The following is a 115343-nucleotide window of genomic DNA, read 5'->3' on the forward strand; positions in this document are numbered from 1 at the left end:
GCCAGCCTGTCGCGCGAGAAGCTCGCGCTGTTCCTGAGCGAGCAGCTGGGCGAGCGCCCGTTCCGCGCGGCGCAGCTCTACCGCTGGCTGCATCAGCGCGGCGCCACCTCGTTCGAGGAGATGACGGACCTGTCCAAGGTCCTGCGCGAGAAGCTCAAGGTCAAGGCGGAGATCGTCCCGCTGGTGAAGGACCTGGAGCAGCGCAGCGTCGACGGCACCATCAAGTACCGCTTCAAGACGCGCGACGGGCGCTTCATCGAGTCCGTCTACATGCCGGCGGAGGACCGCAAGACGCTCTGCGTGTCCACGCAGGTGGGCTGCGCCATGGCCTGCACGTTCTGCATGACGGGCACGCTGGGCCTCAAGCGCAACCTTACGGCGGGGGAGATTGTCGCCCAGGTGCACGCGGTGAACCGCGAGGTGCGCCGCAACGAGGGCCTGGAGACGCTCCGTCCGCTCACGAACCTGGTGTTCATGGGCATGGGCGAGCCGCTCCACAACTTCGAGAACCTCAAGACGGCGCTCGCCATCCTCCAGTCGGAGGAGGGGCCCAACTTCAGCCACCGGCACATCACCGTCTCCACCGTGGGCCTGGTGCCCATGATTGAGCGCTTCGGCCAGGAGACGGACGTCAAGCTGGCCATCTCGCTCAACGCCAGCACGGACGAGCAGCGCAGCCAGACGATGCCGGTGAACCGCAAGTGGAACATCCAGGCGCTCCTGGATGCCTGCCGCAAGTTCCCCTTGCGCCAGGGCCGCCGCATCACCTTCGAGTACGTGCTGCTCAAAGGATTCAACGACACCGACGACGACGCGCACCGGCTGAAGGAGCTTCTGCGCGACATCCCGGCGAAGGTGAACCTGATCCCGTACAACGAGAACCCCGGCCTGGGGTTCCAGACGACGGGCGAGCAGCGGGCCGAGGAATTCCGGGCCATCCTTGCCGAGGCTCACGTCGCGGCATACATCCGGAAGAACCGGGGCCGGGACATCGCCGGGGCCTGTGGTCAGCTCGCCAATCGCGACGAGACGGCCGCGGAAGCCCCGACGTGACATAAGCACCCGAGCTTCCTTGACAATCCAGTCAGCAGGGCGCTAAGAGCGCGCCCTCCGCACTGTTACCGTAGAAGTCACACGATTTCGCTGGAGCGTTCCATGGCCGTTGTCCTCCGTCTTGCCCGCGCGGGCGCCAAGAAGATGCCGTACTACCACGTGGTTGCCACCGACTCGCGCAGCCCGCGTGACGGAAAGTTCCTGGAGCAGGTCGGTTCCTACGACCCCAACCACAGCCCCGCGAAGGTGCAGTTCAACGAGGAGCGGCTGAACTACTGGCTGAAGAGCGGCGCGCTGCCCTCCGAGACGGTCGCGGACCTGATCAAGACGGCGAAGAAGCAGGCTCCGGCGACCACCGCCTGAGCACGCCCCCGTCTGGACAAGACGTGGAGCCGCTGCTCACGTATCTGGCGAAGGCCCTGGTTGATCAACCTGACCAGGTCACCTTACGCATCTCCGAGGCGGATGGCGGCCGGCTCTATGAGCTGAAGGTCGCCCCCGAGGACGTCGGCAAGGTCATCGGTCGTGATGGGCGCACCGTGAACGCCCTCCGGACGCTGATCAACGCCGCCGCCCAGAAGCAGGGCCAGAAGGTCCGCCTGGAGATACTCGACGATCGCCGCGCTCCGGGTTCTCCCCCGGCGCCGCCCGCTCCGGACGCCGCGCAGTGAGCGCGCAGGACTGTCTGGAGTTGGGCTACGTGGCCCGTGCGCACGGGCTGCGCGGCGAGGTGGCGGTCAGAAGCTTCGACCCCGCCTCGGAGACGCTCGGCACCGTCGAGCGCGTCTGGTTGCGCCTGCGCTCCGGCGAGGAGCGCGAGTACGCCCTGGAGACCTTCCGTCCCGCCAACAAGGAGGATCTGGTGTTCTTCGAGGGCGTGGCGTCCCGCACGGCCGCCGAGGCATTGGTGGGCGCGAAGGTGTTCGTCTATCGCGAGGACCTGGAGCCGCCCGAGGAGGGCGAGTTCTTCCAGGGCGACCTCGTGGGGTTGAACGCCGTGGACGAGCAGGGCGCCTCCCTGGGCACGGTGGAGGAGGTCTGGGCCACCGGTGAAGTCCCCAACCTGGTGATCCGCGCGAAGGGTCGGCCGGAGCTGGTGGTGCCTTTCGCGGATGAGTTCGTGCCGACGGTGGACGTGCCGGCGGGGCGCATCGTGATCCGGCCTCCGGAGTATCTGGAGGCGGACGAGCCGCCGGAGGAGTCTGGAGACGGCGGGTGAGCTACCGCGTGGAGCTGCTCACGCTGTTCCCCGGGATGGTGTCCGGCTACCTGGGCGCGAGCATCCTCGGGAAGGCCCAGGAGAAGGGGCTGATCTCCGTCACGCTCACCGACGTGCGCGACTACGCCGAGGGCAAGCACCGCGTCACCGACGACGCCCCCTATGGCGGCGGCGCCGGCATGGTGATGAAGCCCGAGCCGCTGGTGGCCGCCATCGAAGCTGCTCGGGCGCGTCATCCCGGGGCGAAGGCGCTCTTGATGAGCCCTCGGGGGCCCACGTTCACGCAGGCCACGGCGCGGGAGCTGGCGCGGCACGAGGCCGGGCTGATCCTCGTCTGCGGCCGCTACGAAGGCGTGGACGAGCGGGTGATGCCCTTCCTGGACGGCGAACTGTCCCTGGGCGACTTCGTGCTCACGGGCGGGGAGGTCGCGGCCATGGCGGTGGTGGACGCGGTGGCGCGGCTGGTGCCGGGCGTCCTGGGCAACGAAGCATCCTCCGTGGCGGAGAGCTTCGAGGAGAACCTCCTGGAGCACCCGCACTACACCCGGCCGCCTGTCTTCCGGGGGGCCGAGGTGCCTGCCGCCCTCCAGTCCGGCGATCACGCACGCATTGCCCGCTGGCGCCGGTGGAAGGCCATCAAGCTCACGCAGGAGCGGCGGCCTGACCTGTTCGCGCGGCTGGTGTTCAGCAAAGCGGATCAGAAACTGCTCGCCAGGGAAGAAGAAGCGTTGTAACCCTCCGTGTTCTCGCGGAACCCTTCGTTGCAGGCTTGTTCGTCCCGGCGGTCTCTGCTAGGACGGCCCGCTCTTTTCCACGCGTCCTACGCGTCAAGTTCCGCTTTCTGGAGTCCGTTATGCGCCGCAGCCTCATCGAGCACGTCGAAAACAAGTTCCTGCGCAAGGACATCACCGCGTTCCGCACGGGTGATTCCGTTCGCGTCCACTGGAAGGTCAAGGAAGGCGAGAAGGAGCGCGTGCAGGCCTTCGAGGGCGTGGTCATCCGCAAGACCAAGGGCACGAACCGCGCGACCTTCACCGTGCGCAAGATGTCCTTCGGCGTCGGCGTGGAGCGCATCTTCCCCATCCACAGCCCGCGCTACGAGAAGATCGAAGTCCTCACCCGCGGCGACGTGAACCGCAAGCGCCTGTTCTACCTCCGCGACCTGAAGGGCAAGGCCTCGCGCGTGGACGTGCTGGTGGACCCGGAGAAGCTCGCCGCCAAGGCTGCCAAGTCCGCCGTCGCTCCGGGCTAGTAGGTCCGCAGAAACCCTCTCGCGGCCTTCGCGGCCGCGTGAGACAAGGAGCGTCCTTCACTGGACGCTCCTTTTTTCGTTCGGGCTAGACTGCGCGCGCCATGCACTTCGTCGAGGTCGCCATCCAGAACGTCCGCGGGTTCTCTCCCGCCGGGCGCTTCCCGCTGAAGAGCGGGTATCTGATCCTCAAGCCGCCCACGGCGGACGTGTTGCCGCTGGCGAACGTGGCGTTGTCGCTGCTGTTCGCGGATGGCCGCGGCGGGGACTCAAGCCTGGTGGGCTCGGCGGGACGCTCCGGCAAGGCCGCGCTGACGTTCGTGGGCCAGGACGGGATGACGTACCGGATATTGCGCGAGCTGGGAGGTTCCGGATCGCTGCACCGGCTCAACCCCGCCACCAGCCAGCCGGAGCTCGTGTCCACGGACGTGTCGGAGATCAACCAGTACCTGCGCGGCCAGGCGGGGCTGCCTCCGCGCACCACCTTCGAGCAGGTGTACTGCCTCCAGCTGGTGATGCTGCCGTCGCGTCGGCCTCGCAAGAGCGTGGCCAAGGCCGCCGCGGCCGCGGGTGCGAAGGCCTCCGGGGCCACGCCGTCGCTGGCGGCCGCCTCCCAGGTGGCGCCGGCGGAGGACGTCCCGGCCGCCGAGGCGAAGGTGAAGGTGCTGCAGAAGGAGCTCGTCACCGCGAAGGAGGTGGATCAGCTCCAGTTCAAGGTGGATGAGCTGGCATCGCTCATCTTCGAGGCGGACTCGAAGCTCAAGGGCGGCGAGGGCCTCAAGGAGGCCATCTCGCGCGCGGACGCCGCCTGGCGCGCGGCGCCTTCGCCGGAGTCGATGGGTCTGCCGCTGGACATCCTCTCGCGCGTGAAGCGCTACCCGAAGGCGGTGGCGCGGCGGGACGAGGCGCTGGCGCGGCTGGAAACGGACCGCGAGCCGGAGCAGGAGGATGTGTCGCTGAAGGTGCCGCCGCTCACCGAGAACCGCTTCTTCTGGGGCGGCCTGGGCGCGGGCGTGCTCTTCATGGGCCTGAGCGTGGGCCTGGGCATCTTCGCGGCGCAGCCCATGTGGCGCTACCTGGCGTTGATCAACATCCCCGCCTTCGGCACGGCCGCGTGGATGGCGCTGCGCTACGTGGACGACCTGCAGCACGCCACGCGCAAGGGCTCCAAGGACAACCGCAAGGACGCACGGCAGAAGAAGATCCTCGACGAGTTCGAGCTCGAGGATGCTCCGGTGCGCATGGCCATCAAGGCCCTGAACCTGGAGTCCCACACGGAGATCCCCGCCACGCTGGAGCAGAAGGATCTGCTCGGCATCCGGCTGGGAGAGCTGCAGACGCAGCTGGAGGAGTACGAGTCCTCCCCCGAGTTTCAGGCCGCCATACGCGACGGACAGGAGCTGCGCGCGCAGCAGGAGACGCTCAACGCGGAGCTGACCGCCAAGGGCACCTACGTGCGCGACCTGCGCGAGGTGGAGCGGGAGCTGTCGCGGCTGAAGGAGTCCATCGCGCTGGCGAAGGCGCCCCCGGTGCAGGTGGCCGCGGCCCCTGGCCAGACGCCGGTGCCGGTGGATCCGCTGGAGGACCCGTCCCCCCTGGTGCTGTCGCAGGCCGCGGACGTGCTCACGACCGACATCCTGTCGGTGCAGGCGCTCCTGAAGGACCGCTGCGTGCAGTACCTCACCGCGCTCACGGACCGGCGCTATCAGGGCGTGGAGTGGGACCGCGAGGGCAACGCCTTCCTGCTCACCCAGAACAGCCGCGTCCCGGTGGGAGAGCTGTCCCCGAAGGACATCGACCTCTACTACCTGGCGCTGCGCCTGACGGTGGTGGAGAAGACGTGCGCCCGGGTGAAGCGCCCCTTCCTCCTGGACGACGTGCTGACGGGCGTGGACGAGGCGAAGCTGCCCCTCGTCGCCCGCATGCTCAAGCACCTGGGCACGCTCACGCAGGTCCTGCACGTCACCGCCCACCCCGGCTTCGGCCAGATGTCGGACGGCACCGTTAACGTCTAGCCGCCGCCGGAAGCACGAGGGGCGGCGGGGGCGGCATGGGGACGCGGCGGGATGTGGGCGACGTGGCGGAGGCGGAGGGCGTGCGCCTGCTGGAGTCGCAGGGCTTCCGGGTGGTGGCGCGCAACTGGACGTGCCGCTACGGCGAGCTGGACATCGTGGCGGAGCAGGGGGAACTCGTGTGCTTCGTGGAGGTGCGCATGCGCTCCTCCGCGGCGTGGGGAGACCCGTCGCACACCGTGTCCTTCGCCAAGCAGCGCCGGGTGGTGAAGGCCGCGTTGCACTACCTCTTCCAGAACGGCATCGACGGGCGCATGGTGCGCTTCGACGTCATCTCCGTCGTGGGCCAGGGCGAGCACGCCCGGGTGGAGCACCTGCCCGCCGCCTTCGACGCTGGCATGTAAAGGAATCCGTCCCTTGGCTGGAACGCTCTACCTCGTGGCCACGCCCATCGGGAACCTGGGGGACGTCACCGCCCGGGCCCTGGAGACGCTGCGCACCGTCGGCCTCCTCGCGTGCGAGGACACCCGGCACTCGCGCATCCTGTTGGACCACTTTGGCATCACCGCGAAGGACCTGGTGAGCCTGCCCGCCTTCGCGGAGGGGCAGCGCGCCGGCCGCATCCTGGACCGCATCGAAGCGGGGGAGGACTGCGCGCTCGTCACCGACGCGGGAAGCCCCGGCATCAGTGACCCGGGCGAGAAGCTGGTGGCGGAGGCACTGGAGCGGGGCCTGAAGGTGGAGCCGGTGCCCGGCCCCACGGCGCTGGTGGCCGCCCTGAGCGCTTCGGGCCTGCCCACCGGGCGCTTCCACTTCCTGGGCTTCCTGCCGCGCAAGGGGCCGGAGCGCCGGGCCATGCTGGACGAGGTGGCCCCCTTGTCCGCCACCTGTGTCCTCTACGAGTCCCCTCGCCGCCTGGCGGAGACGCTGGTGGACCTGCACGAGGCCTGGGGCGACCGGCGCGCGTGCGTGGCGCGCGAGCTGACCAAGCTGCACGAGGAGTTCGTCCGGGGGCCGCTGTCCGAGCTCGTGGCGCGCTACGCGGGCGAGGAGACCCGGGGCGAGGTGGTGGTGCTGGTGGAGGGCCGCACCGGCGAGCAGCGCTGGAGCGAGGACGAGCTGCGCCGGGCGCTGGAGGCGGGACTGGCTCGCGGCGAGAAGCTCAAGCCGCTGAGCACGGAGCTGGCCCGCCGCGCGGGGTGGCCCGGCCAGGAGGTGTACCGGCTGGGCCTGGGGCTGAAGCAGCGGTAGGGGAGGCCCACCGCTGCTCCGGGCGGGACTTCAGAAGCTGAAGGTCGCGCCCAGGTCGAAGCGGAACGTGGTGCTCTGGATGGCCCGGAAGCGGCGGGACACCAGGTCGTAGCGCCAGTCGAACGTGGGGTTCAGCTCCGGCGAGCCCACGGCGGTGTCCACGGTGCCGTCGCCGTTCAGATCCTGGCCAATGGACTCGGTCGTGAGCAGGTGGTCCGTGTTGTAGAGGAAGTTGCCGGAGGCTCGGATGGTGAAGGCCTCCGCTGCACGCGCGGTGACGCCCACCTGACCACCCACCTGGAGGTAGTCGTCGGAGGTGAGCAGCTTGCGCAGTGCGGAGCTCAGCTCGTTGTAGTACCGGCTGCGGCCCACGTAGTTACCCAGCAGCCGCAGGTCCAGGGTGAACTTCTGGGACTTCGCCGCGTTCTCGAACGGCACCAGCTCCATGCCGAAGGTGAGCGCCGTCTGCGAGGGGGCCTTGATGCCCGTCTCCTGGCGGGTCCACGGCTCCTTGTAGCAGTTGTACGGGGCACCCAGGTTACCCGGGGCAGGGGCGCTGGACTGGTCGCAGTTGGAATAGGCGCCGGGGCCGCGCACCGGGATGGTGTGGGACGCCTTGAAGTACGGCTCCGCCACGCCCATCTTCCGCGAGAAGGTCGTGTAGAGCTGGTACTTGTGGACGCGGTCGCCCACGTTGCCGCGATCGCCGTCCGGATCGGTGTTGTCCAGGCTCGGGTCGCGCTGCTTGGCGGTGGGCGCCTCGTAGTCGATGCCGACGATCCACGTGGGCTTGGTGTCGTCCTTCTCCTGGTTGAAGAAGGCGTACGCCAGTCCGAAGTGCACGTTGCCCAGGCCGCCGCGGTAGCTCTCCTGGGGCACCTGGAACAGCCGGCCCACGCAGCCCTCGACCCCGTCCAGATAGAGCGAGCCGTCCGCGTTGAAGCAGCTGTTCGTGATGGTGGAGTTGCCCTGGGTCGTTCCCGAGACGAAGTTCCACGTCTCGTTCTGCTGGAAGACGATGGGCAGCTTGAAGCTGAACTCCAGGTCCTTCCACAGACCGAAGGCGACGGCGAGATTCAGCCGCGCGTCCACGCCCTTGTACCAGAGCTCGTTGACCTCGGGGACGTTGGTGGCGTCGCCGTCGCGAAGCTGCTCGCGGACGATCTTCGCGCGCGTCTGCGTGCGCTCGAAGCCCACGTCGAGGAAGAGGTCGAACGGATCATCATCCTCGAACGAGGAAGCAATCCGAGTGATCTCCGCCGCGCTGGCGGCGAAAGGCACGCCCAGCGTCAGCGCGGCGATGACGGCACCAAACCTGTGCATCCACTACCTCCGACGACCACGGCCCAGGCCTGCCAGCTAGCCGTGCCGTCGGAGGAGTGTCAAGAAATGGGTGGGGCTTTACTTCCCCGCGACCGACGTTCCCAGCAGTCCATCCAGCCGCTGGACCTCGGTGTCGAAGGCGCCCTTCTGTGCGGCCGCCAGGGACGCGCGGAAGGTCTTGTGCTGGTCGAAGGGGTCCAGGACGCGGTTTTCGCCCAGCATGAGCTGGTAGTGCAGGTGGGGGGCGAAGGAGTGGCCCGTGTTGCCGCTCTGGGCCAGGACCTGTCCCGCGTTCACGCGCATCCCGGCCTGGACCGTGCGGGGCAGCTCCGCCAGGTGCAGGAAGAGGGCGCGGCGGCCCTTGCCCCCGGTTTCCACCAGCTCGATGCAGTTGCCGTTGCTGCCGAAGTTCCAGTTCTTGCGCTTGATGACGCCCGCGAAGGGGGCCCGGACCGTCGTGCCCACCGGCGCGCGGAAGTCCACGCCCTTGTGGCCACGGCCGTCCCGCAGGAGCGAGGTGATCTGCTCGTAGCTGTCGATGGGCGACTTCTCCATCCGCAGCTCCAACTCGTCGCCGCCCGGCAGGTAGTAGCGGGAGTTCGGCTCACCCGCAGGCGTGAAGCGGTAGGCGCGGTGCGTCTGGCCCGTCTTGCCGCTCACGAAGCGCACCGCGTACACCAGCGGCTCCTCGTTGGGACGGCGCTGGTAGAGCACGTCCAGCGTGTCCCCCCGGAGGATTTCGCCGGGGACGCGCACCCACCACACCAGCGTGCGGGTCACCACCTGCGCCAGGGCGGGGCCCACGGTGGAGTCGGAGGCCTGGACGAGCGCCGTCTCCAGCGGGCCCTCGATGCGGATGGACACGCGCTCCAGGCCCGCGGCCTTCACGGGGTCGGTGGGCGCGGGCGGGGCCACGGGGGCCTGGGCCACGGTGCCGGCGTCCAGCGCGGACGCGGTCTGCGAGGCGACGTCCATGGGGACATCCGCCATGCGCTGTTTCCACCACCACACGCCACCCGCGGCCGCGCCGAGGATGACGGAGACGGCAACCACCGGTCCGAAGGGATTGCGCTTCGGTGGTCCACCGAGGGTGGGAAGATTCGGCCGCATTCAGGCTCCCTGAGGGTAAGAAGGTACGCGGGGGCCGAAACCGCTGGCGAGAAGGCGATATTTCGGCCCCCCAGGCTACTCGTCCGGGCCGTCGTCCTGGCCGTCCGGGGTGGTGTCGCGCAGGCCGAACTCCTTCATCTTCGTCTGGAGCGACTTGCGGCTGATCTGCAGGAGGCGCGCGGCGCGCGTGACGTTGCCGCCCGTCTCGTCCAGCTTCTTGACGATGAGGTCCCGCTCCAGCTCCGCGGCCTTCATGCGCACGATGTCCTTGAGGCCCACTTCGCCCACAGGGACGTCCAGCGTGCCCAGCGAGGCGGCGACCTGTGCCCCTGACTGCACGCCCGCTCCCCCGCGCACCGGCTCCGGCAGGTCCTTCGCGGTGATGAGGGGACCGTCCGCGAAGAGCAGCACGCGCTCGATGAGGTTCTCCAGCTCGCGGATGTTGCCCGGCCACGCATAGGCCTGGAGCAGCGCAAGCGCGTCGTCGGCGATGCCTTCGATCTTCTTGTGGAGGCGCCGGTTGTACTTGTCCACGAAGTGCGCGGCGAGCATCGGGATGTCGCCGCGGCGCTCGCGCAGCGCGGGCAGGCCGATGGGCACCACGGCCAGCCGGTAATACAGGTCCTTGCGGAAGCGGCCCGCTTCGATCTCCGCCTGGAGGTCGCGGTTGGTGGCGGCCACCAGGCGCACGTTCACGCGCGTCGTCTTGATGCCGCCCACGCGCTCGAACTCGCCCTCCTGGAGCGCGCGCAGCAGCTTCACCTGCATCTCGACGGGGATCTCGCCGATCTCGTCCAGGAAGAGGGTGCCCTCGTCGGCCAGCTCGAAGCGGCCGGGCTTGGACGTGACGGCGCCGGTGAAGGCGCCCTTCTCGTAGCCGAACAGCTCGCTCTCCAGCAGCGTGGCGGGGATGGCTGCGCAGTTGATCTTGATGAACGGCTTGTCGCGGCGGCTGGACGCGCCGTGCAGCGCGGTGGCGATGAGCTCCTTGCCCGTGCCGCTCTCTCCGGTGATCAGCACCGTGGAGGGCGTGTCCGCGACCTTGTCGATGACCTTGTAGACGTCTTGGATCTGCGGCGACTCGCCGATGATGGCGGACCGGGCCTTGTGGTCCGCGCGCACGGAGCGCTTGGCGCTCTCGTTCGTCTTGGCGGCCTTGGCCACGACGGAGGACAGCTCCGCCTGATCAAAGGGCTTGGTGATGTAGTCGAACGCGCCCGCCTTGATGGCCTCCACCGCGGAGTCCACGGTGCCGTGCGCGGTGATGATGATCACCGGCACGTCCGGGTTGGCGGTGCGCACGGCGGCAAGCACTTCCATGCCGCCCAGCTTGGGCATCACCAGGTCGGTGACGACGATGTCCGCGCCGTTCTTGTGGAACTCGGCCAGGCCCTGCTCGCCGTTCTCCGCCACGGTGACGTCGAACCCGTCGCGGCGCAGCAGGGCGGCCAGCACCTTGCGCAGGTTCGTTTCGTCATCGATGACCAGGACCTTGGCCATGAGTCTCCGCGCGGGGACCGCGACTTAACGGCGCGCCGGGGGAGCGGCCGGGATGGCGCCTTCCAGCGTGCAGATGGCGTCCGGGTGCTTGATGCGCAGGAGCAGCGACTCCAGCACGCGGAACGGGTGGTTCATCTTGCTGGCGCCCAGGTAGGCCGCGACCATGTCCATGGCCACCGCCAGGTCCATGTTCTCCCGGCCCGTGGACACCACCACGCCGGACTCACCGCGCAGGCGGTTGGACTGGTAGACGCCGTCGGACGCGAGCTGGCGGATGGTTTCAATCTCCAGCACGCCCGTCTTCTCGTAGATGCGGTGCAGCTGCGAGTACAGGCGCGGCGACAGCACCACGGCGTAGGGCCCGAAGTGGCCGGCCTCGTTGAGCTTGCGCGTGGCCTCCACGATGGTCTGGAACCCGCCGCCCGGCGCCGTCCAGTCCCCCAGCGTGGCGGTGAGGCGGCCGTTGGCCGTCATCAGGCCTTCGTAGCCCAGGCGCTGGTCGCCATAGAAGATGAGCTCGTCTTCCTGCTGCGCGCACAGCGCGGCGGCGCCAGCGGCGGCGGACACGTCCAGCGGCATGTTGTGCGTGCGCGCCGCCTCGATGTCCCGCCAGTGCAGCAGGAAGTCCTTGTAGATGATGGGGATGGTCTTGAACTTGCGGACGTCGGTGAAGACCATCGCGGTCTCCTGCTCCCCGACGATGTCCACCGCGCCCGGGGACACGCCCTGGAACTCGTCGTAGGCCACGGTCTGCACGCCCGCGCCCAGCGGCCCGTAGATGTCCAGGATGCGGCGGCCCACCAGCGAACGGCGAGCCACCTGGATCACCGTCTCGTTGAGGCGCGCCCACTCCTCTTCGCGCAGCGGGTTCTCGGCATGTCCAAGGAAGTCAGGCATCGGTGTCTCCGTCACGAGCGGCGGCAGAGGAGGGGAGAGGAGAAGGCAGGAAACAAAAGGGTTCTAACGACCGCCACCGGAGCCACCGCTTCCACCGCCGCGGCGCAGGCTGCCGATGGTGAGCGGATGGCCGTTGGCCGAAGGCGGCGGCGCGGGGACGCCGTAGATGAGGCGCTGGGGCGGCAGGGACGTCAGGGGCTCGTTCGCCAGGCGGCCCACCGCGGGCGGCGCGCGCGTCACCAGGGGCGCGGGTTCGGCGGCGGGCACGGCGGGCTCCGCGGGGACACCCCCCACGGCGGCCTGGAAGTGGCCGGGGACGAAGGGCTTGGCGAAGTGCGCGTCCTGACCCTTGTCGAGCATGCGGAGCATGTGGGTCGCCTCGGACACGTGCTCCTTCTCCTCCGCCGCCAGATGGAGGAAGAACGCCTTGACCTCCGGGAGGGAGGAGTCCTCGGCGAACGCCTCGTACTCGTTGATGGTCTCGAGTTCGCGTGCCAGGACGGCGCGGATGCGCGCGACGTCGGACCGCTCGGTGTCGGACTTTCCGGCCATTGGGGGCGGACCCTCGCAACCTGTGAGGTGAGCGTCAAGTGAAACAGCGGTCGAAGGGTTTCCTGCTGCATGCCGAAGAACGGCGGACATAGAGTTCGCCTCTTCGTGACCGCCCCCGCACCTGTCCCGCAGTCCCAGACCGGCTCTCCGGCCGCCCCTCTTCCGTCCAGCCCTGAACGCAGCGCGGGAGGCCGGGGCGCGACGCTGGTGGCCATTGGCATCCTGGCGTCGCGGTTGATGGGCCTGGTGCGCGAGCGGGTCTTCGCGCACTACCTGGGCAACGCGGAGGCCGCCGCCGTCTTCAAGGCCGCGCTGCGCATCCCCAACTTCCTCCAGAACCTCTTCGGCGAAGGCGTGCTGTCGGGCTCCTTCATCCCCGTCTACGCCCAGCTGCTGGGCAAGAAGGACGCGGACGAGGCGGACCGGGTCGCGGGCGCGGTGTTCGGCCTGCTGGCCATGGCCACCGCTGTGATGGTGGCGCTGGGCATGCTGGCCACGCCGCTGTTCGTGGACCTCATCGCGCCGGGGTTCGAAGGCGGCGAGCGCGACCTGGCCGTGCGGCTGGTGCGCATCCTCTTCCCGGGCACGGGCTTCCTGGTGCTGAGCGCGTGGTGCCTGGGCATCCTCAACAGCCACCGGCGCTTCCTCCTGTCCTACCTGGCGCCCGTGGTGTGGAACGTCGTCATCATCGCCACACTGCTGGTGGTGGGCAGCCTGCACGGCACGTCCGGGGGGCGCGCCGCGGAAGAGGCCGTGACGGAGTGGCTGGCCTACGGCGTGGTGCTGGGCAGCTTCCTCCAGTTCGCGGTGCAGGTGCCCACGGTGATGCGCCTGCTGGGCCACTTCCGCCCGGTGGTGTCGCTGGCGAGCGCCTCCGTGCGCCAGGTGCTGAAGAACTTCGGCCCGGTGGTGCTGGGGCGCGGCGTGGTGCAGTTCAGCGCGTGGGTGGACACCGCCTTCGCGTCGCTCATCTCCAACCGCGCGCTGTCCTCGCTCCTCTACGCGCAGACCATCTACCTCATCCCGGTGAGTCTCTTCGGCATGGCGGTGTCCGCCGCGGAGCTGCCGGAGATGGCGCGCGCCACGGCGGAAGGGGATGCCCAGGCGCACTCGAAGCTGCGAAGCCGCATCGACGCGGGCTCGCGCCGCATCGCCTTCTGGGTGGTGCCGTCCGCCGTCGCGCTCTTCTTCCTCGGGGACCTGGTGAGCGGTGCGCTCCTCCAGACGGGCCGCTTCGGTGCCTCGGACTCGCGCTACCTCTGGTACCTGCTGATGGGCGCGGCGGTGGGCCTGGTGGCGTCCACCGTGGGCCGGCTCTACGCCTCCGCCTTCTACGCGCTGAAGGACCCCAAGACGCCCCTGCGCTACGCCATCGTGCGCGTGGCCCTGGGGACCGTGAAGGCCTGGTTCCTGGCGCTGTGGCTGCCGGAGCGCCTGGGCCTGCCCCGGGAGCTGGGGGCGGCGTTCCTCACCCTGTCCAGCGGCATCGTCGCCTGGGTGGAGACCACGCTCCTGCGCCGCAAGCTGCGCTCCATCGTAGGGCCCGTGGGCCCGCCTTCGGGCCTGCTGCCCCGGCTGTACGTCGCGGCGGTGGTGGGCGGGCTCGTGGCCCTGGCCGTCAAGCAGGGCCTCACCAGCCTTCTGGGCCCCATGCCCGGGGTGGGGGCGGAGTGGGGCGGGACCCTGCTGGTGCCGCCCCGACTGCACCCAGTGCTGGGCCTGATGGCGACGGCGGTGCCCTTCGGCGTCGTCTACTTCGCGGTGTCCGCCGCGCTGGGCGTCCCAGAGGCGGGCGCCGTCTTCCGCAAGGTGGGTCGGAAGCTCGGCCTCGCCCGGTAGACGCGGCGCGGCGCCCGGCGGGACGGCTGCCCTCCAGGCAGTGTCTGGGGGCTCAAACGGAATGCAGGACAGGCCCCTTTCCGTTGGGATAGGAGGCCGATTGTGAAGGGGATGGCCGCATGCGGCTTCCTCCGGGCATGGCGCACGTGTAGAGTGCGCCGCCTTTTTCCAAAGGCCCCGACTTCAAGGAAGTCCCGGGCTGGAATCGTCAACGGAAGGTCTCGGCAGTGAGCGACGAGAAGAGCGGCGGAAATTCGGGCGGTCCTGGCGGTTTCGGTCCCAAGAAGCCGAAGGCCACGTTTGGCGACGTGATGCTGGGCATCCCTTCGGGGGGCCAGGGCAACGAGCGCGGCGGTGGCCGTGGTGGCCGCGATGAGAAGGGTGGGCCGGGCCGCGGTGATCGCGGTCCTCGCGACGCCCAGTCGCAGCCCCGTCCCCAGGGCGACGCGCCCCGTGGCGGCGGCGAGCGCGGCGGTGGCCGTGGCGGCGAGCGCCGGGGTGGCGGCGGAGGCGGAGGCGGCGAGCGCCGTCCGTCCGGCCCCATGGTGGTCGTGAAGCGGGCCTCGGGCTCCATCGAGACGCGCGCGCTGGAGGGTGAGAAGCCCGCCGAGGCGACCGCGACCGCGGAGCAGACGGGCGCCGACGCGCAGGCCTCCGCGGCCTCGACGCCGGCTCCGGCCCCGCGTCCGGTGACGCCGGCCCCCGCGCCGTCCAGCCCGCTGTACGAAGAGGTCGCTGAGACCGAGTCCTTCGCGGACATGTTCGAGGCGCAGGTCAAGGACGGTGGCGCTCCTGGCCGCCGTGGCGTGCGCATTGGCGAGAAGGTCGGTGGCACCATCTTCCAGCTGGGCGCGGACACCGCGTTCGTGTCGCTGGACGGCTCGGCGAAGTCCGAGGCGATGATCGAGCTGCGCGAGCTCAAGGACGACGAGGGCATCCTGCGCTTCGGCGTGGGTGACCGCCTGGAGGCGCACGTCGTGGAGATGGGTGCCCGGGGCATCCAGCTCAGCCGCGCGCTGGCCAAGGGCAACGCGTCCTTCGCGATGCTCGCGGAGGCCCGCGCCTCCGGCATGCCGGTGGAAGGCTTGGTCCTCAGCGTGAACAAGGGTGGCGTGGAAGTCGCCATCGGTGAGACGCGCGCCTTCTGCCCCATCAGCCAGCTGGACATCCGCTTCGTGGAGAAGCCGGATCAGTTCATCGGCGAGAAGCTCCAGTTCCGCGTGACGGAAGTGCGCGACCGCAACGTCGTGCTGTCGCGCCGTTCGCTGCTGGAGGACGAGCAGCGCCGGCTGGCGACGGAGACGCGCAAGACCCTGGCCGTGGGCAAGACGGTCAAGGGCAAGGTCTCCGGTGTGCGCGACTTCGGCGTGTTCGTGGACCTGGGCGGCGTGGAGGGCATGGTCCCCGTCTCCGAGCTCTCCTACACGCGCGTCGCTCACCCCAGCGACGTGGTGAAGCAGGGCGACGACGTGGAGGTGGAGATCCTCCGCATGGAGGAGGGCCAGCCCAACTCCCCCGACAAGTCCAAGCAGAAGGAGCGCATCACCCTGTCGCTGCGTTCGCGTCAGGAGGATCCGTTCAAGAAGGCGCTGGAGGAGATCAAGGAGGGCGACCGCATGCAGGGCAAGGTCGTCCGGCTCCAGCCCTTCGGCGCGTTCGTGGAGCTGCGCCCGGGCGTGGACGGCCTGGTGCACATCTCCGCGCTGAGCGACCGGCGCATCGCGCACCCGCGCGACGCGGTGAAGGAAGGCGAGGTCATCTGGGTCTCCGTCGAGAAGATCGACCCCAATGACAAGCGCATCGGCCTGCGCCGCATCTCCGAGGAGGAGGCCCAGCGTCCTCCCGAGGAGCGTCCCGCGAAGGAGGCCCAGGCGTCGGCTCCCAAGGAGCCCGCGGCGGCCCGTCCCAAGGTGGGCGCGGTCGTCGTCGGCAAGGTGGATCGGCTGGAGCCGTACGGTGTGTTCCTCGCGTTCCCGGGCGGCAAGGGCCTCATCCCGGCCAGCGAGACCGGCACGGATCGCGGCACGGACATGCGCAAGCACTTCTCCATCGGCCAGGAGCTGAAGGTGGCGATCATCGACATCGACGCCTCCGGGAAGATCCGCCTGTCCATCCCCGGCGCCATCCGCGCGGAGGAGCGCGCCGAGGTGGAGGCCTGGCAGAAGACGCAGCAGCCGCAGGGCGCTGGCAAGAAGGGCTTCGGCACCTTCGCGGATCTGCTCAGCAAGCTGGGCAAGTAGTGACGTCACGCCATCTCGGCGCTCGCGCGAGACAATGCGAGCGGGCGCCGAGATAGGTGTTGACGGTAGCGAGAGGCTTCGGTACTTACCCTCTCGTTCTCGCCGCGGGGTGGAGCAGCCTGGTAGCTCGTCGGGCTCATAACCCGAAGGTCGCAGGTTCAAATCCTGCCCCCGCAACTTGAAAAGCCCGGGGTCGAAATTAAAGTTTCGACCCCGGGTGTTCAAGGTGATAACAGCAGTACCGCGTCACGGTGACGCGGGGTGGAGCAGCCTGGTAGCTCGTCGGGCTCATAACCCGAAGGTCGCAGGTTCAAATCCTGCCCCCGCAACTCTGAGAGGGCCCCGGTGGAAACACCGGGGCCCTTTCGCTTTTCAGCGTCTGCCTTTGCCGCTCGCGGGCCTGGAAGTCCGCCACGCTTCGACGGGCAGGAGCGGGTGCTCCTCGAAGTGGCTGCGCGCCGTGCGGACGAACGCGCCCACGTTCGCGGAGGCGCTGCGGCGGCCGGGGTAGATGACGCTCACCGGGACCGGTGGCGGCGCGAATGCTCCCAGGAGCAGCACCAGTCGCCCTGCGAGCACGGCGTCCGCCACCTGGTACGAGAGCGTGCGCGCGATACCAACCCCTTGCTCCGCCGCCGCGATGAGCGCGTCCGCGCTGTTGAGGATGAGGCGGGGCTGGATGCGCACCGGCTTCTCCTTTTCGCCGAACCGCCACTCGTTCGTCGCGTCGAGGCTCTCGAAGGCGATGAGCTCATGGCGGCTCAGCTCCGCGGGCGAGCGGGGTGTCCCGTGCTGCTTCACGTAGTGGGGGCTGGCCACCAGCACGCGGCGGACGGTGCCGACCTTGAGGGCAATGAGGCTGCTGTCCTTGAGCTCCCCCAGGCGGACGGCCGCGTCGATGCCTTCGTCCACGAGGTGCTGGGTCCTGTCCGACAGGTGCATGCGCACGGACAGGGCCGGATGCGCCGCGAGCAGCTTCTGGACCACCGGTAGGACGTGAAGCCGCCCGAAGACGATGGGAGCGGAGAGGTGGAGCTCGCCTCGCGGCTCGGCGTTCTCACCCCGGACGCGGCGGTCGGCTTCATCCAGGTCTTCCAGCAGCCGCTGGCAGCTCTCCAGATAGATCTGCCCACGTTCGGTGAGGCGCACGGAGCGCGTCGTGCGCGTGAGGAGCGCGAGCCCGAGCCGCTCCTCGAGCTGGGCGACAGCCCGGGTCGCCACCGATGGAGAGATGCGGAGGTGGCGGGATGCGCCCGTGAAGCTTCCCTGCCTGGCGACGGCGACGAACGTCCGGAGCGTGAAGAGCTGGTCCATGATTCTTGCTGAGTTGGCAATGAAGTCTTGCGGGTCCGGCTGATTATTTCACCACGTCCCATGGATATACGTGGTGCATCGAGGGAGAAAAGCCATGGGCCGTTTCGCAAGACTCGCCTTCACGCCCGCGGTGAAGGCGCTGCAGCAGCAGTTCGGGAGCCGTGCGGCCTACGCACGTATCGAGAGGGCAGGGGACGCACCGGACGTGCTCACGCCCGACGAGGCGGAGTTCCTGGCCCAGCGTGACAGCTTCTACATGGCCAGCATGAGCGCGAACGGTTGGCCGTACGTCCAGCACCGGGGCGGTCCGCCGGGCTTTGTCCGGGTGCTGGACCCGCACACGCTGGGCTTCGCGGACTACCGGGGGAACAAGCAGTACATCTCCGCGGGCAACGTCAGCGAGAACGACCGGGTCGCGCTCATCTTCGTGGACTACCCGAACCGTGCGCGCCTGAAGGTCCTGGCGCACGCGTCCGTCATCACCCGCGAAACGGACCCCGCGACGATGGAGCGCCTGGAGGTCCCCGGTCAGAGCGCGAAGGCCGAACGCGGCTTCGTGCTCCGGGTGGAGGGCTTCGACTGGAATTGTCCCCAGCACATCACGCCCCGGTTCACCGAGGCGGAGTTGGACGAAATGCTGCGTCCGGTGTCGACCGAGCTCCAGACGCTCCGCACGGAGAACCGCTCCCTGCGCGAGGAGCTTGCTCGCCTGAAGCGGTCCCCGGTTTGACCCTGGACCTACGGTTGGGTAGGTTACGGTTCGGTAGGTTTGGTCGTGGAGGCGTGAGCCATGAACAGCCAGTCGCCAGCCGTAACGAAGAACGCGGAGGCCCTGCGGGGTGCCAGCCGCCTCGCGGTGCAGGCCACCCGGGGCGTGATGGGGCTCGTCGAGGAGGTGCACTGCACCATCGCCAGCGGGCCGTCCGTCCTGGGCAGGCCGTTGGAGCGTCCGGCGCGGGCCGTGACGGGGTGGATCTACTCGACACTCCAGGAGGCCACGCGGCACGTGGGGGCGGGGCTCGATGCTGTGCTCGCGCGGCTCTCGCCGTGGCTGGGTGACAGTGCTCCGGGGCCTCAGCGGGAAGCAGTGGTCTCCGCGCTGAACGGTGTGCTGGGGGATGCGCTGGAGGCACAGGGCAACCCGCTCGCGATTCCAATGGCGTTCCGGGTCCACGGGCAGCCGTTGTGCCTGGATCCCGAGGCCCTGCGCGCCGCCCTCCCAGAGGCAGGGAGCCGGCTGCTTGTGCTGGTCCATGGCTCGTCGATGAACGACCTTCAGTGGAGCCGCAGGGGGCATGACCATGGCGCGGCACTGGCGCGCGACCTCGGCTACACGCCGGTCTACCTCCACTACAACAGCGGGCTGCACATCTCCCGGAACGGGCGTGCACTCTCCTCGCTGCTGGACCAGCTCGTGGCCTGCTGGCCCGTGCCGCTCGAATCGCTGACGCTCATGGGCCACAGCATGGGGGGGCTGGTGGCGAGGAGCGCGTGCCTCGCGGCGGAGGCCGAGGACCAGGCCTGGCGTCCCTTGTTGCGCGGGCTCGTCTGCCTGGGGTCGCCCCATCACGGCTCACCACTGGAGCGCGGTGGAAGCTGGGTGGACGTGCTGCTGGAGATCAGTTCGTACAGCGCGCCGTTCGCTCGCCTGGGTCGGATCCGCGGTGCCGGAGTCACCGACCTGCGCTTCGGCAATGTGCTCGATGAGCACTGGGAAGGGCGGGAGCGCTTCGGGTGGGGTGGGGATGCCCGTCGCGGCGTCACGCTGCCGGAGGGCGTGGCCTGCTACGCGATCGCTGCGACCACCGCGAAGGCGTTGGCGGAGCGGCTGCCTGGTGACGGGCTGGTCCCGGTGGACAGCGCGCTCGGGCGGCATGCCCTGCCCGAGCTGACGCTGCGATTCCCGGAAGCAAACCAGTGCATCATCCCGGGCGCGAACCACCTGGACCTGCTCGACCACCCGGAGGTCTACGCCACGCTTCGCACGTGGCTCGCATCCTGAGTGGACGCAATGACCGTTTCACTGTCCCGGCTTCGGGACGTGCTGATCAATCAGGATGGTGTTGCCATCGGGGTCGGTGACCATGAGGCTCGCGGGCCCGGTGGAGGACGCGTCGGCGGCGGTCGTGAGGGGCAGACCGCGGGCCTGGAGGGTCCGCTGGATCTCGCGGACGTCATCGAAGTCAGCGAGTGTCTGGGCGTTGCGGTCCCAGCCGGGATTGAACGTCAGGATGTTCTTGTCGAACATGCCCTGGAAGAGGCCGATGGTGCTGGTCTCGTTCTGCAGGATGAGCCAGTTCTGGGCCGCGTTGCCGCCAATGACCTGGAAGCCGAGCTTCTCGTAGAACGCGCGAGAGATGGCGAGGTCCTTGACGGCGAGGCTGACGGAAAAGTTGCCGAGGCGCATGCGGGCGGTGCCTTTGGGTGGGGCAGTGGGCGAGGGACGCGGAGGCGACGCCGCGCAGCCGCCCAGCGTGAGGACAAGCAGCGTGTTGCTGAGGATTCGAAGCATGGGGTCCTTTCAGTGGCCGCGTCGTACCAGACTGGGGCCGCGAGGTTGAGTGGACCAGAGCCGCACTATCCGCCCTCTCCCCGCTGACGTCGGCGGAACTCCTCCACCTTCGCCTTGTTGCCGCAGCCCGACATGGAGCACCAGCGCCGCTGTCCGGAACGCGAGGTGTCCACGAAGAGGAGCGCGCAGCCCTCTCCCGCGCAGTTGCGGATGCGCTCCGCCAGCGGGCCCCCCAGTAGCTCCACACCGTCCCGCGCCACGGCCGCCAACAGTGAGTGCACGCCACCGCGCGTCCACGTCAGTCCCTCGGGGCCCAGCTGCGGCGCTGGAGGAGGCTCCGCCGCCCACCGGTTCACCAGCGCCCTGGCCTTGGAGTCCAGGCCCTCGTTTCGCAAGCGGGCCACCGCCAACTGGTAGAGGGCCTCGCGAAGCTCGCGCGCGTGCCGCAGCTCCTCGTCGGTGGGCTTCGGATCCTTCGTCGCCAGCCCGGCGGCGACCAGCCATCGGCCCAGGTCGTGCGGCGTCTCCAGCAGGTCCTTCGGCTCGGCCTTCAGCCGCGCGGACAACGACGCAGGCAGGTCCAGGCAGAGCCTGCCCGAGCGGAACTTGAAACCGTCCCGCAGCTCGCCGGCTGGTGCCACGGGCTGCTCCGGTGCCTGGGTTTTTCTGGGTGCCATGACATCCCACAGGAAAGCATGAAACCGGATTGACAGGTTACGAAAACTCAAACATACCTCCGTTCGTAACCTGTTCATGGGGTTACGAGATTCCATCCGTCGCGGAGGCACACCCATGCAGCTGGAAGGCAGGAAGGTGATTGTCGTTGGGGCTGGCTCGGGCATCGGCAGGGGCGTGGCCATCGCCGCATCGGAGGCGGGCGCCCATGTGGTGCTGGCGGGCCGCACGCGGGAGGCGCTGGAGGCCACCTCGGAGTTGATGAAGGGCCCCCGCGAGGTGCGCGTCCTGGACGCTTCCGTGGAAGCAGAGGTGGCGGCCTTCTGCGAAGCGGTGGGCCCCTTCGACCACCTGGTGAGCACCGTGAGTCAGGGCGCCGCCGGGCCCCTCACCGGGCTGGGCTCCGCGTCCATCGAGCGGGCCTTCGCCGCCAAGCTCTGGGCGCCCATCTTCCTGGTGAAGCACGCTTCGCCGCGCATCTCCCCGGAGGGCTCCTTCACCTTCTTCTCCGGCTTCCGTGCCTGGAAGCCCGCCGTCGGCACTTCCATCACCAGCCTGGTCAATGGAGGGCTCGAAGCCTTCACCAAGGCCATGGCCGTAGAGCTCGCGCCGGTGCGGCTCAACGCCATCTCTCCAGGCGTGGTGGACTCTGGATCCTTCTGGGACCGGCTCGGCGCCGAGGCCCGCGAGCGGCTCTTCGCGGACTACGCCAACAAGGCCCCTGCCCGCCGCGTCGGGAAGACGGAGGACCTGGCCGCCGCCACTCTCTTCGCCATGACCAACCCCTTCCTCACCGGCACCGTCCTCTCCGTGGATGGCGGTGGGGTGCTGATGTGAGCGAGCACGACGCGATGAAGCGAAACCATTGGCGCGCACTCACTGCCGGGTCCCTGCTGCTCCTGGCGGTCCTCATGTCGCGCGAGGCGGACGCGCGAGAGAAGTCCCTCGCGGATCAGCTCGTGGGGACCTGGACGCTGGTCCTGGTCGACAACGTGCTTCCGGATGGAAAGAGGGTGCAGCTCTACGGTGCGGAGCCCCAGGGCCGCCTCATATTCGATGGCCAGGGGCGCTACTCCCTCCACATCCTGCGCGCGGGGCGGGCCCGGTTCGCGTCCAGCGACAAGAACCAGGGAACGCCGGAGGAGAACCAGTCCACCGTGCGGGGGACCAACTCGCACTTCGGCCGGTACTCGGTGAACGAGAAGGAGCGCACGCTCACCTTCCACATCGACCACGCCTCGTTCCCGAACTGGGAGGGAACGGAGCAGCGGCGCACCTTCACGCTGACGGGCGACGAGCTGAAATACATCGTCCCCGCGCCGACGACCGGTGGGACGGGGACCGTCGGCGAGGTGAAGTGGAGACGCGCGAAGTAACCGCGTGGGCTCGCGGGCTACAGCGGCTGGACGTGATCCGCGATGCGCCCCGATGCCAGTAGCTCACGCAGTTCGCCGGCCATGCGATCGCCTTCGATCAGCACCTGCCTCCACGCGCGGATCCGGTCGTCGGCTTCCATGTCCGTGAAGTCCGAACGGTCCGGGATGCGTCCACCGGGCAGCCGCGCCAGGTGCGCGGGCGACGGCGTGATGATCAACGCGCGGCGGAAGTTGAGCGGACCCGCGCGCCGCCACTTGAGCGACTTGTCGAACCAGCCGGGCACCACGTACGGATAGAAGTGCGGATAGAGCACCAACCCGTCACCCGTGCCGTAGTCGACGTCCAGGTGGTAGTCGACGACGCCGCCGTCCCGGTACGTGCCGGGCGGCGCGCCGGGGATGTCGTGGACGCCCGCGAGCACCATCGGAATGGAGCCCGACGCGATGAGCGCCGGGCGCAGGTTGTCGCGGGTGAGGGGACGATGAACTGACGGCAGGTCCTTGAGTCCAGCGAAGGGGCTGGTGTCCCCTGCGGTGTGGAACACCACGCGCTCCATGTGGAGCCCGAGCGTCCGCCGACTCACCGCGTTCGCCAGCGCGCCCAGCACGAAGCCCGCGAGCTGCACGCTGGACTGCTCCATCGCCAACAGTCCCTTGCACCGGGTCGTCACGACATGCAGCCGCGCCCACGGGTGCGTGAGGATCTCCTCCATGCCGTCTGGCCCCAGGAGGGAATCCAATATCGTCGCGCTCCTCTCGCTGACCAGCGAGGGCGAAGGCTTGGGCGGATAGCGCTGCTCCAGGTACGCGTCCGCGAAGCGCTTCAGCGCGGCCACCGGGTCCTTCTGCGCCAGGCACGCCAGCCGCCAGCTCCCGATGGAACTGCCGATGAGATGCAACGGCCGGGTGCGCGGCTGCTGGAGGAGTTCGCCGAACAGCACGCGGTCGATTCCCTCCAGCCCCAGCCACTTCGGGCCACCGGAAGCGCCTGGCAGGATGTCCACGTCCTCCGCGCGCAGTCCGCGCTCCCGGAGGATGCGCAGGGCGTCGGGGCCCGCAAGCAAGGTCAGACTCTGGCTCATCGCGGGCGCGGACCCTATCAGCCCGACGTGGGCGAGTGCTCAGCCCTCGTCGTCCGGACGCTCTGAATCCAGCGGATGGAGAGTCACCACCTGATGCCCATCCTCCGGCTCGGTGCGTGCCTTCTCCAGTTCCTCTGGCGTCTGGGGCGCCCGTTCAGAGAACTCGTCGTTCTCCAGGTGCCGCTGGCGCCGCTCACTGGTCTCGCCGTAGCCCTCCAGCTTCTTGCCCGCCATGGTCGTCCACTCCCGCGAAAGGTGAACCTCAAGGCTTGGGATGCTGCCCCGTGGGCGCAAGCGGTGGTCTGCCCGTGCGGCTGCATGCTCCAGGAGCGGGGCACCAGCGGGCGCTCACTCCTCCAGCGTTCCCACGGAAGGGGCCGCGCCGTCGCGCTCGCGCTGGGCCTCCAGGTAGGCGGAGAAGCCCGCCTTGGACTGGATGCGGAACACCGGGAGCCGGGGCAGCACGTCGTCCGCGAAGGCATATTGCTCGCAGACGAGGCTCGCGCGCAGGGCGCCTTCCGGACCTCTGGTGAAGGGCTCGACCTCGTGCTGGAGGTTGCCCCGGAAGTGGACCAGCAGACCCGGCCGGGGCCGCACTTCGCCCTGGAGCTGATTGTCTCGCAGCAGCCGCAGCGCGCCTCCCTGCGCGCCTTTCGGAACCCGCAGGTACAGGACGCTCACGTGTTCGGGCGTCGCGTCCGGGACTCCGCTCGGTTCCTGCAACGTCGCGTCGATGTGCCGTCCCACCGGTGTGCCCGCGTCCAGCAGCAGCAGGTTCAGATAGAACGCATTGGGGCGCGGACGTGTGTCGCGGCCTCCGAACCAACGCTGCGTCCACGGCAGCAGCCCGCGCGCGCTGTCGTCGTCGAGGATGCGGCGCAGGTAGACGGACAGGAACGGGAAGCGGGCCTCCAGCGTCGCGCGGCCCTCGCGCGTGAAGATGAACGCGAAGCCGCGGCTCGCGCGGAATGTGCCCATCAACGGACTGCGCGCGACGAAGCGGGAGCCGAGCAGGGCATCCCCCAGGGACTCCAGCTCGGCGCGGGGCAGGGCGTCGCGGTGGGTGACGTACTCGGGCACGGACCGGACGCTAGCGCCTTCCCAATGCGCGCGAGAGGGGAACCGCCACCGCCCGCCTCCTTCCCGGCCGAGCCCTGCGCTACAGGGACGCCTGCTTCGCGCTGAGCTTCGTCTTGCCCAGCATGTGCAACAGCGCCTTCTCCGAGCAGTGCATGCCTTCGCCCGAGTTCGCCGCCAGCTCGTCCACGGACCGGAAGTAGCGGTCAACCACCTGGCCTCGCTCGAACAGGACGAGCACGGACGGGTAGATGTACGACGCCTTCGCCACCGCGGGCGTGTTGCCCAACTGCTCGGAGGCCTCGCGCACCGCGGCCACCATGCTCTTCTTGAGCACGGTCTTCTTCACCGGGCCGCTGTCGCCTTCCTCCTTCACGCGATCGCGAGCCCTCGCCAGCGCGCAGGCGCAGATGAGCGTGCCCGCCCAGGTGCGGAAGTCCTTCGCGCTGTAGCCCGGGCCCATCACCTGCTGGATGTATTCGTTGATGTGCCGGCGCCTCACGTCCAGCACCGCGCCGTCGTCGAGCACGAACTTGAAGACGTCTCGCCCGGGCACCTTCAACAACTGCCGCACGAGCGTCGCCACGCGCCGGTCCTTCAGCTCGCGGTGCTGCCGCACGCCGGACTTGCCCGGGTAGTCGAACACCACCGTGTCGCCATGCACCTTCACGTGCCGCGCTCGCAGCGTGGCCAGCCCGAAGCTGCCGTGCTCCTCCGCGTAGCGCTCGCTGCCCGGACGGATGAAGCAGGTGCCCAGGATGCGCAGCATCCCCGCGAGCACCCGATCCCGGCCCAGGCCCCGCTTGCGCAAATCCTTGCTCACCTGGCGACGCATCTTCGGCAGCGCCTGCGCGAAGCCCACGATGCGCTGGTACTTCGCATCCCGTTGCTTCTGCGTGTGCGCCTCGCTGTAGCGGTACTGCCAGCGGCCCGCGCCGTCCCTGCCTACCGCTTGAAGCCGCGCGGAGGCCTTGGGCGAGATGGCCACGTCCGTCCAGGCGGGCGGCAGCCTCAGTGTGTCAATGCGCTCGCGCTCTGAGTGTGAGACGGCCCGGCCCCGCGCGTCCACGTAGCGGAAGCCTCGCTTCATCGACCCCAGCCGACGGTGGCCGTCCTGCCGCAGCCGCTCCAGCTGGGTCATTCCCTGGTGGCTCGCTCGTGGGACGCGCTCGGATTCTGAGACGGTGGCTTGGGAGGGCATCGCCTCCCTGTAGTGCGCAGCCCACGCCGGGGCGGCAATCCGGTTGCCCCCTGTCGGGAGGGGGAGCAGGCGGGCAGAAAAGCCCCGGGCGGCATTTTCGGATGGGGATGCAGTCGTTTAGAGTTCGTTGCGACTCCCACCTCTCATTTTATTCCCGAGGCATGACAACCTTCCTCGACGCCCTCCTGGCGTTCCCGACCGCGATCTTCACCATCCTCCTGGGAGTGGTGCTGGCGTACTGGCTGTGCGTGATCATCGGCGCGGCCGGCATCGACATGCTGGATGGCGACTCGGCCCTGGAGGGCGGCGCCAAGGCGATGGGCGGCGCGTTCGAGGGCGGCGCCAAGGCCACCTCCGGGATCCTCGAAGGGGGCGCGAAGGCCCTCGGGGGCCATGACGTCGGCCACGCGGGGCACTCGCACCTGCACGACGCGGAGGCCGCCACCGGCCTGCTCGCGGCGCTGGGCTTCGGGGGCATCCCCGTCACCGTGTCGGTGAGCCTGGTGGTGTTCCTCTCCTGGTCGCTGTCGCTGCTCGGCGTCCAGGCCACGCACTCGGCGCTCTCCATGCTGCCCTCGTGGCTGGTGAGCACGGGCCTGGGCCTCGTCTGCACGGTGGTGGCCACGGTGGCGAGCGGGATCGCGGTGCGGCCGCTGCGCCCCATCTTCATCGCCAAGCGCGCTCCGGGCCGCGATGCGCTGATGGGCCGCGTGTGCACCATCTCCAGCGGCAGCGTGACCGCGAAGGATGGCCACGCCACCTTCGAGGATGGGGCCGCGGGCCTCATCCTCAACGTCTTCTGTGACAAGCCCAATGAGCTCAAGCGCGGGCAGCCGGCGTTGATCCTCGGCTACGACGCGGAGCGAGGCGTGTACGAGGTGGAGCCGGTGGACTGGCTCATGCCCCAGGAAATGGAGCAGCTGCGGGATCCGCTGAAGGCAGCGGCCATCGCGCGAGCCCGCGCCCAGCGATGAATATTGGCGTCCTCCGGGCTCCTCCGGACGGGCGCGACAATCGGTACCGGGTGGCTTTCGCGGGGGACCCCGAGTGCTTGGAACAAGGCCCGCCCAACGGACTTCTCAGGATAGGCCATGGACCTCATCAGCATCGCGGCAATCAGCGGCGTCGCAATCGTCATCTTCTTCGGCATCTTCGCGAGCGTGGCCAAGTTCTACCGCCAGGTGGATCAGGGCAAGGTGCTCATCGTCAACACGCTGAAGACCGAGCCCACGGTCACCTTCACCGGCTCCGTGGTGCTGCCCATCGTGCACCGCGCGGAGGTGATGGACATCTCGCTGAAGACGGTTGAAATCGACCGCCGCGGCAAGGAAGGCCTCATCTGCCAGGACAACATCCGCGCGGACATCAAGGTCACCTTCTTCGTGCGCGTGAACAAGACGCGTGAAGACGTGCTCAAGGTGGCCCAGTCCATCGGCTGCGCGCGCGCGTCGGATCAGGAGACGCTGGAGAACCTCTTCGAGGCCAAGTTCTCCGAGGCCCTCAAGACGGTGGGCAAGTCCTTCAACTTCGAGCAGCTCTACACCAAGCGCGACGAGATCAAGGACAAGGTCGTCGAGACCATCGGCCGCGACCTCAACGGCTACATGCTGGAGGACTGCGCCATCGACTTCCTCGAGCAGACCCCGGTGGAGATGCTCGACAAGGACAACATCCTGGACGCCCAGGGCATCCGGAAGATCACCCAGCTCACCACCGAGCAGAACGTCTTCACCAACGAGCTGCGCCAGTCCGAGCGCATGGCGGTGACCAAGCGCAACGTGGAAGCCGACGAGGCCATCTTCGCCCTTGAGCGTCAGCGCGAGGAGGCGGCCGCCAAGCAGCGCCGCGAGATCGACATCATCCAGGCGCGTGAGACGGCCGAGGCCGACCGCGTGAAGAGCGAGGAGTTCGCCAAGGCGCAGCTGGCGCGCATCAAGGCGGAAGAAGAGATCGCCATCAACGAGGAGAACAAGCAGCGCCAGGTGCAGGTGGCCCAGAAGAACCGCGAGCGCGTGGTGGGTGTGGAGACCGAGCGCGTGGAGAAGGACCGCGCCCTGGAGGCCATCAACCGCGAGCGTGAGACGGAGCTGCAGCGCATCGCGAAGGAGAAGGCGCTGGAGACGGAGAAGAAGGCCATCGCCGACGTCGTCCGCGCCCGCATCGCGGTGGAGAAGACCGTCGCCCAGGAAGAGGAGAACATCAAGGACCTGCGCGTGACGTCTGATGCCAAGCGCACCAAGGACGCGATCATCATCACCGCCCAGGCGCACGCCGAAGAGGCGTCCGTGAAGGACATCCAGGCCGCGGACGCGAGCGCGAAGATCGCCGTGTTCCTCGCCAAGGAGAAGCTGACCCTGGCCGAGGCCGACCTGGAGGCCGCGGACAAGCAGGCCAAGGCGAAGATGCGGATGGCCGAGGGCATCCAGGCCGAGTCCGCCGCGGCGGGCCTGGCCAGCGTGCGCGTGCGTGAGGCGGACGCGGTCGCCACGGAGAAGCTGGGCATGGCGCAGGTGCGCGTGAAGGAGGCCGAGGCCTCCGTCATCGAGAAGCAGGGCCAGGCGCAGGCGTCCGCGGTGCGCGAGAAGCTGCTCGCCGAGGCCGCTGGCGCGGAGCAGAAGGGCCTGGCGAATGCCCGCGTGCAGGAGGCGGAAGCGAGCGCCATCCACAAGCGCGGCGAGGCCGAGGCGTTCGCCACGCGCGAGAAGCTGCTCGCCGAGGCCGCCGCAATCCAGGAGAAGCTGATGGCCGAGGCCCGGGGCCTGTCGGAGAAGGCCACTGCGATGAAGGCCCTGGACGGTGTGGGCCGCGAGCACGAGGAGTACCGCCTGCGCCTCAACAAGGAGCGCGACGTGGAGCTGGCCGCCATCAACGTGCGCAAGGACATCGCGCAGGCCCAGGCCAGCGTGCTCGGCCAGGCGTTCAGCAACGCGAAGTTCCAGATCGTCGGTGGCGACGGGAAGTTCTTCGAGAACTTCATCAAGGCCGTGTCCTTCGGCAGCTCGGTGGACGGCGCGCTGGACCACGGCGAGGCCCTGAAGAAGACGCTCGGTGGCTACCTCAACGGTGAGAAGGACCTGCCGGCGGACCTGAAGGAGATCCTCTCCAAGCCGGGCCTCAGCAACGACGCGCAGAACCTGGCCGTCGCGGCGCTGCTCAACCGCATGTCGGTGAGCCCCACGGAGTCCACCGCCGCTGGCATCAAGGCGCTGGTGCAGTCGGAAGCCGCGGCCCTCGCGCAGAAGCAGCAGGGCTGAAGCCTCCCGCCAATCGCAATCCCTTCTTCGGTGAACATCCATGGCAACTGACAGCACCAAGACCCCGGGCACCCAGGTGCCCGGGGGCGAGGCGACGCTGGAGGGCGGCAGCTACGAGGTCATCCGTGCGCGCCTCGTCTCCCAGGCGGACGCGCTGGCGACCCAGGCGAACGACCTCAACGGGCGGCGCAAGGCGCTGTTCGGTGGCACGGAGCTCACCGTCATTGGCAACGAGCGGGTACGCACGGAGAACAACTGCGTCCCCCGCGACATCGTCAGCGTCGGGAAGTACCTCCTCTTCGGCTACAACGTCTTCATCGGCCTGAAGAAGGAGACGAACATCTCGGACGTCTTCTCGCTGCACCGCTTCGAGAAGACGGCCGAGGGCTTCGACTTGTCCGCCGTGCCTCCTACGGAGGCCGGCGGCTTCCTCGCGGACCCCCGGTTCGTGAAGGACTTCGGCGAGCTGTACAAGTACTACAAGGACGCGAAGCTGCTGCAGCTGCGGCGGCGGGACTCGCGCCTGCTCGCGGTGTTCCAGACGGGCCTGTCCGCGCGCGACCTCAAGGTCTTCCGCTTCAACGTGGACGTGGAGGGTCACGCCACCTACGTGGACAACCAGGGTGAGCGCGACCACGTCTACCCGCCGTCACACGACTTCGAGTGGACGGTGGCCACGCGCGAGCAGTACGTGCTGGGCCAGCACCCGCACGTCAACGTGTTGGATCAGGTCTTCGTGGAGACGGTGAAGGGCGACCTCACCGTGAAGGTGGAGGACAACACCGCCACCGGCCTGGGCATCTACAGCGAGCCGGTGGACGACCCGGACCAGTCGCTGGACGACGCGGAGTTCGCCTGGACGCAGGTGGGCGGGCTCATCCTCCTGCGCATCCTGCCGTTCCGGGAGAAGGCGTACCGCTACCTCGTCTTCAACTCGCGCACCCAGCACGTGGTGCGCATCGACGCCATTGGCCAGTCCTGTGTGCGGCTGCCGGAGGACCAGGGCATCGTCTTCCCGGGCGGCTACTACCTCCAGACGGGCGACTACAAGGTCTTCGACGGCGCGTCGGAGGGGATGGAGTTCCACCAGGCGGTGCGCTCGCCCAACGGTGAGGACGTGCTCTACGTCTTCCACCGCCGGGACGAGGGCGCGTATGTGCTCTTCCCGTACAACCTGGTGCGCAAGGAGGTGCAGACGCCGCTGCAGGCGAACGGAATGAGCCTCTTCGCGGACGGTGGGCTGGTGGTGTTCCGCGCCACGTCGCAGGAGCCCACGCGCGTGCACCCCATGCAGGTGTGGCAGACGCCGTTCGTCTCGGACGAGCACGCGGCGAAGGTGCCCCCCGCGCCGGGCTACCTGGGCAAGGTGGGCAACGCGGAGCTGGTGCGCGGCATCAGTGACGCCCTGACGCTGCCGCGCGTGGCGAAGACGGACAAGCCCACGCGCCGCACCTACGAGGACCTGGTCTCCGCGGCCACGCGTGCCCTGGACGCGTACTACTGGCTCTCCCACGCGGAAGTGGGGCTCCAGGCGCCCATCGAGCTGCTGCGCCGCACCTCCGAGCTCATCATCGATGAGTTCGAGAAGGTCCTCGCGATGCGCAAGCGCGCGGAGGAGTCGCTCGCGCAGGCGCTTCAGGCGCAGGAGACGCTGCTGCTCAACGCGCAGCCGGAGGGGCTCACGGATGCCGAGGGCTTCATGCGCGCGCTGGCGGACCTGCGCCGGCACCGCGGGCACCTCATCACCTTGAAGGACGTCCGCTACATGGACCTGGGGCGCGTGGACGCCCTGGAGCAGGCGGTGGTGGCCGCGTCCGACGCGGTGAGCACCGCGTGCGTGGACTTCCTCCAGAAGGGTGAAGCGCTCCAGCCCCTGGCCTCGCGGCTGGACGGGCTGCTGGAGCGGCTGGAGCCGCTGACGACGACGGCCGAGCTGGCCCCGCTGGCCGAGGACGTGGATCGCACCAGCCAGGGCCTGGAGGTGCTGGGTGAGGTGGTGGGCGGGCTTCAGGTGGGCGACCCGCTGGCCCGGGCCAAGATCCTCGAGGGCATCTCCGAGCTGTTCAGCCGGTTGAATCGCGTGCGCGCGGGGCTCCAGGCGAAGCGCAAGGAGCTGTCCGGCAAGGAGAAGCGCGCGGAGTTCGGCGCGCAGTTCAAGCTGCTGGGGCAGAGCATCGAGAACGCGCTGTCGCAGGCGGACTCGCCGGAGAAGTGCGACGAGGCGCTCTCCAAGCTCACCGTGCTCCTGGAGGAGCTGGAGGGCCGCTTCGGCGAGTTCGACGAGTTCCTGGGGCAGATCACCCAGAAGCGCGAGGAGCTGCTGGAGGCCTTCGGCGCGCGCAAGCAGGCGCTGGTGGACGAGCGTCAGCGCCGGGCCTCGGGCCTCTTTGGCGCGGCGGAGCGCATCCTCCAGGGCGTGCAGCGCCGGGCGAAGTCGTTCAAGGCGGACGACGAGCTCAACGCCTACTTCGCGTCCGACGCGATGATCCTCAAGCTGCGGCAGCTGGCGGAACAGCTGCTGGCGCTCCAGGACAGCGTGCGCGCGGACGAAGTGCTGTCGCGCGTGAAGTCCGCGAAGCAGGACGCCCTGCGCGCCCTGCGCGACAAGCAGGACCTGTTCGAGGGCGGCGAAGGCCTCATCAAGCTGGGGCCCTATCGCTTCCACGTCAACACGCAGCCGCTGGAGCTGACGCTCGTCCCTCGCGACGGCGCGCTGTACCTCCAGCTCACCGGCTCCGACTACACCCAGAAGCTGGAGGACCCGGAGCTGCTGAAGTACCGCGAGCTCTGGGATCAGCACCTGGTCTCCGAGACGCGCGACGTGTACCGCGCGGAGTACCTGGCCGCGGGCCTGCTGATGGACGCGGAGGAGGGGAAGGGCGGCCTCACGCTCACGGCGTTGTACGAGGCCGGCGCGCAGGGGCAGTTGATGGAGCGCGTGCGCGCGTACGCGGCGGACCGCTTCGACGAGGGCTACGAGCGCGGAGTGCACGACTCGGACGCGACGGCGCTCCTGGAGAAGCTGCTCGCGCTGCACCAGGGCGCGGGCCTGCTGCGCTTCGCCCCGGTGCCTCGCGCCTGGGCCGCGCTGTACTGGGCGTTCGACCCGGACGACACGCTCCGGGGCGTGTTCCACCGGCGCGCGCGCAGCCTCGCGCGGCTGCGGCAGGCGTTCGACATCGGCTCGGACCTGGTGGCGCTGGGTGACGAGCTGGGCGAGCGCGTGCTCTCGTTCCTCCAGGGCCACGGCCTCGCGGCGTCGCCCGCGGAGGGCCGGCAGGCGGGTCGCTACCTCGTGGAGGAGCTGGCGGTGGACCGCCCGCGCTTCACCACCAGCCGCGAGGCCCTGGCGCTGAAAGATGCCTTCCTCGCGCACCTGGACCGCCACGGTTCGCGCACCGCGTTCGACGACGACCTGCGCGGCCTGGAGAAGAACCTGCCGGAGCGCCTGCGCATCGCTCGCGCCTGGGTGGACGCGTTCCTCGCGAAGCGCGAGGGCGGCCCGGGTGACGCGGCCCACGTCGCGCTGGAGACGGCGGTGGTGCTCCTCACCGAGCGCAAGCTGGACCGCGAGACGGCGGGCGCCATCACCGCCACGGAGGCCACGGGCCTCCTGGGCAGCCATTCGCGTGTCCAGGACCGCAAGCTGTCCCTGCGCCTGGATGAGTTCCTGGCGCGGCTGGGCGAGTTCCGCCAGGTGCGCGTGCCCGCCTACGTGGCCTACCGCTCGTACCTGCGCGACCTGCTGGACCGCGAGCGGCGCAAGCTGCGGCTGGAGGAGCTGACGCCCAAGGTGCTCACGAGCTTCGTGCGCAACCGGCTCATCGACGAGGTGTACCTGCCGCTCATCGGCGCGAACCTGGCCAAGCAGCTGGGCGCGGCGGGCGAGGGCAAGCGCACGGACCGCATGGGCATGCTGCTGCTCATGTCGCCGCCGGGCTACGGCAAGACGACGCTGATGGAGTACGTGGCCAGCCGCCTGGGCCTCACCTTCGTGAAGGTGAACGGGCCGGCGCTGGGTCACTCCGTGAAGTCGCTGGATCCGTCGGAGGCGCCCAACGCCACCGCGCGGCAGGAGGTGGAGCGCATCAACCTGTCCTTCGAGATGGGCAACAACGTGATGCTCTACCTCGACGACATCCAGCACACGGATCCGGAGCTGCTCCAGAAGTTCATCTCCCTGTGCGACGGCCAGCGCCGCGTGGAGGGTGTCTGGAATGGCCAGACGCGCACGTATGATCTGCGCGGCAAGAAGTTCTGCGTGGTGATGGCCGGCAACCCGTACACGGAGACGGGCGAGCGCTTCCGCATCCCGGACATGCTCGCGAACCGCGCGGACACCTACAACCTGGGTGACATCCTCGACGGCAAGGAGGACCTGTTCGCGCTCAGCTACCTGGAGAACGCGCTCACCTCCAACCCGGTGCTCGCGCCGCTGGCCACGCGCGACCCGCAGGACGTGCACCGACTCATCCGGATGGCCAAGGGCGAGGACGTCCCCTCCGGCGAGCTGAAGCACGGCTACGCGGCGGCGGAGCTGCAGGAGATTGTCGCTGTCTTCCAGCGGCTGTTCCGCGTGCAGCAGGTGCTGCTCAAGGTGAACCTCCAGTACATCGCGTCCGCCGCGCAGGACGAGCGCTTCCGCACGGAGCCTCCGTTCAAGCTGCAGGGCAGCTACCGCAACATGGGCAAGATGGCGGAGAAGGTCGTCTCCGCGATGACGGACGATGAGCTGGAGCGCCGCATCGACGACCACTACCAGGGCGAATCCCAGACGCTCACCACCGCGGCGGAGCAGAACCTGCTCAAGCTCCAGGAGATGCGCGGGCGCCTGACGCCGGAGAAGGCGAAGCGCTGGGAGGAGATCAAGCAGGGCTTCGCCCGCGTGAAGCGCATGGGGGGCAAGGAGGACGACCCCGTGGCGCGCGTCACCGGACAGCTGGGCGCCATCGAGGAACAGCTGGGCGCCGTGCGCGACGCGGTGGTGCAGGCCGCCGCGCAGGCGAACGTCCCCAGCGAGGACACGCCCGTGGCCCCGCACCTGGAGGCCCTGCGCGAGGCCGTGCTGGAGGTGGCCCGCGTCAGCCGCGAGGCCGCCCAGAAGCCGCCCGCCCCGGTGCAGGTGTCGCTCCCGGCCATGCCCCAGGCTGCCCCGGTGGCCCAGGCTCCGGCCACGGACCTGGCCCCGTACCTCAAGCACCTGGCGCAGCTGCTCAAGGCCCTCACGGAGCGCGTGGCCACCCAGGCGGAGGAGGCGCCCACGCTGCGCAACGCGCCCATGCCCCAGGCGGCCGCGCCGGACTTCGGCCCGTACATGGCGCAGCTCTCCAAGGCCATCACGGCCCTGGCGGACCGGCCGGTGTCGGTGTCCCTGCCTTCCCAGGCGGAGTCGCTCCAGCGCGCCGCGAATGGTCCGTCTCCGGCGGAGCTGAGCCGGCAGATTGAACTGGTGGAGGGCGCGCTGCTGCCCCTGGAGCGCGCCGCCCGCCGCAACGTGCAGGGCGAAGGCGAGGGCATCAAGGCGCTCCAGGTCTGGCAGGGCGTCACTGAAGCCCTGGAGCTGCTGCGCGGCATGCTGCGGCGCTAATCAGGTTTGCATGTCTGGCATTTGCCTTTAAAGGGGTTGGAGCGGTTCCAACCCCTGGAGGGCAATGCCGTCCATCGTCGCGTTCTGATGGGTGACTTCGCACCCCTGGGTTTGGGTGGCAGGCATTGAGGGTGAAATGTTTTCAGTGTCTGACGTTTGATTTTATACGGGAGGCGCTTCAACCACCCCAACCCTGGAGTGCACTCCCATGCTGAACATCAAGTCTGTTGTTTCACTTTGCGCCGTCGCGGGCCTCACTGCGTGTGGCGCTGGCGTGGAGGGGGAGGACGGCCTCGCCACCCAGGAGTCCGCGCTGGTGACGGGCACCTCCCAGGGCTGCACGTTCACGGTGTCGTCCGCGGCGCGGACGGGAACCGTTCCTCCCATCTATGACGTCACCGTCACGCGCGCGGCGGATGCCACCTGTGCCTTCGGCGCGGACAGCGTGGTGGTGGGCTCTTCCACCGGCACCTCGCCCACGCTGTCGCTGGCGGCCAACGACCTGGGCGTGGCCGTGAGCTTCACGTACAAGACCAGCGTCAGTGGCAGCTCGCCCCAGTCCCTGGGCCTCCGGCACGTGGCTCCGGACACGATGGCCATCGTCCGCTCCACGGGCCTGTCCATCTTCCTGGGCTCGGGCTCCATCTACTCGGGCAGCCTGTCCATCGCGTCCAACGGGACGACGCTCACCGTGTCCGGCACGAAGAGCGGCACCATCTCCGGCCAGACGGGCTCGGGGAACAACTACGTGGCCAGCTACGTGAACTTCTTCACCAGCACCACGTCCCCGTCCGTCTTCACGTTCTGATGCGCTGACGCAGTGACGGACGGGGCGGCGGGGCGCGTGCGCCTACTTCTGGGGCGCGAACTGCTCCGCCCCGTCCACGCTGCCGTCGTCCAGCACCTTCTCCACGGTGTCGACGAGCTGCTGGCCGCCCGTGGCGGTGACGCGCAACTGGAAGCGGCCCTCGCCCACGCCTGAGTCGGTGACGAAGTAGTTGTAGCTCTCGCGCTTCAGCGCCTTCCAATCACCGTCGCGCTTCCACTCCAGCTTCTGGATGGGCAGCCGGTGGTTGCGCACCTGGATGGCCGTCCACCAGGGGTTGCTGCCGTCCTTGAAGTGGTACTTCACCGGACCCGCCACGTCGCAGGACACCGGCGTCCAGGTGATGTTCACCCGACCGTCCTTCGCCTCGGCTACCTTGTCGAAGGCCTCGCGGGACAGGTCCAGGTGGCCCTTATCGCAATCCGGGCACTGGTCCACGATGCGCACGCGCACGTTGCCCTTGGGCCCCACGATGTCCACGCACTGGCCGCAGGCGGCGCTGTTGTCGTACTGCTCGCGGTTCATCGCGGCCACCATCAGGTCGCCGCCCGGGTCGTAGCTGCAGTTGCCGCCCCCGTTGGCGTCGTAGAAGGTCGCAATCCCTTTCTGCTCGGATCCCAGGGCCACGCCTCCGCCCGAGGCAGAGTCGCCGCATGCTCCACAGGCAAGCGAGGTCAGGGCCAACACCAACGCATTTTGCAACGAAGCGGGTCGGTTCATACCGCGCACTATACACGCGTCGCTCCGCGTCAAGGGCAGACAGGACTCTGTGTCTTGGTTCTGTCAGACGAGCTTGTTAGCGTCCGGGCCTTCCCCCTCCCCAAAAAAGGAAAGGAATTCCCATGATGAACAAACTGACGTCCGTGGTGTGCCTTGGGTCCGCTCTTGCCCTCTCCGCGTGTGGCGGTCCGGAGCAGGAGGACGGCGCGGAGCTCGCGCAGCAGAGTGCGGCGCTGACCACGGCGTCCTCGCAGGGCTGTGACTACGAAGCGACCACGGTGCAGATCACCACCTCGCCGCCGCAGTACAATGTCGTCCTCACCCGCACGGGTGGCGCCAGCTGCACCCTGACGACGGGCGCGTCGGTGGTGCTCCAGACCGTCCCGCTGAACGCGCCGGGCACCGTGTCCCTCTCCGGCTCCAGCCTGGGGCTCGCGGTGGGCTTCACGATGAAGAACGGCTGGAGCGGCTCGGCCGCCACCGTCATGGCCGTGCGCGCGGTGGACCCCACGACGCTCGCCACCACGCGCAACGGGGACATCTACTGCGATTACATGACGGGCAGCATCCTGACCGGCAGCGCCGGCCTGAACAGCACCGGGACCAACCTGAGCGTCTCCGGCACCAAGGCATGCAAGATCAACGGCCGGTCGGGGACCTACTGGTACGGGACCTTCACCGACTTCTTCACCAGCACCACGGCGCCAGTCATCAGCACCATCTGAAGCACCCCTGAAAAAGCCCTGCCCGCCACCGGTGCATCCCCGGTGGCGGGCAGAGCCCCCCTTGCTGCGCGTTCCCCGGTGTGTCGTGCTGGGTACTGCCCTCAGTGGCCGCTGGCCGACGCGGTCGTCAGCGCGCGGGCCTGGCCGATGAGACGAACGAACTCGGTGCGGTCGGCGTCACCGGCCACGGCGCCCTCCGCCAGCTTCTGCGTGGTGGCCAGGCTCCAGCCCTCGGCGGCGGGCGCGGCGCGGAGGATGTCCGCGGTGGCGGCCACGGCGACGGCGAAGCGGAAGTCATTGGACGCGGCCTCCATGGACGGCTTCAGGTTGGCGCGGGTGAGCGGGAAGGCCTGCTCCTTGGCCTCCGTGCCGTTGGGCGCCTTGGCGCGGATGCGCACGGTGGCCACGTCCTGCGCCTCGCCCGTGAGCTCCACTTCGTAGAGCGCCGTCACGGTGTGGCCCGCGCCAATCTCGCCCGCGTCCACCTTGTCGTCGCGGAAGTCCTTGTCCGCGATGTCGCGGTTCTCGTAGCCCATCAGGCGGTAGCGGCTGACGGCCTTGGGGTTGAACTCCACCTGGAACTTCACGTCCTTCGCGATGACCTCCAGCGTGCCGGTCAGCTGCGTCTCGAAGACCTTGCGCGCCTCCTTCATGCTGTCCACGTAGAAGCTGTTGCCGTTGCCCTTGTCGGCCAGCTGCTCCATCAGCGAGTCGTGGTAGTTGCCCATGCCGAAGCCCACCGTGGTGAGCGTGACGCCCTCGGCCACGTACTTCTCGATGCTGGACAGCATGGCCTTGGGGGTGAGGTTGGGGCCGATGTTGGCGTCGCCGTCCGTGAGCACCACCACGCGGGACACCACGCCACCCGCGGCCTTCTTCACCGCGTGCTTGTAGGCCGTCTCCATGCCGGAGCCCATGGCCGTGCCGCCGCCCGCGACCAGCGTGTCCAGCGCCGCGTGGATCTTCTTCACGTCCGTGGCGGGCGTGGGGGCCAGCACGTCCCGCGTGGAGCCCGCGTAGGTGACGAGCGCCACGGTGTCGTTCTCATTGAGGTTCTTCACCGCGACCTTGATGGACTCGATGGCCAGCGGGAGCTTGTCCGACGACGCCATGGAGCCGCTGGTGTCCACCAGGAACACCAGGTGCGCGGGCTTGCGCTGCGAGCGGGAGACGACCTTGCCCTGCACACCCACGCGCAGGAACTGGCGGCGCGCGTTGAAGGGCGAGGGCGCGCCCTCCAGGTGCACCGTGAAGGCGCCTTCGTCCGGCGGCGTGTAGCGGTACTTGAAGTAGTTGACGAACTCCTCCACGCGCACCGCGTGGGTGGGCGGCAGCTGGCCCTGCTGCAGGTAGCGCCGCGCCATGGAGTAGGAGGCCGTGTCCACGTCCGCCGCGAAGGTGGACAGGTTGTCCTTCGCCGTCTCGGTGAAGGCGTTGGCCTTGTAGGTCTCGAAGACGTTGCCGCCCTCGGCGACGCCCTTGTCGCCATCCACCGCCTGCATCTTGCCCTTCTCCATGGGCTGCTGGACCGGCGGCGGGGCAGGCATCATGACGCCTGCCGGCGCGCCCATGGCCACGGTGGCGGCCTTGGCGTCCTTCGCCGGCGCCGCGCGCCGCATGGCCGGCTCCGCCGCGGCCAGGGCATCGGAAGCCTCACGCTCCTCGGCCATCATCGGCGCGGGCGCGGCGGCGACGTCACCGCGCTTCTTGGCGGCCGGGGTGGAGGGGGGCGGGGACGGGGGCGCGACAAGGGCCGTGGACTCGTCCTTGGGGGCGCTCCGGGTGGTCGCCGTGGCCTGGGGCTTGAGCTCGTTGCGCGCCGACACGCCCTGCGCCGGCTCCAGGGAGGAGCACGCGCTCACGAGGCTGGCGCAGAGGAGGGCACCACTGACGAAGGACACGCGGCGCTTCGAGAAGAAAGGGGACATGGGCGGCTCCGGGACGACGGGAGGAAGTCAGCGTGCCCCTGGAAACGGCCGACCTCCGGAATGGGTTTATCCGGTGAATTTTTCCCGGGTCCATTCGTGGGCCGCGCTTGCGTGGGGGGACCCCTTTTGCGACGGTCCCCGGCCATGGAGACGACACGACCGTTCCGGATTCTGGGCATCCAGCAGATCGCCATCGGGGGGCTGGACAAGGGCGCCCTGCGCAAGCTGTGGGTGGACACGCTGGGCCTGACGGCCCACGGCACCTACCGCAGCGAGAAGGAGAACGTGGACGAGGACATCGTCGTGGCGGGCGCGGGCCCCTTCAAGGTGGAGGTGGACTTGATGCAGCCCGTCAATCCCGACGGCCGTCCCAAGGTGCACGACCCGGCGCTCAACCACGTGGGTCTGTGGGTGGACGACCTGGCGGTGGCCGTCAAGTGGCTGGAAGGGCAGGGCATGCGCTTCACGCCCGGCGGCATCCGCAAGGGCGCGGCGGGCTTCGACGTGTGCTTCATCCACCCGAAGGCCAGCGATCAGTTCCCGCTGAGCGGCGAGGGCGTCCTCATCGAGCTGGTGCAGGCCCCGCCGGAGATCATCCGCGCCTTCGAACAGGCCGCAGCCAGCGCGGCGCACTGAGCAGCCACTGTCCGGCGCGCGCGAAGGCCTTCTTCACCGCGCGCTCCACCGGATCCCACGCGATGCACAACACGTACGTGCACGCGATGAGCAGCGCGAGCAGGCCGGAGAACTTCAGCCACCCGCTGGAGTCGCCCCACAGCTTCTGGAACGAGAAGACGCCGAAGACGCGGTAGTACAGCAGCATCTCGTGGAAGAAGTACGCGGACAGCGACGAGGTGCCGAAGACTTCCAGGAAGCGGCGCGCGCGTGACGGCTTCGCGTCCGGCGCCATCCGTCCCTCCACCCACAGCATCACGAGCAGCACCGCGCAGACCCACATGAAGCGGGTGGCGGAGTTGGACGGGTTGGTGACGAAGAAGCGGTGCGGCGGATAGAGGTCGTTGAGCACGCGCGGCATCAGCGTCCCCAGCAGCCCCAGCGCGATGAGGAAGCCCAGGGCCCGCGCCAATCCCTTGCGGCCCCACGCCCCCGCGATGCAGCCTGAGAAGGCGCCCAGCCACGCGAAGCCCACCCATGGCACCAGCGGGAAGGGGGCCCAGTTGGACTTGCGCAGGAACGACGCCCAGGGCTCGCCGGCGGAGTCGCTGAAGGGTGCCAGGGCGAACGCCACCATCGCCAGGACGAACGCGGTGCCCGCGAGCACTCGCGGACGTGAGGCTAGCAGCGCGGCCATGGGCAGGGTGAGCAGCAGGCACAGCCCCACGCAATGGAGGATGTCCAGGCGCAGCAGCCACACGGGCTCGGAGCGGATGGGGAACCACACCCAGTTGACGAGCGCGGCGACGGCGAACACCTCCGTGATGCGGCGCAGGTTGCGGCGCACGCGCTCGTTCAGCACGCCCGAGGCGGCGCTGCGCACCATGAGCAGCGCCAGCGCGAACCCGGCGGAGAAGATGAACGCGGGGGCCACCAGTCCGTCCACCTTGAGCAGCCGTCCGGTCCACACGCTCTTGCGCAGCTCGGGGGTGAGCAGCACGAGCGCATGGGTCTGGACCATCAAGAGGACGGAGAGGCCGCGCAGCCAGTCGATGGCGCGCACGCGCTCGCGGGAAACGGGGGCGGCGGAGGGCAGGGTGCTCACGGGGGGCGCTACCCTACGTCGGTCCCGCGAGCGGTTGCACGCGCCCGCGGGACCGGAAACTCGTTGGACTACCAGCTGACGGCGTCGAGGTAGACCGTGCCCTTCCACGTGCCCGTCGTCTGGAACTCCACGCCCAGTTGGTACAGCGGGGTGGTGGATCCGGAGGGCAGCTTCACGGTGATGGCATTCCACGCGCCGGCCTTGAGGCTGCTGACGGCGATCCAGTTGCCCGTCCAGCGCCAGTTCGCGGAGGCGCCTTCCAGGGTGTAGGGCTGGACGCCGGTGATCTTGCTGCCGGTGGGCAGCCACAGCTGGAACGTCACTGTCTTGCCGGACGGCACGGCCGCGTTGGCCACGGCCACGGTGCCCTTGCCGGAGGTGCCGTTGAAGGGCACGGCCAGCGAACGGGTGCCCGCGGAGGCCTTGGCCGTGGTGGTGCTCACGGCGGACAGCGCGGCGCCGCTGGCGCTCCAGCCCTGCGCGTTGGACTCGAAGCCGTACTTCGACGGGTCGGCCGGGGTGCCCGCGTCGGAGGTGCCGGTGCCTCCATCCGTGCCGGCATCCGGACGCGTGCCGCCGTCCACGCCGCCGTCGGTGCCGGCATCCGGACGCGTGCCGCCGTCGGGAGTGCCCGCGTCGACCGGCGGAGTGCCGGCGTCCACGGTGCCTCCATCGGAGGATCCGCCGCCGCCCGGGGGCGGAAGCGTGGTGCCGGCCGCGGGCAGGCTCAGTCCGCCCGCGTTGAGGAACGTGCCCGCGCGCTGCTTCAGGTACGGCTGGCCGTCGGTGCCCTGGTCGTTCTGGTAGGAGCTCTGGCCGCCCGCGCCGGCGCCGTACATCAGGGCGACAACGCCCACGTTGGCGAACTTGCGCCGGTGCGCGTCACCGCTCGTGCCGAAGAAGTACTCGGTGCGGTTGTCCTTGTAGCCCTGGCGCGCCCCGCCGCTGTTGTTGATGTTGAGGTGGTTGGAGTTGCCCACCGGGATCTGCCACAGCATCCAGCGCTTGCCGGAGGTCTGGTTCCAGAGGCGCAGCCACTCCGCGTAGCGGTTGTACGAGCGCGACGTGAGCGACGCCGCATCGCTCATGTCCCACGTGTGATCCGCGCCCTGCGTGAGGCGGTAGAAGTCCGCGTCACGGTCCAACGGATCGCCCACGACCACGTCGTAGGTGGCGCCGGTGACGTTGGTGCCCAGGCCCATCGGCTTGAGGAAGTTGACGACCTTGTCCACCTCCGGCTGGAGCGGATCCGTGAGCGAGTTGAACGCGATGTCCTTGCCGCTGGCCCACGCGGAGATGTGCAGGCCCAGCACGACGTTGTTCGCGCCCACGGCCTTGCGCAGCTGGAGGAACGCCAGGCTCCATCCGGCGACGGTGTTGGGCAGGCCCGCGAGCTCCGGCATCCCCGAGGAGGCGATGGCCGCGGGAGCGTTGGGGTTGGAGGCCGTCTGGAACTGGAGGAAGCCGACCGCGTCCGGCTCCACATGGAGGATGACGGGGCTGCCGAACGTCTTCGCGCGCTGGAGGAGCAGCTTCACGTCCTCGAAGTAGCTGCGCATGGTGGAGGCGTTCTTCAGCTTCGCGAGCGTCTCCTGCTCGCCGCCGCCCGGCTCACCGAAGAGCTGGTAGTAGGTGACGACGGGGACGTAGCCCTGGGCCTTGGACTCGGTGAAGAAGCTGGCCGCCCAGCTGCCGTCACGGGCGCCGTAGCCCCAGTTGTCCGCCCAGCCCTTGGTGAAGTAGCGGTAGCGCGCGTCCCACGGCACGTTGCTGTCGCGCATCCAGTTCTGGCCGGCCTCCTCGAAGAGGCCCACCATCAAGCGATTCTGGAAGGCTGGGGGCACGGGGCCCTGCACACCCATGGCGGCCTGGGCGGACAGCGCCCCGAGACACGTCAGCGTCAGCAGCGCCGCGAAGGCGCGTCGAATGGTGTTGGTCATGGAGGCGCTAGTACGCCCAGGCGCCCCCAGTCCTTCCGGTGCCGGCCCGCATCACCCCCTGGACGGCCGCTCACCCTCCATGCCACCGGGCGGGCGCCCTTCGACATCGGACATGGACTCCGGAGGAGGGAGAGTCCCCCTGCACGTGCGCCTGCGGTGCTAGCGGGCCCATGTAGGATGTCACGCGTCCTTGCTCCAACCTTTCATGACGCGCGTGAAGCGGGCGCGAGCGAAGCTGGAAGAGCAGGTGCGCCTTGCCTCCTTCCTGGATCACCCGGGCATCTTCCGCGTCGAGGGAATGCAGAAGGCGGAAGGTAACAGCTCGCCGCGCCCCGTCTGGACGGGGCGAGGATGAGCCCGCCGGGCATTGAAGCACGGCGCGGTGGCGTCACTCGGAGCTGGCCGGGAGCGTGACGGTTCCGGGATTCTCGATGGCGGCAAGGGCGGCGCGCAGCAGGTAGCATCCCGGGTCTTCACCGCGCAGGCGAGCCGTTTCCCCCAAGCAGGGGCGAGGCCGGAGCCGGAGGAAGAGAGCCCGTCCTTTGCCGCGACGAGGGAGGAGCCGAAGAAGGAGCGCACACCACGATTGGACTCTCGCCAGGCTGCTACGCAGGACGGAAAGCGCTGGACGTGTTCGCTTGCTCGAAGTGTGGAAACAGGAGATGCGCTCATCCAGCGCGCCTTCGCCGCCCTTTCAAAATGTCTCGAGGAAGGTCTTCATCTCGCGCAGCACCTCGTCATGGTTGGTGAGCCAGACGTAGTGCCGCGCGTGCTCGAGCTTGATGCCCTTCCAGTTCGGCATGCTCATCACGCTCAGCATTTCGGCGTCCCGCTGGAGCGCCCTGGCGCTCAGGGTCCTCAACTTCTCCTGCACGGGACGGTCCATTTGGGAGAAGCCTGGGAGGTCCTCCGCCCGCCCGGACCGAGGCTGATCCACGTAGAGGAAGAGCACGGCCGCCGTCACGGCCGCGAAGTCCACCTGCGAGAAACCCTTCATCACCCGCTCCTCCGCGTGCGGCCACCTGCGGGCGCGCAGGTAGTGCCCGGTCTTCGGATCGAACTCGTTCGCCTCGTCGATCTCGTGCGCGGGGAACGCTCCTCCGACGTCACGCGCGAGCGCGGCGGCGAGCGCGGCGCGTGAGGCCACGTCCTCGGGAGCGGGCTCGCTCGGAGGAGGCATGGGCAGGACCGAAAGGAGCTCCGCCAGCAGGTCACCGTTGGTCCTCACGTCCAGGTAGACCACCTTCTCCACGCGCTCCGGGTGATGGGTTGCCACCCAGGTGAGCTCTGGCCCGGCGGCGGAGTGGCCCACGAATGACGCCTTCGCGATTCCCAGCCCCTCCAGCACCCGGACGACGTCCTCGCCCAGGGTGGCGGTGTCGTAGCCCTGCTCGGGCCAGCTCGACGAGCCAAACCCCCGGCGGGTGACGGCGTAGACGTGATGGGCCGCGGTGAACTCCGGCGCGAAGGTGTCGAACACGTGGCCCGTGTTGCCCAGGCCCGACAGGAAGACGAGCGCGGGTCCCTGGCCTCCGAAGTCGAGCAGCTCGAGCTCGACCCCCTCGGCCACCTTCACCCGCTTCACCTGATGCAACGCGCTGGAGTCGGCAGAAGCCGGGACCGGGACGGACTTCGTCGTCACACAGGCAAACAGCGGCAAGCAGAGGAGGAGGAGTTTTCGCATGGACTGACTCAACTACAGGGAATGCGGAGACCACCAGGGAAGCCCATGGGTAACAGCTCGCCGCGCCCCATCTGGACGGGGCGTGGATGAGCCCCCGCCCGGCTTCGAGGAAGCCGCGGCGGAGCTGGAGAAGACCGTGACGGAAGCGGGGCAGGTCCTGGTGGAGCTGGGACTCCGGAGCCGCCGTCCTTCGTCGGTTCGTGTGGACGACATCACCACGAGATAGCGGAAGGCTGGGCCGTCATGTGCCCCCAGTGTGCCTTTGCTACCCGCGCCGCTACGCGACCGAGCTCCGGACCACGGCGTCCTCGATGCGTCGCAGGCACGCGGTCAGATGCCGCGCCAGGGTCTCGACGTGCGGCGGCTCGATCATCGTCTGGTGATTACCGGGCACGGGCAGCACCTCCAGCCCGTGCCGCACGAGCACCTGCCACGGCTGTTCCGGGTGCAGCGGGTGGGGCGGCACGTGGACCTGGGCCTTCAGGTATGTGGCCGCACCCTCGTACGGCACGGGCGCGTAGCTGAAGAGCGCGCGCATGTGGGCCTTCCACACGTCCAGGAAGATCTCCAGGTCGCGCAGCGAATACGAGTCCGGCACGGTCGCGCCTTCGCGTGCCTGGCGCAGCACCTCCTTCATCTGCTCGTGCGGAGGCATCGCGCGCAGACGCTGGGCAAGCGTCGGTGTGTCATCGCCGAACATGGCCGCGAGCAGCGCGGCGTCGTCCTCGAACTGCGTCGGCATCTGACCCGGGCCGGGCGTGTCGAGGAAGACGAGCAACTCCGGAGGAACGCCCAGTTGGAGCATGCGCTGGGCCATCTCGTAGACGATGGTGCCGCCCATGGAGAGGCCCACGAGGTAGTAGGGCCCCTGGGGCTGCCACTGGAGCATCAAGTTCAAGTGATGTGACGCGAGCGCCTCGATGCTGCTCAGTGGCGGGCACTCGCCATTCACGCCGGGGGCCTGGAAGCCGTACACCGTGCGGTCGGGGCCGAGCGCCCGCACGAGGTCCTGGTAGCAGAACACCGTGCCGCCCACCGGATGCATGCACCACAGCGGCGGAAGGTCCGAGCGTCCCTGCTGGAGCTGCACGATGCCTTCCGGGAGCGCGGGGCCTGCTTCGGCCACTGGTGCATCCGGCGTGAGCTTCGCCTGGATCCACTGGGCCATCGCCGCGACCGTCGGACTCTGGAAGAGGACCTGGAGCGGGACCTTGAACGGGAAGTGCTCCGACAGCTTGGACACGAGCTGCGCCGCGAGCAGCGAGTGACCGCCCAGGTCGAAGAAGCTCGCGGTGACGCTGATGACCGTGCGACCCAGGACCTCCGCCCAGATGTCCGCGATCTGTTGTTCCAGCGGCGTGCGAGGCATCACGCCGGCCTCCTCCGTGTCCGTGGTGTCGGAAGGACGGGGCAGGGCGCGGCGGTCCACCTTGCCGTTCGCGTTGAGCGGCAGAGCGTCCATCAGCACGAACGCAGAAGGGACCATGTGGCTGGGGAGCGAAGCCTGGACGTGAGAACGCAGGTCGCTGGCCGTCACCGTGTCGCGGAACGTGACGTAGGCGACCAGCCGCTTGTCACCGGGCGAATCCTCGCGCACGAGCACCAACACTTCGCGCACGGCCGGGTGCTGGCGCAGGACGGCTTCGATCTCACCGGGTTCAATGCGGAAGCCACGCACCTTGACCTGGTGGTCGCGGCGTCCCACGAAGTCGAGCGCACCGTCGTGGCTCTGACGGACGAGGTCTCCGGTGCGGTAGAGCCGGGCTCCTGGAGTAGAGGCGAAGGGGTGGGGCACGAAGGCAGTGGCGGTGAGGTCGGGCCGCTCCCAGTAGCCCCAGGCGAGGCCGTCACCGCCGACGAACAGCTCACCGATGATGCCCGGTGCCACCGGATGCAGGTGCGCGTCCAGCACGTAGGCCGTGCTGTTGGAGAGGGGCTTTCCAATGGGCACCGTGCCCGTGACGGACTCCGTGACGAGATGCCACGTGCTGAACGTGGTGTTCTCCGTGGGGCCGTAGACGTGCACCAGCCTGCGAGGCCCACCGTGTTCGCGCAGCCGGTTCACGCAAGCTGGGTCCGAGGCCTCGCCACCGAAGAGGAGCGTGGACAGGCCGTTGAAGGCCGTGGGCTCCATCCGGGCAACGTGGTTGAAGAGGGCCGTGGTGAGGAACAGTGCGGTGATGCGCTCGTCCCGCAGGCCCCGGGCCAGCGTGGCGGGATCGATGATGTCTTCCTTGGAGAACAGGACGAGCGTCGCGCCGTTGAGCAGCGCGCCCCACACCTCGAAGGTCGAGGCGTCGAAGGACACCGTCGCGGCCTGGGCCACGCGGTCGTCCGGACCGAAGGGGATGTAGTCCGGATCCATCACCAGCCGCATCACGGCCTGATGCGGAACGCAGACGCCCTTGGGCCGGCCCGTGGAACCGGATGTGTAGATGACGTACGCGGGCTCAAGGGGATGGAAGCGCGTCGCGTCGTAGGGCGAACCGGACTGTGCGGGGGCCTCCAACGCATCGATGCGGATGGGTCCCACGCTGTCTGAAGTGAACCGGATCGAGGATGCCGTGCCCGTGATGATCCGATGCACCTTCGCATCGGAGATCATGAGGGCCAGTCGATCCACCGGGTAGTCCGGATCCAACGGCACGTAGGCGCCACCCGCCTTGAGCACTGCGACCAGCGCCACGATGAGGTCGATGGATCGCGGCAGGCACACGCCCACGCGGGGCGCATCCGGCCCGATGCCCTGCGCCTTGAGTGTCCACGCGAGCTGATTGGCTCGGGCGTCAAGTTCCGCGTAGGTGAGCGCCTGGGCCCCGTGGCGCACAGCGATGGCCTCCGGGCGCGTGGCCACCTGGGCTTCGAAGGCCTGCACCAGGGAGCTGTCCCTCGGATAGGGCCGGCCCGTGTCGTTCCACGCCGTGAGGACCTGCTGGCGCTCCGCCGCGGAGAGCCACGGCAGGTCATGGATGGCCGCATCGGGCTGGTGCAGCGCGCCCTCAAGGATGCGACGGAAGTGGTCCGCCATCCGTTCGAGGGTGCGGGGCTCGAACAGCGAGGTCGCGTACTCGAACGTGCCGCTGAGGCCTTCCGGGGTTTCGGTCAGGGCCAGGGTGAGGTCGAACTTGGAGGTCGGGGTCTGGAACTCCAGCGCCTGGACCTGGAGGCCCGGGAGCTGGGGCGGCGTCCCGGGCGCGTTCTGCAAGGTGAACATCACCTGTACCAGCGGTCCGTGACTCAGGGCGCGTTCGACGTGCAGTTCCTCCACGAGCTTTTCGAACGGCAATTCCTGATGCGCGTACGCGCCCAGCGCCCGGTCCCGCACCTGCCGCACCACTTCGCGGAAGGAATCACCGTCGCGCAGGTGGGCGCGCAGCGGCAGCGTGTTGACGAAGAACCCGATGAGGCCTTCCACCTCCTCGCGGGTGCGGTTGGCGATGGGGGTGCCGACGATGAAATCCCTCTGCCCGCTGTAGCGCGACAGCAGCAACTGGAAGCCCGCCATCAACGTCATGAACAGAGTGGCTCCTTCCTGGCGGCCCAGGCCCGTCAGTGCGTCGAGCACGGTTCGCGGGAGGGTGAACTCGTGAGTGGAGCCCGCGAACTGCTGCACGGCCGGACGGGGATGGTCGGTGGGCAGCTCCAGGACGTGCGGCGCGTCCGCCAACTGCTGCTTCCAGAAGTCGAGCTGCCGCTGGAGCACCTCACCCTGGAGCCACTGGCGCTGCCACGCCGCGTAGTCCGCGTACTGCACGGGCAGGGCCGTCAGGTCCGAGGCCCGGCCCGCGTGCTGTGCTTCGTATTCGGCGGACAGCTCGCGGTAGAGAACACCCATCGACCAACCATCGGACACGATGTGATGCAGGTTGAGCAGCAGCACATGGTGTTCAGCGTCCTCGCGCACCAGGAGGGCGCGGAACAGCGGACCCTCCGCAAGGTCGAAGGGTGTCTCTGCGTCCTCGCGCAGCAGATCTTCCGTCTCAGCGCTGGAGGATGCTTCGACCCGGCGAAGGGACATGGGCATCCGGGGCAGGATTTGCTGCACGGGGACACCTTCACCCGGGAACACCGTGCGCAGGGATTCGTGCCGGTCCACCAGCATCTGGAGCGCATGCACCATCGCGTCCACGTGCAGCGTGCCTTCCAGCCGCAGCACCATGGGCATGTTGTACGCGGCCCGGTCCGAGTGGAACTGGTTGAGGAACCAGAGCCGCTCCTGCGCGAACGACAGGGGCGGCGGTCCCTCGCGCTGCCAGGTCCGGAGCGCGGGGCCGGACTGGGACGGGTCCTGCGTGCGGCCTTCCAGCGCGCGTGCCATGCCTTCGATGGTCGGGAACTCGAAGAGGGTCCGCACGGGGACGGGAATGCCCAGCGCCTGTGAAGTCCGGGAGACGATCTGCGTGGCCAGCAGCGAGTGCCCACCCAGGTCGAAGAAGTTCGCATTGATGGGAACGTGCGTGCGTTGGAGCACCGCGCACCAGATGGTGCTCAACGTCTGTTCCAGGGCAGTCAGGGCCCGTGTGACTGCCGTCGCCGGCGCCTCGCTGTCTGGCACTGGAAGTGCGCGGCGGTCCACCTTCCCATTGGGCGTCATGGGCAGCGCGTCCAGCAGCACGAACGCGGAGGGGACCATGTGACTGGGGAGCGAAGCCTGGACATGCGCGCGCAGGTCGCTGGCCGTCACCGCGTCGCGGAAGGTGACGTAGGCGACCAATCGCTTGTCACCGGGCGAGTCCTCACGCACGAGCACCAGCGCTTCGCGCGCGGCAGGGTGCTGGCGCAGGACGGCTTCGATTTCACCGGGCTCGATGCGGAAGCCGCGCACCTTGACCTGGTGGTCTCGGCGTCCCACGAAGTCGAACGCGCCGTCATGGCGTTGCCGCACGAGGTCTCCGGTGCTGTAGAGCCGGGCACCGGGCACGGAGGCGAAGGGGTGGGGGATGAAGGCGGTGGCGGTGAGATCAGCCCGCTCCCAATAGCCCCACGCGAGGCCGTCACCACCGACGAACAGTTCGCCCACGATGCCCGGCGCTACCGGGTGCAGGTGCGCGTCCAGCACGTAGGCCGTGCTGTTGGAGACCGGGCGCCCGATGGGCACCGTCACCGCATCGGGTTCGACGTGCGTGGGAGCGAACCACGTGCTGTACGCGGAGTTCTCCGTGGGCCCGTAGGCGTGAACGATGTGCTCTGGGGCGCTGTGGGAGAGGATGGCGCGGATGCAGGCCGGGTCCGCGGCTTCGCCACCGAAGAGGAGCCATCGCAGGCCCTTCAGCAGCGACGGGTCCGTGCGCGCGACGTGATGGAGGAGCGCCGTGGTCAGGAACAGGACCGTGATGCCTTCTTCGTGGACCCGCCTTGCGAGCACCGTGGGCTCGATGACCTCTTCCTTCGACAGGAGGACCAGCGTCGCGCCGTTGAGCAGTGCGCTCCACAGCTCGAACGTCGAGGCATCGAAGGCGACCGTGGACGTCTGGGCCACGCGATCCTCGGGACGCAGCTGGATGAAGTCCGGATCGAGGACCAGACGGGCAACGCCCCGGTGCGGAATGCACACGCCCTTGGGCCGGCCCGTGGAGCCGGACGTGTAGATGATGTGGGCCAGGTCATCCCCCGTGCACGCATCGGGAGGCGCATGGCGTGCCAGCCCCACCGGGAGCGCATCCAGCCGCAGGACTGTCCACGGCCCTTCGGGGACCTGACCCGCGAGCGCTGATTCGGTGACGACCGCGACGAGCCGCGCATCCGTGGCCATGAAGGCCAGGCGGTCCGCCGGGTAGTCCGGATCCAACGGTACGTAGGCGCCCCCCGCCTTGAGGATGGCGACCAGCGACACGACGAGGTCGATGGAGCGCGGCAGGCACACGCCGACACGCGGCGCATCCCGTCCGACGCCCTGGGCCTTGAGCGCCCACGCGATCTGATTGGCGCGAGCGTCCAGCTCCGAGTAGGTGAGCGCAGCCGAACCGTGACGCACGGCGATGGCATCCGGGCGCGCGGCCACCTGCGCGTGGAATGCACGCACGAGCGAGGCGTCGCGCGGGTAGGGCCGTGCGGTGTCGTTCCAGGCGACAAGAACCTGCTGCCGCTCGGCTTCGGACAGCCAGGGCAGGGCATGGATGGCCTCGTCGGGCTGATGCAGCACCCCTTCGAGCAGGCGGTGGAAGTGCCCCGCCATCCGCTCGATGGTGCGGGGCTCGAACAGCGCGCTCGCGTATTCGAGGACGCCCGAGAGTCCGTCGCCGGTCTCCTCCAGCATCAGGCTGAGGTCGAACTTGGACGTCTGAAGCGACAGCTCCAACGCCTGGACCTGGAGGCCCGGGAGCTGGGGCAACGTGCCAGGGGCGTTCTGCAGCGCGAACATCACCTGCACCAGCGGCCCGTGGCTCAAGGAGCGTTCGACGTGCAGGTCCTCGACGAGCTTTTCGAACGGCAATTCCTGATGCGCATACGCCCCCAGGGCCCGAGCCCGCACCTGACCCAGCACTTCACGGAACGACGCGCCGTCGCGCAGATGGGCCCGCAACGGCAGCGTGTTGACGAAGAAGCCGATGAGGCCCTCCAGTTCCTCTCGCGTGCGGTTGGCGATGGGGGTGCCGATGATGAAGTCCCGCTGTCCGCTGTAGCGCGACAGCAGCAACTGGAAGCCCGCCAGCAGCGTCATGTACAGCGTGGCCCCTTCCTCGCGGGCCAGGGCCTCCAGCGACTGACGAAGCGTGGAGGGCAGCGTGAAACGGAATGAGGCGCCGTCGAAGCGCTGCACCGCGGGGCGCGGACGGTCCACGGGCAGATCCAGGACATGCGGCGCGTCCGCGAGCTGCTGCTTCCAGAAATCGAGCTGTCCCTGGAGCACGTCACCCTGGAGCCACTGGCGCTGCCATGCCGCGTAGTCCGCGTACTGCACGGGCAGCGGTGACCGTCGTGGCGACTGGCCCTGGAGACGCGCGCGGTACTCGTCGGACAGCTCGCGGTAGAGCACGCCCAACGACCAGCCATCGGACACGATGTGATGCAGGTTGAGCACCAGCACCGAGCACGTGCCTTCGAACTGGAGCAGGAGCACCCGGAACAGAGGTCCCCGCGCGAGGTCGAAGGTCTGGTCCGCCTCCTGCCGCAGACGAGCCTGGACCCGCGAGTCCTCCGGTCCCGGCGCGTCGAGCCGCTGGACCTCCAGCGTCAGGACCGGCACCTCGGCGATGTGTTGCGTGGGGCGGTCGCCCTCCGGGAACGTGGTGCGAAGGGACTCGTGTCGCAGCACGAGCGCTTCCAGGCTGGCGCGCAGCACCTCGACGTCCAATGGGCCGTCCAGGCGCAGGGCCATGGGCATGTTGTAGACGCCGGGCACATCGTGCAGTTGCCCCAGGAACCAAAGCCGCTCCTGCGCGAAGGACAGTGGAAGCGGTTCGGAACCGCGAGGCGCCACGGGGATGTGCGAGTCCTCCCGGTGTCCTTGCGCGAGCAGGCCTTCCACGATCCGGACGAACGCCTCCAGACGCGGGGATTCAAAGAGCGCGCGCACGGAGAGCGGCACGCCCAGCGCCTCCCGCACACGGGACACCACCTGCGTGGCCAGCAGCGAGTGCCCGCCCAGGTCGAAGAAGTGCGAGTTCACGCCCACTTCGCGCCCGCCCAGCACGGCGGACCAGATGCTGGCGATCCGTGCTTCGAGCGGGGTCCGAGGCGCGATGAAGTCCTCGGTCGCTGACGCTCCGGGGACAGGCAGTGCGCGCCGGTCGATCTTCCCGTTGGGCGTGAGGGGCAACGACTCCATCACCACGAACGCGCCAGGCACCATGTGGCCCGGGAGCCGTGCCTGGAGGAACTCACGGAACACCGCGTCCGTGACGTCCGTGGCCGCGACGTAGGCCACGAGCCGGCGGTCGCCCGGCGTGTCCTCGCGCAGCAGCACGAGCGCCTCCCGCGCGGCGGGGTGCTGTCGCAGGGCCGCTTCCACTTCGCCCAATTCGATGCGGAAGCCGCGCAGCTTCACCTGATGGTCGCGGCGGCCCACGTACTCCAGGACGCCATCCACCCGCTGACGGACCAGGTCTCCGGTGCGGTAGAGCCGCGCGCCGGGCGTGTCGCTGAACGGATGGGGGATGAACTTCTCCGCGGTGAGGTCGGACCGCGCCCAGTACCCGAGCGCCAGTCCGTCGCCGCCCACGAACAGCTCGCCCACGACACCGGGAGGAACCAGCTGGAGCCGGGCATCGAGCACATACGCCGTGCTGTTGGCGAGCGGCCCCCCGATGGGCACGGATTCGACGCCCGCGTGCGGCACGCGGTGCCAGGTGCTGAAGGACGTGTTCTCCGTGGGGCCGTACCCGTTGATCAACGCCGTGGGTCCGCCGTGTGAGAGCACCGCGTTGACGCTGGCGACGTCCGCCGCCTCGCCGCCGAAGATCATCCAGGACAGGTGGCGGAAGGCCTCGGGCCGCGAGCGGGCCACGTGGTTGAACAACGCCGTGGCCAGCACCATGTGCGTGACGCGTTCCTCCTGGAGCCTGCGTGCCAGGACGTCCGGGTCGATGATCTCGTCCCGGGTGAACAGGACCAGCGTGGCCCCGTTGAGCAGCGCGCCCCAGACTTCCAGCGTGGACAAGTCGAACGCGATGGTCGTGGACTGCGCCATCCGGTCGCCGGGCCCCACCCGCACGTAGTCCGGATTGAGCACCAGCCGCACCACGCCCTGATGCGGGATGCACACGCCCTTGGGCCGGCCCGTGGAGCCGGACGTGTAGATGATGTGCGCCAGATCCACCGGCATCACGGCCTCGGCCGCCGGTGCTTCCGCGGCATCCCAGGGAACATCCAGGCACACGGGCGCCCACGAACCGGGAGGCAGTCCGGACGCCAGCGCCTCGTGTGTGACGATGGCGACCAGCCGAGCATCGGTGGCCATGAAGGCGAGCCGTTCGGAAGGATGCTCCGGATCCAGCGGGACGTAGGCGCCGCCTGCCTTGAGGATGGCCAGGAGCGATACGATGAGGTCGATGGAGCGTAGCAGGCACACGCCCACCTGTGGCGTGCGCCGTCCCACCCCGAGCGTCCGCAGCCGCCGGGCCAGTTGCTCCGCGCGCGCGTCCAGCTCCGCGTACGTGAGCGTCACGGCCCCGTGGCTCACGGCGACAGCGTCGGGCCGCCGCGCGACCTGGAGCGCGAAGGCGTCCACGATGGACAGCTCCGAAGGGTAGGGGCGTGCCGACGCGTTCCAGTCGTGGAGAACCCGCCGCTGCTCCAGCTCCGTCATGAAGACGGCATCCCCGGTTGCACGGTCCGGCGCTTCGACGAAGCAATGCAGCACCTGGAGGTAGTGCTCCGTCAGCCGCTCGATGGTGGCCGCATCGAACAGCGCAGTGGCGTACTCGAGCGTGCCGACGAGCCCGTCGCCGGACTCCTCCAGCGCGAGGAACAGATCGAACTTCGACGTGCGCGTGTCCAGCGTCAGCGGGGTGACGGTGACGTCCGGGAATTCGAGCCGCGACGTGGGCGCGTTCTGGAGCGCGAACAGCACCTGGATGAGGGGCGTCCGACTCGCCTCGCGTTCGACCTGGAGCGCTTCGACCAGCTTCTCGAAGGGCAGCTGTTGATGGGCATACGCCCCCAACGCGCGGTCACGCACCTGCGCGAGGACCTGGAGGAACGAAGGCTCACCCTCGAAGCGGGCACGGATGGGCAGCGTGTTGACGAAGAAGCCGATGAGCCCCTCCAGCTCCTTCCGCGTGCGGTTCGCGATGGGCGTGCCCACCACGAAGTCCCGCTGCCCGCTGTAGCGCGACAGCAACACCTGGAACCCGGTGAGCAGGGCCATGAACAACGTGGCTCCCTCACGGCGGGCCAGCGTCTCCAGTGCACGGTGGAGCCGGACAGGCACCGTGAAGCGATGGATGTCGCCCGCGAACCCCTGCACCGCGGGGCGCGGCCGGTCGGTCGGCAGCTCCAGCACATGGGGCACGTCCGCGAGCTGACGCTCCCAGAAGCCCAGCTCCCGCTGGAGCACATCGCCCTGGAGCCATTGGCGCTGCCACGCCGCGTAGTCGGGATACTGGAGGGGCAGGGGCTCCAGGTCCCGAGCTCGGTACGCCGCGGACAGTTCCTGATACAGCATGCCGAAGGACCAGCCGTCGGAGACGATGTGGTGCAGGTTGAGCACCAGCACGTGCCGCCGCTCCGCTTCACGGATGAGCAACGCACGGAACAACGGGCCTCGGGCCAGATCGAACGGTCGTTCCGCTTCTCGCTGCATGCACGCGAGCGTCGCTTCCTCCGAACCGGTCTCCGCGCGCTCCAGCGTCACGGGCAGGTGCGCGGTGACGTGCTGGAGGGCGGCGCCTTCACCCGGGAAGGTGGTGCGCAGGGATTCATGCCGGTCCACCACGGCCTGGATCGCCTGCTCCAACGCGACCGTGTCCAGCGGTCCGTCCAATCGGAACGCGAACGGCAGCGAATACAGCGCGGAGCCCGGCATCCACTGGTCGAGGAACCACAGCCGCTGCTGCGCGAACGACAGCTGTTCCCGCGCGGCACCCGTGCATGGCGTGATGGCGGCTTCGGCGTGCTCCGGCACCGGCGCTGCCGCCTCCAGCGTGGCGGCGAAGTCCCGGAGGACGGGATGGGCGAACAGCGAGCGGAGCGTGACGGGACGCTGGAGTACGTCGCACAGCCGGCCAATGGCCTGCGTGGCGAGGAGGGATTGCCCACCCAATTCGAAGAAGTTCGCCGTGGCGCTGACCGTGTCCACGCGCAGCACGTCCGCCCAGACGCGGGCGACGGTCTGTTCCAGCGCGGTCTCCGGCGCGACGAAGTCCTCTCCGGCCCCGGGGCAATCGCGTGGATCCGGCAGGGCCTTGCGCTCCACCTTTCCGTTGGTCGCGAGCGGCATCGCGTCCAGGACGACGATGGCCGAAGGCACCATGTGCGCGGGCAGGTGGCCCTTCAGGTGGGACCGCAGCACCTGCGCCGTCAGCGGCTCGGAAGCCGTCACGTACGCCACGAGCCGCCGGTCTCCCGGCGCGTCCTCGCGCACCATCACCACGGCCTCCTGCACGGAGGCGTGCAGGCGCAGCGCCGCTTCGATTTCTCCGGGCTCGATGCGGAAGCCCCGCACCTTGACCTGTTGGTCGCCGCGTCCGACGAAGTCCACCGCGCCGTCCTCGAGCCGCCGCACGAGGTCCCCCGTGCGGTACATGCGCGCGCCGGGTTCAGTGCTGAAGGGATCCGGCAGGAATCGTTCGGCGGTGAGGTCCGGTCGCTCCCAGTAGCCCCACGCGACGCCGCTGCCTCCCGTGTACAGCTCACCCACGGCGCCCGTGGGCAGCTCACGGCCCTCCGGGTCCAGCACGTACATCCGTGTGCCGGAGATGGCATGGCCAATGGGCGCGGGCTCGGAGCCGAGCGGCGCGCACAGAAGCTGGCAGCTCGTGAACGTCGTGTTCTCCGTGGGGCCGTAGCAGTTGAAGATGCGCGTGCGCGGCAGGGCCTCCAGCGCCCGGCGCGCATGGGGCAGCGACATCACCTCACCCCCCGTGTAGAGCTGACGCAGCGTCTCCGTGCCCGGCAGGCCCCGGTCCACCAGCGTGTTGAACAGGCCGGTGGTGAGGAACGCCGTCGTCACGCGCTCCGCGCGCAGGAAGTCCCCCAGCTCGTCCAGCGCGGAGGCCCCGGGCGAGAACACCGCCAGGCGTCCTCCGTTGAGCAGCGCGCCCCAGAGCTCGAAGGTGGACGCGTCGAAGGCCACTGGCGACAACTGCAACAGCACCTCATCCGGGCCCAGGTGCACGTAGTCCGGGTTGATCACCATCCGCAGCACGCCCCGGTGGGGCACGCACACGCCCTTGGGACGGCCCGTGGATCCGGACGTGAAGACGACGTAGGCCAGGTCGTCCTCCACGATGTCGCGCGCGATGGGCCCGTCGCTGAAGTCCGCCAACGCATCCGCGTCCGTGTCTAGGCGGAGCGTGTGCCAGTCGCCCGAAGGCAGGTGCGACTCCATCCCGGAATGCGTGACGATGATCCGCACGCGCGAGTCCGTGGCCATGAAGGCCAGCCGCTCCGAGGGGTACTCCGGATCCAGCGGGACGTAGGCACCGCCCGCCTTGAGGATGCCGACCAGCGTGACGACGAGGTCCGCTGAACGTGGCAAGCACACGCCCACCTGCGGCCGTTCGCGGCCCACGCCTTGTGACTTCAACCAGCCCGCGAGCCGGTTTGCCCGCGCATCCAGCTCCGCGTAGGTGAGCTGCTGTCCATCACAGCGGACGGCGATGGCCTGGGGACGGAGCACGGCCTGGGCCTCGAAGGCCTCAGCGATGTTCCGAAGAGCCAGACCCCGGGGGGAGACGGGGGCGTCGACGGTGTCGGTCATGTCGACGCGCCACCCCCGACAAAGGGGGTGGTGAACTCAGGACCGCCCGGGGGAACGCAGGCGGGTCAAACAGGGGCGGCGCGTGTCTCGGATTAAGAGACCCTGAGGCAGTGCACGCAAAAAATTGGCGACACGTGACACCCTGACGCGGTGCTCTCACTTGTGTCTGCCATTTATTCCGTGATCACTGTCATTTCACGGAGGGCAGACCAATCCGGGTTCATTGGCGTCCACATCCTGAAGCGCGAGCAGACACGTGAGCGCGTCTGGATCCACGGAGTCCATCAGGTACGTGCGGCGCCACAGCAGCGCGGCGAAACGCTTGGGCAGTTGTGAGTCCGGCGCGACGAGCGCGCGGCGCACGCCGTTGCTGCCCACTGCGGCCTGTGCCTGCGCGGCCTCCAGCTTCGCGACCTCGTCAGGGCAGCCCTCCGGGCAGTTGTAGAGGAACACCGCGTGGCCGTGCTCCAGGTTGTGGATCCACGAACAGCGCGGCTGTTCTGTGTCGAAGCTGCGGCACGACAGCCACGTGGGGCAGTGCAGGCCGGAGTTGGGCGGGTTCTCACCGTTGCCGCACCCCGTGCTGCTGCACGAACTCACGTGATTGGCCGGCGACGTGTCGGACAGCGGGAACGAATATCGTTCGCAGGCTTCGCCACCGGGGTTGGGCGGATCATCGTTCGTTGAACCGCAGGCGAGGCACAGCGAGAAGAGGAGGGCGGAGAGGGCGCGAGGCATTCACGCCGTCATATCGCAACGGCACGAAGCGCCTCAGCCCGGTGCCACACCACGCCGCTCCACGTCCCGGTCGCTCAGCCCGCGGAAGCCCAAGGCATCCATCAGGCGCAGGAAGTCCGCCGGTGGCAGGCTGCCTCCGGTGGCCCGCGAATGGCCGTGCGCGAACGAGCCTCCCATCGGCGGCAGGTCCAGGCCTCGCAGCAGCGCGAGCAGGTCCACCGGCGCGCGGCTTCGCAGCACGAAGTTCACGCGGCCGGGCAGGTAGCCCGTGTTCGCGGCGACGACGATGTGGTCCGGCAACAGATGTACCCAGCGCATGGCCACCAGCGGGTGCACCTGCGCCTCGGAGCTGAAGAGCAGGAGCGCCAGGTTGCCCGCGAAGCGCGGCGGCGTCTTCGCGCACCGGGCCACCTCGCGTTGCACCTCCAGGCGGCAGTCGCGCAGCGCATCCACGCCGGGGACGCGCCCCTCCGAGATGTCCGTCGCGTTGCCCGCGCGCAAGAGCACCTGCATCGCCAGCGGCGCCGCGATCCGGCTGGATCGCCGGGCCGCGTTGAGCAGCGCCACCGCCTCCGTGATGGACGAACGCTTCGCCCGCCGCAGCGCGTCCTTGAGGAATGGCATCGGCGCGTCCACGCCCAGGTCCGCCACCGTCCCCAGCACCGCCAGCCACTCCAGCGGGCCGGGCACGACGAACGACGACGTGAGCACGTACGTGAGCAGGCTCGTGTTCGCCACGGGCGCATGGCCGTAGGCGGTGAGCACCTGCGCGCCGGGTGGAAACGCCTCCGACGCGTGATGGTCCACCACCAGTGTGGGCACCCCGGGAAGCAGCGGCTCCGCGCGGCTGCCCATGTCCAGCACCACCAGCGCCTCCGTGGAGGAGGCTCCCAGCCGCTCCAGGAATCCCGGATGGTGGACGTCCTCTCCCTTGCCAGGCAGGCGCGCTGTCGGCCGGGCGCCCAGGGACTGAAGCGCGCGGAGCATCAGCACTCCGGAGGTAAGCCCATCTACATCCGTGTGCGGGGCCACGAGCACATGCTTGTCCCGGCACGCTTCCAGGAACTCGCGCGCCTGGTCCATCGCCGCCTCTGGCGCCGGCCAGTGCGCGTCTTTCGTGTGTCCCAGAAGCATGAATCAAAGCTGTCACTGCCTGTAGCGGCACGGCAGGGCGCGCCCGTCGTGGCTGGTTGCCCTCCGGACGGCCCCCCGGGTCCAGTCATGCGGCGCGTACGTGATGACCGGGCGCGGCATCCACCCGCGATGTCAGCGCTCGCGGACGGCCTGACTTCGCGGGTGCGAGGGCAGGGCACTTCCCATAGTGTCCGCGCCCATGACCCGCACTCCCCAGTCCTTGATGCGCGCGGCCCTGGCCGCCCTGTCGCTCGCGGCGCCCGCCGCCAGCGCGCAGACGACGCCTGCTCCGGCCGCGAAGGCCACGCCCGCTCCGGCCGCGAAGGCCACGCCCGCGGAGGCGAAGCAGTTCGCCGAAAAGCTCAACGCGGACCTGAAGCAGCTCTGGACCCGGCAGGCCACCGCCGAGTGGATCAAGAGCACGTACATCACTGACGACACGGAGCGGAACGCCGCCTCCGTCAACGAAGAGGTGATGGCCTACGTCAACAACGCCATCAAGGACTCGCGCCGCTTCGACGGGCTGAAGCTGGACGCGGACACCGCGCGCATGCTGCACCTGCTGCGCGTGTCCCAGACGCTGCCCGCCCCGGCCAACGCCACGCAGCGCTCGGAGCTGGCCTCCACCGCCGCGAAGCTGGAGGGCCTCTACGGCAAGGGCAAGTACTGCGGCAAGGACGGCAAGGGGAAGTGCCGTGACCTGGAGGAGCTGTCCGACGTCATGGCGGAGAGCCGCAACGCGGACGCGCTGCTGGATGCGTGGACCGGCTGGCACGCCATCAGCCGCCCCATGCGCCCGCTCTACACGCAGATGGTGAACCTCTCCAACGCGGGCGCGAAGGACATCGGGTTCAACGACCTGGGCACGCTGTGGCGGTCGTCCTACGACATGACCCCCGCGGAGTTCGAGAAGGAGGCGCAGCGGCTCTGGGGCCAGGTCAAGCCCATGTACGACGAGCTGCACTGCTACGTGCGCGGCCGGCTCGCGAAGCAGTACGGCGAGGCCGCGGTGCCCGCCGGCAAGCCCATCCCCGCGCACCTGCTGGGCAACATGTGGGCGCAGGAGTGGAACAACATCTACCCGCTGGTGGAGCCGTTCCCCGGTCAGGCCAGCCTGGACGTGGACAGCGCCCTGGTGAAGCAGGGCTACGACGCGGAGAAGATGGTCAAGCTGGGTGAGAAGTTCTTCACCTCGCTGGGCCTCAAGCCGCTGCCGCAGACCTTCTGGGAGCGCTCGCAGTTCACCAAGCCGAAGGACCGCGACGTCGTCTGCCACGCGTCCGCCTGGGACGTGACGTACGACAACGACCTGCGCATCAAGATGTGCATCAAGCCCACCGAGGAGGACCTGGTCACCATCCACCACGAGCTGGGCCACGACTACTACTACACGTACTACTACAAGCTCCCCGTCCTCTTTCAGGCCGGCGCCAATGACGGCTTCCACGAGGCCATTGGCGACGCGCTCACGCTCTCCATCACCCCGGCCTACCTCCAGCAGGCGGGTCTGCTCAACGCGGTGGAGAAGAACGACAAGAACGTCATCAACCTCCAGCTGAAGGACGCGCTGGAGAAGGTGGCCTTCCTGCCCTTCGGCCTGCTGGTGGATCAGTGGCGCTGGGACGTGTTCAGCGGGAAGGTGAAGCCGGCGGACTACAACAAGAGCTGGTGGGCGATGCGCACGAAGTACCAGGGCATCGCCGCGCCGGTGGCCCGCACGGAGCAGGACTTCGACGCGGGCGCCAAGTACCACGTGCCCGCCAACGTGCCGTACACGCGCTACTTCCTCGCGCGGATCCTCCAGTTCCAGTTCCACAAGGCGCTGTGCGAGGCGGCCGGCATCAAGGGCCCCCTCAACGAGTGCTCCATCTACGGCAACAAGGCCGCGGGCGCGCGCCTGCAGGCCATGCTGGAGCTGGGCGCGAGCAAGCCGTGGCCGGATGCGTTGTCCGCCATGACGGGCACCCGCCAGATGGATGCCACGCCGATGCTGGAGTACTTCGCCCCGCTGCGTCGTTGGCTCCAGGAGCAGAACAAGGGCCAGAAGTGCGGGTGGTGACGTTTGCCTGGTGATGTTTCCAGGGAGTGGACTTCGCCTGGGACGGGCGCTTAGGCTAGCGCCCGTCTTGTAGGGTCGAACTCTGTAGGACCGGACGGCGACTCTTCCTGTCCGCGATGAAAGAAGAACAGCAAATGGCGACTGGTACCGTGAAGTGGTTCAACGACGCGAAGGGCTTCGGCTTCATCACGCAGGACGGCGGGGGCGAAGACGTGTTCTGCCACCACACCGCCATCAACATGGACGGCTTCCGCACCCTGGCCGAGGGCCAGAAGGTGGAGTTCGAAGTCACCAAGGGCCCCAAGGGCCTGCAGGCGCAGAACGTCCGCGCCGCCGCCTGAGCCTGACCGTTTCCTGATTCACCCAAGAAGGTCCGACTCTCACCGGGTCGGGCCTTCTGTATTTTCCGGAGCCCGCATGTCCGCCCCCACGTTCCGCCTGCGCATCCTCCCCCTCGTCGCCGCCCTCGGGTGCGCCACGTCCTCCACCTCCACGGCCCCCACGCCGCCGGCCACCACCACCGCGTCGGCGCCGGTGTCGAAGGCGTCGCTGGCCGCGCTCAAGCAGGAGCTGGTGAAGCAGCACGGCGAGGCGCAGCGCGCCCGCATCGAGCGGGGCGTGGATCAGGTGGCCGCGCTGTGGCGCCCGGAGGATGGGGACCTGGCGGCCTTCGCGCGCGAGCAGTTACTGCCCACGGGCCCCCAGCTGGACGCGACGTTCACGCGCTTCGAAGGGTTGTTCGAACAGTTCGACGGCCACATGAACGAGCTGGGCCGCGAGCTCCAGTGGTTCACGGACCTGGACCTGGGGCCGCTGTTGCCGGTGGAGCCGCTGCTCGCGGCGTATGACCCTTCCTCCAACGTCACGTCGGACCTGTTCCAGGCGAAGCCGGGCTTCGTCGCGCTGCTCAACTTCCCGCTCACCACGCTGGCCGAGCGCGTGAAGGAGGGCCCGTCGTGGACGCGGCGCCAGTGGGCGGAGGCGAAGCTCGCCTCGCGCTTCAACCGGCGAGTGCCCGCGGCGGTGGAGCAGAAGGTGTCGCAGGCCATCGCGGACGCGAACCTCTACATCGCCGAGTACAACGTCTGGATGCACCACCTGGTGGACGCGAAGGGCCAGCGGCTCTTCCCCCAGGGGCTGCGCCTCATCAGCCACTGGAACCTGCGCGACGAGCTGAAGGCGGACTACACGGATCCGCAGGGTCTGGCGAAGCAGCGGATGATCGTCCAGGTGATGGAGCGCATCGTCACGCAGACCATCCCCGCCGCCGTCATCGACAACCCGCGCGTGGACTGGGATCCGTTCACCAACAAGGTCACGGTGGCTCCGCCGGAGTCGGTGGAGGAGAACGCGCCCCAGCGCGCAGTGAAGGCGGATGCCGCGCCGGAACCGGACGTGCGCTACGCGCGGCTGCTCGCCACGTTCAATGCATCGCGGAAGGTGGATCCGTACTCGCCGGTGGCGCCCACGCGCATCGCCCGCGCCTTCGAACTGGACCGGGGCCTGCCGGAGGAGCGCGTGCACGCGCTGCTCACCCAGCTGCTGGAGTCACCGCTGGTGCCGCGAGTGGCGAAGCTGATTGAGACGCGCCTGGGCCGCCCGCTGGAGCCGCAGGACCTGTGGTACCCCGGCTTCCGTCCGGGCTCGAAGGTGCCGGAGGCGCAGCTGGACGCACTGACGCGCAAGCGCTACCCCACGGCGGACGCCTTCGCGCGCGACATCCCGCGCATCCTCCAGGGGCTGGGCTTCACGCGAGAGAAGGCGGACGTGCTCGCGTCATACATCCGCGTGGACGCGTCCCGAGGCGCGGGCCATGCCCAGCAGGCGCTGCGCCGGGGCGACTTCCCCCGACTGCGCACGCGCGTGGAGAAGGGGGGCATGGACTACAAGGGCTACAACATCGCGGTGCACGAGCTGGGGCACAACGTGGAGCAGGTCTTCAGCCTGTACCAGGTGGACCACACGCTCCTGTCTGGCGTCCCCAACAACGCCTTCACGGAGGCGCTGGCCTTCGTCTTCCAGGCGCGCGACCTGGAGTTGCTTGGGCTGGGCCAGCCGGACGCGGCCAGCGAGCGCGAGCGGGTGCTCAACGACTTCTGGCAGGCGTGGGAGATCGCCGGCGTGGCGCTGGTGGACATGGCCACGTGGCACTGGATGTACGAACATCCGGACGCCACGCCCGCGCAACTGCGCGACGCGGTGGCCGGCCTGTCGCGCGACGTGTGGAACCGCTACTACGCGCCGGTGCTGGGGCGGAAGGACAGCCCGGTGCTGGGCATCTACAGCCACATGATCAGCTACCCGCTGTATCTGCCGGACTACCCGCTCGGGCACCTCATCGCCTTCCAGATTGAGGAGCACCTGAAGCAGCATGGCCCGCTGGGCGCGGAGTTCGAGCGCATGGCCACCTTCGGCTCCGTCACCCCGGACGAATGGATGCGCCACGCCACCGGTGCGCCCGTCAGCGCGGACGCTTTGTTGCGCGCCACTGAAGCCGCACTGTGATAGTTCGGCCATTCCCCATTTCTCTCTTCTGGAGGATTGACCTTGAATTTCATCTCTCGTGCGCTGGTGCTGGGCTCCCTGTCGGCGATGGTGGGCTGTGTAACGACGAAGGGCGGCACGAAGACGCCGGACACGAACGAGCCGACCCCCGCGACCACGTCGCTGGTGGACTTCTGTGACGACGCGCAGAAGGCCATCTCCAAGGAGGCGGACACGATGGCCAGCCCCTACGGGATTGATCAGCACATCGCCAAGAACTTCCCGGACCGCAAGGTGTCGTGGCTGATGACGGACAGCGCGTACCAGAAGTTCGTGGTGCAGACGGGCGCGAAGAACTTCGGCCGCTGCAACGACACGGCCTGCTACCTGTTCGCGGCGCCGTCGGCGTCCATCCACGGCGCGGTGGAGAAGGCGAAGACGGCGGACGGCAAGCATGACCCGGCGGTGCTGGGCCAGGCGCTGGGCCTGCCGGCGAAGAACTTCGAAGGCCCGCTGCGGATGATGACGCTGGACCTGGGCGCGCAGAAGGTCTGCACGCGCCTGCCGGTGGACGCGGATCCGGGCGTGTGGAAGTGCCAGACGCCGGAGGACACCGACTGCTTCAAGTTCGGCGGCTACACGTCCGGCGGAGCGCCGGAGGTGATGGTCATCAACGCGCCGGTGGCCGACACGCAGGTGGCGGAGATTCCGTGAGCGACGAGGAGGTTCTCCTCCAGAGCCCCCTCCTGTACCGCGTGCTGCGCGGGCGGGACGGGGCGCTGTCCATCGAGGTCGTGGTGGGCGGCATCATGCAGTTCGAGGTGCGCGTGCACCTGAACGCGGAGGAGACGGAGTCCTTCCAGAAGGAGGGACGCGCCTTCGCGGACCGGATGGCCCAGGCCATCATGGCCAACCCGCCCTTCGGCGGCCGGTCCGTGAAAGTGCCCGCGCAGTGACGCCTTCGCGGGGACCCGCCGCGTGCGGGTCCCCGTCGCAAGGCCACTACGGCGTGGCGGCGGTGTTGCCGGGGATTTCAATCAGCTCGACCTCGAAGGTGAGCACGGCGTTGGGCGGGATGCGCGAGCCCGTGGGCGGGCGCTCTCCGTATGCGGTGCTCCCGGGGCAGGTGAGCTTCGCCTTGCCGCCGACCTTCATCTTCTGCACGCCCTGGGTCCAGCAGGGGATGACGCCGTTGAGCGGGAACTCCACCGGCAGGCCGCGCTTGAAGGAGCTGTCGAACTCCGAGCCGTCCACCAGCGTGCCCTGGTAGTGCACCTTCACGGTGTCGGTGGCGCGAGGCGACTTGCCGGTGCCGGCCTTGAGCTCGCGGTAGATGACGCCGGAGGGCAGCCGGTTGGCGCCGGGCTCCTTGGACGCGCGATCCAACGTGGTGACGTTGACCTGGGCCATGCGCGCCTTGGCGAGCGTCTGGAGCTTCGGCGCGTACTCCTTCGGATCCACCGCGGGCGGAGTGCCGGCGACCGCGTCCTGGATGCCGCGCTGGAGCAACTCCAGCTCCTCGGGGGTGAGGGCGAGCGCCGTCACGCTCTGGCCCAGCGAGAGGCCGAGCGAATAGATGGTCTTCTGATCATCCGTCTTGAGCTCCAGGGGCGCCTGGGCAGGGGCGGCCTTCGCGGCGGCCTCGGGCGCGGCGGCCGGCTTGGAGCTCTTCGTCGGGGCCTGGGCCAGGGCGAGGCCCGGAGCACCGAGCATCAGGACCAGGGCTGCCTTCCACTGCATACGCATGCTTCCGCCTTTCGGGAGAATGGTGGGGACCATAGCGCCGCTCATGCGCCGCGGGTCGGTCATCCTCGCGCACAGGCCAACGCGAAGAATCCAGCGAGCGGAAAACCACGGTGCACGCAGGCCTGCCTGGCGCTCGGGAAGGCCGCCGTTTTCTTGCGCGCATGACGTCTGACCGTACTGTGCCTTCAGGTCGCTGCACCCCCGCAGCAGCCTGTTGCACCAGCTGGAGGTCATGAGCCAATGAGCGAGAAGCGGAAGGCCAATCGGGCGCCCCTGGACATCTACCTCAACAAGTACATGGGCGGCGTGCCGTACATGACCCGGGCCGCGGACATCAGCCAGGAAGGCGTCAGCCTCTCGCGCCTCATCGAGCCCCAGCACGACGCGCGCCGCGTGGGCCTCCAGTTCCAGCTCCCCGGCTCCGAGGAGATCATCTACGCCGAGGGTGAAGTCGTACGCGAGTGGAAGGAACTGGGCCGCAAGGAGCAGTCCGGCGTGCGCTTCACGCTGCTCACCGAGCGGCACCGCAAGATGATCGACGCCTACGTCGACCGTCACACCGAAGGCAACTGACACAAGGCGTTACCCTCCGCGTGCGTCACCGCGATTGCGCGGTGCCACCGGCGGTTCGCGGTACCCCGCGCCAGGTTCATCAGGCGGATCCGACTGTCTCCGGGTCGCCTTGACTTCGCGCGAAGCGCCCCCCTTGAATGACCGGAGAGGTTCCCTGTGCGCTCGCCGATTTTTCGCGGCGGCGACAGCGGGAGGAGTGCTCCGTGAGGCGTTCGCTGTGGGGATTGTTGCTGGTCGTGCCGCTGACGGCGCTGGGCCAGGGCAAGGACGCGAAGGTCGCCGCACCCGCCGCTGAGTCCGCGCGCGGCGTGGGCACTCCGGGCATCAACTGGGAGGGCCAGGTCCTGCGCGCCACGGGCGCCGGAGCCCCGGACCTCAAGGCCGCCAACCCCGGGCAGGCGCGCCTGGGGGCCGAGCGCGCCGCGAAGCAGGACGCGTTCCGCAACCTGCTGGAGCAGGCCCGGAGCATCCAGGTGAGCGCGGGCCGCACCGTGGGCGACGAGCTGGCGCGCGACGAAGTGAAGGGCCGCGTCGAGGGTGCCATCCGCGGCTACAAGGTCGTGGCCACGCGCTACTTCTCCGACAGTGGCGTGGAGATGGACGTGGAGGTGCCGCTCGCGGTGCTCAGCGCGGCGCTGACGCCCGCTCGGGATCCGGCCATCGTGCTCAACGCCGACGGCGCGGCGAAGTACACGGGGCTCGTGGTGGACGCGCGAGGGCTGGGCGCGAAGCCAGTGCTCGCGCCCCGGTTGGTGGACGCGACGGGCAAGGCGCTCTACGGCGCGACGGTGCTCACGGATGAGGCGCGCGGCACCGCGGGTGTCGCGGCCTGGTTCAACAACCTGGATGCGGCCCGGAAGGCCTCGCGCGTGGGCGACAAGCCCCTGGTGGTGAAGGCCGCGCAGCTCCAGGGCTCCGACCTGGTCCTGAGCGCCGAGGGCATCCGCGCGCTCACCGACGCGAACACCCACTTCCTGGCCGAGGGCCGGGTTGTCATCGTCACGCAGTGATGTCCGTGAACTCCTTCCGGACGACGGCCGTGATCGCGATGCTGCTGGGCGGCTGCGCGGCGAAGCAGGAGCAGCCCGCGACGGTGGCCCGCGCGGAGCAGTTGATGGCGTCCAACGCCGCCAAGCGCGGCGACCTGGTGCTCCGGTGCGAGCCCTCGGACGCGCAGGTCCTGATGGACGGAGTGGAGCAGGGGACGTGCAGCGACTTCGCCGGGGTCTCGCGGAGCCTGCGGTTGGGGGACTCGGGCTTCCACCAGGTGGAGGTGAAGAAGCGCGGGTTCTATCCCTACACGACCTACTACCAGCCCAGTGGAGCGCGGGTGACGTTGAAGGTGAAGCTCCGGCCCCTGGCGCCCGAAAGCGGCGGCGTTTCGCCCTGAGGAGGCCGTGCCATGGCTGGTGCCCTGCACCGCGAGGTGGCAGGCGACGCCCCGGGCGTGCTCAAGGACCGCAATCAAGGGCCCAAGACGCCGTAGGATGGGCGGGGACAGGAGGCGGTCATCGGACGTCGCAAGAGAGGCAGTGAGCGCGCGGTGAAGGGGGTCCCCCAGCCCAGCGCGACCCCAGAGGTGTCCCCGGTGCTGCATGTCGTGCACCCGGAGCCCGTGCCTCCGCCCGGTGACCCCTCGGCGCTGGATGAGGCGGAGGCCCGCAGGGTCGACTTCATCTGGTCCGGCGTGATGGTGGGCTCGTTGGCGCTGGTGTTCGCGCTCCTGTCCGTGTTCGGCGGGGTGGCGGTGCCAGTGCTGCTGGCGCTGACGGGCGCGTACGCGTTCAACCCCCTGGTGACGCTCCTGGAGAAGCGCGGCGTGGACCGCACCTGGGGCACGTCCATCCTCTTCTTCGCGGGCACGCTCCTGATGGTGGGCGCGGGCCTGTACCTGGTCCCGGTGTTCCGCGACGAGGCGGCGAAGTTGCCCGGCTTCTTCCAGCGCGCCAGCACGCAGGTGGTGCCGCAGGTGGAGTCGCTCCTGGGCGTGTCGCTGCCGGACCTGGTGAGCCAGCGCACCGAGGAGCTGGGGGCAAAGGCCTCCGAGCTGCTCCAGAGCGCGGGCCCCACGGCGGCGCGGCTGGTGGCGAGCTTCGCCGGCAACACCGCGCGCTTCGCGGCCACGCTGCTGGGCCTGTCGGTGGTGCCGGTGCTGGCGTTCTTCTTCCTCCAGGACTACCCGCGCCTCATGGGGCGCATCCAGGACCTGTTGCCGCGCCGCTCCGTGGCGCTGGCGACCCAGCGCTTCCGCGAGGTGGACGAGGTGCTGTCCGCCTTCGTGCAGGGCCAGCTCACGGTGGGCGCCATCCTGTCGGTGCTCTACGCGGTGGGTCTGTCCGTGGCGCGCATCGACCTGGCCATCGCCATTGGCCTCATCGCCGGCTTCGGCAACATGGTGCCCTACCTGGGCACGGGCATCGGCGTGGTGCTGGCCGTGCTGGGCGTCCTCCTGTCCTGGCAGGGGCCGTGGCAGCTGGCGGTGGTGGCGGCGACCTTCATCATCGGGCAGCTGGCCGAGGGCTTCGTCATCACCCCGCGCGTGGTGGGGGAGAAGGTGGGCCTGGCCCCCGTGGCCGTCATCATCGCCGTGCTCGCCTTCGGTGAGCTGTTCGGCTTCGTGGGCATCCTCCTGGCCGTCCCGGCGAGCGCCATCCTCAAGGTCGTCCTGAGCGTCGTCCTCCAGCGCTACCGCCGCACGCAGCTCTACAAGGGGAGCGTGCAGGGGCCGTGACGAAGCTGGAGAAGCTGCACCAGGAGATCATCGCGTGCCGGGCCTGCCCCCGGCTGGTGGAATGGCGCGAGGAGGTGGCCCGGGTGAAGCGGCGCGCCTACCGCGACTGGGACTACTGGGGGAAGCCTGTCCCCGGCTTCGGCGACCCGAAGGCCCGGCTGATCATCGTGGGTCTGGCGCCCGCCGCGCACGGCGCCAACCGCACGGGGCGGATGTTCACCGGGGACCGTTCCGGAGACTTCCTCTACGCGGGCCTGCAGCGCGCGGGCTTCGCGAACCAGGGCCACAGCGAGCACCGGGACGACGGACTGAAGCTGACAGACGCCTTCATCGTCGCCGCCGGCCGGTGCGCGCCGCCGGACAACAAGCCGCTGCCGGAGGAGCTGGCCCGCTGCGCGCCGTTCCTGGACCGGGAGATGGCGCTGTTGCCTGGACGGGTGCTGCTCGCCCTGGGGGCCATCGGGTGGAACGCCGCCCTGGCGTCGGCCGCTCGCACGGGCAGTCCGCTTCCCACGCCCCGTCCCGCCTTCGGCCATGGCGCCGAGTACCGGCTGCCGGACGGCCGGTGGCTCGTGGGCAGCTACCACGTCAGCCAGCAGAACACTCAGACGGGGAGGCTCACCCCCGCCATGTTCGACGCGGTGATGAAACGCGTCCGAGCGTTGTTGGAGACGTGAACGCGGGGAAGATCATGGCTCGCGCTCATGTTCCTTGACAGGTGTGGGAGCCCGCTGTTATTCCCCGCGCCCATCCGCACGACGGGTCGTTAGCTCAGCGGTAGAGCACTACCTTGACACGGTAGGGGTCAGTGGTTCGATCCCACTACGACCCATCATCAGTAAGAGTTCCATCTCGCGGGCGGCAGGCTTTCTCAAAAGCCTGCCGCCCGCGGTTTTTTCCAGCGCAGAGGTTTATCCGCCATGTCCGAATCCATCACGGTGACGCTCCCCGACGGCAGCCAGAAGCAGACCGCCCGGGGCACGACCATCGCGGACTTCGTGAAGGGCAGCATCGGCGTGGGGCTCGCGAAGGCGGCCCTGTTCGCCCGGGTCAACGGTCAGGACATGGACCTGGCCCGGACGCTCGACGAGGACGCGAAGCTGCAGATCTTCACGTCCAAGAGCCCGGAAGGCCTGGACCTCATCCGCCACGACGCCGCGCACGTGGTGGCCAGCGCCGTGCAGAAGCTGTTCCCCGGCACGCAGGTGACCATCGGTCCGTCGACGGAGGAGGGCTTCTACTACGACTTCTTCCGCGAGAAGCCCTTCACGCCGGAGGAGCTGGAGAAGATTGAAGCGGCCGCCAACGCGGAGCTCAAGCAGGACGCGCCCTTCGTCCGCACCGAGATCTCCATGGAGGACGCCATCAAGCTCTTCGAGGAGAAGGGCGAGAAGTTCAAGGTGGAGATCGTCAAGGACATCGCCGCCAAGGGCGCCAAGACGCTCACGCTCTACACCCACGGCGACTGGGTGGACTTCTGCCTGGGGCCCCACGCGCCCAGCACGGGGAAGATCGGCGTCATCAAGATTCTCTCCTCCAGCGGCGCGTACTGGCGCGGCGACCACCGCAACCCCATGCTCCAGCGCGTGTACGGCACCGCCTTCTTCGACAAGAAGGCGCTCGAGGCCTACGTCACGCGCATTGAAGAGGCGCGCAAGCGCGACCACCGCAAGCTGGGCAAGGAGTTGGATCTCTTCCACTTCCACCCGTACTCGCCGGGCGCGGCCTTCTGGACGCCCAAGGGCACCGCGCTCTACCAGACGCTGTCGGACTGGATGCGCTCGCTCACGGCCGGTGACGGCTACTTGGAGATCAAGACGCCCCTGATGTTCAACAAGGGCCTCTGGGAGACGAGCGGCCACTGGGGCAAGTACAAGGAGAACATGTTCCTGGTGCTCGACAGCGAGTCCGGCGAGCACGACTTCTCCCTCAAGCCGATGAACTGCCCGTCGCACCACCTGTTCTACGGCTTCAAGAAGCACAGCTACCGCGACCTGCCCCTGCGCCTGCACACCCAGGACGTGCTCCACCGCAACGAGGCCGCGGGCTCCCTGGGCGGCCTCACCCGCGTGCGCCAGTTCGCGCAGGACGACGCGCACATCTACTGCATGGAGAGCCAGATCACCGACGAGGTGCGGCGCTTCGTGAAGCTGCTGGACCGCGTCTACAAGGCGGTGGGTCTCACCTACGCGGTGAAGCTGTCCACGCGCCCCGAGCAGCGCCTGGGTGACGAATCCCTTTGGGATCGCGCGGAAGGCGGCCTCAAGGCGGCTCTGGAGTCGCTGGGCCTGGAGTACGAGCTGGCCCCCGGTGACGGCGCCTTCTACGGCCCGAAGATCGACTTCGCCGTGTCCGACAGCATCGGCCGCAAGTGGCAGCTGGGCACCATGCAGCTGGACTACCTGGCCCCGGAGCGCTTCGACCTCACCTACGTGGGCGAGGACAACGCCCCGCACCGCCCGGTGGTCCTCCACCGTGCCATCTTCGGCTCCTTCGAGCGCTTCACCGCCATCCTCATCGAGCACTTCGCCGGCGCCTTCCCGGCGTGGCTGGCCCCGGTGCAGGCCATCCTCGTCACCGTGGCGGACCGTCAGATGGACTACGCCCGCAAGGTGCGCGACGACCTGCGCGCCAAGGGCTTCCGCGTGGAGCTGGACGAGCGCGGCATCACGCTCAACGCGAAGATCCGCGAAGCCCAGCTGCAGAAGATCCCCTTCACCCTGGTGGTGGGCGACAACGAGGTGGAGGCCGGCGCAGTGGCCCCCCGTCGCTACGGCGGCGAGGACCTGAAGACCATGAAGTACGCCGACTTCGAGGCGCTCCTCGTCAAGGAAGCCACGCTACCCTGAACGGAAGTGCAGGGGATTTGACTTTTCGTGTGGGTCGCGGCTGTGGTTTCTGCGATGGCTGTAGGAAACGCTACCCCCATCGCATCAAAAGAGTGATAGAGGCTTCCGCCCAAAGCGTCCGGGAACCGTGTGTCCCGGTCCGCCGTCAGTCACGAAGATTGCCGGCCGACAGGAAGCAGAAGGAAGGTTTGGGATCATGCCCAAGTTGAAGACCCGCAGCGCCGCGAAGAAGCGCTTCCACGTGAAGAAGAGCGGCCAGGTGAAGTTCGGCAAGGCGTTCAGCAAGCACCTGTTCACCTTCTCCAAGACGGCCAAGCAGAAGCGCGGCAACCGTGGCACGGGCCACCTGCGCGACATGGACGCCAAGAAGGTCATCAAGGAGCTGTTCCCCTACGGCGCCTGAGTCGTCCTCGGGTTTGAACCAACCGTGAGTCCAGGCGGAGCGGCGTGAAGCCAGCGCCCCGGGGCTCCCTTCCAGAAGTCAGGAGTGTGTCATGCGCGTCAAAAAGGGTTTCAAGGCTCGTCGTCGTCGTAATCGCATTCTCAAGCTTGCGAAGGGCTTCCGCGGCCGTCGCAAGAACTGCTACCGCCGTGCGAACCAGGCCGTCGAGCGCGCCCTGGACTACGCCACCCGCGACCGCGCGGTGCGCAAGCGCAACTTCCGCTCGCTGTGGATCGTCCGCATCAACGCGGCCGCTCGCACCGTGGGCCTGTCCTACTCGAAGCTGATCGCCGGCCTGGCGAAGGCGAAGATCTCCCTGGACCGCAAGGTCCTGTCGGATCTGGCCATCGCGGACCCCGCGGGCTTTGCCGCCATCGCCAACATCGCGAAGGCAGCCTGAGACACGGCCGGCGGTGACGCCGGCTTCCGAAGCTGAAACGGGCTGCCTCCACCAGGGGGCGGCCCTTTTTTTTGCCCGGCGCCAGAGGCGACCGGGGCGTGAATGGAAGGCGGGAAGAGGACCATGCGAGACCGGTTGCAGGCGTTGGCGGACGCGGCGCGCCAGGAGATCTCCGGCGTGTCGGAGCCCTCGCAGGTGGAGGCGTTGCGCATCCGCTACCTGGGCAAGAAGGGTGAGCTGTCCGCGGTGCTGGGCGGCATGGGCAAGCTGCCCCCCGACGAGCGGCGCGCGTTGGGAGAAATCGCCAACACCGTCAAGGCGGAGCTGGAGCAGCTGCTGGCGGACGCCACGAAGCGCGCGGAGGACGCCGCGCTGGAGGCCCAGCTGAAGGGCCCCAAGCTGGACGTGACGCTGCCCGGGCGCGCGGTGCTGCCCGGCGGACGGCACCCGGTGTCGCGCACGATGGAGGACATCGTCCGCACGTTCGCGCGGCTCGGGTTCGAGGTGGCCGTGGGCCCGGAGATCGAGCTCGACTACTTCAACTTCGAGGCGCTGAACCTGCCCAAGGATCACCCCGCGCGGGACATGCAGGACACGTTCTACGTGGACGAGCCCAGCCTGGGCCACGCGAAGAAGGCGGACAGCCCGTCGCTGCTGCGCACGCACACGTCGCCGGTGCAGGTGCGGCACATGCTGTCGCGCAAGCCGCCCATCCGCGCGGTGATGCCGGGCCGGGTGTACCGGCGGGACTCGGACATCACGCACACGCCCATGTTCCACCAGGTGGAAGGCCTGCTCGTGGACAAGGACGTGAGCTTCGCGGAGCTGAAGGGCACGCTGGACGCGTTCGTGAAGGCGTTCTTCGGCTCGGAGACGCGCACGCGCTTCCGCCCGTCGTTCTTCCCCTTCACGGAGCCCTCCGCGGAGGTGGACGTCACCTGTGCGTCGTGCGGCGGCAAGGGCTGCCGCGTGTGCAAGCAGACCGGCTGGCTGGAGGTGCTCGGCAGCGGCATGGTGCACCCGAACGTCTTCACCGCCGCGGGTTACGACCCGAAGGAGGTGACGGGCTACGCGTTCGGCATGGGCGTGGAGCGACTGGCCATGCTGCGCTACGGCATCGACGACCTGCGGATGATGTTCGAGAACGACGCGCGCTTCCTCGCGCAGTTCTGATTCCGGCCCACAAGGAAAGAGGACAACCCTGTGAAGATTTCAGTGAAGTGGCTGGGTGATTACGTCGCGCTGCCGCCGTCCGTGGACGAGCTGGCGCGCAAGCTGACCGCAGCGGGCCTGGAGATTGAGGGCGTGGAGCGCCCCGGCGAGGGCCTGCGCGGCGTGGTGGTGGCGCAGATCCGCGAGTCGGTGCAGCACCCCAACGCGGACAAGCTGTCCGTCACGCAGGTGGACATCGGCGGCTCCGCGCTGTTCCAGGTGGTGTGCGGCGCGAAGAACTTCAAGGTCGGCGACAAGGTGCCGCTGGCCACGGTGGGCGCGAAGCTGCCCAACGGCATGGAGATCAAGCAGGCCGCGCTCCGGGGTGTGGACAGCTTCGGCATGCTCTGCTCCTCGAAGGAGCTGGGCATCACGGAGGATTCGTCCGGGCTGCTCATCCTCCCCGCGGACACGAAGCTGGGCATCCCCATCGCGGAGGCCCTGGGGCTGGATGACTCCGTGCTGGAGGTGAACGTCACCCCGAACCGGCCGGACGCGCTCAGCCACCTGGGCATCGCGCGCGAGGTGGGCGTGGTGACGGGCGCAGCGTTGAAGCTGCCGCAGCCGAAGCCCGCCGAGTCCGGCAAGCCCGTGGCGGAGTTGGTGAAGGTGCGCATCGACGCGAAGGAGCGCTGCTCGCGCTACGCGGCGCGGGTGGTGGAGGGCGTCACCATCCAGCCGTCGCCGCAGTGGATGCAGGACCGGTTGAAGGCGTGCGGCGTGCGCGCCATCAACAACGTGGTGGACGTCACCAACTTCGTGCTCCTGGAGTACGGCCAGCCGCTGCACGCGTTCGACCTGGAGAAGGTGGCGGGCCAGGAGATCATCGTCCGCACGGCGAAGGCGGGCGAGAAGCTGCGCACGCTGGATGACAAAGAGCGCACGCTGGACGCGGACGACCTGGTCATCGCGGACCGCGACCGCGCGCAGGCGCTGGCGGGCGTGATGGGTGGCGGCGACAGCGAGGTGACGCAGGGAACGAAGCGCATCGTCATCGAGTCCGCGCACTTCCACGGCTCCGGCGTGCGCCGGTCCGCGAAGCGCTACGCGCTGCACACGGAGGCGTCGCACCGCTTCGAGCGCGGGGCGGACCTGGACGCGGTGCTGCCGGCGTTGGACCGGGCCGCGCAGCTCATCGCGGAGCTGTCGGGTGGCACGGTGGTGCCGGGGAGGGTGGACGTGCAGCCCGAGCCCCTGGCGCCGCGCCGGGCGACGCTGCGCTACGCGCGGGTGGAGAAGGTGCTGGGCGTGGCGGTGCCGGAGGCGGAGGTCCGGCGCATCCTGACGGCGCTGGGCTTCAAGTCCGTGGAGGAGTCGCAGGGGCAGACGACGTACGAGGTGCCGCGGGCGCGCGTGGACGTGGAGCGCGAGGAGGACCTGATGGAGGAGGTCGCTCGCGTGTACGGCTACGACAACATCCCGGCGCGGCTGCCGCGAGGGCTGGAGACGCTGGCGCCGGAGCCGCTGTCCATGGAGGCCGAGCGCCGGCTGCGCCACGCGCTGGGCGGCGTGGGGCTGTCCGAGGTGGTGAACTACTCGTTCGTGGCGCCGAAGTCGCTGGAGGTGCTGGGTGGGAAGGAAGCGCCCATCGCGCTGATGAACCCGCTGAGCGTCGAGCAGTCGGTGATGCGCACGAGCCTGCTGCCGGGCCTGCTGGAGAACCTGTCGCGCAGCGTGCGCCACCAGGTGGAGTCGGTGGGCCTCTACGAGACGGGCCGGGCGTACTTCCGGGACGCGCAGGGCGGGCAGGGCATGCGCCCGGCGGCTCGCGAGGTGCCGCGCGTGGCGGGCCTGGTGTGGGGCCTGCGCGGCGGTGGCCGCAGCTGGACGCAGAAGGACTCGCGCGTGGACTTCTACGACGCGAAGGGGGCGGTGGAGGCGCTGCTGCACGCGCTGCACGTGGAGGGTGCGACCTTCACTCCGGCGGAGGCGCCTGCGTACCACCCGCGGAGCTGCGCGCAGGTGGCGTTGAGCGACGGGACGGTGCTGGGCCTGGTGGGCGAGGTGCACCCGCGCGTGACGAAGGCGCTGGGGCTGCCGGAGGGCGTGTTCGTGTTCGAGCTGGACACGGATCCGCTGTACGCGGCGGCGCGGCTGGTGCCGCAGGCGGCGGCGCTGCCGAAGTATCCGGCGGTGTTGCGCGACCTGGCGGTGGTGGTGCCGCTGGAGCTGCGCAACGAGGAGGTGCGCCGGGTGATCCTGGAGGTGGGGGCGCCGCTGGTGGAGGACGCGCTGGTGTTCGACGTCTACACGGGCAAGCCCATCCCCGAGGGGAAGAAGAACCTGGCGTACGCCTTGAGGTACCGCTCGCCCGAGCGGACGCTGACCGACGCGGAGGTCACGGCGGCCCACCAGCGCATCATCACGGAGGTGAACCAGCGGCTGGGGGCGGCACTGCGCGCCTGAATTCCTGAATGAAGTCAGGACGTTGACACGGTTCGGGGAAGGCTGACACCATGCCCCGCGTTCACCGGCCAATCACGGGTGCCAGAGGACTCGCATGACGAAAGCGGACATCATCGAGGGGGTCTACGAGAAGGTCGGCTTCTCCAAGAAGGAGTCGGCGGAGATCGTCGAGCTCGTCTTCGACACCGTGAAGGAGACGTTGGAGCGCGGGGACAAGATCAAGATCTCCGGGTTCGGAAACTTCCAGGTGCGCCAGAAGAAGGCGCGCGTGGGGCGCAACCCGCAGACGGGCAAGGAGATCGAGATCAGCGCCCGCCGGGTGCTGACCTTCCGGCCGAGCCAGGTGTTGAAGAGTGCCCTGAACGGCGAGGCACCCCCGGAGAACCACGCGGAGATCGACGCGCAGGAAGAGGCGGCGGCGGACGCGGCGGAGGCCCGGGGCGAGGACTTCGACGAGGGAATGGAAGAGGGCGACGAGTAGGTTTTTTTCACCGGCGCCCCTCACCTCCTGCTTGACCTGAAACGAGGGCAGGGGCATAAGGGCGCACCGTTTCACGACGGCCGTTTTCGGGGCGTAGCGCAGCCTGGTAGCGCACTTGCTTGGGGTGCAAGTGGTCGCAGGTTCAAATCCTGTCGCCCCGACCAAATAGAGGCCCTGGAGTCCCCGGTGCAAGCCGGTGACTCCAGGGCCTTTGTTTTTTCCGCGAGCGCGCAGGCGCCAGTCCTGCCTCGCGGGTTCTCGACGCAACCCTACGGCAGCTGGATGAGCGTGTGCTGCCCCGGCCATCGAACGTCTTTGAACTGCCGAACCAGGACTCCACGGCGCGGCTCAAGGACGTAGCCGACGTAACACTCGAAGAAGGGATCCATTTTGTAACCCGGCATGGAAGTGAGCGCGTCCGTCAGCTTGGTGTCCCTCACTTCGGCGAAAGCCCCTTTCGTTCCCGCCTTCGCAAAACCGGGCCCCGACTTGGCCGGATCCATGACCGTGTAGGAGCCGAGGTGACGTTTCTCGTTAGCGCCGAAGTAGATGTGGAACGTATCCCCAATCGCGACGTTCCAGGCCGATGCCGCCCGGACCAGCTTGGTGTCCGGCCTCTTGGGCGGATAGTAGGCAGTGCGCGCCAGGAAACGGTGGCTGTTCGCAAGGAACTGGGTGAACCCCGATCCCGCCTTCGAGTTCGTCGCCTTATAGGCCCAGGCCGCCATCACTCCTCCTCCAGGAGACACGCTCACATAGGCCTGTAGATCTGTCGACCTACAAGCGGACTGGCGAGGTCACGCTGCTCATGGACAAGGCCATGGCTCCTACAGCCCCTCCTACCTCTCATGGGGAGGTCACCTTGAAAGGCGGAATCTCGTCGAACAGTGTGATCGAGCGCTGAGGTTGTTGCCCACTGCGATCGGGGGCCACGTCGTCCAGGTGGGGCCAGGTCGCGCATGACGTCGAGAATCCTTGGCAAGGCCTAGAATGCTGCATCCATCTGGAGGACACATTGGAAGCCAGACTCCGCTCGTTGCTCGACTTGTTCGACGGTAAGCGCCGTTACCTCATTCCACTGTTTCAGCGCCCCTACGTCTGGACCGAAGAGCGGCAATGGGCGCCACTCTGGGAGGACATCGTGCGGCAGGCTTCTTTTGCGGCCGGCGGTACGCGTGAGGAGCCGCCGCACTTCATCGGGGCCGTGGTCATCAACCAGGTGCGCACTTTCGGCAATCAGGTTCCCGCGCACGAGGTTATCGATGGGCAGCAGCGCCTGACCACCCTCCAAGTCCTGCTGGCCGCCATCCGGGATGTGGCACACGCAGAGGGCGATTCCGATCTTGCAACCGAGTTGCACCCCTACACCGCCAACAAAGGCATGATGGATCTGCCTGAAGTCGAGCGCTTCAAGCTCTGGCCGACGTTCAAGGACCAGCCCGCGTTCATGGCGGTGGTCAGTCTCGGGAGCCAGTCGGCGGTCGAAGGTCAGTACCCTGCCGTGTACAAGCGGAAGGTGCTGCAGCCGCGCGAGCGCCTTGTGGAGGCGTACCTGTTCTTTACCCGCGCATTGAAGTCCTACCTTGATGAAGCCGGAGATGGCCGGACGTCAGCACTGCATGCAGTCTTTGAAACCCTCCGGCGCCGGCTTCAGCTCGTCACCATCGAACTCTCGGGCAATGACGATCCGCAGGTCATCTTCGAGACCCTCAACGCTCGCGGCGAGCCTCTGCTCGCTTCGGACCTGCTCCGCAACTACGTCTTCCTGCGGGCCGCACGGAACAAGGAGGATGTGGAGGGCCTTCACAAGCAGTATTGGTCGCCGTTTGATGAGGAAGCAGACGATTCAAAGGACGCCAAGAGCAAGCGCTTCTGGCAAGTGCAGGAGCGGCAGGGCCGGTCATTGCGCCCTCGCATCGACCTCTTCCTCCAGCACTTCTTGGCGTTCAAGACCGAGCAGGAGCCAAACGTCACGCGGTTGTTCCACGACTACCAGCGATGGATCCGTGAGAAGAGCCCATTCGCTTCCGTGGAGGCAGAGCTCAAGGAAGTAACCCGCTGCGCGAATGCATTCCGGCGCCTGTTGCGTCCAGACCCTTCCACGAGGCTCGGCACCTTTGCAGTGCGGCTTCGGGACATGGACACCAGCACCGTGTACCCGTTGATGCTGGCGTTGCTCACGCGGCAGGATCTTCCCGAGGTCGAGCTCGAGGGCATCACGACCGACATCGAGTCCTTCCTGATCCGCCGGATGGCATGCGGCCGCACCACAAAGGCATACAACCGCTACTTCCTCCAGCTCACGCGAGACGTGAAGGCGTTGCCCAGCGTGGACCGTGCTGCCTTTCAGCGGCTTCTGCTCTTGGGAGGAGGCATGTCGGTGGACTGGCCGGGCGACGCTGAGTTTCAGCGCGCGCTCCAGGACCGCCCGCTCTACTTGGAGCTCCGCGCCTCCCGAATTGAGATGCTCCTCCGCGCGCTCGACGAAGCACTCAAAACCGCCAAGACCGAGAAGGTGACCATCGACGGTGACTTGAGCATTGAGCACGTGATGCCACAGCAATGGGAAAAGCACTGGCCGCTGTCAAAGGCGGCCATGGCGACAGCAGGCGGACAAGGGGAGGCAGAGCAGAAACGTGATGCGCTCGTCCACACTCTAGGAAATCTGACGCTCCTGACCCAGGAACTGAATGCATCAGTGAGCAATGGTCCATATGCCGATAAGCAGCCGCACATCACCGCGAACTCTGCTCTCCGAATGAATACGTACTTTCAGAAGGTAGCGGAATGGGACGAAGACGGCATCCGGGAGCGGAGTGCGACGCTGGCGAAGCTGGCGACGAAGGTGTGGCCGAAACCTTGAGCTGATCTTGGTGACAAGCATGCTTCCGGAGGGTGGTGGCTGCGTTCGGCCGCGTTACACGAATACCCATCTCAAGCTCTTGAACGCGGTCCTCTCGCGTCAGGCCTCGAGATGCCAGCTCCCTCGTTCCGCTGGAGCGGCTGGGAGCTCAAGAGCGTGGCGCGCGGTTCTCCGGAGCGGGAACGAAGTCCATTCCCGCAGGAATCATGCACTCCCATGTCTACTGGAGCTTCCGGGACGGCGGTGAGTCCTCGTTAAGGTCATGTTGCGGAGAGTGCGTGTTTGGCGCGAGCATGCGGTCCGCTGCTCGCCCCCAGGCGGGCGGTCCTCACTCTCAAGGAGTGTTCAGCACATGCGAATCCCCCGGACTTCCGGCCGTAGGACGCTGCTTGGAACGCTGCTGTGTACCCTTTCCCTCGTGGCCTGTGGTCCGGCCCCCGAGGCCGAGCCCACTGACAGCGCTCCCGTGGGCACTGAGAAGCAGCCCGTCGTCTACGGGACCGACAACCGCACGGACGTGTACGCGCACGCGAACGCCACGCTGCGCGCCCGCGCTCAGCAGTCCACCGTCGCGCTGATGAACCCTTCGGACTTCAACGCGACCAACCCCAACAACGTCACCTTCAACGGGTCCACGCTGCGCTCCGCGTACAACCTCTGCACCTCCGAGCGCTTCCTGGACGACCTGACCCCGGCCTTCTGCTCCGGCACGCTCATCGACGATGACCTGGTGCTCACGGCGGGCCACTGCATCACCAGCGCGTCGGCCTGTAGCAGCACGCGCTTTGTCTTCAACTTCTACCGCACCGCCGCCGGCGCCATGCAGACGGTGACGACCGCGGACATCTTCTCCTGTCAGGCGATTGTCGCGCGCCAGCAGGCCACGGTGGGCGGTCGCAACCTGGACTTCGCCATCGTCCGGCTGGACCGGGCGGCCACCCCGCGCTTCACGCCCGCCCCCATTCGCGCGGGCAACGCCGCGCTGCCCGTGGGCACCAACGTGACGGTCATCGGCTCGGGCAGCGGCATTCCCTTCAAGATCGACTCGGGCGGCTCGGTGCGTGACGCGCGCGCGGGCACGCTGGACTACTTCGTGGGCACCACGGACACGTTCGGCGGCAACTCGGGCTCGGGCGTGTACGAGAACAGCGGCTACACGGTGGCCGGCATCCTGGTGCGCGGCGAGACCGACTACAAGACCAACGGGAGCTGCAGCGTCGTCAACACCTGCACGGAGACGGGCTGCCGCGGCGAGGACATCACCTACGTTCGGCCGGCCATCGACGAGTACTGCGGCGTGGCGACCAGCACGCGCCTGTGCGCGGGCTACCCGCCGCCCCCGACGCCGGTGACGTTCACCTTCACCGCCACCAACACCAACAGCGCCAACCAGAACACCGTCAACCGCAACGTCACCCTGGCCGCCGGGCAGACCCTCAAGTTCGGCACTTGCACGGTGCCGGGCGCCACCGGCACGGGTGACACGTACCTGCGCCTGTACAACGGAACCTCCCTGGTGGTGTCGAACGACGACGCCTGCGGCACGCTGTCCTACGCGAGCTTCAAGGCCACGACGGCGGGCACCTACCAGATCCGCGCCGGCTGCTACTCCACTGGGAGCTGCAGCGGCACGGTGGCGTACACCGTCCAGTAGTCCCTGAAGGACCGAAGCGGGCGGTGGCGTCCGTCACCGCCCGCGCCGGGCTCCTTCACTCCGGCAGCACGATGGAAATCCTCGCCCCGCCAGCCATCCTGGCGGGGGCCGGAGCGTGACGAGCGCTCAGCAGCAGTTGGATGGCTTCTGGGCGATGACGGCGATCAGCACGGCGATGTTGAGCACGAGCTGCGCCAGCACGACGGCCAGGTACGCGCCACCGGTCGTGAACAGGCCGACGACCATCAGGATGAGCGACGCGCAGTTGAGGGCGATGGTGAACCAGCTGCCCGTCAGCGCCGCCCCGAAGATCTTGCCGAGGGTCCCTCCGAGGTAGAGCGCCTTGATGATCCGGATGACGGTGGAGCCATCGATGGCACCCTGCTGCGCCGCGGCCCCCAGCGTCCGGAGCAGCGACGTGCTCTCCGTGATGAGCGGCCTGGCGGCCTTGACCACCTGGGTCGCCGAGTAGCCCAGCCCTACCACCGCCAGCAGCAGACACACGCAGGTCGAGGCCACGGAGATGACCCAGCCGATGCACTCGGTGTCGACCGCCAGCTCCATCCGGTCGCACTCCACCGGGCCCTGCGCGGTGTGGTGATAGAAGACGTAGTGCTTGCCCTCGACCTTCCCGGCGATGGTGCCCACCGGCAGGCCCCCGGGCCCGTTGCCGCGTGACAACCCCAGGTGGAGGTTGTTGCGGAAGAGTGAGCGCAGCCGGTCCTTCATCGCGCCCGGCACGGAGGCCAACACCTGCTCATAGGACGCGATGAGGGCGTCCACCTGCTCGCCAGAGAGCGGGCTCTGCGCGGGGAGGGCCACCTCCTCCGTGGCCCACCGGACGGAGGGCTGGAGGCCCGCGGGGCGCGGCACCGCCACCAGCGTGGTCGTGGACGGCGCCCCGGGCGGCGGCGTGGAGTCGGAGGGCGGTGTGGCGACGAGCGAGGGCGTCGCCGTGTTGAGCAACGACGGCGGATTGCCGGTCACCTGGTTGGCCAGGCCGAGCGCGTTCCAGGCGTAGTACGCCACGCAGCCGTCCGCGTCGGAGGGGTCGCTCGACATGTACTGCTGGAGTTCGTTCTGGGGGAGTTCCCGCGACCACAGGCTCACCGCCTGCAGATGCCCCTGGAAGTCGTAGACCGCCCCACCCGCGACACTGGCATCGGGGTCCGCGCCGAACACCCAGACAGGGTTGGCCACCGAAGGCAGCGTGGTGCTGATGGCCGCAACGGAGTCGCCATCCAGGAAGAGCCGCACCGTGGCGCTCCCGTCGTAGGTCATCGACAGGTGGTGCCACCCACCCGCGGGCAGCGCCGCTCCCTGCTCCCAGCTCGCACCGCTCGAGCCCGACAGGGACTTGAGGCAGACGTCGAACGCGCCATTGTCCCACAGCAGGCCCAGGGCGATGCCATCCCGGGTGTCGCGGTCCCGGCACGCGAACAGCGTACGGTCGCTCAGCTGGAAGTCGGAGGGGGCATCCACGTTGAACCACGCCTGCACGCTGAAGGGGCCGCCGTTGGCCACCACGGTGAGGTTGTCTCGCGGTGAGGGCTGGACCGCCGCGTTGACGACCCGGAGGGCGGGGGCGAGCATCGTCACGTGCGCGCCGCCCTGGAAGGTCGCGGCCGGGCGGTTGTGGCCGGAGACGTCCCCGGTGGACCCGTCGCTGAAGCTGTAGCAGGCGGTGAGTGACGGACCCGGCGGCGGCACCTCCCACACCGGCTGGCACTCCTCGCCGGTGAACGCGGTGGACCAGAACGCGACGTTGCAGAACTGCGCGTCGGTCGTGCCCCCCAGGGTGAAGACGCTTTCGGTGATGATGACTCCCGTGGCACTCCCCTCGATGACGGGCGTGCCGTTCGCGTAGAGCGTGTAGTTGCCGGCGCCAGTGCCGGTCCACTGCCAGACGTACAGGATGTACTGCCACTGCTCCGGCAGCAGTTCGACCTCCGCGCACCGCGGCGCATTGAGGCCCGGCATGTCGAGCGTCAGCTGCATGCCGTGAAGCCCGATGGACCAGTCCGTCCCCATCGACAGCAGCAATCCGTCGTAGGCAGGGGTCCGAGGACGAACCCAGAAACCGATGGAGTAGGACGAGGTGCCAGAGTTGTTGATGGGGGTGGACGTGCCCAGTTGGATGCGCTGGCCGTAGCGAACGTCGGCGGCACCGTACTGATACATGGGTCTCATGATGGGGGCTCCAGGGGTGGGGAAGGACCGCCGCCGCGGAGAGCAAGAGGCGCGCCAACGCGCGGCGCCTGACCTCTCCTCTGGGGGGTCGCGGTGCGACCCGCCGCTTGCGTCCCGGCATCACGCAGCCGAGTCAATCTGGGACGCACGGCACGCCAGGGCCCATTAGGTAGACAGACTCGGCATGTGCACGTGTTGTATGGGGTTGGGTGGTCCGCGACATCCCAGACAGCAAGCGCCGAGCATGGAGAATTCCTGTCTATAATCAGCGGACCTTGCTGCCGGCGCAGGCGGACAGCCGCCGCGGCCATTTCACGAGGAGACGCCACATGAATAGGGTGGAATTGAAGAAGGGGATGGAGGGATGGATGTCGGAAAACGGCAATTACTTCATCCCGGATGACTGGGGTGGGCAGGTGATTTTCGCGACAGCCGCCCCGTTGAACAGCGTCGTGTTCCGGAAGCAGGGATTGAACGACACCTTGTTCAGCAGCAAGACCTACGTCCCCTACGTCTCCACGACGTTCATCAAGGACTGCCTGCACACCGCCGAGGAAATCATGCATCAGTCGCAGTTCGACCCGAAGGAAGGAGCGACGCGCAGCAAGAGCGTGGAGAATGGCTCCGCCTTCGGGAACAGCAAGCTGGAAAACGTTCTCGTCGCCCAATCCCTGCTCAAGGGTAGGGGCAGCAATGACAATGCGGCGCCGCTCGCGAGCCAGGCCTATGTCATCGTCAACATGAAGTGGGACACGGAGGGGACCTCCCCCTACCACGCCGCCGGGGTGGTCGCGGTGGATGGCGGTGACCGCATCACGCTGGAGGTGTTCGCGAGCACCCGCACTTCGTATGCGCGGAAGGAGGCGGGCTGCTATCGCATGTACAAGACGTCAGGCGTCGATGGTCACACCTTCCACGGCGCATGGGGTTCCCAGGAGGAGTATTTCTCCGACAGCGCGGTCACCTTCGCCCTCTGCGGGAAGTGATGGAGCCTCCGGCGCCGGTGCTGGTGAGACATCCGACTGTTCCCGGAGCTCACTCCCATTGCAGGAGGAGGGCCCCGTTGCCTTCCAGCTCCACCCGCGTCCGAGGCGCCAGCCGGCGTCCCTCTCGGCCCAGGACTTCGCACAACCATTCCGCGTCCCTTCGCGAGGCCTGGTGGGGTCGGAGTTGGCGCAGCTGCATGGGGAGCATGCGCAGGCTGGCGAGCCGGCCATTCGCCGGGTCCACTGCCGCCAGGTACATCAAGGCCAGGTCCGGCCGGTAGTCCTCGTGGCCGAGGATGCCCTCGTAGTCGTTCAGGAAGTCGCCGCAGCCATGGAGGATGAGGCGGCCGTGGTGGACCTCGATGCCGCGAGGGTGGTGCGAGGAGTGGCCATGGACGACGTCCACGCCAGCCTCGTCGATGAGTGCATGGGCGAAGTCCCGCTGCGCCCGTGGCACCGTGTAGCCCCAGTTTTCGCCCCAGTGGATGGAGGCGATGACGACGTCGCCTTCGCGCTTGAAGTCCGCCACCCGTTTGCCCAGGTGCCTCGCCGTGGTGGGGGACAGGTCGGGCAGCAGGTCCACGCCCGGTCTGTCCTTCCTCGCCGCCCACGATGGCGGAATGCCGCTGCTGACATCTCCGCACGAAAACACCACGACTCGCCGCCCGGCCCCTACAGACAGGAGCGCGGGCTGCTGGGCCTCCTCCAGGTCCTCACCCATCCCCGAGGTGGCGATTCCCAGACGGCGGAGGGTGGACAGCGTTTGCGCCAGCCCCGGGTAGCCCCAGTCCAGCACGTGGTTGTTCGCCATCGCGCAGCAACTGATTCGGGCCGCGGTGAGGCACTCGGCATTCTCCGGGTGCATGCGGTAGTGGATGCCCTTGTCGGGCCACCACTGCTCGCTCGTGGTGATGCTCGTCTCCAGGTTGATGATCCGCACGTCGGGCGCGGCGTGCTCCAGCGCGGCGAGCGCGTCTCCCCAGATTTCACCGAAGCCGACGGGCTTGCGGATGGGGCCGTTGCGCTCCTCGGCGAGCGCGACGTAGTCCCGGGCATCGTGCAGGTAGGACTCATGGATGCCGGGTGGAGCAGGGTGGGGCAGCACCTGATCAATGCCCCTGCCTGTCATCACGTCGCCGCAGAGGAAGAGGGAAACCAGCCTCTTGTCTTGCTGGCCAGGAGTCATCATCGACGAAGAACAGGGTGCCCCGCGTCTTTCAGTAGGTGAGCGACTTCTTGGTGGTCACGGCATGGGCGGAAGAGATGCGCTTCTCCACCTCTTTCGCGTCGTGGCCGCGCGGGCACTTCGGTGCTCGCTCGTCGTGCTCCTGGATGGTCATGAATGCGGTGAAGGGCTCCTGGCACTTGCGGCAGAAGAACTCGTAGATGGGCATGGCGTGCTCCCCCTTTGAAGGAAGATGGGGTCCCCCACCGGCAGGTGGCAGGTCACGAGGCGCCATCCAGCCGTCGGCGCGCCAGGTCGGGCCCGTTGCCTGGAACATTTTACCGGATATGGAAGTGGAAACTCCGTCGTGTAGGATTCATGCCCTCAAGCACCTTCAACTGGAGGCAGGCCCTTGATCAGCTCCCTCATCCGCCAGGTCGTCACCACGATCCAGGCCGCGGTCACGAAGCCTCCGGTGGCTCCGGCTCCGCCCGCGCCTCCTCCCTCCGCCGCGCCGTACTTCCAGGACGGTGTGGACGCGGCGAAGGCCAGCCCCGTGAACCTCAGCGGCTACGGGAACACTCCGTCGGCCGGGGCTCCCGCGAGCGTGGACTCGCCACTGACGAAGGCGAGCAAGGGGGAGAAGGTCGGCCCGGAGTTCATCCACCTGGACGCCGGATGGACTCCCCAGGGACAGGGCTACGACGCCGGGCGCGGTGAAGTGCTCACGACCTATTACAACGACGACCACCGGGTGCTCCTGTCGGTGCAGGACAAGGACTCGGGGAAGGAGACGCATCAGGCGGTGCTCGGTGGCCCGCCTCCCGCGGGTCCTCCCAGCCATGGTGGAGGCGTCTCCACGGACGGCGACAACGTCTATGTCTCCGACACGGATCACATCTACGTCTACACGCGCGAGGAGATCGAGGCCGCCCAGAACGAATGCCGCGAAGCCATGCCCTCCCAGGTCATGGATGTCCCCAAGCCTGAAGGCCTCACGGATCCGGCCACGGGCATCGGCCTGGTCTCCGCCGGCAGCTTCATGACCGTGAAGGACGGCTACGCGTACATCGGTGGCTACAGCAAGGACGGCGATGGCAAGGCAGGTGCCGTCTGGCGGTACGAGATCGACGAGAAGACCGGCGAGATCATCGAGGACTCTCGCGAGGGCCCCATCCGCGCTCCGGACCGCGCTCAGGGAATGACCGTCGTCGATGGCGGCATCATCTTCACCACGGGCGACAAGAAGCTCATCTACCAGCCGTTCACGTCCACCGATGACACCTTCTCGGCGGACATCGACAAGCGGGTGGACATCGGCAACGGGCTCATCGACCCCTACGCCCAGGGCGTGAACATCATCGATGGCGAAATCTGGGTCACCTACGAGAGCGGCTCGGACAAGTACCGCGACAAGGTCGACAAGCCCCGCGAACACATCCAGCGCATCCCGCTGGAGGATCTGGACCTCGCGGCGGGATGCCTCACGGCGGAGCAGCTCGAAGGCTGAGCCGCCGCTACAGTGACGCGGTCGCTTCCACGTCGGAGAGGGCGAAGTCGTCCATCGTCAGCGTGCCCACCTGATCGATGGACAGGCCCATGCTGAGGGCCTTCGCCGCGGAGGGGACCGCGGGCGTGGTCCATTCCGCGAAGGTGTAGCTGCTCTTCGGAGGCAGCAGCGGCCCCTGGGACCAGTAGGTCCAGGCACCCGCGCTGGTGCGGTAGTACGCCTTGAAGCGCACCTGCGTGGTGGCCTTGTACCAGGCGGTGATCCGATAGTGATGCCCCGTGATCGGCGTGGGCGTGCAACTGCTGTCGTCCTGCCGGGTAATGAGCTTCCGGTCTCCGTCGGTGATCTGCGTGATGCGCACTTGCTGCGCCCAGCTGCCGCCGTGCGCGTCCGACGTCCGGTTCCACGTGAAGGTGTTATTTCCGAAGCCGCCTCGCTGCCAGCAGTCCGGTGTCCCGTCGCCATTGCTGTCCGCTTCGAGCGAGGGATTCTTCAAGAGCTGCGCGGAGGGCCAGCTCACCGGGGGCTTGAGCGCTCCTCCGATGATTGCGTCCATCGTGGCCACGGTGGTGCCTCGCGAGGCGCGCGTGGCCAGCCAGTCGATGAACGCCGTCAGGTTGGCGGGTGAGATGGAATAGGTCTGCGGTGGGTCGCACGGCCCGCAGATGTGATGGAAGACGATGGGCACCCAGCCGCCGCCTGACTCCTCGGCGCGCAGCACGTAGTTCTTCAGGTCCGTCAGCGTGGTGGTCGCCTGCACGGAACCGTTTGTCCGGATGGCGTACGGGTCCGCGGGAGGCACGGGCTCGGCGGCCGGGCTGCTTCCAGTGGAGGAGGTCCTCAGTCCGCCGCTCTCCCTCGCGGAGTTGTAGTTGCAGTCGATGACGATCTGCCGCGTGGTCGAGTCCTTGTCTCCGAAGGGATAGGCGAAGGACGTGACGCGGAAGCCATCGTTCAGCAGGGCGACCCGGTCGTTGCAGATCTCCTTGCGCTGAGCGTCCGCCGACAGCTCCGTGAGGTGCGGATGGGTCAGCGTGTGGCCGCCAATCTCATGGCCCTTGTCCCGGAGCGTGCGCACCTGGGCGAGCGTGAGGCGGCCGGACTGACCCAGCCTGCTGCTGTTGATGAAGAACGTCCCCCGCATGCCACGGGCCTCCATGGCGGAGGCCGCGATGAGCTGGGAGGCCAAGCAGTCGTCGAAGTTCAGCGAGACGACCACCTGGCCGGGCAGGAGGGCGGTGGCTCGGGTCGTGGGTTCCATGGTGGGTGCTCCCCCTTGTGCACGAGGACTTCACCCACAACCTGTGCATGCGCCTGCAGTTCGGCGCCATCGGCGGACGGGCCGAACGCCCGGCCCCTGCGCGTGCTGGATGCTCAGGGCATCAGGACCATGCGTAATCCCTGCTGTCCTTCGGGCGGGAAGTGGGCGGTATATCGGTGTTCACGCATCCAGCCGGGATTGCGCCAAACCTTGTTGAACTCCGTTTCGTAGTTGAAGAACAACTCCACCCGCTCCTCTGTCGCTCGACCATGCTGGATGACCCGGGCAATGGCTTCGCGGTTCGGATGCTTGTGGCGGCTGCCATTGGTGGAGACGAGGAATCGGGTGCATGAGAGCTTCTGCAGGAGCTTTACGTGGATGTTCTTCCGGCTGCCATGGTGGGGAATCTTGAACGCGTGAAGAGCAAGCCGCTGCGTTGGCGCTGCATGACGCTGCAATGCCGCAAGGAGGTCTTGAGGGTAGGCGTCCGCGCCCAATAGGAGTCGGCAACCCTGATATTCGGCGAGGACGGAGATGCTGCTCGCATTCGGCTTCGACGAGTCGCCCTCGAAGGGCACTTCCAGCAGTGCTTCGAAGGAGGGATCGCCCAACCGGTCATCCTCGGCGGAGAGCTGCCGAGCGGTGGCCCTGCCGGGAACGAGTCCTGCCTCGATCACCGCTTCTTCCCACTCTGGCATGAGCTGCTCCAGGCGCTTCGCGGATGGGGTCAGGACCGTGAGCGTCAGGCCCTGGAAGGCATGGACGGGAAGCGGGCCCGTATCGGGGACCACCACGGCGCCAGACGCGAATCGCCGGTTCCACGGAAGGCGCTGCTCGACCAGCAACTCCGTGAGCCTTTCGCCCGCGACACCGCCCAGCTTGTCATCAGCGCGGGAGACACTCTCCAGGTGCTGCCATCCGTTGAACCAGACCTCTCCAAACGTCACCCCAAGCGATTCACGTGCCTCCAGCAGGTCGATGGCTCCCGCGATGTGATCCTCGTCGATGTGGGTCACGATGAAGAGCTCGAAATGACGGTTCGCCCGAGGAAGGGCCTCGATCCGCGCCTTCAAGTGCTCGAATGTCTCTGGACGGCCCGCGTCGATGAGGATCCGGTGGGGTGTTTCCAGCGCGCCATACTCGAGCAGTAGACAGTCGCCGTCTTGAGCGGGAAGCATCTCCAAGGCAAGCATCCGAACCTCCAGGGCCTGGGTTGCCGACGCCCCCATCTAACCATGTTCTCCACCGCGAGCGGTGTGCACGCGCGTGACGCAGGCCTACTCCTTGGGGTGGGGTCGGACGCGACTCTCATTGCCACACGATGGGCCCGGTCGGTGACGAGAGGGTGACGCGGCCGCAAGTCTCTTCGCCTATGTTTTCGGGCCTGTCCGAAGGGTGGCACGGGCCTGGGGTGAAGGATGCGCACGCTGTACCGGGAGTTGGTCGATAGGTATTCAGGTGAGGTCACTCGTCAGGCGCTGGCGACCCTGGCGGTTCTTTCCGCGGGACAGGGGATCGACCCGAGCGATCTGGACCTTGGCAACTTCGATGCACGAAGCCTGAGTCGGTTCGCTCAAGGGAATCAGGTCCCGTGTGGATTCCATGAGAAGGACGAGGAGCGCTTGCGCGAAGCGCTCGTCAACCGTCGTCTCCCTGTCCGTACACTCGCGGAGGCTTGGACCTTCTTCAATAAGGCAGAGGGGCGGCGCCTTGAGATCGTCCAGCCGATGCTGGCACCCGGCATCCTGGCCTTCTGCGTGGACTTGCTGGCCCATCCCGATGTTCAGGCGGCTTCGGTTCATGTCCGCGCGGGGCAGGAGCGGCTTTGGCGCCTGCCACGATGGCCTCTTCGTGTCATTGCGCCAGGCGGTGCATCCGGAAGAAGGATCTCCGACTTGCTGGCGGACCTGCCCGACGTAGCGAGCGGTCCAGCGCGAAAGCAGATGGAGGGCGATCTGCTGATCGTGCCAGCGAACGTGACTACGGTTCCCGGTTCCGGAGGAACGCCTGCCGGCGGCCTGCCCCGGGCCTCCCTGGCAATCGCCATCCAGTCAGAAGAGACTGAAACGGAAGACGCGATGGTCTTCGCGCTCAGTCTGAGATTCGCCCTTGATGCGGATGCAGTGGTGGTCGTCCGTGCTTCTGAAAAGCAGCGGAACGAGTTCCTGCACACGATGCTCATTGAACTGCTGCAAGGGCGGGACTTCGACCTGGCGGTGACAACGGCGGGAAGGCAGGAACTCTATGTCCTGCCGCTTTTCCTCACCTCCCAACGGTTCCTGCGGGAAGCCCGCCTCGCGCCTCGGCTTGGAGTTGATGGGCTCGATATCCCGATGTCGCTGTCGCTTCTGGGCGCATTGTTGAATTTCCCAGCAACTATCGCCCTTCCGGCCAGCCTGCGTGAGTGGCTGGAGCTTGAGGTTCGGGAGATGGAGGGGCCCGCCCTGGCGCCCTTTGTGGCGAGACGACTCGCCCAGGAAGGCTTCGATAAGGCCGCTCAGGCCAACGGATCCTTGCTCAAGCTTCGGCGTCTGATGAATGACCGGGCCCGCGATGCCAGCGCCTCTCCGCCCGTGGGCACGAAGCCCCGCGCGAACCTGCTGGACTCCCTGGGAACGCCGAGCGGTCCAGGTGCTGCTCGCGCTTCGCGTCACCTCCACGCCAACATCTTCGCGGGTCCCTCGGGCAGTGATGCACATCCGGTCTTCGGCCCCCTGGAGTCTGGAAGGGCCTATCGGGTCGAGGTTCACATCGGCCCGCGCCTTCGCTCAGGGCAAGCCCTGCGCAAGCGCTTCCCAGCGGAAAAGCTGCCCCGCCAGAAGGCGGCACACTCCTTGACGGTCGTGTTCGCAGACATCTCCGGAGGAGAGCGCCTTCCTGAACCGCAGGTCGCTTCGTTGGTTCTTCCGAAGAACGGGGCCAGTTCACGCGCGGTGTTCAACTTCACTCCACGCTTGAAGGGACTCTTCGCCGCTCGGATCGCCATCCTGCATGACAACCGCGTTCTCCAGACGATGAACGTGAAAGCTCCCGTGGGTTTGGAGCCGCAGGATTTATCTCACTTGGCTGGCGTTCGCCTGGAACCGGAGCTGGCCCCCGCGTGGACATTGGAAGAACTCGAGACGCGGAGTTCATTCGACGCCACGCTGGTCTTGAACCACGACGAGGCCGGGACCGCGCGCGCCATGGCGGTCGCCGATGGCCAGGTCCGATGGGTCTCATTGAACGGGTTGGAAGAGGCCCTGCAAGGGATTCGTGGGCAGATCGATCAAGTCACTGACAAGGAACAGTGCCCAACGGGTCTTGAGGATCCTGCCATGGTCCGATTGCTGAGGGTGCTGGCCAAGCAAGGCAGTGATCTCTGGATGGAGGTCATTGACCAGGAGGGAGTGCCGGAGCCGCTGCGGAAGGGGACCCGGATCCAGGTCATCGAGGCACGCGATGGAACCTTCCTTCCGGTGGAGCTGTTTTACGACAGGGAGTCACCGACGGATGACGCGACGATCTGTCCCCACGCACGCCAGGCGCTTCAAGAAGGTCAATGCCCTGGAATCTGCCCACAGGGCAGGAGCGCCGAAAGCGTGGTCTGTCCACTCGGCTTCTGGGGCATGACCCGGGTCATCGAGCGTCAGCGTCGAGGACCGGCCAGCTCCGCGCCTGGGGATGTCGGCCTCCAGCTCAGTCCGACGCAACAGCAGAACCAGATCGCGCTGACACCCGGGGCGCTCTTTGGCTACAGCAGGAAGGTTGACAAGGGCGATCCTGGGAGCTCCGCGAAGGTGCTGAGCGCCCTCAAGGAATCGTTCCCAGAGAGCGACACCGCCGATGGCTGGGCGGCTTGGGAGCAGAAGGTTCAATCACTGGGACCCTCCCTCCTGGTCCTGCTCGTCCACACCGATAATGATCCAGAATCGGGGCTCCCGGTCATCGAAATTGCCAACGAATACCTGCGGCGCGCGAGGCTCAAGGCTTCACATGTCCGCAGTGACAAGGTGCCCGCGACCATCGTCCTCTTCCTGGGGTGCGATACCGCGATGCCTCCCGCTCAATACCAGAGCTTCGTGGGGCGGTTCCGCCAACTGGGGGCGGCTGTAGTGCTCAGCACCATCGCGAGCATCCGGGGGCGGCATGCCTGTCCAACGGCGGCTAACGTCATCCGTCACCTCTCCGAGGCCACCGAAGGCGTCCCACGGAACTGGGGGGATGTATTCGTGCGGATCAAACGAGAACTTCTCGCGAAGGGCGATGCCCTGGTTCTCTGCTTCGCGGCTTATGGAGACGTGGACTGGCAGTTGGTCCATCCCCGGGAGGTGGGGACATGACGCCCCAGGAAATGAAGGCGGTCGCTCGGGACATGGAATACGATGCGGAGATGGCGTCCACCGCCGCGGGGCGGAAGGCCCAGAAGGTGCTTCAGGATGCGCGCGATCAGGAGTTGAGCGGCAACCTGGAAGCAGCTTTGTCCCTGCGAAGAGAAGCGCTGAGCTACTTTTCGGATGACGATGATGGTGCGGCGGCATCATCGGCACGACATGATCTGGCCCATTCACTCACCCTGGGCGCGGCTCTGTCAGACTGGAGCGCCATCAATTCCGCCATCGGACTGTTTCGCAGGGCCCTGTCGTCTCCGTCCCGTCAGGCCAGTTTCATGCGCCGGGCACAAAGCGAGAACTCACTGGCGGTAAGCCTGCGGACGCTGGCACGTCTGCTTTCGGACGAAGACGCAACGCCAATCCACAAGGAGATCGAGCAACTCTACCGGAGCGTCATTTCGCAAACAGCTCGCTGCGACCGGGTGGGGTCGAGGCTGCTGGCGGAGGCGCACCTCAATCTGGGCAACCTCTTCTCGGAGATGGGATCGACCAACAAGGCAATTCTTGAGTACGAGCACGCCATCTCAGGGGCCTACAAGGCCATGCGCGACAAGAACGGCCCCATGCAACATGTCATCGCACGGGCGCGGTTCGGGACGGCCGAAGCACTTGTCGCGCGGGGGCGAAAGAACGATCTGTCCGCGGCGGAGACGTATGCCCGAGAGGCCGTGAAGGAGCCCGAGCCCGGACGGGAAGACCTCGGATGGATCCTGTTGGCGGAGATCGCCATGTCTGGGGCGGCACCGGAGCGGCTCGCCCTGGCGAGGGAGCATCTTCGGAAGGTGCGACCGACGCGACTGGAAAGTGCACCATGGCGCATCCGCCACGCCAAGGCGTTGCGGCGCGCGGGCGCCCCGGATGAGGCCCTGGGCGTCTTGAAGGATTGGATAGACAGGTCCATCGAGGCGCGGGCCCAGACGATCGCGGATTTCGCCGCGGACGTGGCCGCCATGGAATTCAAATCCGCGGCGGCACTGGGAGCGCGCATTCTCGCCCAGGACAAGGCGGACGGCGTGGGAGCATTCCTCCATCTGGAGAATGCAAGCGGGATGCGGTTCGCCGAGAACCTCAGCGCCTATGCATGGCGGCCGAGGGACCCATTGGCGACGAAGCTGTCGCGCGAACTGAAGCTCCATACCCACCGTGCCGCCACCTACGACGGGTGCGCACGCTCTCTGGAGCGGATGGCGCTGACCGCCCAAAGGGAGATCCTTCGAGACACCTTGAAGAGCTCCCGCGAGCTTTCGCACGAGGAACAAAGCGGCTTTCCTGACAAGGAGCATTGGATCCTGACACTTACGGCTGCACTTGCCGCGCAGGTGCCCTTGCATTACCTCCAGGCGGAGGTCGAGGCCCACGGCGAGAGAAGCATCCGGTTGAAATCCGCGCTCCTCCGTCACGACCCCCACTACGCTCAGGTCCACCGTGTCCTGGCGCGCGAAGTGGAACGCGAAGACCTCGAAGCCATCCTGCGCTCGGCGCCGGATCAGGTGTTGATACGTTTCAGTCTGGAGCTGGGGGATCTGCTCGCGGTCGCTGTGTGGATGGACGAAGAACAAATGGTCGCGAGGAGTGCCTCGCTCCAGGTGAAACCGGAGTTGCGCCGGCTCCTTCGGGCGGTTTCCCGGGGACGCAAGAAGGTTGATTTCGACCGGGTCAGCCAGTTGCTGGCCCAGCTTGACCTGGCTCCCATCCTGCCTGCCGGGCGGCGTCGCAGGGCGGTGTTGCTGCCGTCTCATTCCGCGGCCGCGCTACCGCTCGCGGCGCTGGGACCCGAAGGCAACCGGTTGATGGACCGTTTTGACTCGCTGGTCTGGCTCGCGGGTCTCCTTCCGCTGCGGATTCGCCCGGCGGCCTGTCCGCCAAGGTCCGGACATGGGGTGTTCGATCCACGCAGCACGGGTTTCAGTGATATCGCATTGTCCCAATCCCTGGCGGGTGAACGCCGGTTCGTGGGGCACGAGGCCCAGGCCAAGGCGCTGGTGCAAACCGTCGCGCAGGCCGAGACCCTTTGCATCTACACGCATGGGAAGCATGAGACCGGGGAGATGCCGTCGCTTCAGCTGTGGAACGAAGAGTGGCTGGACACGTCGGTGCTGATGGGCCACGTCGTGGGCTTGGAGCGAATGGAGATCTGGGCCTGCCAGACCGGAACGAATCGGGCGACGGACTCGTTGACCCCTCCCGCCGACGAAGCCTTCGGATTGGATTTCCTCTTCCTCCTGGCGGGAGCGCGAACCTGTGTGGGGACGCTCTGGCCCGTTCCGGACCTGGTGACGGCTGCCATCGTCAGGAGGTACCGGAACGGCCTTGCTGAAGGCCGAGACCCTGCGGTCGCGCTGCTGGAGGCACAGCGCTGGTGGTCCAGGGACGGGGTGGAGCTCCTCATCGAACAGCTGCGGCACAAGCCTCAAGCGCAGGCCATCAAGGACTTCGCCGGATTGCTGGGGCTGGACCTGGGACCCGAGGGGCTTGATTCCACTTTCGACCTGTTGGGAACAACCGCATCGGTGGATTCAGGGGGAGAGGGGATTCGCCGGGTCTTCGGATGTCCCGTCTCATGGGCAGCCATCCGCTTCGTAGGCCTCCCGGAGTGGAAGCCCGAGGAGCCCTGGTCGGAGCATTCCGAGCGGCCGCTGACCGACTCGGAGCAGGCTGTGCTCACGCGCTGCCTGTCGCTGGAGCCCATCGTACGCCCGGACTCCTATCGCGAGCAGCGGGAGCCCGTGCTCGCGCAAGCGGCGATGCTGAACCTGGGCGACGTTCCCTCCGTGGAGCAAGCCCTCCGGGTCTCGCGGCTGTTGCGCGACAGCCTCCAGGGTGCGTTCAGGAACAACGTGTTGCAGGCGCTGGCGTGGCTTCATGAGGTGCTTGCCGCTCCTGGGTTGGGTACCGCGGACCGGATTCGGTTGTCCGTCGAGGCCGCCCACCTCTGGGTGGAGGTCGCCATCCAGGAGCGATGGTTGCCCCCCGTCCCTCATCCAGTGGCACTTGCTCGGGCCGAGAGCCTGCTGGCGGATGTCCAGCGGCTGGGTGGCGGAACGAACGCGGACGGATTGGCGGCGTCGGCTCGTTTACGGCTCTTGCGCTCCGTCTATACCGCGGAGCCGGTGGACGAGGCCTTCCGCGATGCCCTGGCGCTCCTCATGCCCGCACTCGATGGCCTTCATCCCGTTTCCTACGAGGCGCTTCGTGTGGTGACGGTCGCGGTCGAGTTGCTGCCACGAGACGAAGGGGTTCCGGCGTCCTGGCGCGACGAGGTGCTCCGGCATGCACGGACCATTGCGTCGTGGGAGGAGTGCCCCCGAGAGATGGTTCCTGCCTGGCACCGGTTGCGAGTCGCACTGCATCCCTGGGGGACGGGCACGAAGGCCGCGGACATCGCACGACTTCCGTTGACGCCACGTGAGCGGGTGGGGGCGACGCTTCATGCCCTGCGAAACGAAGCATCCCGGTCCAACCCAAGCACGGTTCCCTCGGCCGTGCTTCTCACCCAGGCACTGGGCGAAATGGAGGCCAGCTTGTGGGGAACTTCCGGCGACAAGCGTCATGCCCTCGTCGTCACGGTGGGCACCTTGGGCGTTGCCTATCGAATGTTGTTGAAGTTCTACCTGTCCTCACACGAGGTGAACCGTCCTGGCAGCGAGGTGCACCTGTTGGCGTGCCTCCACTACGCAAGTGATCTGAGACTGGCTTTCCTGGGACACCTGTCATGGCTCTCCACCGGGCCCTCGGAGCAGTGGGCACGAACCCTGCGGAGTCTGAATGAATACATCCGGCGCCGGCAGGCATTGAGTGCGGCCCTGTCCAATGCGGTGCTGTTGGCGGATCCGGCATCCATCCAGAAGCGGATCCAGCCTCATCCCTTGGACCCGCATTCGTTGACGAGGCAGGCCATGAAGACGAGCCCTCGGGGTTCCTCGGGTTTGACGGCCTGGTGCCTGGAGTTGCTCATCGGCCAGTGGCAGGAGCAGGTGCGCCCCGCATGCACCGCCGCGTTCGAGGCGATTCGTACTCTGTCGCTCCTGGAGGAAGGCGCGAATCGGATTTGGGACGAAATCCTCGAACTCGACGCCACCCGGCGCTTGTTGTCCGGCGCCCAGGCGTTCCGGGGACTCCCAGCGGCGCTGGAACCTGGCTTGGACCTTGAATCGAACGAGCGGCGGCTGGGCTCCCTCAAGGAGGGATTCGGCCTGCTGGGGCTGACCCTGATCCCCGACGATACCCTTTTGGTCATCGCGTGGTGGAACGACGGGGGAGGGCCGCGAGGACGAACACTCCGGATCCCCGCTGAGGCAGTGCGCGCGGCTCTGGGCGATCTGCTTGGGACTTCGAGGGAGGACACGAGTTCGAGGCGAGGAGTCGCTAGAGATCGCCGCCATGCATGGCAGCGGCTGGAAGACGCGCTGGCCCCAGCGCTGGCGGCCCTTCTGGACGAAGCCCAGTCTGGACAGCGATTGCGTTGGCGCGTGTTTGCTCCGGGCGCTCTGCGCGCACTTCCCTTGTTGGGAATCCGCCTGGGGCGTGGCGAGCTGCTTGCCGAGCAGGTGGAGGGACTCTTCCATGTTCCCTCGGAGGGGTTCGGTCGTCTCGGCGCTCCTCAGCCTTCAGGGGAAGACTTCACGGCGTGCCTGTTGGCTCCGGCGGGAACGACAACGTGTTTCGGTGAAGCCGCATTGACGACCTTGCATGGGGTGAAGCCGCCGGAGCAGTTCATTCAGGCCCCACGCAATCCAGCGTCCAGTGCCTTTGAGTTGGATGCCTTGCAGGCGCACGCATCAAGAATCAGGGTGCTGCGCATCTACGGAGTCGGGCGCCCCGAGTCCATCAACGACGCGACGGCGAGTTTCCGACTGGCGGATGGGCGTTCCCTGGTGGAAGGAAATCTGGTCGATTTGCTGATGCCTCACTGCCGGGTCGTGGAGTTGTGGGCCTCCACGGCGGGAAGGGCTGACCGCGAGCGCCTTCTGTTTGACCACGAGGACCGGATTCCGGGCCTCGCGGCGAGCTTCCTGGCCGCGGGGGCGGCGGCAGTCATCGATCTGGCATGGCCAGTCCACGATGTGATCAAGGCGCTGGTCTGCGAGCAGTATGGCTGGTGGAGTCAGCGATCAGGCCACGGGTCGGAAATGCTCGCGCAAGCACTGGAGGCGGTTGCCGGGATGCTGCGAGTGCTTCGGTCGCGGGCCGGATTGAAAACGGCCCACGACGTCCTGGTGGCGCTGGATGACCTGCGTCGGACGCAGGTCCAAGAAATCTTGAAGCGCCCTGTCGCCATCACTCCGTTCGCGGCACATTCCAACGTACCGGAGGTCGCCGGTTCATCAGGCGCGGAGTTGCTTGATGAATTGGGACAGGGCGTTCATCTAGGGGCCTTCCGCTGGTGGGGCGCTTGAGGACGTAGGCCCCTGACTCGCTACTCGAGCTTCGACGTGGCGTCGATGGTCAGCTCCAGCGTCGTGAGCTCTGGATCCGCGAGGATGTCCGCTTCGTTGAAGCGCACGGGACGGAAGTGCTTGCCGGAGAAGAGGTCCGTCTGGTCAGCGAAGTGCGGAGACGCGGGGTCGTTGGACTCCGCGTAGGAGAGGACCGCGTTCGCCTTGGGTCCCTCCGGCGTGAACTCCATCACCATGAGGAAGCTGGTCCCGAAGTCGACCAGGTAGCCTTCCGGCGTGAGCCCCGTGCCGGGGGAGAGCAGCGGGCCCTGCGGCTGGGACTGCGGCAGCAGCGTCGCGTTCGCGCCGGAATAGCCGACGACGTTGGTGACGCCCTCGAAGGCCGCGCCGCCGTGCAGGGGCACCTTGCGGTCTTCCTTCCACGCGAACTGCACGTCGCCCAGCTTCGTGCCCAGCGCGATGCCCGCCTTGCCCAGGAGCGCCACGGCCTCCGCCAGCTTCTGGTTCACCGGATCCACGCCGGACTCCGGCGCGGGGACCAATCCCGACGGCGTCACCGCCGCCCGGGCCGGATCGAAGGGCTGCGTGAAGAGGGTGCCCTTGTCCACGAGGTCGGAGCGGTTGAAGCCGTTGAGGAACTCACGCCAGACGATGGCGCCCGAGCGGTCCAGGTCCAGCCGGCCATCCCAAGCCGAGATCATCTGGCACGCTTCCGCGATGTCCACCGGCGCGCCCTCGACGACGATGGGCTCCGCGCCCTGGCAGCGCTGCACCACGGCCGTGCGCAGTTGCTCCGCCACCCAGGTGCGGTTGCTCAGGATGGCCTGCTCGGCCTCCTGGCGCGTGAAGCGCCCGTCGCTCCCGGCCGCCGCGGTGTCACCCTGTTCGGTGATCAGCGTGAGGTTCATGTGCGAGCGCGTGCTCATGCGGCCGCGCGTCCCGAAGATTTCGTAGAGGAAGGGCAGGTCGAGCAGGGGAGAGGCGGGGTTGGTGAACGTCGCCGGATCATTCGCGTTCATCACGAAGTCCGTGCGGCGGAGCTGCGGCATGACGGTGGTCGGCACCAGGCCGTGCGACTCGCTGTCCAGGCCCACCCATTCGTCGCGGGACGTGCTGCCGTCCAGCAGGACGAGCCCCAGTGACGCGAACACCGGCGCGTCCGGGGTGGACGCGAGCGAGTCGCGATACGCCGCGACGGTGGCGGGGCTCAAATAGGGGACCCGCGACGCGTCCACGTAGCGCGTATCGCCGTCCGCGCTCGTCATGAGCGTGTTCACCCAGGGCGCTCCGCGCACGGTGCGCTCCACCTCCGCGGCTTCGCCGATGTCTCGGGCCGTGTTCAGGCGCACCCAGTGCTCCGCGAAGCGCGGGTTGTCCTCGGTCGCGTCGCGCGTCGTGTACGCGGTCTCGTCCGTCCAATCCGCGCCGGGGCCGGCCAGGATGGGGCCGTAGTGGCTGCGCCAGAACGTGCGCGTCTCCTGCGTCATGCCGCCGTCGTCCCCTCGCACGTTGACGGTGACGGTCCGCGACGTCATGCGGCGCGTCGTCCCGTCATAGACGTACGCCGTGGTGTCGCCCGGCACGAGCTTGAGCCGGTACAGCGTCAGGTGGCTCGACGCCGTCACCGTGTGCGTCCACGCGATGTCCCGGTTGAAGCCGATGTTGATCGCCGGAACGCCCAGCAGGGACACACCGTACACGTCGAGCTTGCCGGGGATCGTCTGGTGGCTCTCGTGGAAGCGGAGGCTGCCCTCCCAGGGGAAGTGCGGGTTGGCCACGAGCATGCCCCGGCCGCTGGCCGTCTTCTCGCGGCCCAGCGCCCAGCCGTTGCTGCCCAGCTCATCCTTGCGCGGAGACAGCGCGAGCGGCCTCGACTGGAGCCGCTCGCCTCCCGTCTCCGCGCTCGGAGGCTGCGCGTTGCCCACGTAGCCGAGCAGCGGGATCAGCGTGTCGAACAGCGACAGGTCCAGGTGGTACGCCATGAGGTCGTACGCGCTGATGGGCTTCACCCACGTGGCGCCCCGGCAGGGCTCGGGACGCTGAGCGGCCGGTACATCCGCGAGGTACTGGTTGTAGCCAGCGGCATAGCCCTGCACGAGGTCGCGCAGGTCCTGCGACTGCTCCGCGAAGCTGGCCTCGGCGCGGGTCCGCAGCGCGAGCCCCAGGTAGGTGAAGTCGCTTTCGAGGAAGGCGTCCTGCGGGCCCCGGCCCAGGTAGCGAGCGCGCTCGCCACGGACCTTGAGGAACTGATCCGCGAGGATGCAGACCGCGTCCTGCGCCTGCGCGTAGCCGATTCCAGCGCCCAGGCTGCGATAACCGTCGGCCTGGATGTGGGGGACACCGTACGACGTGCGGTGGAGGGTGGCCTTGAGCGGGGAGGGCGCCGGCGGGTCGTCGTTCCGGCAGCCACTGAACGCCGTCAGGGTCAGCAACAGGGGGAGGGAGATTCGGGATGTGCGCATGGGTCGTCAGCCTCGCAGACAGGGCTGACAAGGATATCCGCTCTAAGCCAAGTATCCGTGACCACGAGGGTAGTAGCGGTCGCGTGGGACCGGTGGCATAGGCTTCGCCCCAAAAAAGGAGCAGGCCATGGCGTACATGCTGGTGGTGAGGCAGACCATTGGAGGGAAGTCCCAGACGGCGGAAGGGAAGCGCGTCTCGGCGGACCGGATGGAGCGGATGCTGGGTTTCGGGGCGGCGCTCCAGAAGCGCGGCATCCTCGTAGCGGCGGACTCCCTGCGTTCGGACGAGGAGGGCATCCGGGTGGAGCGGCGCGATGGGAAGCTGAGCTTCAGCGACGGGCCGTTCACGGAGTCCAAGGAGATCATCGGCGGCTTCTTCCTCATCAACGTGGAGACGCGCGAGGAGGCGGTGGAATGGGCCACGCAGTGCCCCGCGGCGGAGTGGTCCACCGTCGAGGTCCGCCAGTGCGGTCCCTGCTACGACGAATAGACCGTCTGGGCCATCCCTCTTAAGGGGGATGGCCTGTATCCCGCCTCGCGGGATGTGATGCTCTCCCTTGAAGGCATGCCCTGCGCGCATGCCAACTCTTGACCCGAGGGGGGAGCGTCATGAAGGTCCTGATTGGAGACACCGTCGTCCTCAAGCAGCAGGCGGGCAACCCCATTGGGATCGTGACCCGGCGCAATGGCAACACGCTCACGGTCCGGTTGCCCTGGCAGGACAACACGCTGGAACGTGTGTCCCGCTCCGACGTGGAGCCACTGGCCGTGGGGATGGCGGATGCGCGCAAGCGTCAGGCGAAGTTCAGCAACTCGCTGAGTCTGGCGGGTCAGTCGTCGCTCGCGGACCTGGTCAAGGCGTTTGGTTACGCCACGGACGTCAAGATGCAGCGCTCCTCGCTGGGCAATGTCGTGCGCCAGCTCGAGCGGGCGGGCCTGGACGTCAAGCCGACGACCGGTAGCTGGGATCGCTACGCGCCGTTTGTCCTGGGGCTGAAGAATGCCCTGCTGGATCCCTCCGAAATCGAGGAGGACGAGGCGGATGAGGAGGAGGCGCCGGAGCCGGGCCTGCCCTCATCCTTCGCGCTGCCCCAGCCCTTCTGGCCCAGCGCTCTGGGACTGTCGCAGGAGCGGGAGGTCGCATTCCTTCGCGCCCTGACCGCCGCCGAGCCCATCCTCGCGCTCCTGTACCTGCCGGACAGCCGAAGTGCCGCGGACTGGTTGCAGGCCACCTGGGAAGGCTTGATGGGCTGGGCGTATCGCTCGGCCCAGCGCTTCATCCGCACGCCGAGCGGCGGCGAGCCTCCTTCCGCGGCGGTCGTCCGCGGTCCTCCTACGCTGCTGCACGGCTATCTCAGGCCATCCGTCCTGGCCTCGGAGGGGTCCCGGCTCCAGGACGCTCCACGCACGCTCAACCTCGTCGCGCTCCGGCGCGATGCGGACGCTCCCGTGGATCAGCAGCGGCTGCTCTCCACCTGGCCGGGCCCCGTCTTCGAGTTCGATGCCACGGCGATCTCCAGCGAGGGGACGCCTGTGTCGCGGCTGCTGCTGATGGTGGGCGGCAAACCCGAGAAGGCAACGGATGCCATCGTGGCGGAGTTGTCTCCGTTGAAGCTGGTGCTATGGAGCCGCGAGGCCTGTGCTCACGGCTCCGCGCAGGCGATGAACTCCTGGGGCGAAACGCTCAAGCGCGCTCCTTTCTCCCGGTTCAAGGGCGGCAACGAAAGCGCCACGGCGCTGTCACTGAAGGCGCGCCTTGCGCAGTGGGTGGGGCTGCGCAGTCCGGACGCCGAGCTCGAGTTCGAACACCGCCGTGAGGAGGTGCTGGACGAGGACGGCACCACGCAGGAGGTGACTCGGACCGACCTTCATGTGGAGGAGCTGGGGAGCTTCGAGGTCGAGACGCTGCTGGGAAGCGGGCCGATGGAGGCCTTCTATCACCGGAAGATCTTCTCGCGGCGCAAGGCGGGAGAGTCCTTCTCGCTCGTCGTTCCCAGCGAAGCCCTGCTCTGGGCGGGCCCGTTCCTGGCGGACATCGCCCACCATCTGGGAGAGGACGGCGCGGTGCTGGTGCCCGTGGCGGGGACTGCCTTCGCGAAGCTCGAACCGCGGCCGCTGACGGAGAGCGCCTCGGAGGTGAAGGATCCGGAAGAGGCCCGGCGTGAGTCCACCATCGAGCCGGTGGAGCGCGACGTGGATCGGCTGCCGGGGCTTGCGGACGTGGCGGGCTACACCGCCGTCAAGCAGCGGATCCAGCGCGACATCATCTGGCCGGAGCGCCGGGGCACGTTGCTGCGCAATGTCTCGCGGGCTTCCGGCATCCTCTTCTTCGGGCCTCCGGGATGCGGCAAGTCGCTGCTGGCCCGGGCCATCGCGGGAGAACTCGAACAGGAAGTACGGCTGCTCTCTCCGTCGGACCTGCGGGGGCCCTACGTTGGTTGGGGCAACCTGATGATCCGCGAACAGTTCGACTGGGTCGTGGAGCAGGAGAAGCGGATGCTCGTGCTCGACGAACTGGACGCGGTGGCGCGTTCGCGGCGCAACGGTCAGATGCACAGCGATGAGAAGGCGGATGTGAACGAACTCCTCGTCCAGTTGGACCGCGCGGGTCGGCTGCGCAGGATCATCGTGGGAACGACCAACTTCCTGGGCGCGCTCGATGAAGCGGTCATTCGGAGTGGCCGGTTCGGACGCTACGTCCCCGTGCCACCTCCCGATCTCGATGAGGCGATCGAGATCGTCTCCTACTACCTGAAGCGGCTGGGGCGCGGTGGTCAGCCGGTCTTCGTTCCCAGTTTTGCCGAACTGCACGACATCCTGGGTCCGCTGTTCCTGGGGAACCGGAGGAGCCAGCGCTTCTTCTCAGGCTCGGATCTGGAGGCCGCTGTCACGGAGGCCTACCTCCGGTGCGCGCAACGCGACACCCCGATGGACACGTTGGATCCAGATGAGGCCCCTGTGCGCCTGACCCGGGAGGAGCTGGCCTCCGCGCTGGAGGGCGGTCCCCGGTCTGTTTCGGCACACTCCATCCGGCGCTTCCTGAAGGAGACCCAGCGTCATTGTGGCGCCGCTCTCGCGGAGATCCTCGCGCAACGCTTCGACGCGAAGGAGTAGGGCGCTCGACATCCCGCCTGACTCCAGGGCGATTCGCACGGCGGTGTCCCCCGACCATCCTCCGGGGTCCATGGCCACGACACCGCATGATGCCCCGGAGGCGGGTCAGCCGTACCTGCCCACGCCCCAGGCGGAGGCGCAGGCCTTCGCGTGGGACGACCTGCTGACGCCCACCCGCCAGGGACTCCGGGAGCTCTTCTCCTGGCTGGAGGCGGCCTGCGAGGGCAGCGCGGAAGCGGCCAGCACCGAACATCTCTCCACCAGCCTCCTCGTCTCCGGCGCCCGGGGCTCCGGTAAGACGACCCTCCTGCTCAGCGCCGTGCAGGCGCTGCGGGACTGGAAGTCCTTCGTGCGCGGGGCGCCCGGTCCGGAGGTGCCCGCGCTGTCGCGGACGCTCGAACGGCTGGAGCGGCGCATCCTCTGGCTGGAGCCGCTCGACCTGGAACCCGTACCAACACAGGCGAACCTGCTGGCCACGCTGCTGGTCCGCGTGCGGGCCGCGTTGGATCAACCCCGTCGCGGGAAGGGCGCGCGCGGCGAGTCCTCCCGGTGGGCGTCCTCCATCCTGGAGGAGGGCGCGGAGGAGACGTGGGGAAAGTTGGATCACCTCATCCGCGACGCGTCGTTCATGTGGGAGGACATCCCGACCACCACCGATGCCCGCGTGCGCGCGGAGCAGCAGATCCGCGCGTCGGAGATCTACGCCAACTTCCAGCCGCGCTTCGCCGACGCCATGGAGGACGTGGCGCGCACGCTGTCCATGCCGCGCTTCGGCGCGTCCGGCGGTGACCAGGTGCTGCTGGTGCTGCCCATCGACAACGTGGACCGCAGCATCGAGCACCTCTACAACATCGTGAAGCTCACGCGCATGGTGGCCAGCCGCCACCTCTGGTTCGTCCTGGCCGCCGGACACCAGGAGTTCCAGCGCTTCATGGAGCGCTCCTTCCAGAAGGAGCTGATCATCTCCGGTCAGGCCGGCATCGGTGCGCGCGGCCAGGAGGAGACGCTCGCCATCGCCCGGCGCCAGGCAGCCACCACGCTGCGCCGCGCGCTGCCACCCAGCTACCGCATCGCGCTGGACCTGGTGGAACCCCACGAGGCCTGGCGCTTCCCCGTGGACGGGCGAGGTGAGCCGCTGGGCTCGCTGCTGCGGCGCCTGCGACTCCCGGCCGGAAAGCGGACGGAGTCGCGCGTGCTGGAGACCTTCGCGGATCTCTTCGACCTGCAAGCCCGCCTCGCGCCCGACGTGGCGCGCTGCTACCGCGAAGCCCTCCGCAATGACGACGCGGAGGCCCGCGAAAGCGAAGCGCGCCCGGACGAGCCGCTCCTCCACCACGTGGGACGACTCGCGCTCACGCTGCCCGCGCGCACCCTGCAGGACCTGTGGCACGCCGTCCGGCGCGAGGTCATGTGCTCCGCCGCGCCCACCACCGGGGCCGCACCGGAGCAGGGCGAACCCGTGGTCCGCATCGCCTCGGAGATGCTCCGCAACGCCATCGACGAGAGCGACCTGCCGGCCTGGGCCAGCGAGCTACTGCACCACCGCATCCTCCGTCAGGATGACCAGGGCCGCGTCTGCCTGGACCTGACGGGCAAGCCCATCCGCCGCTCCAAGCGCACCAGCCTCCACGGCGTCCTGCAGGCGCCGCCGCGCGCTCCCGGTGGAAACGGGACGGGCGCGCACGCCCGGGTGCTGGGCACGGAGGTGCACCTGCGCCGCTTCCACGAGGTGGTGCTGGTGCTGGAGGACCTGGAGGTACCTGGCCGCGAAGCGCCGCTGCCCGCGAACGTCGCCGGCTGGTTCATGGTCCTGCATGACGTGCTGATGCTCTTCGAGCGTCCCCGCGTGCTGAGCGCGGACGTGACTGCCCTGGAGATGAGCCCGGAGATGATCGCCACCGTGCACGAGTTCTGGTCGGGCCGTGCGCGCGGGGAGCCGTTCGTCCAGGCCGCGTTCTGGTGGACGCCGCCCTCGTGGAACACCTTCATCGAGTTCGCCATCCTCACCGCGCAGTGGCGCGCGTTCCTCGTGCGACTCTCCCGGGGGTTCCTCACCGCCGGGGACGGGGAGGACGCCACCCTGCGCGCCCGCTTCATCCAGGCCGCGTGGGTGGAGAACATCTGCTCCGTGGCCGGAATGGCGATGGGCCAGTGGAACTGGGGCGATGAACGTCAGGGCGCCATGTCCGTGCTGAAGGCCTCGCGGCTGACCCTCTCGCTGGAACGCTATGAACAGTGGGTGCGCGACGCGGTGGCGGAGCTCGTCACGCGGATCCGTAAGCACAGCGCCGGGTATGATCGGCTCTGGACGGCGCAGGTCTGGCTTCGCGACATGCTGCCGCTCCAGGTGCTGCCGGAGTTCGCGCTCGCCTTCGATGCGCGGAGCCTGCTGCGCCAACCGTCCGGTGTCTCCAGTCCGAATGAAGGCTGGGACATCCTGGTGAAGGACTGGCGCACCCAGGCGCCCCGGCTGGCGGCCTTCCGGCATCAGCGGGTGCGCGACGCGGTGAACCGCTCCAGCGCGGCGGAGTCGCTCCGTCAGGCGCTCGGCGCGGGCGGCGGGCGCGCGTCGGAGACGTACTACGGCTGGCTCGATACCCTGGTGGACGCCTGGTTCGCGGTGGTGGACCACGACGGGGATCCGCTGGCGGGGGTGGTGCTGGGCCTGACGCCCCACCTGAACCCGCCGTCCCCGGATGATCATCCGTGAGCAGCGAGGGCGCACGCCCACCGCCGGGAAACCTGGCACCTCGCCGCGTCCCGGAGGCCTTCGTCCGAGCGGAGGTCGCCAGCTTCCCGCTGACGAGCCTCGGGGCCTTCCGATCGGCGGTGACGGAGTTGGTGCCGTCGCTGGACGCGGAGGCCGGCGGCCCCACGCGCGCGCTCTGGCGCGAGTGCGAGAAGAGCCTGTCGGAGCATGCCAGCGGCTGGTCGTTGGACCGGATCATCGCCGTGCGCGACGCGTTCTGGTTTCCCTCGCGAGGCCACGTCAGCCACCGGCAGGCCCCGCGCAAGGGCGTGTCGATGTTCCACTACCTGCGGAACCTGGCGGACACGCACCTGGAGCGCAGGCCCGGCGTCACCGTCATCTTCCAGGGCACGGGCGCGGAGGCGGTGGAGGCGCTGACGCACTACCGCTGGCTCACCTTTGCGATGCCGGAGGACCTGCTGCTGGCGGCCGTGCCGGTGGAGCCGCCTCCCACGCGCGTGGACATCGAACCGCCGCTGCTGGTGCGCCACCTGTTGGATCGCGGCGTGGCGGAGGTGCACCACCACGTCGGCGCGGGCATGGACTTCCCGCTCCTGTGGGCGTCGCTGCTGTCCTCCGTGGGAGACGCGGGCCTGGATCCGCGCACCCTGACGGGGCCGGGCCTTCCCTTCGACGAAGGCGAGGTGATGCTTCGCTGGTTGCTGGCGACCGCGGTGACCCGTTGTGTCCTCGCGGAGATCCTGCTGCGCCGCGAGACGCCTTCGCTCCTGGACTTCGTGCGCGGCCTCTCGGAATCCCAGGCATGGCTGCCACAGCGGCGGCGCGTGCTCTCACGCACGCTGGAGGCGCTCTCGCGGGGCCGGCGGGAGATCCTCCCGGCGCTGGATGAGCTGCGAGGCCTCTACGAGGACCTCCACCCGCTGGCGGCCCGCAACGTGACCGACCCGCCCGCCACGCTCGATGAAGTATGGCGGCGGTGTGATCCGGTGGCCTTGCGGCTGCGCCTGAGCAGCCCCAATGGAGGGGAGCGCTGGCTGGTGCGCGCGGGTCTGAACCACCTGGGGCGCATGGAGCGCGCGGGCGAGCACGACGTGCACTTCGACCGACTCTTCTGGCAGGTCCAGCGCGTGCGGTGCATCAGCTACCGCGCCTACGTGCAGCGACCGCTGACCGCGGGCCTCCAGTGGTTCATCCGTTTCTATGGCCGGCCAGCCGCGATGAAGCGCCCCCTGCGCGCCGTGCGCGCGGAGGTGTCCTACGCGGTGGCGGGCGGTGACCAACCCATCGCCGCGCTGGAGGTCCGCACGAGCCTCGCGAACGATCCCATCCGCATCGCGGAGGAGTTGGCCTCCCTCACGCAGTCATGGCGGGGCGTGCTGGGCCGCACGGGAGAGCGCGCCGTCGGAGGGCGCCCGCCGGAGTTCGGCGTGGTGATGCACCTCATCAAGGCCCGGGACCCCGGCCGGAACTGGACGCAGGGGCAGCCGCCCGCGCACGGCATGGGCACGTACGCGGAGCCGGTGCCCGAGGGCCGCGTGCGGCTGGGCGGACGGTTCTCCGACTACTTCGCCTCGCAGTCGGTGCAGGTGGAGGCGCTGGTGGATCTGCTGAAGGCGGTACCGCTGTCGCTCTGGCTGGTGCGAGGCCTGGACGTGGCGTCGGATGAGCTGAGTGTGCCCACGTGGGTGCTGGCGCCGCTGTATCGCTACGTGCGGTGGGGCGCCGCGCGCGCCGCGACGAAGCGGGAGGCCCGGGGCGCTCCACCGCTCCGGCTGACGTCGCACGTGGGCGAGGACTACCGGCACCTCATGGAGGGCCTGCGCCGCATCTACGAAAGCCTGCACTACCTGCTGGACCGCACGGGAGGCCGGCTGGGCCACGCCACCGCGCTGGGCGTGGAGCCCGGGATGTGGGCGGAGTCCGTGGGCGCGGTGATGATGCCGGCCGAGGACCGGCTCTGGGACCTGGTCTTCGAGTGGCGCCTCTACGGCGACTACCGGCTGCCACCGGCGCTGGCCGCGGAGGCACCTCCCGGAAGGCCGCAGCGCGTGGAGAACATGCTGCGCGAGCTGTCCGAGTCCGTCTTCGGAGACTGCATCGCGCCGCACGTGCTGGCCGAGGCGCACCACGTGCTGCACAACCTCTGGTGCCCGCCGCTGGCGCGGGAGGAGGGCGGCGTGGGGCTGGATGCCTTCAGCCGCACCTTCCGCCGGCTGAACTGGACCCGGGTGCTCAACGCGGAGCAGGTCCGCGGCCTCCTCATGGCCTACCGGGAGGACGAGCGCGTGTTCCAGCGGGGGCAGCAGCTGGTGGACATCCCGCTGGATGCGTCGGAGGTGGACGCGCTCCGGGCGGTGCAGGACGCGATGCGCCGGCACGTGGGCGCGCGGGGGACCGTCGTGGAGGTGAACCCGTCCAGCAACCTGCTCATCGGCAACCTGATGGACTTGCGCAACCACCCCATCCTGCGGCTCAACCCCCCGCGCGCGGATGACAACGCCCCCCCGCCGGTGCCCATCGCGTTGGGCGCGGACGACCCCGTCACGTTCTCCACCTTCCTGCTGCGCGAGTACTCCCTGCTGCACGAAGCGGCGCGCAGCGCGGGCTACTCCGAGCGGGTGGTGCACGAATGGCTGTCCAACATCCGCCAGACGAGCATGGACGCGCGCTTCACCGCGCCCTGGCGCCCCAATGCCCTGCAGATGGCGGACGAGCTGCTGGCCGCGCTGGCCCGCTTCGCCCGGAGGGCCGTGCCCCGCCACGAAGCCTCCGCGCCCACTTGAGCCTCACCGCGGCGCTGGCACCGGCGTGCGAGGCGGCGGCGTGCTGGCGGAGCTGGACGGAGGCAGCACCTTCTCCGACTGGCCGAGGAGCCGGCCCAGCACCTTGTCCATGATGGAGCTCAGGAGCTTGTCCGCGGACCAACCCGCGACGACCGCCAGCGCCATCAGCGTGAAGAACACGGCCTGGTTGTCACTCACCACGATGTGGAAGAGGGCAGGGCTGGGATCCACCCCGGTGCTTCCCGTCCGCGTGTCCACCGACAGCAGCATGCGGGACTGCTCCAGGAAGAGGAGCATCAGCGCCGCGAACGCGCCGATGACGGGCTTCACCATCAGGTGGTAGGCGAAGAAGCGGCCCGTTGCCCCCGTGGCGACGACGAAGCGCTCCTTCGACAGCATGTTGGAGATGATGGCCCCGGAAGCCCCCGCGAAGCCCACCAGGAGCAGGCCCCGGGGAATCAGCTCCCCCGGCCAGGTCTGGATCAACTCCCGCGTCAGCAGCACGAAGGAGATGACGAAGACAGCCAGCAGCAGGAGCGTGCTGAAGACCTGCAACGTGACATTGATGGAGAGCTGCCAGAACGTCTTGTCCACCTGCTGGTTGACGGTGTCGAGCGCCCCGCGAAGCACGCTGCGGCAGTAGCGGGACTCCTCCGCGTCGAGGGGCGGGGGAGCAACGCCTCCGGACTCGTCCACGCGGGTGAGCTGGCGCACGCTCCGGGGCAGGGGACCGCTCGCCCTGTCCGCGCCGAGCCAGAGGTGGGCCCGCGAGTCGGTCACCCGGCGCTCGAACTGCTGTTGGATCTCCAGCGCCCGGGGCACCAGCATGGACGCGGGCATCACCAGCAACAGCAGCCCGTCGACCTCATGGATGAGCTCCCAGAAGGAGAAGGACCAGCGCCCCGTGGGCTTGTCCAGGCACCACCGCGCGGCCTCCAGCTTCTCCTGGCATTGCCGCAGGATGGCCGTCTCCTCGGCGGTGAGATCCTGGCGGATCCGGCACAGCTCGAGGAGCGAGGCGTTGCTCTCCACCCTGTTCCAGAGCAGCTGGGTGGCCGAGCCGAACCCCCACCGACGCCGCCGGAAGCCCACGCGCTTCAGCAGCTCCGGGAGCGCAGAGTCGGGGAGCGTGTCGGTGGCCGCCATGAGGCACACATGGCCACGTCTCGGGCATGTGACAACCCTCCCGCGTTGCGCGTCGCGTCAATGTCATGCCTCACCGTGCTTAGGCCGCAAGCATTGATTAGCTGGAACCGGGGCTGATACTCCCAGTGTGCCCCACCCCCCAGAGAGGTGCATTGCATGTCGCGTCGCTCCCGAATTGTCTCAAGGTATTTGTTCTCACCGCTGCTCGCGGCCACGTCGCTCGCGCTGGCCTGCGGGCCCGTCACGGACGAGCCGGCCGCCCCCGTGGAGGCGCCCGTGGAGGTGGCCCAGCCGCTCGCGGTGACCGGCTTCGCGGAGATGCACCACCACATGTTCGCCGAGGAGGCGTTCGGCGGTGGGTGGTTCCACGGAAGTCACACCGGCACGCTGGCGAGCTGTGACGGCGGCATGCCGGAGAGCGACCACGCGCGTGTCCGCATGGACCTGAGCAACATGCTCAACCTCTGTCCCAACTCGGGCAGCGTGAACCTGAGCGGCATCCCCGTCCTGTCCGACATCTTCGGCGTGGGCGGCGCGGTGGCGTCGGAGATCATCGGCCAGGTTGAAGGCACCCAGGGCGACACCGGTCTGCACCTGGGCCGCATGGAGACGCCCACCCAGTGGCCGCGCTGGGACACCATCGCGCATCAGCAGGCGTGGGAGGGCTGGCTGAACAAGGCCCGCCAGGGCGGCATGTCCCTGGTCATGGTGTCGCTGGTCAGCAACGAGTTCCTCTGCAAGGCGCTGCCGTACCAGAACCTCAAGCGGCCTTGTGACGAGATGATGGACGTTGACGTCCAGCTCCAGATGGCCCGTGACTTCGACGCGCGCACGGACTGGGCGGAGATTGCCCTGTCGCCCGCGCATGCCCGGCAGATCATCGCGCAGGGCAAGCTGGCCATGGTGCTCTCCATCGAGTCCAGCAAGCTCTTCGGCACCAAGGACTGGCGCGCGGAGTTGAACCGCGTCTATTCGCTGGGCGTGCGCTCGCTGCAGCCCGTGCACCAGCTGGACAACCGCTTTGGCGGCGCGGCTCCGCACAACGCCATCTTCCAGGTGGCCCAGTTCCTGGAGAACTGTCACATCGACACGGACTGCGGCCTCACGGGCAACGGCTTCACGCTCGGCTTCGACGTGGACGCCAACTGCAAGAACACCAAGGGCCTCACCGCGGACGGCAAGGCGCTGGTCCAGGAGATGATGAACAAGGGAATGCTCATCGACATGGCCCACATGTCCGAGAAGAGCGTCCAGGACGCCTATACCCTGTCCCAGGGTCAGACGTACTACCCGCTGTTCATCTCCCACGGTCACTTCCGCGAGGTCATGAACCCGGACCTGGCCACCAACGAGAAGACGACGCCGTCGTGGGTGGTCCGCTACGTGCGCCAGACGGGCGGCATGTTCGGCCTTCGCACCGCGCACGACGAGACGCGCAACTACAACCGCACGCCGGTGGCCAACAACTGCCAGGGCTCCACGCGCTCGCTCGCGCAGGCGTACGAGTTCGGCCGCCAGGGCCTCAAGGTCAACATGGGCTTCGGCGCGGACCTGAACGGCTTCATCCAGCAGACGCGCCCGCGCTTCGGTGACTTCGGCGCGTGCTCCGCGGGCTTCCACGCGGAGGCGGACGCGCAGGAGGAGCAGCAGCGTGTCTCCGGCCCGCCTCCGCTGGGCACCGACTTCGACGTGTACGGCCTGGCCCACGTGGGCCTCCTGCCGGACGTGGTGAAGGACCTGAAGCAACTGGGCGTCAACACCACGGGCCTGGAGGGCTCCTCGGAGAACTTCATCCGGATGTGGGAGCGCGCCAACGGCACCCGCACCGGCATGGCGGACGCGGCCAACGACATCGACACCGGTGGCGTCGACCCCTACGTCGCCAAGGCCACCCGTGAGGCGGCGTTCCCGAAGATCTGCGGCAAGGCCTACGCCCCCAGCACCAAGCTGGTGTCGGAGACGTGCCGCTTCGACCAGGAGTGCAAGTCCAGCCTGTGCAGCGCCTTGGACAACTGCGGCGACATCCCGGGTGTCTGCACCTGCTCCGCCGACTCGCACTGCGCCTCGAACCAGTTCTGCGGCTGGGGCACGAACGACGGCAAGTGTGTGAACAAGCGCGCCAAGGGGTCGCTGTGCTCCGCGGGCCGCGAGTGTCAGTCCGGCAAGTGCTCGTGGCTGATGTGCACGTGAGCTGAAGAATGAGGGCCCGGCGGGAAGCGTTCCGCCGGGCTTCATCCCCGGGCGCCTGTCGTATGGGCGCCGTCCGACGCGCGCGTTCCCCTCCGGACCTCATGCCATCTGGGAGCAGTGCCTCCACCTTCCGCCGTCGGTGAGCTGGGTCCCGGGCTCCCAGGAGGCGGCGAATGGCAGGACGCACGTGGCTGTGGGGTGCGGTGCTGGCGGTGTGGCTCGCCGGTTGTGGCGCGCCGCCGGAAGAGAAGGACCTGGCACCCACGCTGGCGGAGGCGCTGGAGGTCCAGGAGACGGACGCCGTCGCGGCCGGGGCTCCGGGGCATGACGCGAGGAGCCGGCCCTATTGGGTGCAGCCAATCCGAGGAGCGGACGACGACTTTCCAACGGGCATCGAGCACGACCGGGAAGGCAACGTCGTCACCGCCGGGTATTACTTCGCCCCCGTCGACTTCGGGACGGGGCCCATCGGGCCGTCCACCGGGCTTGTCGGGGCGATCTCCAAGTACAGGCCTGATGGGACGCTTGTCTGGGCGAAGGTGCTCGCCGCTCCCCCTCCGCCTGGAGGGGGCTTCGGCGGGGTGAACGTCTCTGCCCTCCACGTCGACCGGGCCGGGAACATCCTCGTGGGGGGAGGGCAAACCGGCGGGCTGGATCTGGGCAGCGGTCCGCTTCCCGAGGGAGCCTTCCTGGCTCAGTTCAATCGCCAGGGGAACCTGCAGTGGGTGAAGAGCTTCGTCGGCGTCATCGCTCCGAGAGCGATCACGACGGACCGCGCTGGCAACGTGGCCATGGCGGCCTACCAGCAAGGCACGGTCGACTACGGGGACGGTCCCGTCACGGTTCCCCCTACCAGCCTGGATGCCGATGTCCTCGTCAGCTACACGCCCGGGCTGGACCTCCGGTGGGTCTACCTCGAGGTCTCACATGGCTTGCTGAACGACGTCTCCGCGGACGCCGAGGGTGACTTCTACCTCGCGGGTATTGGACCGGATCCGGTGTTGCCATTCACCGCCATGGCCCGGTTCCAGCGCATCTCGTCGAAGGGCTGCCGGGTGTGGCTCCGGACGATTCCGGGGGCCAACTCCTTCGGCGTGCGGGCCCGCGTCAATGGCAACCGCGTCATCACCAGTGGTGACGTCCAGAACAGCTTCAGCTTCGCGGGAAGGCCCGTCGTCGTGTTCGGCCCACAGGGCTTCGTGGCGGCCTACACGCGCGCGGGTGAGGAGCGCTGGGCGGGGGCGATAGGGAACGGGACGGCGTACGCGGACATCGACCATCAGAACCATGTCTTCGCCACCGGCCGGTACACCGCGGGACAGCCCTTCGGGTTCGGGCGGGGACCGCTGCCGGGAGTCACGCAGGACGGCGGCTACCTGGCGCGCATCGAGCGCTCCCATGGACAGCTCGAGCAGGCGCGGATGGTGGCGACGGGACCGGTGACACCCATGGACCTGTCGGTGACGGAGGACGGCCGGGCCGGAATCATCGGGCTCTTCGGCGGTGCGACCGACTTCGGCTTCGCGACGCTGGACACCGTGGGCAAGGGGGACGACGTCTTCGTCCTCCAGCCCAGGCGCTGAAAAAGCACGGGCCCCCGCGCGAACGCACGGGGGCCCGGTTTCACGAAGCGGGGACTAGCGCAGCTGCAGGAAGGAGAACGACAGGCCCTGGTGCGTCGCCACCAGGTTGCCGGTCAGGTCCGTCAGCTCGCGGTAGTTCGTGGTGCCGCTGTTGTTGGTGAACTCGCTGAACACCGTGCGGCCGTTCATCTCGTACAGGAACGAGCTGCCCGTGCTGGCCGGCAGCGTGTCCACGAGCGTCGCGTTGGTGCCGGCGGCCGGGTCGATCTTCCACCACTTCCAGGCCACGGCGCTCGCCAGGGTGCGCGCGACCGTGTCCGCCGCGACCGGGTAGACGGTCTCATCCAGCACGCGCAGGTAGCCCGTGCCGTTGGGGCCCGCGAGCAGCGAACCGGTGGCGCCGCCGTTCGTCAGCGTGCTCAGGTCCTTGAAGAAGTTCGTGTCGTACTTGTTCGTCGCCGGGTCGAACTTCAGGAGGCAGGGGGTGGGCACGCTGGAGTTGGTGCCGGACACGCGCTTCTCCGCGGCGCCGTACGCCTCCGTCGCCAGGTACACCTGGTTGTCCGTGCCCACGATGCCGTCGCGCACGTAGCCGCAGCGCTCATCCGTCACCACCACCGCGCTGTCGTTCGCCGTGTCCACCACGATGATGCCCGCCTTCTTGGTGACGGCGGCGCCCGCGCGCCAGCCCAGCGGCATCAGCACCTTGGTGCCCACGCGGATCGGGTTGGAGGCGAAGGTCGTCGAGCTCCCGGTGACGGTCATGTCCGGCAGCGAGATGCTGTTCGTCAGCGTCATGTCCTTCGGGTTCCAGATGATGACCTGCGAGTTGCGGCCGTCGAAGTAGTAGGCCTTGGTCTCGGAGACGAACTGGAACTGGTTCTGGTACTCGCCGATGGAGGTGACGCCCTTGCCCGCGAAGGTGACCTCACCGGCCTTCTCCAGCGTGTTGCTGGCCGTCAGGTTGTAGCGGGTGACGGTGGCGCCGGCGCTGCTGGAGATGAAGATGGCGCCCGACTTCGTGATGCCGGAGCCCAGCGCGCGGCCGTTGATCTGCGTGGCGTTGGCGGTGGACAGCGGCGTGGCCGGGTCCAGCGTCTCCGTCAGGATGACGTAGCTCTGGGAGTTGCCCTCGACGCTGACCTGCGCGACGAACGCGTACATCGGCGGCGGCGTCGTGCCACCGTCGGTGTCCGTGCCCGCGTCGGTGTTGGTGCCCGCGTCGGTGTTGGTGCCCGAGTCCGGGGTGTTGTCGTCGTCGTCGTCGTTGCAGGCGGCCGCCGTGAAGGCGAGGGAGAGCGCCAGCAGCAGGCGCGCGGAGGTGCGGAAGAAGGGTGAAGGCTTCAAAGGACTTCCCTTTCAAGTGGGGTGAGGGTGCTGCGAATGACGGAAGGCGGTGCTCAGCGCTCCAGCGTGAACTTGGCGGCGATGAGCCGCCCGGGGCGCTGGACCCCGTAGAAGTCGTAGGTCTGGGCGTTGGTGATGTTCTGGAAGTCCAACGTCCAGCTCAGCCGGGTCGACATGTCGCGGATGACGTAGGTGAGCGCCAGCCCGTGCGTGAGCTGTGAATCGATGCCCAGCTTGTCGTCGTTGCCCAGCGCCTCCCAGGAGAGGAGGAAGTCGTCCACGTAGCGCGTGCGCCACGTGACGAGCAGCTCGTCCTGGAACTTGAGCAGGCCGGACACCCGGACCTGCGCGCTGCCGTTGGCCGTCAGGTAGGGACGGTTGGGGATGCGCTGGTCCTTGAACTCGGCGTAGTTGCCCTCGCCGGAGGTGTTGCGCAGATCTTGATACGTGGCGTTGCCGTCCAGGCTCAGGTAGCGGCCCGGAGACGTCCACCCCACGGAGCCCATCGCGCCCAGCGCTCGGGAACCGTAGACGTTCTGGTACGTGAAGTAGCTGCCCTGGCCAATCAGGATGATGAGCTGATCCGTCAGCCGGGCAAAGCCGTTCACGTTGGCGCGGAAGCTGCCGGCGCGGCCTGGCTCGGACGCGTAGCCCAGCCCCAGGTTGAAGTTGTGGCTGGTCTCCGGCTGGAGCTCCAGGTTGGCGTCGATGAGGTTCCCGTCACCGAAGATCTCATCCGGGCGCGGCAGCCGTGTGGCCCACTCGTAGGAGGCCTTGGCGCTGAGCTCGGGGGTGATGCGGAAGCGCAGGCTGTCACCCACGCCCAGCTCGTGCGCGGTGCGGCCCTGGTCCAGGAACTCCGCGCTGGCCAGCAGCTTCTGCGCCCGCACGTCCTGGAGGTAGTCCTTCACGAAGGCGATGTTCTGCAGCCGCCCGTCGATGGCGTCGAGCTGGTGCTCCAGGCCCGACACCAGGGACGTGACGCCGCGGGGCGCGGAGAGTGGATCCGGCTGGTTGTTCGCCTGGAGCCGACGGTCCTCGCCGGAGCGCGCCACGAAGGTGGGCGACACCGCGAGCCGCAGCGTGTGCGCGCCACCGGGCACGGGTGTCCAGGCGGCGTTGAGCCGC

Annotated in this window: 81 protein-coding genes, 4 tRNA genes and 1 pseudogene (2 of these 86 running past the window's edge); 55 read left to right on the forward strand and 31 right to left on the reverse strand. The window is 68.3% G+C overall.

The annotated features are described in order from the left end of the window. The 9 genes from rlmN to rsmI all read left to right on the forward strand — a co-directional run. Positions 1 to 1053 carry the 3' portion of a 23S rRNA (adenine(2503)-C(2))-methyltransferase RlmN gene (gene rlmN, locus D7Y04_RS15040; RefSeq protein ID WP_120596349.1) on the forward strand. It extends 78 nt beyond the left edge of the window, so only the last 1053 of its 1131 coding nucleotides appear in the window; its start codon lies beyond the left edge, outside the window; its stop codon occupies positions 1051 to 1053. A gap of 102 nt (positions 1054 to 1155) precedes the next feature. Further along, entirely contained in the window at positions 1156 to 1416 is a 261-nt protein-coding gene (rpsP, locus tag D7Y04_RS15045; protein WP_014397299.1) for a 30S ribosomal protein S16, read from the forward strand. Positions 1417 to 1439: 23 nt separating this feature from the next. After that, positions 1440 to 1724: a KH domain-containing protein gene (locus D7Y04_RS15050; protein WP_120576714.1), complete on the forward strand. Its 285-nt coding sequence runs from the start codon at positions 1440 to 1442 to the stop codon at positions 1722 to 1724. Beyond that, on the forward strand, positions 1721 to 2272 hold the full coding sequence (rimM, locus tag D7Y04_RS15055; protein WP_121759766.1) for a ribosome maturation factor RimM: 552 nt from the start codon (positions 1721 to 1723) through the stop codon (positions 2270 to 2272). Before D7Y04_RS15050 ends, rimM begins: the two co-directional genes overlap by 4 nt. After that, positions 2269 to 3006: a tRNA (guanosine(37)-N1)-methyltransferase TrmD gene (trmD, locus tag D7Y04_RS15060; protein ID WP_120596347.1), complete on the forward strand. Its 738-nt coding sequence runs from the start codon at positions 2269 to 2271 to the stop codon at positions 3004 to 3006. Before rimM ends, trmD begins: the two co-directional genes overlap by 4 nt. Positions 3007 to 3125: 119 nt before the next feature. Next, positions 3126 to 3524 carry a 50S ribosomal protein L19 gene (gene rplS / locus D7Y04_RS15065; protein WP_120576717.1) on the forward strand — a complete coding sequence of 133 codons (399 nt, stop codon included), beginning with the start codon at positions 3126 to 3128 and terminating at the stop codon, positions 3522 to 3524. Between the two features lie 101 nt (positions 3525 to 3625). After that, a complete protein-coding gene (locus D7Y04_RS45645) occupies positions 3626 to 5536 on the forward strand; it encodes an ATP-binding protein (protein ID WP_233601425.1) in 1911 nt (636 codons plus the stop codon). A gap of 35 nt (positions 5537 to 5571) precedes the next feature. Next, the gene (locus D7Y04_RS15075) at positions 5572 to 5937 is read left to right on the forward strand and encodes a YraN family protein (protein WP_121751667.1); all 366 of its coding nucleotides are present in this window, start codon (positions 5572 to 5574) and stop codon (positions 5935 to 5937) included. A 13-nt stretch (positions 5938 to 5950) separates the two neighbouring features. Next, entirely contained in the window at positions 5951 to 6784 is an 834-nt protein-coding gene (gene rsmI, locus D7Y04_RS15080) for a 16S rRNA (cytidine(1402)-2'-O)-methyltransferase (protein ID WP_121759767.1), read from the forward strand. Positions 6785 to 6814: 30 nt separating this feature from the next. On the opposite strand, the gene D7Y04_RS15085 is transcribed toward rsmI, so the two are convergent. The 5 genes from D7Y04_RS15085 to D7Y04_RS15105 form a co-directional block, all read right to left on the reverse strand. Next, entirely contained in the window at positions 6815 to 8107 is a 1293-nt protein-coding gene (locus tag D7Y04_RS15085; protein ID WP_121759768.1) for a hypothetical protein, read from the reverse strand. Between the two features lie 78 nt (positions 8108 to 8185). After that, positions 8186 to 9217 (reverse strand): M23 family metallopeptidase, encoded by a 1032-nt coding sequence (locus D7Y04_RS15090; RefSeq protein ID WP_121759769.1) that lies wholly within the window; start codon positions 9215 to 9217, stop codon positions 8186 to 8188. Between the two features lie 75 nt (positions 9218 to 9292). After that, positions 9293 to 10717, reverse strand: a complete 1425-nt coding sequence (locus tag D7Y04_RS15095) for a sigma-54 dependent transcriptional regulator (RefSeq protein WP_121759770.1) — start codon at positions 10715 to 10717, stop codon at positions 9293 to 9295. A 24-nt stretch (positions 10718 to 10741) separates the two neighbouring features. Further along, on the reverse strand, positions 10742 to 11614 hold the full coding sequence (encA, locus tag D7Y04_RS15100; RefSeq protein ID WP_120576723.1) for an encapsulin nanocompartment shell protein EncA: 873 nt from the start codon (positions 11612 to 11614) through the stop codon (positions 10742 to 10744). Positions 11615 to 11677: 63 nt separating this feature from the next. Beyond that, on the reverse strand, positions 11678 to 12166 hold the full coding sequence (locus D7Y04_RS15105) for a ferritin family protein (RefSeq protein WP_120599685.1): 489 nt from the start codon (positions 12164 to 12166) through the stop codon (positions 11678 to 11680). A gap of 105 nt (positions 12167 to 12271) precedes the next feature. Here D7Y04_RS15105 and murJ point away from each other — a divergent pair, with 105 nt between their 5' ends. From murJ to D7Y04_RS15125, 4 genes are all read left to right on the forward strand, one after another. Then, complete coding sequence (murJ, locus tag D7Y04_RS15110) at positions 12272 to 14005, forward strand: murein biosynthesis integral membrane protein MurJ (RefSeq protein WP_121759771.1); 1734 nt, start codon at positions 12272 to 12274, stop codon at positions 14003 to 14005. A gap of 227 nt (positions 14006 to 14232) precedes the next feature. Next, entirely contained in the window at positions 14233 to 16245 is a 2013-nt protein-coding gene (locus tag D7Y04_RS15115) for a S1 RNA-binding domain-containing protein (RefSeq protein ID WP_120600079.1), read from the forward strand. Between the two features lie 103 nt (positions 16246 to 16348). After that, a tRNA-Met gene (locus tag D7Y04_RS15120) sits at positions 16349 to 16422 on the forward strand. Positions 16423 to 16500: 78 nt separating this feature from the next. Beyond that, a tRNA-Met gene (locus tag D7Y04_RS15125) sits at positions 16501 to 16574 on the forward strand. Positions 16575 to 16617: 43 nt separating this feature from the next. On the opposite strand, the gene D7Y04_RS15130 is transcribed toward D7Y04_RS15125, so the two are convergent. Beyond that, a complete protein-coding gene (locus D7Y04_RS15130; RefSeq protein ID WP_120600078.1) occupies positions 16618 to 17559 on the reverse strand; it encodes a LysR family transcriptional regulator in 942 nt (313 codons plus the stop codon). 94 nt (positions 17560 to 17653) lie between these two features. On the opposite strand from D7Y04_RS15130, the gene D7Y04_RS15135 reads away from it, so the two are divergent. After that, the gene (locus D7Y04_RS15135; protein WP_120600077.1) at positions 17654 to 18289 is read left to right on the forward strand and encodes a pyridoxamine 5'-phosphate oxidase family protein; all 636 of its coding nucleotides are present in this window, start codon (positions 17654 to 17656) and stop codon (positions 18287 to 18289) included. 60 nt (positions 18290 to 18349) lie between these two features. After that, complete coding sequence (locus D7Y04_RS15140) at positions 18350 to 19561, forward strand: alpha/beta hydrolase (RefSeq protein WP_121759772.1); 1212 nt, start codon at positions 18350 to 18352, stop codon at positions 19559 to 19561. Positions 19562 to 19579: 18 nt separating this feature from the next. Here the strand turns inward: D7Y04_RS15140 and D7Y04_RS15145 are convergent, their stop codons facing one another. Further along, positions 19580 to 20071, reverse strand: coding sequence for a VOC family protein (locus D7Y04_RS15145; RefSeq protein WP_233601426.1), 492 nt, complete (start codon positions 20069 to 20071; stop codon positions 19580 to 19582). Between the two features lie 65 nt (positions 20072 to 20136). Then, positions 20137 to 20748 (reverse strand): ABATE domain-containing protein, encoded by a 612-nt coding sequence (locus tag D7Y04_RS15150; RefSeq protein WP_121759773.1) that lies wholly within the window; start codon positions 20746 to 20748, stop codon positions 20137 to 20139. A gap of 115 nt (positions 20749 to 20863) precedes the next feature. Between D7Y04_RS15150 and D7Y04_RS15155 the strand changes: the two genes are divergently transcribed. Beyond that, positions 20864 to 21583 carry an SDR family oxidoreductase gene (locus D7Y04_RS15155; RefSeq protein WP_121759774.1) on the forward strand — a complete coding sequence of 240 codons (720 nt, stop codon included), beginning with the start codon at positions 20864 to 20866 and terminating at the stop codon, positions 21581 to 21583. Positions 21584 to 21597: 14 nt separating this feature from the next. Continuing rightward, a complete protein-coding gene (locus D7Y04_RS15160; protein WP_121759911.1) occupies positions 21598 to 22122 on the forward strand; it encodes a lipocalin-like domain-containing protein in 525 nt (174 codons plus the stop codon). A gap of 17 nt (positions 22123 to 22139) precedes the next feature. Here D7Y04_RS15160 and D7Y04_RS15165 read toward each other — a convergent pair whose 3' ends face one another. The 4 genes from D7Y04_RS15165 to D7Y04_RS15180 all read right to left on the reverse strand — a co-directional run bounded on the left by D7Y04_RS15165 (position 22140) and on the right by D7Y04_RS15180 (position 25422). Continuing rightward, positions 22140 to 23204 carry a patatin-like phospholipase family protein gene (locus D7Y04_RS15165; RefSeq protein WP_121759775.1) on the reverse strand — a complete coding sequence of 355 codons (1065 nt, stop codon included), beginning with the start codon at positions 23202 to 23204 and terminating at the stop codon, positions 22140 to 22142. Between the two features lie 39 nt (positions 23205 to 23243). Next, a complete protein-coding gene (locus D7Y04_RS15170) occupies positions 23244 to 23438 on the reverse strand; it encodes a hypothetical protein (protein WP_120598435.1) in 195 nt (64 codons plus the stop codon). A 114-nt stretch (positions 23439 to 23552) separates the two neighbouring features. Then, positions 23553 to 24284 (reverse strand): 2OG-Fe(II) oxygenase, encoded by a 732-nt coding sequence (locus tag D7Y04_RS15175; RefSeq protein WP_120598436.1) that lies wholly within the window; start codon positions 24282 to 24284, stop codon positions 23553 to 23555. A 79-nt stretch (positions 24285 to 24363) separates the two neighbouring features. Continuing rightward, complete coding sequence (locus tag D7Y04_RS15180; protein ID WP_120598437.1) at positions 24364 to 25422, reverse strand: DNA topoisomerase IB; 1059 nt, start codon at positions 25420 to 25422, stop codon at positions 24364 to 24366. Between the two features lie 221 nt (positions 25423 to 25643). Here D7Y04_RS15180 and D7Y04_RS15185 point away from each other — a divergent pair, with 221 nt between their 5' ends. The 4 genes from D7Y04_RS15185 (at position 25644) to D7Y04_RS15200 (ending at position 35131) form a co-directional block, all read left to right on the forward strand. After that, positions 25644 to 26456: a hypothetical protein gene (locus tag D7Y04_RS15185; RefSeq protein ID WP_120598438.1), complete on the forward strand. Its 813-nt coding sequence runs from the start codon at positions 25644 to 25646 to the stop codon at positions 26454 to 26456. Between the two features lie 117 nt (positions 26457 to 26573). Continuing rightward, positions 26574 to 28736: a hypothetical protein gene (locus tag D7Y04_RS15190; RefSeq protein ID WP_120598439.1), complete on the forward strand. Its 2163-nt coding sequence runs from the start codon at positions 26574 to 26576 to the stop codon at positions 28734 to 28736. Between the two features lie 40 nt (positions 28737 to 28776). Next, entirely contained in the window at positions 28777 to 34323 is a 5547-nt protein-coding gene (locus D7Y04_RS15195) for a DNA repair ATPase (protein WP_121759776.1), read from the forward strand. Between the two features lie 208 nt (positions 34324 to 34531). Then, the gene (locus D7Y04_RS15200; RefSeq protein WP_120598442.1) at positions 34532 to 35131 is read left to right on the forward strand and encodes a hypothetical protein; all 600 of its coding nucleotides are present in this window, start codon (positions 34532 to 34534) and stop codon (positions 35129 to 35131) included. A 42-nt stretch (positions 35132 to 35173) separates the two neighbouring features. Here the strand turns inward: D7Y04_RS15200 and D7Y04_RS15205 are convergent, their stop codons facing one another. Next, a complete protein-coding gene (locus D7Y04_RS15205) occupies positions 35174 to 35776 on the reverse strand; it encodes an expansin EXLX1 family cellulose-binding protein (protein WP_120598443.1) in 603 nt (200 codons plus the stop codon). Positions 35777 to 35991: 215 nt separating this feature from the next. Here D7Y04_RS15205 and D7Y04_RS44445 point away from each other — a divergent pair, with 215 nt between their 5' ends. Next, positions 35992 to 36594, forward strand: a complete 603-nt coding sequence (locus D7Y04_RS44445) for a hypothetical protein (protein ID WP_158620773.1) — start codon at positions 35992 to 35994, stop codon at positions 36592 to 36594. Between the two features lie 101 nt (positions 36595 to 36695). Here D7Y04_RS44445 and D7Y04_RS15215 read toward each other — a convergent pair whose 3' ends face one another. Then, complete coding sequence (locus D7Y04_RS15215; protein WP_121759777.1) at positions 36696 to 38522, reverse strand: von Willebrand factor type A domain-containing protein; 1827 nt, start codon at positions 38520 to 38522, stop codon at positions 36696 to 36698. A gap of 144 nt (positions 38523 to 38666) precedes the next feature. On the opposite strand from D7Y04_RS15215, the gene D7Y04_RS15220 reads away from it, so the two are divergent. Continuing rightward, positions 38667 to 39158: a VOC family protein gene (locus tag D7Y04_RS15220; RefSeq protein WP_014397268.1), complete on the forward strand. Its 492-nt coding sequence runs from the start codon at positions 38667 to 38669 to the stop codon at positions 39156 to 39158. On the opposite strand, the gene D7Y04_RS15225 is transcribed toward D7Y04_RS15220, so the two are convergent. After that, positions 39115 to 40242 (reverse strand): heparan-alpha-glucosaminide N-acetyltransferase domain-containing protein, encoded by a 1128-nt coding sequence (locus D7Y04_RS15225; protein ID WP_120597479.1) that lies wholly within the window; start codon positions 40240 to 40242, stop codon positions 39115 to 39117. The genes D7Y04_RS15220 and D7Y04_RS15225 overlap by 44 nt on opposite strands. Positions 40243 to 40310: 68 nt before the next feature. After that, a complete protein-coding gene (locus D7Y04_RS15230) occupies positions 40311 to 42182 on the reverse strand; it encodes a hypothetical protein (protein ID WP_121759778.1) in 1872 nt (623 codons plus the stop codon). Positions 42183 to 42372: 190 nt separating this feature from the next. On the opposite strand from D7Y04_RS15230, the gene D7Y04_RS44450 reads away from it, so the two are divergent. Further along, positions 42373 to 42537, forward strand: coding sequence for a hypothetical protein (locus D7Y04_RS44450; protein ID WP_158627523.1), 165 nt, complete (start codon positions 42373 to 42375; stop codon positions 42535 to 42537). A gap of 339 nt (positions 42538 to 42876) precedes the next feature. Here D7Y04_RS44450 and D7Y04_RS15235 read toward each other — a convergent pair whose 3' ends face one another. Next, positions 42877 to 43866, reverse strand: a complete 990-nt coding sequence (locus D7Y04_RS15235; RefSeq protein WP_211486759.1) for an alpha/beta fold hydrolase — start codon at positions 43864 to 43866, stop codon at positions 42877 to 42879. An 82-nt stretch (positions 43867 to 43948) separates the two neighbouring features. Between D7Y04_RS15235 and D7Y04_RS44455 the strand changes: the two genes are divergently transcribed. Further along, positions 43949 to 44092: a hypothetical protein gene (locus tag D7Y04_RS44455; protein ID WP_158627524.1), complete on the forward strand. Its 144-nt coding sequence runs from the start codon at positions 43949 to 43951 to the stop codon at positions 44090 to 44092. Positions 44093 to 44143: 51 nt separating this feature from the next. Here the strand turns inward: D7Y04_RS44455 and D7Y04_RS15240 are convergent, their stop codons facing one another. From D7Y04_RS15240 to D7Y04_RS15250, 3 genes are all read right to left on the reverse strand, one after another. Further along, a complete protein-coding gene (locus D7Y04_RS15240; RefSeq protein WP_121759779.1) occupies positions 44144 to 56227 on the reverse strand; it encodes a non-ribosomal peptide synthetase in 12084 nt (4027 codons plus the stop codon). A 195-nt stretch (positions 56228 to 56422) separates the two neighbouring features. Continuing rightward, positions 56423 to 56965: a DUF3105 domain-containing protein gene (locus D7Y04_RS15245; RefSeq protein WP_233601427.1), complete on the reverse strand. Its 543-nt coding sequence runs from the start codon at positions 56963 to 56965 to the stop codon at positions 56423 to 56425. A 33-nt stretch (positions 56966 to 56998) separates the two neighbouring features. Continuing rightward, complete coding sequence (locus tag D7Y04_RS15250) at positions 56999 to 58099, reverse strand: DHH family phosphoesterase (RefSeq protein ID WP_120597482.1); 1101 nt, start codon at positions 58097 to 58099, stop codon at positions 56999 to 57001. Between the two features lie 199 nt (positions 58100 to 58298). On the opposite strand from D7Y04_RS15250, the gene D7Y04_RS15255 reads away from it, so the two are divergent. The 5 genes from D7Y04_RS15255 (at position 58299) to D7Y04_RS15275 (ending at position 63598) form a co-directional block, all read left to right on the forward strand. Continuing rightward, positions 58299 to 60158: a M2 family metallopeptidase gene (locus D7Y04_RS15255; RefSeq protein ID WP_120597483.1), complete on the forward strand. Its 1860-nt coding sequence runs from the start codon at positions 58299 to 58301 to the stop codon at positions 60156 to 60158. Between the two features lie 134 nt (positions 60159 to 60292). After that, complete coding sequence (locus D7Y04_RS15260; protein ID WP_120575411.1) at positions 60293 to 60499, forward strand: cold-shock protein; 207 nt, start codon at positions 60293 to 60295, stop codon at positions 60497 to 60499. 76 nt (positions 60500 to 60575) lie between these two features. After that, positions 60576 to 62663: a hypothetical protein gene (locus D7Y04_RS15265; RefSeq protein WP_121759780.1), complete on the forward strand. Its 2088-nt coding sequence runs from the start codon at positions 60576 to 60578 to the stop codon at positions 62661 to 62663. Positions 62664 to 62705: 42 nt separating this feature from the next. Then, on the forward strand, positions 62706 to 63356 hold the full coding sequence (locus tag D7Y04_RS15270) for a hypothetical protein (protein ID WP_121759781.1): 651 nt from the start codon (positions 62706 to 62708) through the stop codon (positions 63354 to 63356). Next, positions 63353 to 63598, forward strand: coding sequence for a hypothetical protein (locus D7Y04_RS15275; protein ID WP_121759782.1), 246 nt, complete (start codon positions 63353 to 63355; stop codon positions 63596 to 63598). The genes D7Y04_RS15270 and D7Y04_RS15275 overlap by 4 nt, the downstream gene beginning before the upstream one ends. Before the next feature lie 46 nt (positions 63599 to 63644). Here D7Y04_RS15275 and D7Y04_RS15280 read toward each other — a convergent pair whose 3' ends face one another. Continuing rightward, positions 63645 to 64388 carry an FKBP-type peptidyl-prolyl cis-trans isomerase gene (locus tag D7Y04_RS15280; protein WP_121759913.1) on the reverse strand — a complete coding sequence of 248 codons (744 nt, stop codon included), beginning with the start codon at positions 64386 to 64388 and terminating at the stop codon, positions 63645 to 63647. Positions 64389 to 64628: 240 nt separating this feature from the next. On the opposite strand from D7Y04_RS15280, the gene D7Y04_RS15285 reads away from it, so the two are divergent. The 13 genes and pseudogenes from D7Y04_RS15285 (at position 64629) to D7Y04_RS15345 (ending at position 75646) form a co-directional block, all read left to right on the forward strand. Next, positions 64629 to 64961 carry a PilZ domain-containing protein gene (locus tag D7Y04_RS15285; protein WP_120566093.1) on the forward strand — a complete coding sequence of 111 codons (333 nt, stop codon included), beginning with the start codon at positions 64629 to 64631 and terminating at the stop codon, positions 64959 to 64961. A 203-nt stretch (positions 64962 to 65164) separates the two neighbouring features. Beyond that, the gene (locus tag D7Y04_RS15290) at positions 65165 to 65971 is read left to right on the forward strand and encodes an LPP20 family lipoprotein (RefSeq protein ID WP_121759783.1); all 807 of its coding nucleotides are present in this window, start codon (positions 65165 to 65167) and stop codon (positions 65969 to 65971) included. Continuing rightward, positions 65971 to 66351, forward strand: coding sequence for a hypothetical protein (locus tag D7Y04_RS15295; protein WP_121759784.1), 381 nt, complete (start codon positions 65971 to 65973; stop codon positions 66349 to 66351). Before D7Y04_RS15290 ends, D7Y04_RS15295 begins: the two co-directional genes overlap by 1 nt. Positions 66352 to 66549: 198 nt before the next feature. Continuing rightward, complete coding sequence (locus D7Y04_RS15300; protein ID WP_370457111.1) at positions 66550 to 67692, forward strand: AI-2E family transporter; 1143 nt, start codon at positions 66550 to 66552, stop codon at positions 67690 to 67692. Then, positions 67689 to 68369 carry a uracil-DNA glycosylase gene (locus D7Y04_RS15305; RefSeq protein ID WP_120575403.1) on the forward strand — a complete coding sequence of 227 codons (681 nt, stop codon included), beginning with the start codon at positions 67689 to 67691 and terminating at the stop codon, positions 68367 to 68369. Before D7Y04_RS15300 ends, D7Y04_RS15305 begins: the two co-directional genes overlap by 4 nt. An 83-nt stretch (positions 68370 to 68452) precedes the next feature. Further along, positions 68453 to 68524: transfer RNA gene (locus D7Y04_RS15310), tRNA-Val, on the forward strand. 88 nt (positions 68525 to 68612) lie between these two features. Then, positions 68613 to 70541: a threonine--tRNA ligase gene (gene thrS / locus D7Y04_RS15315; protein ID WP_120575402.1), complete on the forward strand. Its 1929-nt coding sequence runs from the start codon at positions 68613 to 68615 to the stop codon at positions 70539 to 70541. 196 nt (positions 70542 to 70737) lie between these two features. After that, positions 70738 to 70944 carry a 50S ribosomal protein L35 gene (gene rpmI / locus D7Y04_RS15320; protein WP_120566087.1) on the forward strand — a complete coding sequence of 69 codons (207 nt, stop codon included), beginning with the start codon at positions 70738 to 70740 and terminating at the stop codon, positions 70942 to 70944. Between the two features lie 91 nt (positions 70945 to 71035). Next, complete coding sequence (gene rplT / locus D7Y04_RS15325; RefSeq protein ID WP_014397247.1) at positions 71036 to 71383, forward strand: 50S ribosomal protein L20; 348 nt, start codon at positions 71036 to 71038, stop codon at positions 71381 to 71383. Positions 71384 to 71506: 123 nt separating this feature from the next. After that, entirely contained in the window at positions 71507 to 72556 is a 1050-nt protein-coding gene (gene pheS / locus D7Y04_RS15330) for a phenylalanine--tRNA ligase subunit alpha (protein ID WP_121752869.1), read from the forward strand. A 30-nt stretch (positions 72557 to 72586) separates the two neighbouring features. Next, entirely contained in the window at positions 72587 to 75001 is a 2415-nt protein-coding gene (gene pheT, locus D7Y04_RS15335) for a phenylalanine--tRNA ligase subunit beta (protein ID WP_121759786.1), read from the forward strand. 94 nt (positions 75002 to 75095) lie between these two features. After that, positions 75096 to 75374 (forward strand): annotated as a pseudogene (locus tag D7Y04_RS15340) (integration host factor subunit alpha); the annotation flags it as partial. Positions 75375 to 75569: 195 nt separating this feature from the next. Beyond that, positions 75570 to 75646 (forward strand) — tRNA-Pro (locus tag D7Y04_RS15345). 105 nt (positions 75647 to 75751) lie between these two features. Here D7Y04_RS15345 and D7Y04_RS15350 read toward each other — a convergent pair. Further along, entirely contained in the window at positions 75752 to 76210 is a 459-nt protein-coding gene (locus tag D7Y04_RS15350; protein WP_121759787.1) for a hypothetical protein, read from the reverse strand. A gap of 308 nt (positions 76211 to 76518) precedes the next feature. On the opposite strand from D7Y04_RS15350, the gene D7Y04_RS15355 reads away from it, so the two are divergent. Continuing rightward, entirely contained in the window at positions 76519 to 78345 is a 1827-nt protein-coding gene (locus tag D7Y04_RS15355; protein WP_147477114.1) for a DUF262 domain-containing protein, read from the forward strand. A gap of 352 nt (positions 78346 to 78697) precedes the next feature. After that, positions 78698 to 79999 (forward strand): serine protease, encoded by a 1302-nt coding sequence (locus D7Y04_RS15360; RefSeq protein WP_121759789.1) that lies wholly within the window; start codon positions 78698 to 78700, stop codon positions 79997 to 79999. A gap of 126 nt (positions 80000 to 80125) precedes the next feature. On the opposite strand, the gene D7Y04_RS15365 is transcribed toward D7Y04_RS15360, so the two are convergent. Next, the gene (locus tag D7Y04_RS15365; RefSeq protein WP_233601428.1) at positions 80126 to 82189 is read right to left on the reverse strand and encodes a LamG domain-containing protein; all 2064 of its coding nucleotides are present in this window, start codon (positions 82187 to 82189) and stop codon (positions 80126 to 80128) included. A 209-nt stretch (positions 82190 to 82398) separates the two neighbouring features. Between D7Y04_RS15365 and D7Y04_RS15370 the strand changes: the two genes are divergently transcribed. Next, the gene (locus tag D7Y04_RS15370) at positions 82399 to 83175 is read left to right on the forward strand and encodes a hypothetical protein (RefSeq protein WP_147477115.1); all 777 of its coding nucleotides are present in this window, start codon (positions 82399 to 82401) and stop codon (positions 83173 to 83175) included. A gap of 49 nt (positions 83176 to 83224) precedes the next feature. On the opposite strand, the gene D7Y04_RS15375 is transcribed toward D7Y04_RS15370, so the two are convergent. Together D7Y04_RS15375 and D7Y04_RS15380 are read right to left on the reverse strand one after the other, a co-directional pair. Further along, positions 83225 to 84364 carry a CapA family protein gene (locus tag D7Y04_RS15375; protein WP_368666419.1) on the reverse strand — a complete coding sequence of 380 codons (1140 nt, stop codon included), beginning with the start codon at positions 84362 to 84364 and terminating at the stop codon, positions 83225 to 83227. 28 nt (positions 84365 to 84392) lie between these two features. Continuing rightward, complete coding sequence (locus D7Y04_RS15380; protein WP_121759792.1) at positions 84393 to 84569, reverse strand: zinc ribbon domain-containing protein; 177 nt, start codon at positions 84567 to 84569, stop codon at positions 84393 to 84395. Between the two features lie 183 nt (positions 84570 to 84752). Between D7Y04_RS15380 and D7Y04_RS15385 the strand changes: the two genes are divergently transcribed. After that, positions 84753 to 85850 (forward strand): hypothetical protein, encoded by a 1098-nt coding sequence (locus tag D7Y04_RS15385; RefSeq protein WP_121759793.1) that lies wholly within the window; start codon positions 84753 to 84755, stop codon positions 85848 to 85850. A gap of 7 nt (positions 85851 to 85857) precedes the next feature. On the opposite strand, the gene D7Y04_RS15390 is transcribed toward D7Y04_RS15385, so the two are convergent. Together D7Y04_RS15390 and D7Y04_RS15395 are read right to left on the reverse strand one after the other, a co-directional pair. Then, the gene (locus tag D7Y04_RS15390) at positions 85858 to 87111 is read right to left on the reverse strand and encodes a polysaccharide deacetylase family protein (RefSeq protein ID WP_121759794.1); all 1254 of its coding nucleotides are present in this window, start codon (positions 87109 to 87111) and stop codon (positions 85858 to 85860) included. A gap of 113 nt (positions 87112 to 87224) precedes the next feature. Then, positions 87225 to 88304, reverse strand: coding sequence for a ComEC/Rec2 family competence protein (locus tag D7Y04_RS15395; RefSeq protein WP_147452001.1), 1080 nt, complete (start codon positions 88302 to 88304; stop codon positions 87225 to 87227). A gap of 225 nt (positions 88305 to 88529) precedes the next feature. Here D7Y04_RS15395 and D7Y04_RS15405 point away from each other — a divergent pair, with 225 nt between their 5' ends. Together D7Y04_RS15405 and D7Y04_RS15410 are read left to right on the forward strand one after the other, a co-directional pair. Next, positions 88530 to 91433, forward strand: a complete 2904-nt coding sequence (locus tag D7Y04_RS15405; protein WP_147454433.1) for a hypothetical protein — start codon at positions 88530 to 88532, stop codon at positions 91431 to 91433. Further along, complete coding sequence (locus tag D7Y04_RS15410) at positions 91430 to 96880, forward strand: CHAT domain-containing protein (RefSeq protein ID WP_121759796.1); 5451 nt, start codon at positions 91430 to 91432, stop codon at positions 96878 to 96880. The genes D7Y04_RS15405 and D7Y04_RS15410 overlap by 4 nt, the downstream gene beginning before the upstream one ends. Before the next feature lie 20 nt (positions 96881 to 96900). Here the strand turns inward: D7Y04_RS15410 and D7Y04_RS15415 are convergent, their stop codons facing one another. Then, on the reverse strand, positions 96901 to 99342 hold the full coding sequence (locus tag D7Y04_RS15415) for a penicillin acylase family protein (protein WP_121759797.1): 2442 nt from the start codon (positions 99340 to 99342) through the stop codon (positions 96901 to 96903). Positions 99343 to 99469: 127 nt separating this feature from the next. On the opposite strand from D7Y04_RS15415, the gene D7Y04_RS15420 reads away from it, so the two are divergent. The 4 genes from D7Y04_RS15420 to D7Y04_RS15435 all read left to right on the forward strand — a co-directional run bounded on the left by D7Y04_RS15420 (position 99470) and on the right by D7Y04_RS15435 (position 107949). After that, positions 99470 to 99832 (forward strand): YciI family protein, encoded by a 363-nt coding sequence (locus D7Y04_RS15420; RefSeq protein WP_120593945.1) that lies wholly within the window; start codon positions 99470 to 99472, stop codon positions 99830 to 99832. 119 nt (positions 99833 to 99951) lie between these two features. After that, complete coding sequence (locus tag D7Y04_RS15425) at positions 99952 to 102456, forward strand: ATP-binding protein (protein WP_121759798.1); 2505 nt, start codon at positions 99952 to 99954, stop codon at positions 102454 to 102456. Positions 102457 to 102526: 70 nt separating this feature from the next. Beyond that, complete coding sequence (locus D7Y04_RS15430; RefSeq protein WP_121759799.1) at positions 102527 to 105166, forward strand: ATP-binding protein; 2640 nt, start codon at positions 102527 to 102529, stop codon at positions 105164 to 105166. After that, the gene (locus D7Y04_RS15435) at positions 105163 to 107949 is read left to right on the forward strand and encodes a hypothetical protein (RefSeq protein WP_120593942.1); all 2787 of its coding nucleotides are present in this window, start codon (positions 105163 to 105165) and stop codon (positions 107947 to 107949) included. The genes D7Y04_RS15430 and D7Y04_RS15435 overlap by 4 nt, the downstream gene beginning before the upstream one ends. 3 nt (positions 107950 to 107952) lie before the next feature. Here D7Y04_RS15435 and D7Y04_RS15440 read toward each other — a convergent pair whose 3' ends face one another. Beyond that, a complete protein-coding gene (locus D7Y04_RS15440; RefSeq protein ID WP_147454432.1) occupies positions 107953 to 109095 on the reverse strand; it encodes a hypothetical protein in 1143 nt (380 codons plus the stop codon). A 156-nt stretch (positions 109096 to 109251) separates the two neighbouring features. Between D7Y04_RS15440 and D7Y04_RS15445 the strand changes: the two genes are divergently transcribed. Beyond that, positions 109252 to 111285, forward strand: a complete 2034-nt coding sequence (locus D7Y04_RS15445) for a membrane dipeptidase (RefSeq protein ID WP_121759800.1) — start codon at positions 109252 to 109254, stop codon at positions 111283 to 111285. 173 nt (positions 111286 to 111458) lie between these two features. Further along, positions 111459 to 112868: a hypothetical protein gene (locus D7Y04_RS15450; RefSeq protein ID WP_121759801.1), complete on the forward strand. Its 1410-nt coding sequence runs from the start codon at positions 111459 to 111461 to the stop codon at positions 112866 to 112868. A 54-nt stretch (positions 112869 to 112922) separates the two neighbouring features. On the opposite strand, the gene D7Y04_RS15455 is transcribed toward D7Y04_RS15450, so the two are convergent. Together D7Y04_RS15455 and mxcH are read right to left on the reverse strand one after the other, a co-directional pair. Beyond that, positions 112923 to 114215 (reverse strand): hypothetical protein, encoded by a 1293-nt coding sequence (locus tag D7Y04_RS15455; protein WP_121759802.1) that lies wholly within the window; start codon positions 114213 to 114215, stop codon positions 112923 to 112925. A gap of 53 nt (positions 114216 to 114268) precedes the next feature. Continuing rightward, positions 114269 to 115343, reverse strand: partial view of a TonB-dependent siderophore myxochelin receptor MxcH gene (gene mxcH, locus D7Y04_RS15460; protein WP_233601430.1) — the 3' portion only. It continues 1460 nt past the right edge of the window; 1075 of the gene's 2535 nt are visible here — the last part of the coding sequence; its start codon lies off the right edge, out of view; its stop codon occupies positions 114269 to 114271.

It is taken from the genome of Corallococcus sp. AB038B (assembly GCF_003668955.1).
In the GTDB taxonomy this organism is placed as follows: domain Bacteria; phylum Myxococcota; class Myxococcia; order Myxococcales; family Myxococcaceae; genus Corallococcus; species Corallococcus exiguus.

Bases quoted from the DNA above. Each gene is read 5' to 3' on its own strand.
- rpsP (WP_014397299.1), top strand. From the start codon at position 1,156: ATGGCCGTTGTCCTCCGTCTTGCCCGCGCGGGCGCCAAGAAGATGCCG.
- rplS (WP_120576717.1), top strand. From the start codon at position 3,126: ATGCGCCGCAGCCTCATCGAGCACGTCGAAAACAAGTTCCTGCGCAAG.
- D7Y04_RS45645 (WP_233601425.1), top strand. From the start codon at position 3,626: ATGCACTTCGTCGAGGTCGCCATCCAGAACGTCCGCGGGTTCTCTCCC.
- D7Y04_RS15075 (WP_121751667.1), top strand. From the start codon at position 5,572: ATGGGGACGCGGCGGGATGTGGGCGACGTGGCGGAGGCGGAGGGCGTG.
- D7Y04_RS15085 (WP_121759768.1), bottom strand. From the start codon at position 8,107: ATGCACAGGTTTGGTGCCGTCATCGCCGCGCTGACGCTGGGCGTGCCT.
- D7Y04_RS15090 (WP_121759769.1), bottom strand. From the start codon at position 9,217: ATGCGGCCGAATCTTCCCACCCTCGGTGGACCACCGAAGCGCAATCCC.
- D7Y04_RS15095 (WP_121759770.1), bottom strand. From the start codon at position 10,717: ATGGCCAAGGTCCTGGTCATCGATGACGAAACGAACCTGCGCAAGGTG.
- encA (WP_120576723.1), bottom strand. From the start codon at position 11,614: ATGCCTGACTTCCTTGGACATGCCGAGAACCCGCTGCGCGAAGAGGAG.
- D7Y04_RS15105 (WP_120599685.1), bottom strand. From the start codon at position 12,166: ATGGCCGGAAAGTCCGACACCGAGCGGTCCGACGTCGCGCGCATCCGC.
- D7Y04_RS15130 (WP_120600078.1), bottom strand. From the start codon at position 17,559: ATGGACCAGCTCTTCACGCTCCGGACGTTCGTCGCCGTCGCCAGGCAG.
- D7Y04_RS15135 (WP_120600077.1), top strand. From the start codon at position 17,654: ATGGGCCGTTTCGCAAGACTCGCCTTCACGCCCGCGGTGAAGGCGCTG.
- D7Y04_RS15140 (WP_121759772.1), top strand. From the start codon at position 18,350: ATGAACAGCCAGTCGCCAGCCGTAACGAAGAACGCGGAGGCCCTGCGG.
- D7Y04_RS15145 (WP_233601426.1), bottom strand. From the start codon at position 20,071: ATGCTTCGAATCCTCAGCAACACGCTGCTTGTCCTCACGCTGGGCGGC.
- D7Y04_RS15150 (WP_121759773.1), bottom strand. From the start codon at position 20,748: ATGGCACCCAGAAAAACCCAGGCACCGGAGCAGCCCGTGGCACCAGCC.
- D7Y04_RS15155 (WP_121759774.1), top strand. From the start codon at position 20,864: ATGCAGCTGGAAGGCAGGAAGGTGATTGTCGTTGGGGCTGGCTCGGGC.
- D7Y04_RS15160 (WP_121759911.1), top strand. From the start codon at position 21,598: ATGAAGCGAAACCATTGGCGCGCACTCACTGCCGGGTCCCTGCTGCTC.
- D7Y04_RS15165 (WP_121759775.1), bottom strand. From the start codon at position 23,204: ATGAGCCAGAGTCTGACCTTGCTTGCGGGCCCCGACGCCCTGCGCATC.
- D7Y04_RS15170 (WP_120598435.1), bottom strand. From the start codon at position 23,438: ATGGCGGGCAAGAAGCTGGAGGGCTACGGCGAGACCAGTGAGCGGCGC.
- D7Y04_RS15180 (WP_120598437.1), bottom strand. From the start codon at position 25,422: ATGACCCAGCTGGAGCGGCTGCGGCAGGACGGCCACCGTCGGCTGGGG.
- D7Y04_RS15185 (WP_120598438.1), top strand. From the start codon at position 25,644: ATGACAACCTTCCTCGACGCCCTCCTGGCGTTCCCGACCGCGATCTTC.
- D7Y04_RS15190 (WP_120598439.1), top strand. From the start codon at position 26,574: ATGGACCTCATCAGCATCGCGGCAATCAGCGGCGTCGCAATCGTCATC.
- D7Y04_RS15195 (WP_121759776.1), top strand. From the start codon at position 28,777: ATGGCAACTGACAGCACCAAGACCCCGGGCACCCAGGTGCCCGGGGGC.
- D7Y04_RS15200 (WP_120598442.1), top strand. From the start codon at position 34,532: ATGCTGAACATCAAGTCTGTTGTTTCACTTTGCGCCGTCGCGGGCCTC.
- D7Y04_RS44445 (WP_158620773.1), top strand. From the start codon at position 35,992: ATGATGAACAAACTGACGTCCGTGGTGTGCCTTGGGTCCGCTCTTGCC.
- D7Y04_RS15215 (WP_121759777.1), bottom strand. From the start codon at position 38,522: ATGTCCCCTTTCTTCTCGAAGCGCCGCGTGTCCTTCGTCAGTGGTGCC.
- D7Y04_RS15220 (WP_014397268.1), top strand. From the start codon at position 38,667: ATGGAGACGACACGACCGTTCCGGATTCTGGGCATCCAGCAGATCGCC.
- D7Y04_RS15230 (WP_121759778.1), bottom strand. From the start codon at position 42,182: ATGACCAACACCATTCGACGCGCCTTCGCGGCGCTGCTGACGCTGACG.
- D7Y04_RS15235 (WP_211486759.1), bottom strand. From the start codon at position 43,866: ATGCGAAAACTCCTCCTCCTCTGCTTGCCGCTGTTTGCCTGTGTGACG.
- D7Y04_RS15240 (WP_121759779.1), bottom strand. From the start codon at position 56,227: ATGACCGACACCGTCGACGCCCCCGTCTCCCCCCGGGGTCTGGCTCTT.
- D7Y04_RS15245 (WP_233601427.1), bottom strand. From the start codon at position 56,965: ATGCCTCGCGCCCTCTCCGCCCTCCTCTTCTCGCTGTGCCTCGCCTGC.
- D7Y04_RS15250 (WP_120597482.1), bottom strand. From the start codon at position 58,099: ATGCTTCTGGGACACACGAAAGACGCGCACTGGCCGGCGCCAGAGGCG.
- D7Y04_RS15255 (WP_120597483.1), top strand. From the start codon at position 58,299: ATGACCCGCACTCCCCAGTCCTTGATGCGCGCGGCCCTGGCCGCCCTG.
- D7Y04_RS15260 (WP_120575411.1), top strand. From the start codon at position 60,293: ATGGCGACTGGTACCGTGAAGTGGTTCAACGACGCGAAGGGCTTCGGC.
- D7Y04_RS15265 (WP_121759780.1), top strand. From the start codon at position 60,576: ATGTCCGCCCCCACGTTCCGCCTGCGCATCCTCCCCCTCGTCGCCGCC.
- D7Y04_RS15280 (WP_121759913.1), bottom strand. From the start codon at position 64,388: ATGCGTATGCAGTGGAAGGCAGCCCTGGTCCTGATGCTCGGTGCTCCG.
- D7Y04_RS15285 (WP_120566093.1), top strand. From the start codon at position 64,629: ATGAGCGAGAAGCGGAAGGCCAATCGGGCGCCCCTGGACATCTACCTC.
- D7Y04_RS15295 (WP_121759784.1), top strand. From the start codon at position 65,971: ATGTCCGTGAACTCCTTCCGGACGACGGCCGTGATCGCGATGCTGCTG.
- thrS (WP_120575402.1), top strand. From the start codon at position 68,613: ATGTCCGAATCCATCACGGTGACGCTCCCCGACGGCAGCCAGAAGCAG.
- rpmI (WP_120566087.1), top strand. From the start codon at position 70,738: ATGCCCAAGTTGAAGACCCGCAGCGCCGCGAAGAAGCGCTTCCACGTG.
- rplT (WP_014397247.1), top strand. From the start codon at position 71,036: ATGCGCGTCAAAAAGGGTTTCAAGGCTCGTCGTCGTCGTAATCGCATT.
- pheS (WP_121752869.1), top strand. From the start codon at position 71,507: ATGCGAGACCGGTTGCAGGCGTTGGCGGACGCGGCGCGCCAGGAGATC.
- D7Y04_RS15350 (WP_121759787.1), bottom strand. From the start codon at position 76,210: ATGGCGGCCTGGGCCTATAAGGCGACGAACTCGAAGGCGGGATCGGGG.
- D7Y04_RS15360 (WP_121759789.1), top strand. From the start codon at position 78,698: ATGCGAATCCCCCGGACTTCCGGCCGTAGGACGCTGCTTGGAACGCTG.
- D7Y04_RS15365 (WP_233601428.1), bottom strand. From the start codon at position 82,189: ATGAGACCCATGTATCAGTACGGTGCCGCCGACGTTCGCTACGGCCAG.
- D7Y04_RS15375 (WP_368666419.1), bottom strand. From the start codon at position 84,364: ATGATGACTCCTGGCCAGCAAGACAAGAGGCTGGTTTCCCTCTTCCTC.
- D7Y04_RS15380 (WP_121759792.1), bottom strand. From the start codon at position 84,569: ATGCCCATCTACGAGTTCTTCTGCCGCAAGTGCCAGGAGCCCTTCACC.
- D7Y04_RS15390 (WP_121759794.1), bottom strand. From the start codon at position 87,111: ATGGAACCCACGACCCGAGCCACCGCCCTCCTGCCCGGCCAGGTGGTC.
- D7Y04_RS15395 (WP_147452001.1), bottom strand. From the start codon at position 88,304: ATGCTTGCCTTGGAGATGCTTCCCGCTCAAGACGGCGACTGTCTACTG.
- D7Y04_RS15405 (WP_147454433.1), top strand. From the start codon at position 88,530: ATGCGCACGCTGTACCGGGAGTTGGTCGATAGGTATTCAGGTGAGGTC.
- D7Y04_RS15410 (WP_121759796.1), top strand. From the start codon at position 91,430: ATGACGCCCCAGGAAATGAAGGCGGTCGCTCGGGACATGGAATACGAT.
- D7Y04_RS15415 (WP_121759797.1), bottom strand. From the start codon at position 99,342: ATGCGCACATCCCGAATCTCCCTCCCCCTGTTGCTGACCCTGACGGCG.
- D7Y04_RS15420 (WP_120593945.1), top strand. From the start codon at position 99,470: ATGGCGTACATGCTGGTGGTGAGGCAGACCATTGGAGGGAAGTCCCAG.
- D7Y04_RS15425 (WP_121759798.1), top strand. From the start codon at position 99,952: ATGAAGGTCCTGATTGGAGACACCGTCGTCCTCAAGCAGCAGGCGGGC.
- D7Y04_RS15430 (WP_121759799.1), top strand. From the start codon at position 102,527: ATGGCCACGACACCGCATGATGCCCCGGAGGCGGGTCAGCCGTACCTG.
- D7Y04_RS15440 (WP_147454432.1), bottom strand. From the start codon at position 109,095: ATGGCGGCCACCGACACGCTCCCCGACTCTGCGCTCCCGGAGCTGCTG.
- D7Y04_RS15445 (WP_121759800.1), top strand. From the start codon at position 109,252: ATGTCGCGTCGCTCCCGAATTGTCTCAAGGTATTTGTTCTCACCGCTG.
- D7Y04_RS15450 (WP_121759801.1), top strand. From the start codon at position 111,459: ATGGCAGGACGCACGTGGCTGTGGGGTGCGGTGCTGGCGGTGTGGCTC.